This window comes from Micromonospora sp. WMMB235, assembly GCF_001855515.1.
GTDB lineage: Bacteria > Actinomycetota > Actinomycetes > Mycobacteriales > Micromonosporaceae > Micromonospora > Micromonospora aurantiaca.
The window spans coordinates 576,089-691,431 of the sequence record NZ_MDRX01000001.1; the positions used below are offsets into that span (position 1 = coordinate 576,089).

General features: G+C 73.1%; 100 protein-coding genes (2 of these 100 running past the window's edge). 46 read left to right on the forward strand and 54 right to left on the reverse strand.

All coding sequences use genetic code 11. The features are described from left to right. The 6 genes from BFV98_RS02255 to BFV98_RS02280 all read right to left on the reverse strand — a co-directional run. Positions 1-849 carry the 5' portion of a sulfite oxidase gene (locus BFV98_RS02255; protein WP_071094651.1) on the reverse strand. Its footprint begins 435 nt before the window's first position, so 849 of the gene's 1,284 nt are visible here — the first part of the coding sequence; its start codon is at positions 847-849; its stop codon lies beyond the left edge, outside the window. Positions 850-932: 83 nt separating this feature from the next. Then, the gene (locus BFV98_RS02260; protein WP_071094653.1) at positions 933-1,568 is read right to left on the reverse strand and encodes a hypothetical protein; all 636 of its coding nucleotides are present in this window, start codon (positions 1,566-1,568) and stop codon (positions 933-935) included. Then, the gene (locus BFV98_RS02265) at positions 1,565-2,971 is read right to left on the reverse strand and encodes a selenium-binding family protein (protein ID WP_071094654.1); all 1,407 of its coding nucleotides are present in this window, start codon (positions 2,969-2,971) and stop codon (positions 1,565-1,567) included. The genes BFV98_RS02260 and BFV98_RS02265 overlap by 4 nt, the downstream gene beginning before the upstream one ends. Positions 2,972-2,987: 16 nt before the next feature. Beyond that, positions 2,988-3,713 (reverse strand): ABC transporter ATP-binding protein, encoded by a 726-nt coding sequence (locus BFV98_RS02270; protein ID WP_071094656.1) that lies wholly within the window; start codon positions 3,711-3,713, stop codon positions 2,988-2,990. Beyond that, entirely contained in the window at positions 3,686-4,522 is an 837-nt protein-coding gene (locus BFV98_RS02275) for an ABC transporter permease (RefSeq protein WP_071094658.1), read from the reverse strand. Before BFV98_RS02275 ends, BFV98_RS02270 begins: the two co-directional genes overlap by 28 nt. Then, the gene (locus tag BFV98_RS02280) at positions 4,519-5,490 is read right to left on the reverse strand and encodes a sulfonate ABC transporter substrate-binding protein (protein ID WP_071094659.1); all 972 of its coding nucleotides are present in this window, start codon (positions 5,488-5,490) and stop codon (positions 4,519-4,521) included. Before BFV98_RS02280 ends, BFV98_RS02275 begins: the two co-directional genes overlap by 4 nt. 143 nt (positions 5,491-5,633) lie before the next feature. On the opposite strand from BFV98_RS02280, the gene BFV98_RS02285 reads away from it, so the two are divergent. Continuing rightward, positions 5,634-6,800 carry an LLM class flavin-dependent oxidoreductase gene (locus BFV98_RS02285; RefSeq protein ID WP_013286734.1) on the forward strand — a complete coding sequence of 389 codons (1,167 nt, stop codon included), beginning with the start codon at positions 5,634-5,636 and terminating at the stop codon, positions 6,798-6,800. A gap of 150 nt (positions 6,801-6,950) precedes the next feature. Here BFV98_RS02285 and BFV98_RS02290 read toward each other — a convergent pair whose 3' ends face one another. The 7 genes from BFV98_RS02290 to BFV98_RS02320 all read right to left on the reverse strand — a co-directional run bounded on the left by BFV98_RS02290 (position 6,951) and on the right by BFV98_RS02320 (position 12,824). Beyond that, the gene (locus BFV98_RS02290; protein WP_013476504.1) at positions 6,951-7,460 is read right to left on the reverse strand and encodes an NUDIX domain-containing protein; all 510 of its coding nucleotides are present in this window, start codon (positions 7,458-7,460) and stop codon (positions 6,951-6,953) included. 34 nt (positions 7,461-7,494) lie between these two features. Continuing rightward, positions 7,495-8,091, reverse strand: a complete 597-nt coding sequence (locus tag BFV98_RS02295; RefSeq protein ID WP_013286732.1) for an NADAR family protein — start codon at positions 8,089-8,091, stop codon at positions 7,495-7,497. A 408-nt stretch (positions 8,092-8,499) separates the two neighbouring features. Next, on the reverse strand, positions 8,500-9,141 hold the full coding sequence (locus BFV98_RS02300; RefSeq protein WP_071094661.1) for an SRPBCC family protein: 642 nt from the start codon (positions 9,139-9,141) through the stop codon (positions 8,500-8,502). Further along, complete coding sequence (locus BFV98_RS02305; protein ID WP_071094663.1) at positions 9,138-9,503, reverse strand: helix-turn-helix transcriptional regulator; 366 nt, start codon at positions 9,501-9,503, stop codon at positions 9,138-9,140. Before BFV98_RS02305 ends, BFV98_RS02300 begins: the two co-directional genes overlap by 4 nt. 194 nt (positions 9,504-9,697) lie before the next feature. Beyond that, on the reverse strand, positions 9,698-10,372 hold the full coding sequence (locus BFV98_RS02310) for a peptidoglycan recognition family protein (RefSeq protein WP_071094664.1): 675 nt from the start codon (positions 10,370-10,372) through the stop codon (positions 9,698-9,700). Positions 10,373-10,460: 88 nt separating this feature from the next. After that, positions 10,461-11,207, reverse strand: a complete 747-nt coding sequence (locus BFV98_RS02315; RefSeq protein ID WP_071094666.1) for a lysozyme — start codon at positions 11,205-11,207, stop codon at positions 10,461-10,463. Positions 11,208-11,333: 126 nt separating this feature from the next. After that, positions 11,334-12,824 (reverse strand): FAD-dependent oxidoreductase, encoded by a 1,491-nt coding sequence (locus BFV98_RS02320; RefSeq protein WP_350815893.1) that lies wholly within the window; start codon positions 12,822-12,824, stop codon positions 11,334-11,336. On the opposite strand from BFV98_RS02320, the gene BFV98_RS02325 reads away from it, so the two are divergent. From BFV98_RS02325 to BFV98_RS02360, 8 genes are all read left to right on the forward strand, one after another. After that, positions 12,783-13,133, forward strand: a complete 351-nt coding sequence (locus BFV98_RS02325; protein WP_071094667.1) for a YciI family protein — start codon at positions 12,783-12,785, stop codon at positions 13,131-13,133. The genes BFV98_RS02320 and BFV98_RS02325 overlap by 42 nt on opposite strands. Continuing rightward, complete coding sequence (locus BFV98_RS02330) at positions 13,130-14,338, forward strand: RNA polymerase sigma factor (protein WP_071094669.1); 1,209 nt, start codon at positions 13,130-13,132, stop codon at positions 14,336-14,338. Before BFV98_RS02325 ends, BFV98_RS02330 begins: the two co-directional genes overlap by 4 nt. A 138-nt stretch (positions 14,339-14,476) precedes the next feature. Then, positions 14,477-15,283 carry an ABC transporter ATP-binding protein gene (locus BFV98_RS02335; protein WP_071094671.1) on the forward strand — a complete coding sequence of 269 codons (807 nt, stop codon included), beginning with the start codon at positions 14,477-14,479 and terminating at the stop codon, positions 15,281-15,283. Then, entirely contained in the window at positions 15,280-15,996 is a 717-nt protein-coding gene (locus tag BFV98_RS02340; protein WP_071094673.1) for an ABC transporter ATP-binding protein, read from the forward strand. Before BFV98_RS02335 ends, BFV98_RS02340 begins: the two co-directional genes overlap by 4 nt. Before the next feature lie 12 nt (positions 15,997-16,008). Next, complete coding sequence (locus BFV98_RS02345; RefSeq protein ID WP_071094675.1) at positions 16,009-16,887, forward strand: branched-chain amino acid ABC transporter permease; 879 nt, start codon at positions 16,009-16,011, stop codon at positions 16,885-16,887. Continuing rightward, positions 16,884-18,029: a branched-chain amino acid ABC transporter permease gene (locus BFV98_RS02350; protein ID WP_071094676.1), complete on the forward strand. Its 1,146-nt coding sequence runs from the start codon at positions 16,884-16,886 to the stop codon at positions 18,027-18,029. Before BFV98_RS02345 ends, BFV98_RS02350 begins: the two co-directional genes overlap by 4 nt. A 50-nt stretch (positions 18,030-18,079) precedes the next feature. After that, positions 18,080-19,351 carry an ABC transporter substrate-binding protein gene (locus tag BFV98_RS02355; protein ID WP_071094678.1) on the forward strand — a complete coding sequence of 424 codons (1,272 nt, stop codon included), beginning with the start codon at positions 18,080-18,082 and terminating at the stop codon, positions 19,349-19,351. 95 nt (positions 19,352-19,446) lie between these two features. After that, entirely contained in the window at positions 19,447-20,073 is a 627-nt protein-coding gene (locus BFV98_RS02360; RefSeq protein WP_071094679.1) for a TetR/AcrR family transcriptional regulator, read from the forward strand. An 85-nt stretch (positions 20,074-20,158) separates the two neighbouring features. On the opposite strand, the gene BFV98_RS02365 is transcribed toward BFV98_RS02360, so the two are convergent. From BFV98_RS02365 to BFV98_RS02380, 4 genes are all read right to left on the reverse strand, one after another. Then, the gene (locus BFV98_RS02365; RefSeq protein WP_071094681.1) at positions 20,159-20,746 is read right to left on the reverse strand and encodes a cysteine hydrolase; all 588 of its coding nucleotides are present in this window, start codon (positions 20,744-20,746) and stop codon (positions 20,159-20,161) included. Positions 20,747-20,756: 10 nt separating this feature from the next. Further along, positions 20,757-22,844 (reverse strand): glycogen debranching N-terminal domain-containing protein, encoded by a 2,088-nt coding sequence (locus BFV98_RS02370; protein WP_071094683.1) that lies wholly within the window; start codon positions 22,842-22,844, stop codon positions 20,757-20,759. Then, positions 22,837-23,205 (reverse strand): SCP2 sterol-binding domain-containing protein, encoded by a 369-nt coding sequence (locus BFV98_RS02375; protein ID WP_071094685.1) that lies wholly within the window; start codon positions 23,203-23,205, stop codon positions 22,837-22,839. The genes BFV98_RS02370 and BFV98_RS02375 overlap by 8 nt, the downstream gene beginning before the upstream one ends. An 83-nt stretch (positions 23,206-23,288) precedes the next feature. Next, the gene (locus BFV98_RS02380) at positions 23,289-23,705 is read right to left on the reverse strand and encodes a MarR family winged helix-turn-helix transcriptional regulator (RefSeq protein ID WP_071094687.1); all 417 of its coding nucleotides are present in this window, start codon (positions 23,703-23,705) and stop codon (positions 23,289-23,291) included. Positions 23,706-23,811: 106 nt separating this feature from the next. On the opposite strand from BFV98_RS02380, the gene BFV98_RS02385 reads away from it, so the two are divergent. From BFV98_RS02385 to BFV98_RS02395, 3 genes are all read left to right on the forward strand, one after another. Continuing rightward, positions 23,812-25,593 (forward strand): ABC transporter ATP-binding protein, encoded by a 1,782-nt coding sequence (locus BFV98_RS02385; protein ID WP_369830070.1) that lies wholly within the window; start codon positions 23,812-23,814, stop codon positions 25,591-25,593. Between the two features lie 102 nt (positions 25,594-25,695). Next, a complete protein-coding gene (locus BFV98_RS02390) occupies positions 25,696-26,253 on the forward strand; it encodes a M23 family metallopeptidase (RefSeq protein WP_083395219.1) in 558 nt (185 codons plus the stop codon). Positions 26,254-26,332: 79 nt separating this feature from the next. Further along, positions 26,333-26,962, forward strand: coding sequence for a glyoxalase/bleomycin resistance/extradiol dioxygenase family protein (locus BFV98_RS02395; RefSeq protein WP_071094691.1), 630 nt, complete (start codon positions 26,333-26,335; stop codon positions 26,960-26,962). A gap of 11 nt (positions 26,963-26,973) precedes the next feature. On the opposite strand, the gene BFV98_RS02400 is transcribed toward BFV98_RS02395, so the two are convergent. Further along, positions 26,974-27,795 (reverse strand): hypothetical protein, encoded by an 822-nt coding sequence (locus tag BFV98_RS02400; protein ID WP_071094693.1) that lies wholly within the window; start codon positions 27,793-27,795, stop codon positions 26,974-26,976. A gap of 342 nt (positions 27,796-28,137) precedes the next feature. Between BFV98_RS02400 and BFV98_RS02405 the strand changes: the two genes are divergently transcribed. Both BFV98_RS02405 and pglW read left to right on the forward strand, forming a co-directional pair. Beyond that, positions 28,138-28,683 (forward strand): hypothetical protein, encoded by a 546-nt coding sequence (locus BFV98_RS02405; protein ID WP_071094695.1) that lies wholly within the window; start codon positions 28,138-28,140, stop codon positions 28,681-28,683. Between the two features lie 90 nt (positions 28,684-28,773). Further along, positions 28,774-33,177: a BREX system serine/threonine kinase PglW gene (gene pglW, locus BFV98_RS02410; protein ID WP_071094697.1), complete on the forward strand. Its 4,404-nt coding sequence runs from the start codon at positions 28,774-28,776 to the stop codon at positions 33,175-33,177. 23 nt (positions 33,178-33,200) lie between these two features. On the opposite strand, the gene BFV98_RS02415 is transcribed toward pglW, so the two are convergent. Continuing rightward, the gene (locus BFV98_RS02415) at positions 33,201-34,367 is read right to left on the reverse strand and encodes a Shedu anti-phage system protein SduA domain-containing protein (protein ID WP_071094698.1); all 1,167 of its coding nucleotides are present in this window, start codon (positions 34,365-34,367) and stop codon (positions 33,201-33,203) included. A 401-nt stretch (positions 34,368-34,768) separates the two neighbouring features. After that, entirely contained in the window at positions 34,769-35,044 is a 276-nt protein-coding gene (locus BFV98_RS02420; protein ID WP_071094700.1) for a DivIVA domain-containing protein, read from the reverse strand. A gap of 299 nt (positions 35,045-35,343) precedes the next feature. Between BFV98_RS02420 and BFV98_RS02425 the strand changes: the two genes are divergently transcribed. From BFV98_RS02425 to BFV98_RS02460, 8 genes are all read left to right on the forward strand, one after another. Further along, complete coding sequence (locus BFV98_RS02425; RefSeq protein WP_071094702.1) at positions 35,344-35,583, forward strand: winged helix-turn-helix domain-containing protein; 240 nt, start codon at positions 35,344-35,346, stop codon at positions 35,581-35,583. A 56-nt stretch (positions 35,584-35,639) separates the two neighbouring features. Continuing rightward, the gene (locus BFV98_RS02430; RefSeq protein WP_071094704.1) at positions 35,640-36,485 is read left to right on the forward strand and encodes an alpha/beta fold hydrolase; all 846 of its coding nucleotides are present in this window, start codon (positions 35,640-35,642) and stop codon (positions 36,483-36,485) included. 94 nt (positions 36,486-36,579) lie between these two features. Then, positions 36,580-40,164: a BREX-2 system adenine-specific DNA-methyltransferase PglX gene (gene pglX / locus BFV98_RS02435; protein ID WP_071094706.1), complete on the forward strand. Its 3,585-nt coding sequence runs from the start codon at positions 36,580-36,582 to the stop codon at positions 40,162-40,164. Then, positions 40,161-40,655 carry a hypothetical protein gene (locus tag BFV98_RS02440; protein WP_071094707.1) on the forward strand — a complete coding sequence of 165 codons (495 nt, stop codon included), beginning with the start codon at positions 40,161-40,163 and terminating at the stop codon, positions 40,653-40,655. The genes pglX and BFV98_RS02440 overlap by 4 nt, the downstream gene beginning before the upstream one ends. A gap of 89 nt (positions 40,656-40,744) precedes the next feature. Continuing rightward, positions 40,745-43,708, forward strand: coding sequence for a hypothetical protein (locus BFV98_RS02445; RefSeq protein ID WP_071094709.1), 2,964 nt, complete (start codon positions 40,745-40,747; stop codon positions 43,706-43,708). 34 nt (positions 43,709-43,742) lie between these two features. Further along, positions 43,743-44,939 (forward strand): hypothetical protein, encoded by a 1,197-nt coding sequence (locus BFV98_RS02450; protein ID WP_071094711.1) that lies wholly within the window; start codon positions 43,743-43,745, stop codon positions 44,937-44,939. Positions 44,940-45,029: 90 nt separating this feature from the next. Continuing rightward, positions 45,030-46,028 carry a hypothetical protein gene (locus tag BFV98_RS02455; protein WP_071094713.1) on the forward strand — a complete coding sequence of 333 codons (999 nt, stop codon included), beginning with the start codon at positions 45,030-45,032 and terminating at the stop codon, positions 46,026-46,028. Beyond that, on the forward strand, positions 46,021-46,419 hold the full coding sequence (locus BFV98_RS02460) for a hypothetical protein (RefSeq protein ID WP_071094715.1): 399 nt from the start codon (positions 46,021-46,023) through the stop codon (positions 46,417-46,419). Before BFV98_RS02455 ends, BFV98_RS02460 begins: the two co-directional genes overlap by 8 nt. A 307-nt stretch (positions 46,420-46,726) precedes the next feature. On the opposite strand, the gene BFV98_RS02465 is transcribed toward BFV98_RS02460, so the two are convergent. Both BFV98_RS02465 and BFV98_RS02470 read right to left on the reverse strand, forming a co-directional pair. Then, on the reverse strand, positions 46,727-47,608 hold the full coding sequence (locus BFV98_RS02465; protein WP_071094716.1) for a protein NO VEIN domain-containing protein: 882 nt from the start codon (positions 47,606-47,608) through the stop codon (positions 46,727-46,729). A 272-nt stretch (positions 47,609-47,880) separates the two neighbouring features. Then, positions 47,881-48,564, reverse strand: a complete 684-nt coding sequence (locus BFV98_RS02470) for a hypothetical protein (RefSeq protein WP_143025308.1) — start codon at positions 48,562-48,564, stop codon at positions 47,881-47,883. Between the two features lie 255 nt (positions 48,565-48,819). On the opposite strand from BFV98_RS02470, the gene BFV98_RS02475 reads away from it, so the two are divergent. The 8 genes from BFV98_RS02475 to BFV98_RS32540 all read left to right on the forward strand — a co-directional run bounded on the left by BFV98_RS02475 (position 48,820) and on the right by BFV98_RS32540 (position 63,807). After that, on the forward strand, positions 48,820-49,539 hold the full coding sequence (locus tag BFV98_RS02475; RefSeq protein WP_071094720.1) for a hypothetical protein: 720 nt from the start codon (positions 48,820-48,822) through the stop codon (positions 49,537-49,539). A 74-nt stretch (positions 49,540-49,613) separates the two neighbouring features. After that, positions 49,614-53,354: a hypothetical protein gene (locus BFV98_RS02480; protein ID WP_071094722.1), complete on the forward strand. Its 3,741-nt coding sequence runs from the start codon at positions 49,614-49,616 to the stop codon at positions 53,352-53,354. Then, positions 53,351-56,077, forward strand: a complete 2,727-nt coding sequence (pglZ, locus tag BFV98_RS02485) for a BREX-2 system phosphatase PglZ (protein WP_083395220.1) — start codon at positions 53,351-53,353, stop codon at positions 56,075-56,077. The genes BFV98_RS02480 and pglZ overlap by 4 nt, the downstream gene beginning before the upstream one ends. Continuing rightward, positions 56,074-57,387, forward strand: coding sequence for a BREX system ATP-binding protein BrxD (brxD, locus tag BFV98_RS02490; RefSeq protein WP_071094726.1), 1,314 nt, complete (start codon positions 56,074-56,076; stop codon positions 57,385-57,387). The genes pglZ and brxD overlap by 4 nt, the downstream gene beginning before the upstream one ends. Before the next feature lie 9 nt (positions 57,388-57,396). Continuing rightward, on the forward strand, positions 57,397-59,511 hold the full coding sequence (locus tag BFV98_RS02495; protein ID WP_071094728.1) for a DEAD/DEAH box helicase: 2,115 nt from the start codon (positions 57,397-57,399) through the stop codon (positions 59,509-59,511). A 136-nt stretch (positions 59,512-59,647) separates the two neighbouring features. Next, complete coding sequence (locus tag BFV98_RS02500; RefSeq protein WP_255367965.1) at positions 59,648-62,557, forward strand: M36 family metallopeptidase; 2,910 nt, start codon at positions 59,648-59,650, stop codon at positions 62,555-62,557. 186 nt (positions 62,558-62,743) lie between these two features. Beyond that, positions 62,744-63,184 (forward strand): ribonuclease domain-containing protein, encoded by a 441-nt coding sequence (locus BFV98_RS02505; protein ID WP_071094732.1) that lies wholly within the window; start codon positions 62,744-62,746, stop codon positions 63,182-63,184. Between the two features lie 62 nt (positions 63,185-63,246). Beyond that, complete coding sequence (locus tag BFV98_RS32540) at positions 63,247-63,807, forward strand: barstar family protein (protein ID WP_083395221.1); 561 nt, start codon at positions 63,247-63,249, stop codon at positions 63,805-63,807. A 394-nt stretch (positions 63,808-64,201) separates the two neighbouring features. Here the strand turns inward: BFV98_RS32540 and BFV98_RS02515 are convergent, their stop codons facing one another. From BFV98_RS02515 to BFV98_RS02550, 8 genes are all read right to left on the reverse strand, one after another. Continuing rightward, positions 64,202-64,927 carry an HD domain-containing protein gene (locus BFV98_RS02515; RefSeq protein ID WP_071094733.1) on the reverse strand — a complete coding sequence of 242 codons (726 nt, stop codon included), beginning with the start codon at positions 64,925-64,927 and terminating at the stop codon, positions 64,202-64,204. 7 nt (positions 64,928-64,934) lie between these two features. Continuing rightward, positions 64,935-65,393, reverse strand: a complete 459-nt coding sequence (locus BFV98_RS02520; protein ID WP_071094735.1) for an ATP-binding protein — start codon at positions 65,391-65,393, stop codon at positions 64,935-64,937. Positions 65,394-65,629: 236 nt separating this feature from the next. Then, entirely contained in the window at positions 65,630-66,973 is a 1,344-nt protein-coding gene (locus tag BFV98_RS02525; protein ID WP_071094737.1) for a polysaccharide lyase family 1 protein, read from the reverse strand. Positions 66,974-66,999: 26 nt separating this feature from the next. Then, positions 67,000-68,166, reverse strand: coding sequence for a Gfo/Idh/MocA family protein (locus tag BFV98_RS02530; RefSeq protein ID WP_071098726.1), 1,167 nt, complete (start codon positions 68,164-68,166; stop codon positions 67,000-67,002). Positions 68,167-68,201: 35 nt separating this feature from the next. Next, entirely contained in the window at positions 68,202-69,686 is a 1,485-nt protein-coding gene (locus tag BFV98_RS02535; protein ID WP_071094739.1) for a mannitol dehydrogenase family protein, read from the reverse strand. Continuing rightward, the gene (locus BFV98_RS02540) at positions 69,677-70,978 is read right to left on the reverse strand and encodes an enolase C-terminal domain-like protein (RefSeq protein WP_071094740.1); all 1,302 of its coding nucleotides are present in this window, start codon (positions 70,976-70,978) and stop codon (positions 69,677-69,679) included. Before BFV98_RS02540 ends, BFV98_RS02535 begins: the two co-directional genes overlap by 10 nt. Continuing rightward, the gene (gene uxaC, locus BFV98_RS02545; protein WP_071094742.1) at positions 70,975-72,408 is read right to left on the reverse strand and encodes a glucuronate isomerase; all 1,434 of its coding nucleotides are present in this window, start codon (positions 72,406-72,408) and stop codon (positions 70,975-70,977) included. The genes BFV98_RS02540 and uxaC overlap by 4 nt, the downstream gene beginning before the upstream one ends. 16 nt (positions 72,409-72,424) lie before the next feature. Next, positions 72,425-73,753, reverse strand: a complete 1,329-nt coding sequence (locus BFV98_RS02550) for a Gfo/Idh/MocA family protein (RefSeq protein ID WP_071094744.1) — start codon at positions 73,751-73,753, stop codon at positions 72,425-72,427. 241 nt (positions 73,754-73,994) lie between these two features. On the opposite strand from BFV98_RS02550, the gene BFV98_RS02555 reads away from it, so the two are divergent. The 8 genes from BFV98_RS02555 to BFV98_RS02590 all read left to right on the forward strand — a co-directional run bounded on the left by BFV98_RS02555 (position 73,995) and on the right by BFV98_RS02590 (position 81,618). Further along, positions 73,995-75,041: a LacI family DNA-binding transcriptional regulator gene (locus BFV98_RS02555; RefSeq protein ID WP_030268624.1), complete on the forward strand. Its 1,047-nt coding sequence runs from the start codon at positions 73,995-73,997 to the stop codon at positions 75,039-75,041. A 97-nt stretch (positions 75,042-75,138) separates the two neighbouring features. Further along, entirely contained in the window at positions 75,139-76,482 is a 1,344-nt protein-coding gene (locus BFV98_RS02560) for an ABC transporter substrate-binding protein (protein WP_030268626.1), read from the forward strand. Positions 76,483-76,503: 21 nt separating this feature from the next. Then, positions 76,504-77,484 carry a carbohydrate ABC transporter permease gene (locus BFV98_RS02565; protein ID WP_013286695.1) on the forward strand — a complete coding sequence of 327 codons (981 nt, stop codon included), beginning with the start codon at positions 76,504-76,506 and terminating at the stop codon, positions 77,482-77,484. Then, on the forward strand, positions 77,481-78,350 hold the full coding sequence (locus BFV98_RS02570) for a carbohydrate ABC transporter permease (protein WP_013286694.1): 870 nt from the start codon (positions 77,481-77,483) through the stop codon (positions 78,348-78,350). Before BFV98_RS02565 ends, BFV98_RS02570 begins: the two co-directional genes overlap by 4 nt. Next, on the forward strand, positions 78,347-78,997 hold the full coding sequence (locus tag BFV98_RS02575; protein WP_030268629.1) for a hypothetical protein: 651 nt from the start codon (positions 78,347-78,349) through the stop codon (positions 78,995-78,997). The genes BFV98_RS02570 and BFV98_RS02575 overlap by 4 nt, the downstream gene beginning before the upstream one ends. Further along, positions 78,994-79,938 carry a PmoA family protein gene (locus tag BFV98_RS02580; RefSeq protein WP_030268631.1) on the forward strand — a complete coding sequence of 315 codons (945 nt, stop codon included), beginning with the start codon at positions 78,994-78,996 and terminating at the stop codon, positions 79,936-79,938. The genes BFV98_RS02575 and BFV98_RS02580 overlap by 4 nt, the downstream gene beginning before the upstream one ends. 106 nt (positions 79,939-80,044) lie before the next feature. Next, entirely contained in the window at positions 80,045-81,007 is a 963-nt protein-coding gene (locus BFV98_RS02585) for a sugar kinase (protein WP_255367968.1), read from the forward strand. Continuing rightward, positions 81,004-81,618, forward strand: a complete 615-nt coding sequence (locus BFV98_RS02590; RefSeq protein ID WP_071094746.1) for a bifunctional 4-hydroxy-2-oxoglutarate aldolase/2-dehydro-3-deoxy-phosphogluconate aldolase — start codon at positions 81,004-81,006, stop codon at positions 81,616-81,618. Before BFV98_RS02585 ends, BFV98_RS02590 begins: the two co-directional genes overlap by 4 nt. Here the strand turns inward: BFV98_RS02590 and BFV98_RS02595 are convergent. The 17 genes from BFV98_RS02595 to BFV98_RS02675 form a co-directional block, all read right to left on the reverse strand. Further along, positions 81,611-82,375 carry a hypothetical protein gene (locus tag BFV98_RS02595; RefSeq protein WP_071094748.1) on the reverse strand — a complete coding sequence of 255 codons (765 nt, stop codon included), beginning with the start codon at positions 82,373-82,375 and terminating at the stop codon, positions 81,611-81,613. The two genes, BFV98_RS02590 and BFV98_RS02595, sit on opposite strands and share 8 nt — an antisense overlap. Before the next feature lie 18 nt (positions 82,376-82,393). Then, on the reverse strand, positions 82,394-82,870 hold the full coding sequence (locus BFV98_RS02600; protein WP_013286688.1) for a hypothetical protein: 477 nt from the start codon (positions 82,868-82,870) through the stop codon (positions 82,394-82,396). Between the two features lie 55 nt (positions 82,871-82,925). Beyond that, positions 82,926-83,846, reverse strand: coding sequence for a hypothetical protein (locus BFV98_RS02605; RefSeq protein WP_013286687.1), 921 nt, complete (start codon positions 83,844-83,846; stop codon positions 82,926-82,928). Continuing rightward, a complete protein-coding gene (locus tag BFV98_RS02610) occupies positions 83,843-84,520 on the reverse strand; it encodes a phage tail protein (RefSeq protein WP_030268633.1) in 678 nt (225 codons plus the stop codon). The genes BFV98_RS02605 and BFV98_RS02610 overlap by 4 nt, the downstream gene beginning before the upstream one ends. Next, positions 84,501-87,125, reverse strand: a complete 2,625-nt coding sequence (locus BFV98_RS02615; RefSeq protein ID WP_071094749.1) for a putative baseplate assembly protein — start codon at positions 87,123-87,125, stop codon at positions 84,501-84,503. The genes BFV98_RS02610 and BFV98_RS02615 overlap by 20 nt, the downstream gene beginning before the upstream one ends. Next, the gene (locus BFV98_RS02620) at positions 87,122-87,571 is read right to left on the reverse strand and encodes a GPW/gp25 family protein (RefSeq protein ID WP_013286684.1); all 450 of its coding nucleotides are present in this window, start codon (positions 87,569-87,571) and stop codon (positions 87,122-87,124) included. The genes BFV98_RS02615 and BFV98_RS02620 overlap by 4 nt, the downstream gene beginning before the upstream one ends. Further along, positions 87,568-87,906, reverse strand: coding sequence for a hypothetical protein (locus BFV98_RS02625; protein WP_030268638.1), 339 nt, complete (start codon positions 87,904-87,906; stop codon positions 87,568-87,570). The genes BFV98_RS02620 and BFV98_RS02625 overlap by 4 nt, the downstream gene beginning before the upstream one ends. Beyond that, on the reverse strand, positions 87,906-89,477 hold the full coding sequence (locus tag BFV98_RS02630) for a phage baseplate assembly protein V (protein ID WP_071094751.1): 1,572 nt from the start codon (positions 89,475-89,477) through the stop codon (positions 87,906-87,908). The genes BFV98_RS02625 and BFV98_RS02630 overlap by 1 nt, the downstream gene beginning before the upstream one ends. Continuing rightward, entirely contained in the window at positions 89,474-90,232 is a 759-nt protein-coding gene (locus tag BFV98_RS02635) for a hypothetical protein (RefSeq protein WP_071094753.1), read from the reverse strand. Before BFV98_RS02635 ends, BFV98_RS02630 begins: the two co-directional genes overlap by 4 nt. Positions 90,233-91,795: 1,563 nt before the next feature. Beyond that, positions 91,796-92,278 carry a phage tail protein gene (locus BFV98_RS02640; protein ID WP_013286679.1) on the reverse strand — a complete coding sequence of 161 codons (483 nt, stop codon included), beginning with the start codon at positions 92,276-92,278 and terminating at the stop codon, positions 91,796-91,798. 1 nt (position 92,279) lies between these two features. Further along, entirely contained in the window at positions 92,280-93,563 is a 1,284-nt protein-coding gene (locus tag BFV98_RS02645) for a phage tail sheath subtilisin-like domain-containing protein (protein ID WP_071094755.1), read from the reverse strand. A gap of 16 nt (positions 93,564-93,579) precedes the next feature. Beyond that, positions 93,580-94,260 (reverse strand): carboxypeptidase-like regulatory domain-containing protein, encoded by a 681-nt coding sequence (locus BFV98_RS02650; protein WP_071094757.1) that lies wholly within the window; start codon positions 94,258-94,260, stop codon positions 93,580-93,582. Next, a complete protein-coding gene (locus tag BFV98_RS02655) occupies positions 94,257-94,865 on the reverse strand; it encodes a glycine zipper family protein (RefSeq protein WP_047892460.1) in 609 nt (202 codons plus the stop codon). Before BFV98_RS02655 ends, BFV98_RS02650 begins: the two co-directional genes overlap by 4 nt. 14 nt (positions 94,866-94,879) lie before the next feature. Continuing rightward, positions 94,880-95,224, reverse strand: coding sequence for a hypothetical protein (locus BFV98_RS02660; protein ID WP_013286675.1), 345 nt, complete (start codon positions 95,222-95,224; stop codon positions 94,880-94,882). A 137-nt stretch (positions 95,225-95,361) separates the two neighbouring features. Then, entirely contained in the window at positions 95,362-96,225 is an 864-nt protein-coding gene (locus BFV98_RS02665; protein ID WP_255367970.1) for a DUF3153 domain-containing protein, read from the reverse strand. Positions 96,226-96,404: 179 nt separating this feature from the next. Next, a complete protein-coding gene (locus BFV98_RS02670; protein ID WP_071094761.1) occupies positions 96,405-96,878 on the reverse strand; it encodes a nitroreductase/quinone reductase family protein in 474 nt (157 codons plus the stop codon). A gap of 29 nt (positions 96,879-96,907) precedes the next feature. Next, on the reverse strand, positions 96,908-97,897 hold the full coding sequence (locus BFV98_RS02675; RefSeq protein WP_071094763.1) for a LacI family DNA-binding transcriptional regulator: 990 nt from the start codon (positions 97,895-97,897) through the stop codon (positions 96,908-96,910). A gap of 117 nt (positions 97,898-98,014) precedes the next feature. Here BFV98_RS02675 and BFV98_RS02680 point away from each other — a divergent pair, with 117 nt between their 5' ends. Both BFV98_RS02680 and BFV98_RS02685 read left to right on the forward strand, forming a co-directional pair. Further along, positions 98,015-99,274, forward strand: coding sequence for an MFS transporter (locus BFV98_RS02680; RefSeq protein ID WP_071094764.1), 1,260 nt, complete (start codon positions 98,015-98,017; stop codon positions 99,272-99,274). An 87-nt stretch (positions 99,275-99,361) separates the two neighbouring features. Next, positions 99,362-99,694, forward strand: a complete 333-nt coding sequence (locus BFV98_RS02685; RefSeq protein WP_013286670.1) for a hypothetical protein — start codon at positions 99,362-99,364, stop codon at positions 99,692-99,694. 17 nt (positions 99,695-99,711) lie between these two features. Here BFV98_RS02685 and BFV98_RS02690 read toward each other — a convergent pair whose 3' ends face one another. Together BFV98_RS02690 and BFV98_RS02695 are read right to left on the reverse strand one after the other, a co-directional pair. Then, positions 99,712-100,074 carry a CrcB family protein gene (locus tag BFV98_RS02690; protein ID WP_013286669.1) on the reverse strand — a complete coding sequence of 121 codons (363 nt, stop codon included), beginning with the start codon at positions 100,072-100,074 and terminating at the stop codon, positions 99,712-99,714. 22 nt (positions 100,075-100,096) lie between these two features. Then, positions 100,097-100,567: a CrcB family protein gene (locus BFV98_RS02695; RefSeq protein ID WP_071094766.1), complete on the reverse strand. Its 471-nt coding sequence runs from the start codon at positions 100,565-100,567 to the stop codon at positions 100,097-100,099. Between the two features lie 224 nt (positions 100,568-100,791). Here BFV98_RS02695 and paaK point away from each other — a divergent pair, with 224 nt between their 5' ends. Both paaK and paaI read left to right on the forward strand, forming a co-directional pair. Then, positions 100,792-102,099: a phenylacetate--CoA ligase PaaK gene (paaK, locus tag BFV98_RS02700; RefSeq protein WP_013476549.1), complete on the forward strand. Its 1,308-nt coding sequence runs from the start codon at positions 100,792-100,794 to the stop codon at positions 102,097-102,099. A gap of 1 nt (position 102,100) precedes the next feature. Further along, on the forward strand, positions 102,101-102,508 hold the full coding sequence (gene paaI, locus BFV98_RS02705; protein WP_013476550.1) for a hydroxyphenylacetyl-CoA thioesterase PaaI: 408 nt from the start codon (positions 102,101-102,103) through the stop codon (positions 102,506-102,508). Between the two features lie 87 nt (positions 102,509-102,595). Here the strand turns inward: paaI and BFV98_RS02710 are convergent, their stop codons facing one another. After that, on the reverse strand, positions 102,596-104,731 hold the full coding sequence (locus BFV98_RS02710) for an adenylate/guanylate cyclase domain-containing protein (protein WP_071094768.1): 2,136 nt from the start codon (positions 104,729-104,731) through the stop codon (positions 102,596-102,598). A 189-nt stretch (positions 104,732-104,920) separates the two neighbouring features. Here BFV98_RS02710 and BFV98_RS02715 point away from each other — a divergent pair, with 189 nt between their 5' ends. The 4 genes from BFV98_RS02715 to BFV98_RS02730 all read left to right on the forward strand — a co-directional run bounded on the left by BFV98_RS02715 (position 104,921) and on the right by BFV98_RS02730 (position 111,440). Beyond that, positions 104,921-107,860 (forward strand): helix-turn-helix transcriptional regulator, encoded by a 2,940-nt coding sequence (locus BFV98_RS02715; RefSeq protein WP_071094770.1) that lies wholly within the window; start codon positions 104,921-104,923, stop codon positions 107,858-107,860. A 115-nt stretch (positions 107,861-107,975) separates the two neighbouring features. Beyond that, positions 107,976-108,746, forward strand: coding sequence for a DUF5995 family protein (locus BFV98_RS02720; RefSeq protein ID WP_013476553.1), 771 nt, complete (start codon positions 107,976-107,978; stop codon positions 108,744-108,746). Between the two features lie 96 nt (positions 108,747-108,842). After that, positions 108,843-109,280: a hypothetical protein gene (locus tag BFV98_RS02725; protein ID WP_047894282.1), complete on the forward strand. Its 438-nt coding sequence runs from the start codon at positions 108,843-108,845 to the stop codon at positions 109,278-109,280. Positions 109,281-109,343: 63 nt separating this feature from the next. Further along, entirely contained in the window at positions 109,344-111,440 is a 2,097-nt protein-coding gene (locus BFV98_RS02730) for an amino acid transporter (RefSeq protein ID WP_071094772.1), read from the forward strand. Positions 111,441-111,479: 39 nt separating this feature from the next. On the opposite strand, the gene BFV98_RS02735 is transcribed toward BFV98_RS02730, so the two are convergent. The 4 genes from BFV98_RS02735 to BFV98_RS02750 form a co-directional block, all read right to left on the reverse strand. Then, complete coding sequence (locus BFV98_RS02735; protein WP_071094773.1) at positions 111,480-112,439, reverse strand: TIGR03557 family F420-dependent LLM class oxidoreductase; 960 nt, start codon at positions 112,437-112,439, stop codon at positions 111,480-111,482. A gap of 181 nt (positions 112,440-112,620) precedes the next feature. After that, positions 112,621-112,827: a hypothetical protein gene (locus BFV98_RS02740; protein ID WP_013286658.1), complete on the reverse strand. Its 207-nt coding sequence runs from the start codon at positions 112,825-112,827 to the stop codon at positions 112,621-112,623. Between the two features lie 108 nt (positions 112,828-112,935). Then, positions 112,936-114,138: a low temperature requirement protein A gene (locus BFV98_RS02745; RefSeq protein ID WP_030268666.1), complete on the reverse strand. Its 1,203-nt coding sequence runs from the start codon at positions 114,136-114,138 to the stop codon at positions 112,936-112,938. A 321-nt stretch (positions 114,139-114,459) separates the two neighbouring features. Continuing rightward, on the reverse strand, positions 114,460-115,343 hold the 3' portion of the coding sequence (locus BFV98_RS02750) for a helix-hairpin-helix domain-containing protein (protein ID WP_071094775.1). It continues 178 nt past the right edge of the window; only the last 884 of its 1,062 coding nucleotides appear in the window; its start codon lies beyond the right edge, outside the window — the gene reads right to left on this strand; the stop codon is at positions 114,460-114,462.

The window sequence follows — 115,343 nt, forward strand, 5'->3', positions numbered from 1 at the left end:
GATCGCGCCCACCCACTTGATCGAGGAGATGCCGACCCAGCCGGGCACCACGACCCGCACCGGGAAGCCGTGGTCGGGGGGCAGCGGCTCGCCGTTCATCTCGTACGCCAGCAGCACGTCGTCGAGCGCCTTCGCGACCGGCATCGGGCGGCGTACCCGGCCGAGGTTGACCCCGCCGGAGACGTAGTCCGGGTCGAGGCCCTCGGGCATCACGTCGACCGCCTCGTCGCGCAGCCCGGCCAGGCGCAGCACCGTGCCGAGCCGCACGCCCCGCCACCGCGCCACGCCGACGCTGCCCAGCCCCCACGCCACGCCCGGGGTCGGCTCGTCCTGCTGCTCGGCGAAGTAGCGCCGCCCGTTGCCGGCGCACTCCAGCAGCGCCGCGTGTTCCTCGGCGGGCAGCCGGCGCAGCTCATCGAGGTCGAACTCGACCGGGTTGTCCCGGGTCGGTGCGCCGCGCAGGCCGTCGCCGAACAGGCGCAGCCGCCAGGTGGCCGCGTCCAGGTGCGGGGTGACCGTGTGGTTGCGGACGAAGAAGCGGTCGATCGGGACCACGTACCCCTGGCCGGCCATCGACGGCCAGCGCATCTCGGCGTTGGTGTCCAGCGGGCGCAGCAGGTCCGGCGGCAGCGGCTTGACGATCGGCGCGCCGGGGTCGACGCCGACCGGCGCGGACGCCACCGCGACCGGCTCGCGCTCCGCGGCGGCGGCGGTCACCGCGGCCATCGCAGCGCCCACCTCCAGCAGCCGGTCGCGGTCGACGCCCGGCCCGTGCGCCTGCCCGGCGAGCCACTGCCGGCTCCGGTCGGCGTCGTGGACGGCTTCGGCGGGGGACGGGGACTGACTCACGGCTGACCTCCGGGGTAGGCGACGCTGCCTTTCCTATTCAATCAGTAGGACTTTTCATCGATCCGTCGCAGGTGGCGGCGACCTCACGCCGCGCCGATCAGCGTCACGACCCCGGCCGCCACGAGCACACCGGCCCACAGCCGGTCGACGTTGAACCAGGCCCGGCGCAGCACACCGACGCCGAGCACCTCGTACACCAGCAGGGCCACGACCAGCGCGACGGCGAGCATGGCGACTGTGTGCACGGCGGCGGCGAGCAGGCCGGTCAGCGCGCCGGCCGGCGCGGCGAGGTGCCCGGCGTGCGGGCTGGCGCCGGCCGCCGGTTCGGCGAGCAGCACCGGCAGCAGCATCAGGCCCGCGCCGTGCGCCGCGGACATCAGGAACGACCAGGCGGTGAGCTGCGCCGCCGACAGCCGCATCCCGGCCCACCGGAAGTGCCGCTCGGACAGCAGCCGCCACAGCCCGAACCCGACCAGCAGCACCCCGCCGGTCACCGCGACCAGCGTGCTCGCCGTCACCGACCGGGTGGCGCTGACCAGCGCGGCGACCACCGCCACCGACGCCAGGTGACCGGCCGCGATCGGCGGCAGCGCCGCCAGCAGCGCGGCCCGGCGGCGCTCCTGCAGGCCCCGGGCCACCGCGAACAGCCACCCCATCGCCGGGTTCAGGCCGTGGAACGCGCCGAGGCCGGCCAGCACCGCCCAGGTCGCGCCGGTCACGGGAAGCAGTACGAGTCGGACGAGGCGTCGCCGCCCTGCAACCGGGTCTGGTGTACGCGCAGGCCGCGGAACTCCTCGCCGCGCGGGAAGAACCGCGGGTCCGGCACGAGGCCGCCGTGCTCCGGGTCGACGTCGAGCTTCGCCACCCAGGCGCCCACCCCGTCGGGGTAGAACTGGTCGTCCCAGGCGCCGTAGAGCGAGTTGCTGACGTAGACGCGGCGGCCGTCGCGGCTGATCTCGACCATCTGCGGCCCGCCGGCCAGCGGCTCGTCCGGGAACGCCGGGTGCGGGGTGCGGTTGACGATGCCGCCGAGGCGTACCGAGCCGACGCGTACCGGGTGGAACGGGTCGCTGACGTCGTAGCGGATCAGTTCGCCGGTGCCCCAGCAGGAGACGTGCAGGAACCTGTCGTCAACGGACAGGTCGATGTCGGTGACCAGCGGCGGCACCGCCCCGAACGGCTTGAGCAGCTCCGGCAGGTCGGCCGGGTCGGCCGGCTCGGCCGGGATGTCGATCACCTTGGTGACCGCCCAGGCGTCGCCGTCGCGGTGCCACAGCCAGATCGACGCGGACAGGTTCTCGACGCTGATCACCACGCCGACGAAGCCGTACGACTTCGTCGGGTCGTGCGCGGGCCGCAGCTCCAGCGGCATCTGGTACTGGTCGCCGAGGTCGACGCGCTGCACGTGCCGGCGCCTCGCCAGGTCCCAGAAGTGGATCGCGTGCCCGTACCGGCGGCCCAGCAGCAGCTCACCGACGATGCCGTCCTCGATCATCGATGGCGTGCCCCACTCGCTGGTGACCAGCACGTCCTGCGTGTAGTGCCACCAGAAGTCGTACGCCAGGAACTGCGGCCCGCGGTCGGCCTCCCACGCGCCGCGTACCTCGAACGTGGTGTGGTCGAGCACGGCGATGCCGCCCGGCCCCTCCTGCCCGTCGGCGCCGCCGAGCGCGGAGACGTAGATGCCGTCCGGCCCGCAGTGCACCGTGTGCGGGCGGGAGTACCCGGCACGCCTGCCGAGTTCCTCCGCTCCGATCACCTTGACCAGCTCGGGGCGGCGCGGGTCGGTCTTGGTGTCCAGCACGTGGATCCGGGACGAGCGCAGGCCCGGCACGATCAGGTAGCGGCGTTCCACGTGCGGGTGCGGCGCGGTCGGGCAGAGCGCGCTGCTGCACGCGTTCCACCCGAAGTGGTGCAGTTCGTCGCCGGTGTTCGGCAGCTCCGTCCATCCCACCACCCGGCCGTACGAGTCGGAGTCCGGGTCGGTGTCGAGCACCGCGATGGCGTCGGGGCGCTGCCCGGCGCGGTCGAACGCGGCGACGTAGGCGAGTTTCTCGGCCGGCGCGGTCGCGGCGAGTGCGGGGGAGGGGTAGAAGGTCGGGTCGGGCGTCCAGCGGGTCATCGGGTCTCCCTCGCGGTCAGCCGGCGGGTACGCCGAGGCGGTCGAGCAGGTGGCGGCGCAGCGCGCCGAGGGCCGGGTCGTCGGGGCTCGGGGACGGGCCGAGGCGTACCGGCACCTCCTCGGCGATGACGCCGTCGTCGAGGAGCAGGACGCGGTCGGCGAGCAGCAGCGCCTCCTCCACGTCGTGGGTGACCAGCAGCGCGGCGAAGCCGTGCTGGGCGCGCAGCCGCCGCAGCAGCCCCTGCATGCGCAGCCGGGTCAGCGCGTCGAGTGCGCCGAACGGCTCGTCGAGCAGCAGCAGGTCCGGTTCGCGGACCAGCGCGCGGGCCACCGCGACCCGCTGCGCCTGCCCGCCGGACAGCTCCGCCGGCCAGGCCCGGCCCCGGTCGGCGAGCCCGACCTCGGCCAGCGCGCGGCCGACCCGCCCGCCCACGTCCGGCCCGGTCAGGCCGAGCGCCACGTTGTCGGCCACCCGCTTCCACGGCAGCAGCCGGTGTTCCTGGAACACCACGGCGGCGGTGCCGTGCACCGCGTGCTCGCCGCCCGCGTCGCCGTCGAGCCCTGCGAGCACGCGCAGCAGCGTGCTCTTGCCGGAGCCGCTGCCGCCGAGCAGCGCCACCGTCTGGCCGGCGGCGATGGTCAGGTCCACCCCGGCCAGCACCACGGCCGGGCCGAAGGACCGGGTCACCGCCCGTGCGGTGAGCACCGGCCCGGTCAGGTCGCGCGCAGTCCGCGTCGCCACGCCAGCGTCCTCCTCTCCGCGTACCGGATGAGCAGGTCGGAGGCGAGCCCCAGCAGCGCGTAGATGAGCAGGCCGAGCACCACCACGTCGGTCTGGCTGAACTCGCGCGCCTCCATCATCAGGAACCCGACGCCGGTCTGCGCGTTCACCTGCTCACCGACGACCAGGCTGAGCCAGGCCGCGCCGATGGCCAGCCGCAGCCCGAGGAAAAGCGCCGGCAGCGCGCCGGGCAGCACCACGTGCCGCAGCCGGGCCGCCGCGCCGAGGCCGCAGGTGCGCGCCGCCTCCACCAGCCGCTCGTCGATGTCGCGGATGCCGGCGTACGTGTTGAAGTAGATGGGGAAGAACGCGCCGAGCGCGACGAGCGTGACCTTCAGCGACTCGCCGATGCCCACCCAGATGATCAGCAGCGGGACCAGGCCCAGGTGCGGCAGCATCCGGGCCATCTGCACCGGCGGGTCGACCAGGTCGTCGCCGAGGCGCAGCAGCCCGGCCGCGGCGCCGAGCACCAGCGCCAGGCCGCCGCCGATGAGCAGGCCGAGCGCGGCGCGGGTGAGCGAGTCGAGCAGGTGCACGCCGAGCGTCCCGTCGCTCGCCAGCCGCCACCCGGTCGCGAGCACCGCGCTGGGCGCGGGCAGCTTCTCGGGGGCGAGCAGCCCGGTCCGCGCGGCGACCTCCCAGCCGAGCGCCAGCACGACCGGGCTCACCGCACGCCGCCACCGCCGCGAGACGCGGGCCCGCGACCGCCGCGGCGTCGCCCGATCGGGTACGACCGGAGCGGTCGCCTCGGCCAGCGCCGGACCACTCACTGGAACGCCTCGTTGAACCGGCCGTCGATCCGGCCGGCGATGTCGACCGGTCCGGGCACCAGCTTCAGCTCCACGAAGCTGTCGGCGATGGCCTGCAACTCCGCGCCGATCTCCGGGGTGACCGGGGCGAGCGGCTTGGCGCTTCGGGCCAGCGCCCGGGTGGTCACGTCGAGCGGGATCTTCAGCTCCGGGGCGAGGATGGCGGCCCGCTCGCCCGGGTGGGCGATGCCCCAGTCGGTGGTCTGCCGGTACGTGTTCAGGAACGCCTGCACGTCGGCGGTGCGGTTCTTCACCGCGTCCGGCGCGGCCAGCACGTACTCACGATTGCCGGCCAGGCCGGTGGCGTCGGCGAGCACCCGGACGCCCGGCTGTTCGGCAAGCGCGAAGTAGGGATCCCAGATGATCCACGCGTCGACCTGCCCGTTGTCGAACGCGGGCCGTCCCTCGGCGGGCTTGAGGTACTTCACCTTGATGTCGGCGAGCGTCATCTTGTTCGCCTCCAGCAGCTTCACCAGCAGCCAGTGCACGTTGGAGCCCTTGTTCAGCGCGACGGTGCGCCCGCGTAGGTCGGCGAATCCACGATACGGGCTGTCCGCCTTGACCAGCACCGCCTCGCCCTGCGGGATCGGCTGAGAGGTGCCGACCACGGAGAACGGGATCTTCCCGGCGGCGGCGAACACCGGCGGCGCCTCGCCGACCTGGCCGATGTCGATCGAGCCGGCCTTGAGCGCCTCGGTCAGGGCCGGTCCGCTCTCGAACAGCGACCAGGTGACGTTCTTCGCGTCGCCGCGCGCCTTGACCAGGCTGAGCCCGCCGAAGCGCTGATAGCCGATCCGCAGCGGGCCGTCGCCGCCGCCACTGGCGTCGGCCGCCTCGCCGCCGCAGGCCGTCAGCGCCGTCGCGGCGAGCAGCGCGAGGGTGGTGAGCAGCGCGGCCACCGGCCGGCGGCGCGATCTGGGGGTACGCATGGCGACTCCTCGGGGAGGGATGGGCCCGGCCGTCGGCGGGCGACAGCAACCTACCAAACCGATAGGTTTTATGGGTAGTGTGTCGGCGTGGTCGTCCCACCACTCAGGAGGCGACCCGCCCGATCCCGCACCGGAGGTACACCATGTCGCTCACCTTCCACTGGTTCCTGCCGACCTACGGCGACAGCCGGGACATCGTGGGCGGCGGCCACGGCGTACCGGTCGGCACCGCCGGCGGCGCCCGGCCCGCGAGCGTCGCGTACCTGGGGCAGATCGCCCGCACCGCCGAGCAGCTCGGCTTCGCCGGGGCGCTCACCCCCACCGGCGCCTGGTGCGAGGACGCCTGGCTGACCACCGCCATGCTCACCGAGGTCACCGAGCGGCTGAAGTTCCTCGTCGCGTTCCGGCCCGGCCTGCTCTCACCCACCCTCGCCGCGCAGATGGCGTCCACGTTCCAGCGCCTGTCCGGCGGGCGGCTGCTGCTCAACGTGGTCACCGGCGGCGAGTCCGCCGAGCAGCGCGCGTACGGCGACTTCCTGGACAAGGACGCCCGCTACGCGCGTACCGACGAGTTCCTGCACGTGGTGCGGTCGCTGTGGCGCGGCGAGACGGTCGACCACGACGGCGCCCACGTGCGAGTCGAGGGAGCCCGGCTCGGCCGGGTGCCCGACCCGGTGCCGCCGGTCTACTTCGGCGGTTCGTCCGGCGCGGCCGGGCCGGTGGCGGTACGGCACAGCGACGTGTACCTGACCTGGGGCGAGCCGCCCGCGCAGGTGGCCGGCAAGCTGGACTGGATCCGCGGGCTCGCCGCCGAGGCCGGCCGCGAGCTGCGGTACGGCATCCGGCTGCACGTGATCAGCCGGGACACCGCCGAGGAGGCGTGGGCCCAGGCGCGCAAACTGCTCGACGGCATCCCCGAGGCCGACGTGCGCGCCGTGCAGGAAGGGCTGCGGCGCAGCGAGTCCGAGGGGCAGCGGCGGATGCTCGACCTGCACGGCGGCTCCCGCGACGGGCTGGAGGTCTCGCCGAACCTGTGGGCCGGATTCGGCCTGGTACGCGGCGGCGCGGGCACCGCGCTGGTCGGCAGCCACACCGAGGTCGCCGACCGGATCGCCGAGTACCACGCGCTCGGCCTGGACGAGTTCATCCTCTCCGGCCACCCGCACCTGGAGGAGGCGTACTGGTTCGGCGAGGGCGTGCTGCCGATCCTGCGGCGGCGCGGGCTGTGGCGGCACCCGGCCGGCGAGCCGGAGACCGAGGCGCCGGCCGCCGTGCCGTTCTCACCCCAGCCGGTCCCGGCCCGCGTCTGACCCCGCCGCGCCCGTTTCCGGGCTGGAGCGTGCCGGGCCGTCCGGCGCTGCCGGATTCGTCGCGGTCAGGGCCGGGCGCTGCCCGGGGTCGCCTCGGCCAGATCGGGCGGCCCCCGGGTTCCGGTCAGATCGGGCGGCCCCCGGTTCCGGTCAGATCGGGCGTTGCTCGGCGAGGAAGTCGGCCAGCACCCGGGTGTGCGTGGAGAAGGCCAGCTCGACCGGATCGGTGAGCACCAGCCACTCGGTGGCCTCCTCGGTCGGCGCCGACGGCGGCAGGTCACCGACCGGCCGCTCGGGCAGCACGCCGAAGACCATCATGGTGCCGCCCGCCGGAGCGCCGTGCACCGCGAACAGTCGCGCCTCGCCGGCCTCGGCCCGCAGCCCGGTCTCCTCGCGCAGCTCACGCACGAGCGCCTCGGACCACTCCTCGCCGTACTCGATGAAGCCGCCCGGCAGCGCGAGCTGCCCCCGGGCCGGTTCGATGTCGCGGCGTACCACCACCACGCCGAGCCCCTCCGGCGTGCGGACCGGCAGCACCGCCACCGCCACCGGCAGCGGATTGCGCCACACCGTCTCGCCGCAGGAGGAACAGACACGCGGCCACCCGGAGTCCGCCGGGTAGGCAGCGCCGCAGAACGAGCAGTGCGAGTACGCGGTCACGCCGCAGCACGTTACCCGGACCCCCGGCCCGAGGTCAGGCGTCACCCCCTCGGCCGGCGAGCGTGGCGCGCGCCTCCATCAGGGCGAACCCGAGCAGGTTGTCGCCCCGCCAGGTAGCCGGGTCGGCAGCCCGTGGATCGTCGGCGGTCAGGCCGATGCCCCAGATCCGGTCGGTCGGGCTGGCCTCGACGAGCACCCGGTCGCCGGTGCCGAGCAGGAACCGCCGTAACGGCTCGTGCCGGCCGAACTTGGCGACGCTGCCGGCCACCACGATCTCGTAGCGGCGGGCCGTCCAGGTCGCCTCGTCGAAGTCGCGGACCTGCCGGCCGAGCGCCTTGGCCCGGTGCGGATGCCCGGCGGCCAGCACCCGCTCGGCGATCGCGTGGTCCCCGAAGAGCGTGGCCTTGTGCCACATCATCCAGTGCTCGGCGGTGGCGAACTCCCGGCCGTCGACTGTGAACGCCGCCGGCCACCACTGGCTCAGGCAGCTCGCGCCGACGCTGCCGTCAGGCCGTGGCCGGTGCCCCCAGAAGTGCAGGTACTTGACCGTCTGACCCGCGTCGAGCGCAGTGGTCAGGTCGGTGACGGAGCGGATCGGCATGCCCCGCAGTCTGCCCCACCCCACCGACATCCCACCGCCGCATTTCACCCCGGGGACGGCACACCGACGTCACCGTCCACCACGGACATCTCCGTCCGGCCCCGCGCTCCCCGCCCGCTGCCTCGGCTCGTCCGCTCACGTCGACATTCCGACCACGCGCGCCTCGCGACGTCGAGCCACATTCGCCTGCCCGAGCCGACCGCGCATCTTGACTGCAGAGAAGGCCGTCCCGCATCACGAGATCCCGAGAGATCTTGGAGCGAACGGGCCCCCATGAGGGCCATTTCCTACCAAGATCTCCAAGACCTGAGCCGCCCTCCCCGTCGATCTTGCGCTTTGGTGCCCCTCATAACGTGCCTATCGGACATTCTGCGGGCGCAAAGTGCAAGATCGACGGGGAGAGGGGGCGGGGAGAGGGGAGGGGCGGGTGGGAGAAGGTCAGGGAGTGGGGGCGCCTGTGTAGAACGCGGTTACTCGGGTGCCTGCCGTTTGTGCCTGCTCGGTGGGAGTGCCGGCCTCGATGCTTGCCGTCGTCCAGCTTCTGCTGGACTCGGTGACGAAGCGCAGGCCCTCGGGTGAGGCCATCCAGTCGGCTGCGGCGGCCGGGTCGACGCCCGTGTCGTCGATGGCGAAGTGGGAGGCCAGACCGACCAGTGCCAGGTCCCAGCCGATGCCGACCGCGCCCGGACCGTACTCGGCCCACCGCTGGTCGTCGACGTGCGCGACGTGTTCCAGCTCGAAGCGGGTACGCCCCGGTCCCGCCTCGCGCAGCCGTACCTCGATCCAGCTCACCTCGCCGCCGAACTCCCAGGTGGCGGCGAAGCCGTGCGGTGGGTCGCAGCGTTCGACGGTGCCGCCCGCGTTGCCCTCCAGCTGGTACCGGCCGCCGAGGCTCAGGTCGCCGGAGACCGGCAGGAACCAGCGGGGTATCCGTTCCGGGTTCGTGCACGCGTCGAAGACGTCGGCCACCGGCGCGTCGTACGTCTGGGCGATGGTGAGCACCCGCGCGCGCCCTGCGGGGAGCGTACGGTCGCCGATGCGGCGCTCGACGGCGCTGATCTGTCCGGTCACGTCGATCATGGTTCGGTCCTCTCGTCGTCGGTGGTGTCCTCGCGCAGCCGTCGTTCGCGGCGGCCCCGGGCCAGCTCGGTGGCGAGCGCCGCCAGCGGCGGCGTCCAGAAGCGGCGGAACCCGTCCAGCCACGCGTCTATCTCGCGCAGCGGGCCGGGATCCACGGCGTAGAGGCGGCGGGTGCCCTCGGCGCGCACAGTGGCGAAGCCGTGCTCGCGCAGCACCTTGAGGTGCTGGGAGACGGCGGGCTGGCTGATGCCGAACTCGCGCCGCACGGTCTCGCCGAGCGTGCCGGCGGATTGCTCGCCGTCCGCGAGCAGTTCCAGGATCCGGCGGCGGACCGGGTCGCCGAGAACGTCGAAGGCGTGCACGACCCCTTTGTATCAGACCCAGCTTATATAAGCGAGCGCTGACACAGCGAGCGCTGACACAGTGGGCGCTGACGCAGCGAGCGCTGACGCAGCGAGCGCTGACGCAGCGAGCGCTGACGCAGCGAGCGCTGACACAGTGGGCGCGCGCAACGCGGGGCGCCCGTCGCACCCGGGCGCCCCGCGTACCCCCGTGGTCAGCCGCCGAGACGGGCGGCGACGGTACGGCGCAGCTCCGGCAGGCGGTCGTGCAGCAGCCCCGGGCACTGCGTGTTGTTGAAGTCCTTGTGCCCGTAGATCTCGGTGGGCGCGATGCCGTACTGCTGGCAGGTGAACGCGCAGAACGTGACGAGGCTGTTCCAGAGTGCCTGCGGCGGCTGCACGTCCAGGTAGATGCCGTCGTTCTCGATGCCGATGGCCTGGCTGTTCTGCCCGACGCAGTGCGCGCCCTGCACCATCGTCTGGCCGTGCAGCAGCGCGTAGAGGCTGCCGTGCCGGCCCTCGGTCAGGTAGCCGCCCCGGCTGTTGGTGAAGTGCTGCCCGGAGTCGAGCCAGCCGTTGCTGTCCATGTGCAGGTTCTGGATGTCGCGGGAGTTGCGGTACGCCTGGGCGAGGCTGTAGTCGGTGGTGTTCGGGAACGCCGTGTGGTGGACGATGATCTTGTTGGGCCGGCTGGCCACCACGCTCACCGGCGACGAGGGCGGGCGGGCGCCCCAGGTCGCGCAGTTGGCGATGGTCGGCTGGTCGACCCGGGTGGCGGCGGCCCGCGCGTCGGGGCCGGAGCCGATCTGGGTCAGCGCGCCGACGCCGGCGGCGGCGCCGAGCAGGACCGCGCCGCGCAGCACGGTCCGCCGGGGGACGGGAAGGGACATCGCAACCTCCTCGCGGAAGGGGGGCGCCGGATCGGCCGGTACGCCGGGCGTGGCGGGACCGGCACCGCCCGCCACGCCCGGGCCGGGGTCAGCAGGGTCCGTTGCAGGCCAGGACGCGCAGCCGGTCGAGCGAGCCGTTCCAGACGTTCTGGTCACCGGGGAAGACCCCGGAGGAGGACCACTGCCAGAACGAGTACGTGCCCCAGCCGGCCGGCAGCGTGCCGACGCTGCTTGCGTACCGGGCGATCCACAGCGGGTTGTTGGCGGCGAACTGCGAGGTGTTGCCGGTGCAGGTGCTCCACCAGTCGGTGGTGGTGTAGATGGTGGCCCACCGGCCGGTGCGGGCGTAGTACTGGTTGACGAACGAGGCGATCCAGCTGCGCATCGACGCCTGGCTCAGCCCGTAGCAGGTCGCGCCGTACGGGTTGTACTCGATGTCCAGCGCGCCGGGCAGCGTCCGCCCGTCCTTCGACCAGCCGCCGCCGTGGTCGACGAAGTAGTTGGCCTGGGTGGCGCCGCTCGTGGTGTCCGGGCGGGCGAAGTGGTACGAGCCGCGGATCATCCCGACGTTGTACGAGCCGTTGTACTGCTGCGCGAAGTACGGGTTGGTGTAGTACGTGCCCTCGGTCGCCTTGACGTACGCGAACCGGGCGCCGTTGGCCCACGCCCCGGACCAGTTCACGTTGCCCTGGTAGCTGGACACGTCCATCCCGGGCAGCCCGGCCGGAGCGGCGCCGGCGGGGGCCGCCCCGAACAGGGTCGCCGCGGCGACGGTGGCGGTGGCGAGCAGCGCGGCTCCGGCCGCGCGCAGCGCCGATCGGATCGACCTGTGCATCTGTCCTCCCTGGGGGTTGCCGCGCTCCGGCGGCGGGAGTATGACGAAAGGAACTGTCGTCATTAGGTCACAGGGCGGAGAAACTTTTCAATAGATTGCATCGAAGAATCTCACTGGATAGGGCGCTCAGCCGAGCTGGGCGAGCGCCTCGGCGGCGGCGCGCTCGCCGGCGGTCACCGCGCCCTCCAGGTAGCCGTTCCACCGGGTCGCCGTCTCGGTGCCGGCCCAGTGCACCCGGCCCGCCGGCGTCCGCAACTCGGGGCCGTACGCACACCACGCGCCGGGCGGCAGGACGCCGCAGAAACAGCCGCGCGTCCACTCGTCGGCCGACCAGTCGTACTCGACGAGGTCGTCGGGGCGCGCGGCGGCCGGGCCGAAGATCGCCGCGAGCGCGTCGCCCAGCGCGTCCCGGCGCGCGTCGTCCGGCAGCCGGCGCAGCGCCCGGGCCTGCGCCCCGTAGCTGAACGCGGTGAGCACCCCGCCCGGCGCGTCCGGCAGCGAGTTGTCCACCGTCTCGGTGAGCGGCCCGGTGTCGGTGCTGGACACGCCGGAACGGCCGTCGGCGCGCCAGAACGGCTCCGGGTAGAGCGCGTGCACCTTCAGCGCCACACCCATCGGCATCCGCTGGGTCAGGCCGTCGCGCAGCGGCGGCAGCGGCGGGTCGTACCGGATGCGCCCGGCCAGCGCCGGCGCCAGCGCCACCACCACCGCGTCGCCGCGGTACGTCTCGCCGCCGGCGCGCACCCGCACGCCGTCGCCGTCCTGCGCGACGCCGTCCACCGGCGCGCGCAGGCACAGGCTCCCCGGCGGCAGCGCGGCGGCCATCCGCTCGGCCAGCACGGCCGGGCCGCCGACCAGCCGGTCCTGCTGGGCGCCACCGGCCATGCCGAGCAGCGACCGGGTGCCGCCGCCGCTGCGCAGGTAGAACAGCATGTGCAGCAGCGAGACCTCGTCCGGTGAGGCGGCCAGTAGCCCACCGGCGAGCAGCCGGCCCGCGTACCGGGCGGTGACCGGGTCGGCCGCGCTCGCGTCGAGCCAGCCGCCCAGCGTGATCCGGTCCCACCGGACCGCGTCGTCCGCCCGCCACGGCGCGGCCGGGTCGAGCCCGGCCGCCATCTCGTCGAGTGTGCCGAGCAGCCCGGACAGCCCGGGCGGTTCGCCGGTGGCCGGGCGCCCGCCGAGCAGCAGCGTCGGCGCACCGTACGCGGGGGAGGGAAAGGTGGTCAGGCCGTACGCGGCGACGAGCGCGTACATCCGGTCCTGGGTCGGGCCGATCCACTGCGCGCCGAGATCCAGCCAGCCGCCGCCGGGCAGCGGGCGGCTCAGTGTCCGGCCGCCCACGCGATCCCGCGCCTCCAGCACCCGCACCTGCGCGCCGGCCGCGTCCAGCGCGAGCGCGCAGGCCAGGCCGGAGAACCCGGCGCCCACGACGACGACCCGGTGGCGGCGCACGCGTCGGCGTACCCCGCTCCCGGCCGGATTCACCCGGCCCGGCGTGTCGAAACGGGCGCCCACCGTTCGTGTGGAGGGTGAAGGGACGGCGCGGGGCCGTCCGGCGGTGACGAGGAGAAACCGATGAAGCAGTACCTGATCAGCATGTACCAGCCGGCCGGCCAGGGCCGTCCGGACCCGGAGTTCCTGGCCGGGGTGATGCGCGAGGTCGAGGCCATCGGCCGGGACCTGCGGGAGGCCGGGTGCTGGGTGTTCGGCAACGGCCTGCACGACCCGCAGACCGCCACCGTGCTGCGCCCGGCCGGTGACGAGGTGCTGGTCACCGACGGGCCGTTCGCCGAGGGCAAGGAGTACCTGGGTGGCGTCACCGTCATCCGGGCGCCGGACCTGGACGCCGCGCTGGACTGGGGCCGCCGCTACGCCCTGGCCACCACGCTGCCGATCGAGGTCCGCCCGTTCCAGGGCGAGGGATGACCGACGTCGAACGCGTCTTCCGGGCCGAGTACGGCCGCGCGGTAGCCGTCCTGGTCCGTCTCCTCGGCGACATCGACCTCGCCGAGGAGGCGGTCCAGGAGGCGTTCGCGATCGCCGTGACGCGCTGGGCCGCCGACGGACCGCCGCCCAGTCCGGCCGGCTGGATCATCACCACCGCCCGGAACCGGGCGATCGACAGGTTGCGGCGCGAGGCGACCCGGGAGGCGCGGCACGCCGAGGCCGCCCTGCTGCACGCCGCCGACGACCCGCCCGCCGAGGAGGGGCCCGTGCCCGACGACCGCCTGCGCCTGATCTTCACCTGCTGCCACCCGGCGCTCGCCGCTCCCGCCCGGGTGGCGTTGACGCTGCGCCTGCTCGGTGGCCTGAGCACCGCCGAGATCGCGCGGGCCTTCCTGGTGCCGGAGACGACGATGGCCCAGCGCCTGGTCCGGGCCAAGGCGAAGATCCGCGACGCCGGTATCCCGTACCGGGTGCCGCGCGACGCGGACCTGCCGGACCGGCTGCGCGGGGTGCTCGCCGTGGTGTACCTGATCTTCAACGAGGGACACACGGCGAGCGCGGGGGAGCGGCTGGGCCGCGCCGAACTGGGCGCCGAGGCGATCCGGCTGGGCCGGCTGCTGGTGACGTTGATGCCGGACGAGCCGGAGGCGCTCGGCCTGCTCGCGCTGATGCTGCTCACCGAGGCGCGCCGCGCCGCCCGGACCGGCCCGGACGGGGTGCCGGTCTCGCTGTCCGAGCAGGACCGCGGCCGGTGGGACCGGGAGTTGATCGCCGAGGGGCAGGAACTGGTCCGCCGGTGCCTGCGGCGGGGCCGGCCCGGCCCGTACCAGATCCAGGCCGCGATCGGCGCGGTGCACGCGGACGCGCCCACCGCCGCCGCCACCGACTGGGGACAGATCCTGGCGCTCTACGACCAGTTGACGGCCGTCGCGCCCGGGCCGGTGGTGGCGCTGAACCGGGCCGTCGCGCTGGCCGAGGTACGCGGACCGGCGGCCGGGCTGGCCGCTGTGGACGGTCTGGACCTGGGCGGCTACCACGTGTGGCACGCGATCCGGGCCGACCTGCTGCGCCGCCTGGACCGCCCGGCGCAGGCCTGGGCGGCGTACGACGCGGCGATCGCCGGGACGGGTAACGCGGCGGAGCAGACGTTCCTGCGCCGCGCCCGCGACCGCATGCCGAGATGATCACACCGACAGTGCACGTTGGAGGCCGGTAACCCCGGCGAATGAACCGTGATCGTCGGGGCATTGACGCGGCGGCAGAGAAAAGTACACTCCCGGTGTAATTAGTTTTCCCGCTCCGTCGACCGGCACGAGGTGACGATGAGCCCACCGGCCACAGCCGCCGACGGCCTGGCACTGCACCACGTCGGCGTACGTTTCGGCGGCCTGGTCGCCCTCGACGACGTCTCGCTGCGGGTGCCGCCCGGCCGGGTCGTCGGCGTGATCGGGCCCAACGGCGCCGGCAAGACCACCCTGTTCAACGTGGTCTGCGGCTTCGTCCGGCCGACCGAGGGTTCGCTCACCCTGGACGGCCGGCCGTTCCGGCCCAGCCCGCACGCCCTCACCCGGCTCGGCATCGCCCGCACGCTCCAGGGCGTCGGGCTGTTCGCCGGGCTCACAGTGCTGGAGAACGTGGTCGCCGGCGCGAGCCACACCGCCCGCGCCGGCTTCGCCTCCGCGCTGTTCGGCCTGCCCCGCAGCGACAACGACGAGCGGCGGCTGCGCGCGGCGGCGCTGGACCTGCTCGCCGAGCTGGGCATCGGGAAGTACGCCGACGCGGCGCCGGCCACCCTGCCGTACCCGGTCCGCAAGCGGGTCGCGCTGGCCCGCGCGCTGATCGCCCGCCCCCGGCTGCTGCTGCTCGACGAGCCGGCCGGCGGTCTCGGCGCCGACGACGTGGCCGAGCTGGCCGACCTGGTCCGCGCGCTGCCCGAACGCGACGACGGCTGTGCCGTGCTGCTCGTCGAGCACCACATGGACCTGGTCATGTCCGTCTGCCACGAACTGGTGGTGCTCGACTTCGGCAAGGTGATCGCGGCCGGCCCGCCGGAGCGCATCCGCGACGACCCCCGGGTCACCGAGGCGTACCTGGGCGCCGACGTGCCGACCGAGGGGAGCACGCTGTGACCGCCGTGCTGGAGGTCGAGGCGCTCAGCTGCGGCTACGGACCGGTGCCGGTGCTGCGCGACGTCGCGTTCACCGTCCCGGCCGGCACCGTCACCGCCGTGCTCGGCGCCAACGGCGCGGGCAAGACCACGCTGCTGCGTACCCTCTCGGGTCTGCTCCGGCCCACCGGCGGCCGGGTCCGGTACGCGGGCGAGGACCTGCGCGGCGTCCGGGTGGAACACCTGGTCCGGCGCGGCCTCGCGCACGTGCCGGAGGGACGCGGCGTGGTGACCGAGCTGACGGTGGCGGAGAACCTGCGCCTGGGCGGGCTGTGGCGGCGCGACCGGGCCGACGCCCGGCGCGCGCTGGACGAGGTGTACGAGCTGTTCCCCGCGCTGGCCCGCCGACGCGACCACGCCGGACACCAGCTCTCCGGCGGGGAACGCCAGATGCTCGCGATCGGCCGGGCGCTGATCGCCCGTCCCCGGCTGCTGCTGCTCGACGAGCCGTCGCTCGGGCTGGCGCCCAAGGTGGCCGCGCAGATCATGGCGCTGCTGCGGCGGCTACGCGACGAACGAGGGCTCACCGTGCTGCTCGTCGAGCAGAACGTGCGCACCGCGCTGTCCGTCGCCGACCAGGGCATCGTCATGTCGCTCGGGCAGGTCGTGACGGCCGCGCCGGCCGCCCGGCTGCGCGACGACGACCAGCTCCGGCACGCGTACCTCGGATTCTAGGAAGGGGCGCGGATGGAGCGGTTCTGGTTCCTCACCTTCGACGGGCTCGCCGCCGGGGCGGTCTACGCGGCGTTCGCGCTCGCGCTGGTGCTCATCTGGCGGGCCGCCCGGGTGGTCAACTTCGCCCAGGGCGCGATGGCCGTGGCCACCGCCTACGTCGGGTACGCGGTCGTCTCCGCCACCGGCTCGTACTGGCTGGGCCTGGCCGCCGCGATCCTGTCCGGACTGGCCCTGGGCGCGCTGGTGGAGCGGGTGCTGATGCGGTTCGCCGGCCCCGGCGGCCCGCTCAACCAGGTGATCGTCGCGCTCGGCCTGGTGCTCGTCATCCAGGCGGTGCTCGGCATGGTCTTCGGCAACGACTACCGGCCCGCCCCGGCGCCGTTCGACACCGACGCGCTCACCATCGCCGGGGTGGCCGCGCTGTCCCCGTACGACCTGTGGGTGCTCGGCTCGGCGCTCACGGTGGTGGCGCTGCTCGCGCTGCTGTTCACCCGTACCCCGGTCGGCCTGCGGATGCGGGCCGCCGCGTTCGCCCCCGAGGTGTCCCGGCTGCTCGGCGTCAGCGTCGGCCGGATGCTCACGCTGGGCTGGGCGCTCGCCGCCGGGGTCGGTGCGCTGGCCGGGATGCTGGTCGTCCCCACCGGACTCGGCCTGCACTCGCACGCCATGGACCTGGTCTTCGTGGTCGCGTTCACCGCCGCCGTGGTCGGCGGCCTGGACAGCCCGGTCGGCGCCGTCGTCGGCGGCCTGCTGGTCGGGCTGATCCTGTCCTACGTCACCGGCTACCTGGGACCGGACACCACCCCGCTGGCCGTCCTGGTGCTGCTGCTGGCCGTCCTGCTGGTCCGCCCCGGCGGGCTCTTCTCCGCGGCGAGAGCGAGGCACGTGTGACGAGCACCCCCACCGAGGTCGCCCCCGCCGCACCGTCGGCGCTGCGGCGGCTGCTCCCCGGCGCACCGGCCGGACGCGAGGCGCGCGGCTCCACACTGCTGCGTCACCTGGCGGTGGCCGTGTTCTTCGGCACGCTCGTCGTGCTGGTCACCAACCAGCTCGCGCCGTACCAGAACCTCCAGGTGGCGCGCGTCTGCGCGTTCCTCTGCGTCACCGCCGGGCACACCGTGCTGGTCGGGCTCAACGGCCAGCTCTCCCTCGGGCACGGCGCGCTGATGGCCACCGGCGCCTACACGATGGCCCTGACCCAGCAGGCCCTCGACGAGCGGGCCGTACGCGGCTGGTGGACGCTGCCCGCGTCACTGCTCGCCGCCGTCGCGGTGACCGCGCTCGGCGGGCTCGTGGTAGGGCTGGCGGCGGCCCGGCTGCGCGGGCCCTACCTGGCCGGCGTGACACTGGCCGTGGCGACGCTCGTCCCGGCGGTCACCACGATCTTCACCGGCGTGTTCAACGGCGAGCAGGGACTGCCGTTCCCGGCGCAGACGCCGCCGGCGGCGCTCGGCGCCTACTTCCAGCCGGAACGCTGGCTGGCCTGGATCGCGCTGGCCGCCGCGCTGCTCACCATGCTGCTGCTGGCCAACCTGGTGCGCAGCCGCTTCGGCCGGTCCCTGCGGGCGGTCCGCGACGACGAGGTCGCGGCCCGGCTCGCCGGCATCCCGGTGGCCCGCACGCAGGTGCTCGCGTTCGTGGTCAGCGCCGCCTGCGCCGGCCTGGGCGGCGGCGTGTACGCCATGCTCACCGCCACCGTCGCGCCCGGCAAGTTCCCGCTGGACCTGTCGCTGTTCCTGCTCATGGCGATCGTGATCGGCGGCCTGGGCAGCCTGGCCGGCGCGGTCTGGGGAGCGGTGCTGCTGGTGGCGCTCCAGGACCTGCCCGGCCTGCTCACCGAACACCTCGACCTCTCCGCCGGGCTGGCCCAGCGGCTGGAGGGCAACCTCGCGCTCGCCGTGTTCGGCCTGATCCTCATCGTCGTAATGCTCGCCGCCCCGGGCGGCCTCCAGGGCGGCGTGCGCGCCGTCGGCGCCCGGCTGCGCGCGGCCGTCCGCAGCCGGCGCGCGCCCCGCCGGTCGCCGGACCGCTGACCCCACCGGTTCCACCCACCGTTCGCACCGTCGCACCGGATTGGAGAACCATGCGCCCCACCACCCGCCGCGTTCTCGCGGCCGCCGCCGGCCTGGCCCTGCTGGCCGCGTTGCCCGCCTGCGCCGACGACGAGAAGCAAGCCGCCGAGAACGTCCCCGGCGTCAGCGACTCCGAGGTCGTCATCGGCACCCACCAACCGCTCACCGGACCGGCCGCGCCCGGCTACTCGAAGATCTCCGCCGCCACGAAGGCGTACTTCGAGCACGTCAACAGCAAGGGCGGCGTGCACGGCCGGAAGATCGTCTACAAGGTCATGGACGACGGCTACAACCCCGCCAACACCGAGAACGTGGTCCGCAAGCTGGTGCTCGACGACAAGGTCTTCGCGCTGCTCGGCGGCCTGGGCACGCCCACGCACACGAACGTGCTGGAGTTCGTCAAGACGCAGAAGGTGCCGGACCTGTTCGTCGCCTCCGGCAGCCGCAACTGGAACCAGCCGGACAAGTACCCGACCACGTTCGGCTGGCAGCCCGACTACACCGTCGAGGGCAAGATCCTGGCCGGCTACGTCAAGCGGGAGTTCCCCGGCGCGAAGGTCTGCCACTTCGGGCAGAACGACGACTTCGGGCGGGACTCGCTGGCCGGCGTCGAGCAGGTCCTCGGCCCGGTCGCGGCTAAGCAGACGTACACCACCACCAACCAGCAGGTCGGCCCGGCCATCGGCGCGCTGCGCGCGGCCGGCTGCCAGGTGGTCATCTCGGCGACCATCCCCGGCTTCACCGCGCTCGCCATGGGCCAGGCCGCCGGGCAGGGCTTCAAGGCGCAGTGGGTGGTGTCCAACGTGGGCGCCGACTACACCACGCTGTCCGCGCAGCTCGGCGACAAGAAGGTGATCCTCGAGGGCATGGTGGCCGACAACTACCTGCCGAACGTGAGTGACACCGCGAACCCGTGGATCCAGGAGTTCACCAAGATCCACCAGAAGTACAACGCGGGCAACCCGGTCGACGGCAACGCGATCTACGGCTATTCGATGGCGTACACGTTCGTCCAGGCGATGCTCGCCGCCGGGCCCGACCCCACCCGGGAGAAGCTGGTCGAGGCCGTGCGCAAGGGCGGCTTCCGCGGGCCCGGCCTGGTCCCCTTCCGGTACGCCGACGGCGTGCACGCCGGCTACGGCGGCGTCCGGCTGACCAAGGTGAGCAACGGCGCGCAGGAGTACTTCGGTCCCGCGTACACCACCGACGACGGTGACGGCGCGGTCACCGAGTTCACCGAGCCGCCGACGAACCCGCCGGCGGACGCCGTACCGACGTCCTGACCACAGTGCTGTCGCCGGGTGGCCGGGTGCCGGTCGCCCGGCGGCACGCACGTAGAGTGGCCGCCGGCAGACGAGCAACAGGAGAGCCCGTACCCATGATCGAGCTGGAGACCGACCCGCCGGAGCGGGTGGACGGCCGGGCGGCGCGGGCCGAGCGGACCCGGGCCGCGATCGTGGAGGCGCACCTCGCCCTGATCGACTCCGGTGACCTGCGGCCCACCGGGGAACGGATCGCCGAGCGAGCAGGGGTGTCGCTGCGTACGCTCTGGACCAACTTCAAGGACATGGAGACGCTGTTCGCCGCGACCGGGCGGCGGGTCGGCGAGCGACAGGCCGCGCTCTGGCGGCCGGTGCCGCCGGAGCTGCCGCTGACCGCCCGGATCGCCGCGTTCTGCGACCAGCGTGCCCGGCTGCTGGAGGTGCTGGCGCCCTCGGCCCGCGCGTCGGCGCTGCGGGAGCCGTTCTCCCCGCAGCTGCGCCGCAACCGGGAGGCGGCGGTCGCCCGGGTCCGGCAGGAGATCGAGGCGGTGTTCGCCCCGGAGCTGGCGCAGGCCGGGCCGGGCAGGGAACAGTTGCTCGACGCGCTCACGGTGGCCGGCACCTGGTCGGCCTGGTCGATGATGCGCGACTCGATGGGGCTCGACGTCGACGCCGCCCGCGCCGTGATGGCCCGCACGCTCGGCGCGCTGCTGGTCGACGCGATCGCCGCCGGCCTGCGCTGAGCGTCCCGGCGGCCTGCGCTGAGCGCTCCCGCCGGCCTGCGCTGAGCGCTCCCGCCGGCCTGCGCTGAGCGGTCCCGGCGGCCGGTCAGGCGATCTCGCCGGTGGCGACGACCTCGCCGAGTTGGCCCAGCGTGCTGAGGTAGGTGTCGTGCAGCTCGTCGGTGGCCGCCGTGCACGCGTCGGAGACGGTGACGATGCGGTACCCGTTGTCGACCGCCTGGTAGGCGGTGGCGGTGACGGCCAGGTTCGTCGCGACGCCGGTGAACACGACGGTCCGCACGCCACGGCCGCGCAGGATCAGGTCCAGGTCGGTGCCGGAGAACCCGCCGAGCCGGGTGGAGGTGACGACGACGTCGCCCGGCTGTCGCGCGACGTCCTCGACGATCCGGGTCTTCGGGTCGCCCTCCAGGAACGCCCCGCGCTCCCTGATCATGACGAAGCTAGGGGTGTTGGCGATCAGGTCCGGATAGCCGGGCCGGTAGGCGACCCGGGTGAAGATCACGAGGCCGCCCGCGGCCCGCGCGGCGGCGGCGACCCGGGCCGCGTTCGCCGCCACGCCGTGCCGGGCCACCTGGTCGGCGAAGAACGGGCCGAAGACGCCGTCCGGGCTGACCACCTCGTGTTGCCAGTGGACGCCCACGACCGCGGTGTGCGCCCAGTCGATGCGCTGCATGTCGATCCCGTCACGGTGCGGAGAGCTGCTGCGGAGCCAGCTCGTACCGGCTCAGGCCGCCGGCGGCGGTGCTCCTGCCGAAGGCGTCCAGGCGCCCCCAGCGGCCGGGGACGTCGAGCAACGCCACGTAGTCGAGGCTAGCAGGCAGGGCGGGCCGGGCCACGAGATCGTCGCCGACCGGCCGCAGGCCGAGCATCGTCCGCAGGAGCAGCAGCGGCGCGCCGGCCGACCAGGCCTGCGGGCTGCACGCGGTCGGATACCGGATCGGGTAGCGGGTCTCGGACCGGGCATGCCCGGCGAACGCCTCCGGCAGCCGGCCGTCGTAGAACGCCGCCGCGTCCAGGATGCCCGCCGCGATACGGGCCGCCTCCTCGGCGTACCCGTAGCGCCGCAGACCCCAGGCGATGAACGAGTTGTCGAACGGCCAGATGGTCCCGACGTGGTAGCCGACCGGGTTGTAGCGGGCCTCGCCCTCGGCCAGCGTGCGGACACCCCAGCCGCTGAACATCGCCGGTGACATCAGGTGCCGCACCAGGGCATCGGCCTTCGGCTCCTCGACGATGCCGCTCCACAGCAGGTGGCCGATGTTCGACGACAGGGCGTCCACCTTGCGGCCGTCGCCGTCCAGCGCCAGCGCCATGTACTCGCCGTCGTCGATCCAGAAGTCGTGGTTGAAGCGGCGCTTGAGGTCGGCGGCGTCCCGCTCCAGCCGGTCCGCGTACGCCGGGTCGTGCCAGATCTCGCGCGCCAGCCGGGCGGTGCGCACCTTCGCGTCGTACGCGTACCCCTGGAGCTCGCAGGTGGCGCGCGGGAAGCCCGGCAGCCGGCCGTCGCGGTAGCAGATGCTGTCCCAGGAGTCCTTCCAGCACTGGTTCTCCAGGCCGTTCACCGGGTTGCGCCGCTCGTAGGAGACGTAGCCGTTGCCGGCCCGGTCGGCGTAGTGGTCGATCCAGTCGACGGCCGCCCGCGCCTCCTGCTCCACCGCGCGGACGAGGGCGGCGTCGCCGGTCCACCGCTCGTACTCGTCGAGCAGCACGAGGAACAGGGGAGTGGCGTCGGCGCTGCCGAAGTAGGGGCTGTGCGGTGTCTCGTCGAAGACGGTCAGCTCGCCGTAGCGCATCTCGTGCAGGATCCGGCCCGGCTCCTCCTCCCGGAAGTCGTCGATCCGGCTGCCCTGGCGGAAGGCGAGCACGGTGAGCGTGGTGGCGGCGAGTTCGGGTGCGAACGGCAGCGCCTGGAGGCTGGTGAGGATGCTGTCGCGGCCGAACAGGCACATGAACCACGGCAGCCCGGCGGCCAGCACGCACCCGGCTCCGGCGAGGAACGGGCTGAACCGCAGCGCGGCCAGGTCGATGAGGCTCTGCCGGTACGTGTTCTGCAGCGGTCCCCAGCTGGTCTCCAGGCGCGGCGCCCGGTCCAGCCACTCCCGTAGCTCGGCGGGCTTGTCCCGGGCGTGGCCCTCGACCCGCCCGGGCAGGCTGAGCCGCTCCAGCCCTCGGGGCAGGGGGAGGTCCGGCTCGGCGGTCAGCCGGGTCTGCCACCGGCCGTGCGGTTCGATGTGTACGCGCAGCGTCAGGCCGTTCTCGTCCACCTCCGCCGGGGCCGTGGCCGACACGATCGTCTCGCGGCGGTAGCGTTCGCGCTGGTACCCCAGGACGAGTCGCGGGCCGTCGACCCGCCGGTAGTGCCGCCCCCGGCGGTTCGTCGTGCCCTCCTTGACCGCGAAGAGGTCCGCGAAGTCGGCGTCCACCTCGATCCGCACGGTCAGGTCGACGGGCCGCCGGTCGTTGTTGACCAGGAGCAGGTCCTCCTGGAGTCCGGCATCCAGCCTGTGGGTCCGGCGCACCGCGAGTGTGCTGTTGACGTAGACGTCCTGACTGCCCGGGACCAGGTAGAACCGGTTCTCGAAGTAGTGGATGTCGTCGATGGACAGCGTGCTGAGCCGCTCGCCGTCGATGGTGAGCTGCCAGCGGGACAGCAGACGGGTGTCGTGGGCGAACAGGCCGTGGGTGGCGTCGGCCGCCGGGACGACGTCGCCCGCCCGGTCACAGACCAGGAAGATCGTCCCGTCGAAGATGCCGACGTGGTCGTCACCCATCGTCGTCTCCCCGATGTCGTTCCGGGCGCGAACCGGGCGGGGAGGGGAACAGCCGGCGTACTGTCGCGAACAGCCGCGGGCTGCCCTCCACCTCGGCCTCGCCGCGCAGGACGGTGGTCAGGAAGTACGCCTCGCCCTGCGCGATCCGGTCGAAGACGGCCCGGTCCGCCCGGACGACCGCGTCCCCGCCGGTGGCCTGCCGCGCCGCGGTGACCTCGCCGCGGGCGATGGAGACCAGCCAGTGGTCGACCGAGCCGTCGCCGGCGATGTCGAACCGGACGGTGCCCTCGTGGAGCGCTGTCAGCCCGCGCTGCCCGCGCTGCCCCAGGCTCCGGAAGAACTCTTCGGTGGCGTCGACCATCGGCCCTCCTCCCGATGGCGCTATTCCCCGCCAGGGGGCTTGTCGCCTCACCCGGAACGGGTGAAACCGGGGAAGCCGGAGACCTAGTCCTCGCGCAGCAGGCGCAGGATTCGGGCCAGCTCGGTCCGGTCCTCCGGTGCGAGCGCGCCGAAGAACCGTTGCGCCTCGGTGGCCCGCGCCTGCCGGATGGCGGTGCCCACCCGCTCGCCCTCGGCGGTGGGGGCGACAAGCGTGGCCCGCCGGTCGCCCGGGTCGGGCCGGCGCTCGACCAGGCCACGTTCCTGCAACCCGTCGACCACCTCGGTGGCCGAGCGCGGCGCGATGCGCAGGTGCTCGGCGAGTGCGCCGGGCCGCAGCGCGCCGTGGCGCATCAGCACGCCGAGCGCCCGCGCCTGCCCGGGGCTGATCTCCCACGGCTCCAGCGCGCGTTTGGTCTGGTGCCGCAGTCGGCGGGTCACCGCCCAGAACGTCTCGGCCAGGCCCTCGTCGCTGCCGCTCACGGGAATACGGTAGCAGTATTTCGTGTTGCTCCCTCATGTTGAGGTAACCTCAGCATTGTCGTCAACCTCAGCATCGTCCCCCACATGAGGAGCACCCTTGGATCGCATCCCCGACGGCCGCCGTGACGGCCGAACCGTTTCCCCCGCCGAGAAGGCCCAGGCCCGCGAGGTGTCCCTGCGCCGGATCGGCGGCCTGTTCACCGCCCATCGCCGCCCGCTCGCCACCGTGGTGGCGATCATCGTGGCGTCCTCGATCATCGCGATGGCTACACCGTTCCTGCTGCGTGCCGTGATCGACCGGGCCCTGCCCGAGCGCGACCTGACGCTGCTGGCCTGGCTGGTCGCGGGCATGATCGCGGTGGCAGCTGTCACCGCCGTGCTCGGCGTCGCGCAGACCTGGATCTCCACCCGCGTCGGCCAAAGGGTCATGCACCGGCTGCGCGCCGACGTCTTCGCCCACCTCCAGCGGCAGTCGATCGGCTTCTTCGTGCGCACCCGCACCGGCGAGGTGCAGTCGCGCATCACCAACGACATCGGCGGCATGCAGGCGGTCGTCACCTCCACCGCCACCTCGATCGCCGCCAACCTCACCACAGTGGTCGCCACCACCATCGCCATGCTGGCGCTGAGCTGGCGCCTCACCCTCGTCTCGGCGGTCGTGCTGCCGCCCGCGCTCTGGCTCACCCGCCGGGTCGCCCGGCTGCGCCGGGAGATCACCGCCCAGCGGCAGCGCGAACTGGCCGACCTCACCGTGACCATCGAGGAGGGGCTGTCGGTCAGCGGCGTACGGCTGGCCAAGACGCTCGGCACCGGCCCGGCCCTGGTCGACCGGTTCACCGCCTCCTCGGCCCGCCTGGTCGACCTGGAACTGCGCTCGGAGCTGGCCGGACGCTGGCGAATGGCGGCCATGAGCATCGTCTTCGCCGCCATCCCCGCGGTGATCTACCTGGGCGCCGGCCTGCCCGGCACCGCCGGCACGCTCACCATCGGCACGCTCGTCGCGTTCACCGCCCTGCAGGGCAACCTGTTCCGGCCGCTGATGGGCCTGCTCAACGTCGGCGTCACGCTCACCGCGTCGCTGGCGTTGTTCGCCCGCATCTTCGAATACCTCGACCTGCCCGTCGAGGTCGCCGAGCCGGCCCGCCCGGTCCCGCTGGACCCGGCCACCGCCCGCGGCCACCTGCGCGTCGAGGACGTCACCTTCAGCTACCCGGGCAGTGACACCGCCGCCCTCGCGGGCGTCAGCCTGGACGTCCCGGCCGGCACCAGCCTCGCCCTGGTGGGGGAGACCGGCTCCGGCAAGAGCACGCTCGCCGCGCTGATCAGCCGGCTGCACGACCCGGACGCCGGCCGCATCACCATCGACGGGATCGACCTGCGCGACCTGCGCCCGGCCGACCTGGCCGCCGTCGTGGGCGTGGTCAGCCAGGAGACGTACCTGCTGCACGGCACCGTGCGGGACAACCTCCGGTACGCGCGCCCGGACGCCACCGACGCCGACATCGAGGCCGCCGCCCGCGCCGCCCGCATCCACGACCTCGTCGCCGCGCTGCCCGACGGGTACGACACCATGGTCGGCTCGCGCGGCCACCGGTTCTCCGGCGGCGAGCAGCAGCGCCTGGCGATCGCCCGGACCCTGCTGCGCGACCCGCGGATCCTGGTGCTGGACGAGGCGACGAGCGCGCTGGACACCGAGACCGAGCGCGCGGTCCAGCGGGCGCTGGAGGAGCTGGCCCGGGGCCGCACCGTGGTGACCATCGCGCACCGGCTCTCCACCGTCCGCGACGCCGACCGCATCGCGGTGCTCGACCACGGCCGGATCGTCGAGTCCGGCACCCACGACGCGTTGCTGGACCGGCGCGGCCGCTACGCCGCCCTGGTCGGCTGACCGTAGGAAAGTTTTGGCCGGGCATTCATCCGTGTAGCTATTCACCCGACGTCCACGCGGCCCATAGCATCGACCCGGATCACTCGATGCGAGGAGGGAACGATGTCGCTGACGACCACTGCCGCCCGGTGGCGCGTGCCGGCGCTGCTCACGACCGCTGTCGTCGCCGGGGCGATGCTCGGCGTGCAGCCCGCGCAGGCCGCCCGGCCGGGCTTCCGGATGCCGTTCCTGTGCGGCCAGACCTGGCAGGGCAACAACTGGAACGGGCACAGCCCCGCCCACGCCATCGACTGGAACCACTACGACGCCAGCGGCAGTCCCGACGACCTCAACCGGCGGACGGTCGCCAGTGCCGCGGGCACCGTGCTGGAGTCGTACTACTCCACCACCTCCGGCTACGGGAACACCATCGTCATCGGGCACGGCGACGGCTGGCGCACCCGGTACGCCCACCTCAACTCGCGCGCGGTGGCCAAGGGCGACACCGTGAAGCGCGGCGACGTCATCGGCCGGGTCGGCGCGACGTCGGCGAAGTACGACCTCAGCCCGCACCTGCACTACGAGCAGATCCACGACGGCAGCGTGGTGGTGGCGGTCGTCCAGGGCGTGACCTGGTCCGACGGGCTGAAGCGCAACCAGACCAGCACCAACGGCTGCTGACCCGGGACACCCGCCGACCGGGATGAAAACCCGATCCGCAAGACGTGATTTACAGAGCGCCAATGGGTAGAGTGGCGCGGTGCGCAGCGGAGTTCAGGGTCAGGTCCCGGTGCTGAACGTCGGTGACGCCGACGCGGCCGGCCGGTTCTACGCGCTGTTCGGTTACACCGGGCAGCCCGGCGAGGACGGCCGGTCGCGTCTGCGCTGCGGCGACCTGACCCTGCTGATCGTCGAGGGCGCCCCGGCCCCGGCCACGCTGTACCTCCACGTCGACGACGTCGCCGCGACCACCGAACGCCTCGTCGCGGCGGGCCACCGGGTCGAGAACGCTCCCGGCGGCGAGTGCCGCACCGCCGACCCCGACGGCAACACGATCCTGTTCGCTCACCCACCGGGCGTACCCGCCCCGCAGGCCGAGCCGGACGGGCGACCCGCCCCGGTGCGCCGGGCCGCCCAGGTCGCCGCCCGCCGCGACGGCGCCCCCGGCCACTGCCGGATCGGCGGACCACGAGGCGAGCCCTGCACCGAGCCGGCCGAGGTCAAGCTCGCCGACTCGTGGGGCGACACGGTGTGGGGCTGCCTGACCCACGCCGACGAGGCGCTCGTCAACGCGCGCGGCGCGTTCCTGGCCACCGAGGACAGCACCGGGATCGCCGCGTACCTGGCCGCCCGGCAGGCCCGCCCCGAGACGGCCGCCGTTCCGGGCTGACGCCGCCGGGCTCAGACCTGGGGCGGCTCCGGCTCGCCGGGGCGGGGCCGCTGCCCCGGGGCCGGGCGCGGTGCGGGCGGGGGGAGCAGCGGCTCCAGCGGGGTGAACGACTCCACCGGTCCGTCCGGCCGCGATCCACGCCGCGCCCGTCCCGCCTCGCCCGCCGTCCTCGCCTGCTCCGGCGGGCGGTCGCGCCGGTCGCGTTCCTCCGCGTACTCGGCGCGGCGCCGGGCCAGGTCGCGTTCGCACTCCAGCGCGATGCGCTGCTCCCAGTACGGCTGGAGCAGCTTGCGCACCCGCTCGTCCAGGTGCACTGTGACGTCCGGCTCGCAGGCGAAGGTCACCTCGCCGCGCGCGTACGTCCAGGGCGACGGGTCGTCCTCGGCCAGCGCGGCGGTCAACGCGGCGTGCAGGTCGCGCGGGCGGTGCGGCGGCACCTCCACCGCGCACCGGACGGCCAGCCGGTGCAGGCGCTGCGCGGCCTGCTGCTGGAAGTAGTCCACGTACCAGCCGAACAGCTCCGGCCGGGCGGTCTCCGACGACCAGGTGTAGGTGGCGCGGATCAGGAACACGTACACCTGGCCCTGCGCCGGCACCGCGAGCGGCTCCGGTACGCGCCGGTCGACTGTGGTCACCGGCGTCACCGGTTCCTCGGTCCACCAGAGCTGCCGCAGCGTCGGCTGCGCACCGTCCCAGAAGCGCCGGGTCCGCACGCGCGCCGCCTCGCCCAGCGCCCGCGTCCGTACGCTCCAGCGCCGCCGCCAGCCGTCGACCGGCGCGCCGGGCGCGGGCCGGCGGTCACCCGGCCCCGGATCCTCCGGCACCGCGGTCATCGCACCCCCTCCATGCCGGATCGCAGCACCGCGTCCCGCGGCGTCACCGGGACGCGCGGGCCGTCGGGCGAGGGGTGGCCGGACCGCCGTGCGGTCCGCGATCCACGCTAACAACCCCGGCCGGTGTACGCGCGCAGCCGCGCGCACGGCGGTTCCGCCCGGCCGAGGGGTGGGCGCTGACCGATCGGACGAGCCGTCCCGTAGTCCTATCCGTGGGACTCGAAGCGGGTTCGGTCCCGTTCACGGGACCGACCATCCAGAGTCGATCGGCACACCTTGATCCGTGATCGAAGCGCTTCGTAGCGTGAGGCTCCGTGATCCTTCGGGGGAGGACCAGAACGCATGGGTGTTGACGCTCGCCACGCCGCCGGCCGTACCGTGCAGTTCCTGCGGTCCCTCGCCGAGCGGCAGTACGACCGGGTCTGGACCCCGGACTTCCTGCACCTCAGCCCGGACGTGCAGGGCTTCGCCGTGTTCCACCGCGGCGGCCTGGTGCTGGTCTACGGCGCGGTGTCACCGGAGGACCCGGCCCGCTGGGTCTTCCGGATGGCCTGCGTGGCCGGCGCCGACGTGCCCGACATCTCCGGGGCGATGGCCTGGGCGAACATCCGTAACCGGCTGGCCGAGGCCGGGCGCTACTACTGCGTGGTCAAGTCCGACCAGAGCGCCTGCCACGTGGTGTTCGCGCTCGACGTGCGCAGCCCGCTGCTGGACGACGTCACGGCGCCCGACGCGCAGGCGGTGCGGGAACTGCTGCACTTCTCGCTCGCGGTGTGCGTGCACAACGCGGTGGCGGACTTCCGCGACCTGGCGTCCTACCTGCCGGCGCGGCCGCTGGCGCCGACCGAGATCGACGCCTGGACGCTGTTCGCCGGCACCCAGGACTGACAGGTGTCATCGAGACCGGCAGGGCCGGGTTCCACGTGGCCGTCGAGCGGCAGGCCAAGGTCGGTCGGCTGGGGGCCTAGGATCTCCTGCATGCAGGAAGGCCGGTGGACGACGATCACCCCGTCGCAGTTCGCGCACGAGCGAGAGGCACTGGCGCACGTCCAGGCGCTGCTACCCGACACCGAGCCCTACCGCGCCTGGTCGAACTTCACCTTCACCGCACAGACCGGCCATCCCTACGAGGTCGATCTCCTGGTGGCCGGCCCCGGTGGGCTCTACCTGATCGAAATCAAGAGCCTCACCGGGCGGCTGACGTCCAGCGGCTCGAACTGGATCCAGACCAGCCCGAGCCGTACCCGCACCTTCGACAATCCTCTGCACCTGGCCGACATGAAGGCCAAGAAGCTCAAGTCGCTGCTCCAGACCGCCGCCAGCCGGCGCCCGGGCGCCCCGGTCCGCGTGCCGTTCGTCCAGGCGGCGGTGTTCCTCTCCAAGCCCGGTCTGCACATCGCGTTGTCCGAGCACCACCTGCACCACGTCTACGGTCCCGGTCCCGCCCAGGGCCACCAGCCGGGGTCGCTACCCACCATCGGCTCGCTTCTGCAACGCCCCCCGCAGGACGAGCGGCAGCGGCTCAGCAAGGAGGTCTCCGCAGCCCTGCCCGGTCTGCTCGAAGCCGTGGGCATAGCGCGTAGCCGCAAGCACTACCAGGTCGGCGCATGGGAGCTGGAGTCGCGGCCGTACGACCTCGGCCCGACCTGGCAGGACCACCACGCCCGGCACCGCGAGCTGGAGCGCGAGCATCGTCGGATCCGCATCTACCTGGTGGAACGCAACGCAGTCCAGGCCGACCGGGCCAGCATCGAGCGCGCGGCCCGGCGTGAGATGACAGTGCTGCACGGCATCAATCACCCGGGGATCGTGCGGGTCGACTCGCTCGAGTCGCACGAGGCGGGACCGGCGCTGATCTTCCGCCACGATCCCCGCGCCGTCCGGCTCGACCACTATGTCGCGCAGTACGGTGACCGGCTCGACCCGCTGACCCGGGTCGCCATGGTGCGCCAGCTCGCCGACGCGATCGCGTACGCGCACCGGCGTCACCTTCACCACCGCGCGCTCTCCGCCCGCAGCGTCCTGGTCGTGCCGGGCCGGCGGCGACAGGGAGGCAGTGAGGAGGAGGCGTGGCTCACGCCTCAGCTTCAGGTCAGTGACTGGCAGGCAGCCACCCGGGCCGTGGACACCAACGCGGGCAGCAGCGGCGAGCCGGTCACCCTCTCCTCGCACGCGGCCGCACACATCGAGCTGTCGGCGGAGGCGTATCTCGCGCCCGAGCTGAGCGCGCCACGACCCGACCCGATCGCGATGGACGTGTTCGGGCTGGGCGCGCTGGCCTATCTGATCCTCACCGGCCAGCCGCCCGCGGCGAAGCGCCAGGAGCTGTTGTCCCGGCTCGCCCGCGACAACGGCCTGCGCCCCTCGTCGGAGACCGACGCGATAAGCGAGTTCGCCGACGAACTGGTCCAGGCGGCCACCGCTCCGGTGCCGGCGCAGCGCCTCACCACCGTCGCCGACTTCGTGGAGATGCTGGAGGAGGTCGAGAACGAGCTGACCGCCCCGCCCGCGCCCAGGGACGAGCCGGAGCCGGAGCAGACCGATCCGCTCGAGGTGCGCGGTGGCGACCGGGTCGGTGAGTGGACGATCCGCAAGCAGCTCGGCACCGGGTCGACCTGCCGCGCGTTCTTGGCCCGCAACGAGCGCACGGGCCGTGACGAGGTGCTCAAGGTCGGCCTGTCCGACGAGAAGGCCGCCCGGCTCGCCCACGAGGCGAAGGTGCTCGGCCCGCTGACTGATTCCCGGGTGATCCGGCTGGCCCGGCCCGAGCCCTTGCGCATCGCCGACCGTACCGTGGTGGTGCTGGAGCACGCCGGCGAGCTGACGCTGGCCCGCAAGCTCCGGGACGAGGGCCGGCTCACGGTCGACGAGCTGGAGACCTACAGCGACTACCTGTTCGGCGCGCTCGACTACCTGGAGGGCGAGGGCGTCTACCACCGGGACATCAAGCCGGACAACATCGCGGTGCGGATCCGGCCGAACCGTACCCGTCAGCTCGTGCTCTTCGACTTCTCCCTGGCCGGAGTCTCGGTCAAGGAGCTGTCCGCCGGCACACCCCGCTATCTGGACCCGTTCCTGGGTGCGGCGAACCGGCAGGTCTACGACAAGCACGCCGAGTGGTACGCGCTCGCGGTCACCCTGCACGAGATGGCCTCCGGCGAGCTGCCGGTGTGGGGCGACGGGGGCACCGAACCGCAGCTCACCGAGGGCCCTCCGGTGCTCGCGGTCGAGGCGTTCGACCCGGCGGTGCGCGACGGTCTGATGGAGTTCTTCCAGCAGGCACTGCACCGCGACCACCGTCGCCGCTTCGGCTCACTCAAGGACATGCGCGACGCCTGGCAGCAGGTGTTCCGCCGCTCCGACGCCAGCGCCCCGGTGGGCTCCGAGCATCCGGAGATCGAAACCGAGGAGCCGGACGAGCAGCTCGCCGAGCAGGCGCGTGAGGAAGCCGCGGCGAAGGCGACCCGGGCGACCGTCCTGGAGGCCGCCGGACTCACGCCACGGGCGGTGTCGGCCGCGCACCGGGTGGAGGCGACCACGGTCGGGGAACTGCTCGCGGTGGGTAACAACACCTTCGCCACGCTTCCCGGCCTCGGCGCGAAGACGCGCAAGGAGCTGCAGCGGCGGGTCAAGGAGTGGCGTAGCCGGCTGGGGGAGCGGGAGACCATCCCGACGTCGCCGGCCGCGCGGCGGGCCGCCGGTGCGGAGGCCGCCACCGAGACCACCGGCGGTGGCGCGGACCTGGTGCGGGTGGGTCTCGACGCGATCGCGACGCTGCTCGTACCGGCGTCCAACGGGCGCAACACCGCCGAGATCGAGGCGACGCGGCTGCTGCTGAACCTGCCCGACGCCACCGGCACGCTGTCGGCGCTGCCACTCTGGCCGCAGCAGCCGCTGGTGGCCGCCGCCGTCGGGGTGACCCCCGGCCGCATCGCGCAGATCCTCGGCAAGCAGCGCAAGCGCTGGCACGAGCTGCCGGTGGTGCGCAGCGTGCGTACCCAGGTGGTGGAGCTGCTGCGCGACGGCGGCCGGGTGATGGGCGTCGCCGAGCTGGCGGCGGCGCTGCTCACCAGCCGTGGTTCGGTCCGCACCGGCCATAAGCTGCGCCTGGCGATAGCGGTGGCCGCGGTGCGGGCCGCGGTCGAGATCGATGCGCTGGAGGAGGAGCCCCGCCTCCTGCTGCGCCGGCACGGTCGAGCCGATATCGACGGCCGGCCGCACCCGCACGGTGACCGCCTGCTTGTCGCCTTGGAAGCCGGTGACGACGACGCCCCGGACACCCCGGCGGCGCCGGCCCTGCTGGACTACGCCGACGCGCTGGGCAAGGCCGCCGACCGGCTCGCGGCCAGTGAGGTGCTGCCGAGCGCGGCCACCGTGATGCGTACCCTCGCCACGGTGACCGCCCCCGGCGGCGCCGCCGACGTGATCGACGAGCGGCGACGGGTGCAGCTCGCCGCGGTGGCGTCGGACCGCGCCGCCGCCACCGCGCGGCTGGAGCTGTACCCGCGCGACCTCGATCCGGTACGCGCGCTGAGGCTCGCCCAGGCCGGCGTGGTGTCTCCCGGTGCCGGCAACCAGCGGGCCCTGAGTCCCGAGCAGGTGCAGCAGCGCGTCTCGGCGCGCTTCCCGGAGCTGGACCCCATGCCGATGGACCACAGGCTGGACAGCCTCCTCACCGAGGCGGGTTTTGACCTGCGCCGAGTCGGAGACCGGTTCGTGCCGCGACCCCGCACCGGCTCGTCGTCAATGTCAATCATCCAGCGGCACTCGTCGGCGAGCGCGCTGCCGAGCCGGTGGGCGGCCGAGTCGCCGGAGCTGGCCCAGGCGATGCGCGCCGAGGAGCGCCTGACCGGCGCGCGGTCCGCGGGCGGGTTCCGGGCCCTGACGGTACGCCTCAACCGCACCGCGCCGGCCCGCGACGAGCTGGTCCGCCGCTTCGGCGCCCGGCCCGTCAGCGTGGCCGCCGAGTTCATCCGGGCACTGCGCGGCCTGGTCGACGCCCGGCCGAAGCCCACCTGGGAGACGGTGGTGGGCGCGGACAACGCGCCGGAGAACTCGCGGGCCGCCATCAAGCTCGGTGAGTACGTGGAGCAGGCGTGGCGGCTCGTCCTGCCGCGCCTGCGCGCGCAGCTGCGCGCCGACGCCGGGCCGGTGCTGCTGCACGACGCGGCGGTGCTGGCCCGCTACCGGGCGATGGAAGGGCTGCACGAGCTGGCCGACGCGGGGCGCAGAATGGGCGCCCTGTGGGTGCTGTGCCCGATGGACGACCCGGCGATGCTGCCGAAGCTCGACGGCACTGTGGTGCGGGTGGGTGACAACGAGTGGATCGGGCTGCCGGACGCCTGGGTCGTCAACGCCCACCGCAGCGCGGTCAGCGCGTGACCAAACAGCATCCGTAGCAGTGCTCAAGCGAGACTCAACGACCTCTCGGCACCGTCCAGCAGCTGCTTGTACGTGACGACCTCGATCCGCGCGAGATGGCTGCTGTAGGTCCGCAGGACCTCGTTCGTGTCCGCCTCCTCGACACTCGGCTGAAAGCGAGGGTGACCGACGACCACGGTTGCGCTCGCCCTCCGAACGTCTACTCCGTGCTCGTCGAGGATGCGGGAGCGCTCCTCGTCGAGGGCGAGCAGGTAGTTCATCACCTGCCCGACCGCCCGGTGCACCTCGGCGTTGGGAATCAGGCCCCGACGCTGACGCGTCATGATCGCCACGTTGGCCTTCTTCAGTTCCACCACGTGGAGTGATCCGTCCGCGCGTAGCAACGGGATGTCCAGTTCGTCGCCGGAGACGAGCCGGCGCCGGCCGAGAGTCGGCAAGAAGGCGCCTCCGAAGATCCAGAGATTCCGGCGCAGGGCGCTCTGAAGGTCGTGCTCGGAGCTGTGAGGGTTGCACACGACAGTTTTCAGCTCTTGAAGGCCGGCGGCCCGGACCCTGAGTTGAGCGAGCTGAACGAGGTCTTCGAGGCTCAGATGCTCGACCTCAGCGAGCATTCGGACGTTGGCGTGCCCAGCTGGCCCGTTTTGCGTCTCGACGTCTAGGCGATCGCTCAGCATCTCGCTGAGCCAGGCCGAGGTTTCTCGCTGACCGAGCAGTAGCCGGTAGCGTCCCGGTTGCTCCTCGTCCTCCGACATCGTCGTTGCGGCTTCGAAGAACTCGGCAAGGCGAGCCTGGACCTCTGCAGCGGAGGCGGATGGGTTCTGAGCCACGAACCGGCGAACGTGTTCGACAACTTCCTTGCCCAATCCGCCCATGATCCCCCGAACGAAATTGAGTAGACGCTGCCTCGATCTTGGGAAGTACTTGATCTCGATGTCCGGGCGCAGCATCGTGTTCATGGCGTATGCCAGAGCATCCTCGATGCGTTCGCTGGTGAGGACGTCCTGATTCTGCCGAGCGGCTGCCTCGGCGTAGCGGAGCAGGGAAACGAGTTCCCGGCCACCGCGATATGGGCTTCGTTCCCCCATATGACGCAAAACGTCGTGCAGGATGCTCCCGACATGGTCGGAGACGCCGAGTTCGATGATCTTCAGTATCAGCTTGTGAAGGGTCTGGTCGGACCTGGTTGGCATCGGAACGCGCACCTCAGGCTTTACTCGCTACGGGAGCAACGATCATCCGCTATGCCTCCGACATTCATTGCCGCAGCGACTGGCAAGCGGCCATCCGGCCCCTGTATGTGGTGATCGCGACTCGACCCGGCGGTCAGGGCGCCTTCCCGCCTGCCGGTGGCGACGCTCTTCACGCAAGCTGGGCGCGGCGGGATGCAGGCCGGTCGTCTGGACGAAGATCTCCCGCTTCGCGGTGGCGACGCCACGGTGGTTCAGGACATAGCCGGTCAGCCAGATCCAGTGGGTGTGCGGCAGCTCCGGGCCGACCGACACGACCCGGAACGTCAGCGCCCGGTCGCCGCCGAACTGCACCGACGCGCGGCCGTCGACCCGTAGCAGGTCGCCGGGTTGCGGGCGCACCGCTACCAGGCGCCGTCGTTCGGCGGGCGGCACTCCCGCGCGTGCATGGTCTGCCAGTCCCGCAGGGCGCGCTTCAGCCTGTCGTTCTCCTGCGCGAGCAGGCGTACCTGCCGGTGCAGGTCGGTCAGCTCGTCGGCGACCATGGTCTGGAACTCGCGTACCCGATCGGGATCGACGCCGCGCCGGTGGGTGTCGAAGGTGTGGGTGCGCACCTCGTGCGGGGTCAGCCGGGACGGTAGGCCGGTCAGGTAGACCCGGCCGGAGCGATACTGCGTCACGTCGGTCCTTCCGGAAGTGGGGGGACGGGTGCGGTGGGTCTGGAAGGGCGGGCCGTCCGCACGCCGGCCGCGGACGACCCGCCCGCTCCGCCCCCGCAGCCCAGATCGGCGGTACGGAGGCGGAGCAGTCCGGAGGGTCGGGGCGGGTACGCACACCCGCCCCGACCGGGGGATGAGCCGAACTCGTTGCCACGCGAGGATCGGCCCCGACCAACATAACTAGGGAACACAGGGAAGTCAAAGCACGTTGTTTAGCTATCTGGGCTGTGATCGAATCGGGTTGCCACGCGAGGAGTGACATGCCCGAATCAGCCGAATACCTCCGTATCGCCGCCGACGTGATGTCCGACGTCAAGTCAGGGCGGCTCAAGCCGGGTGACCGGCTGCCCTCAGTCGCGCAGACCCGCGCGGACTATGGCGTGAGTTATGGGACCGTCCAGTTGGCCTACGTGCGTCTGGAAGCGTTGCGGGTGATCCGGCGGCAGCAGGGCAAGGGCGTCTTCGTGACCGATCCGAAGACCTGGATGAGAGAGCCGTAACCGGCGCCAGCCCAGCAGACCCCACCTGTCTCGCGCGCCTCGCCATACTGTCGGCGATGGGTGCTGAGGTGCGTACCGAAGACGGTTGTCGCCTGTGGGCCGACCAGGTCGGCGCCGGCCCGCCGCTGGTGCTCTGTCACGGCGGTCCGGGCCTGTGGGACTACCTCGGCCCGGTCGCCCGGCTGCTCGACCGGCACGCCCGTGTCATCCGGTGGGACCAGCGTGGTTGCGGGCGCTCCGAGCGACGGGGTCCGTACACGATCGGGCGTTTCGTCGCCGACCTCGACGCGGTCCGCGAACACCTGGCCGGACCGCGAACGGCGGTGCTGGGCCACTCGTGGGGCGCGCACCTGGCGCTGCGGTACGCAATCGAGCACCCGGAACGGGTCAGTCACCTGATCTACGTCTCCGGCACCGGCATCGACGCCGAACGCGGCTGGCACCCGCACTACGAACGCAATCTCCGGCGGCGGCTCGGGCCGCACCTGGACCGGTGGGAGACGCTCGGCGCGCGGGACCGCACCCCGGCGGCGGAACGGGAACGGGCGGTCCTGCAGTGGTCGGCCGACTTCGCCGACCCCGACGCCGCCATGACGCACGCCGAGGACATGGCGACGCCGTGGCTGGGCGTCAACCGCGACTGCAACCGGGCCGTCAACGCCGAGGTGAAACGGGAGCTGAGGGGAGCCGGCATCGCCGCGCGGTGCCGGACGCTCGACCTGCCCGTGCTGATCATCGACGGCCCCGAGGACATTCGTCCCCGCTGGGGCGTCGACTCGCTGGCGAAGGCGCTGCCGAACTGCGAGCGGGTCAGCCTTGCCGGGGCCGGCCACCTGCCGTGGGTCGAGAATCCGTACGACTTCCGCCGAGCCGTGACCACCTTCCTCGGCGCGAGGGCGTGAGCGGTCGTCCGAACCTGATTCGGTAGCGGCCTGTCGAGCAGATCGGTACTTACGGGTACCCCCGTCCCGTCCACGGGACGGCTAGAGTCTTCGCGTGATCGACCGGAAGCTGCTCTTGTCCGACCTGCAGAAGCAGGTAAAGAACCTAGAGAAGGACCTGCGGGAGCAGGCCGAGTCGGTCGAGGAGGTGCGCCTGAAGCTGCGTGGCGAGTACGACCACGCCTTCAAGGTCGGGCGCACCGCCGCCACCTGGGCGACCTGGCGCGACGAGCGGGTGACGCAGGCCGCCGTCGCCTGGGTGCTCGGCACCGTCTTCGTGCGCTTCTGCGAGGACAACGGGCTGCTGCCCGACCCCTACCTGTCCGGCCCGGGGGACCGCCTGGTCCTGGCCGAGGAGGCCGAGGCGCAGTTCTTCCGCGACCAGCCGAACGAGACGCTTCGTGGCTGGCTGATGGAAGGCTTCGCGGCGATCGCCGACACGCAGGCCGGCAAGTCGCTGTTCGACGAGCGGCACAACCCGCTCTACCAGATCCCGCTGTCGCACGACGAGGCGAAGAACCTGATCGCGTTCTGGCGTCGGCGCGGCGAGACCGGCGACCTGATCCACGACTTCACCGACCCGGAGTGGGACACCCGCTTCCTCGGTGACCTCTACCAGGATCTGTCCGAGGCGGCCCGCAAGACGTACGCGCTGCTTCAGACGCCGGAGTTCGTCGAGGAGTTCATCCTCGACCTGACGCTGACCCCGGCCATCGACGAGTTCGGCCACGACGTGGTCAAGATGATCGACCCGACCTGCGGCTCGGGCCACTTCGTCCTCGGCGCGTTCCACCGTCTGTTGAAGGAGTGGGAGCGGCACGCCCCCAACCGCGACCTCCACGAGCGGGTACGCCTCGCGCTCGACGCGGTGCACGGCGTCGACATCAACCCCTTCGCGGTGGCAATCGCCCGCTTCCGCCTGCTGGTAGCCGCCCTCCGCGCCAGCGACGTGAAGACCCTCGCCGAATCCGCCGGCTACGCCCTCCCGATGCATCTGGCCGTCGGTGACGCGCTGATCAAGCGCCGACAGGCGATGCTGTTCGGCGAGGACCCGATGACGGAGTTCGCCTACGCGACCGAGGACGTGCAGGAGCATCCGGGCATCCTCAGCCCCAGCAGCTATCACGTCGTGGTCGGCAACCCGCCCTACATCACGGTGAAGGACAAGGGCCTCAACGAGGCATACCGCGAGATGTACGACGCCTGCTCCGGCAAGTACGCCCTGTCGGTGCCCTTCGCCCAGCGCTTTTTCCAACTCGCGAAGAGCGGCGACGGCGAGGGTAAGGGCGCCGGGCACGTCGGCCAGATCACCGCCAACTCGTTCATGAAACGCGAGTTCGGCAAGAAGATGATCGAAAAGTTGTTCGCGGTCGAGGTCAACCTGACCCACGTCATCGACACCTCCGGCGCCTACATTCCGGGCCATGGCACGCCGACTGTCATCCTGGTCGGCCGCGACACCAACCGAGGTCGAGCGAGCACCATCCGCACCGTAATGGGCATCCGTGGCGAGCCATCCGCTCCCACCGATCCCAGCCAGGGCTACGTCTGGCAGGCCATCGTCAGTCAGATCGACCACCCCGGCTCCGAGAGCCAATGGGTCACCGCCGCCGATACCCTCCGCGACGACTTGTCCTCGCACCCATGGAGCCTCAGCGGCGGCGGTGCTGGGGAAGCGCAGACTCGGATCGAAAGGTCGGCTCCGTTGCGTCTGGAGCAAGCCGCTGATTCGGTCGGAATCACGAGTTTCACCCTGGAGGACGATCTCTATCTGCTGCCTGAGCGTTCAGCCCGACGTCATCGGCTTGCCCACGAGCGCTTGCGTGAAATGGTTGTCGGAGACGGACTAAGGGATTGGAACGAGTCAGAATTTGACGCGGCGGTATTTCCCTATGACGAAGAGTTTCGGTCGATCGTAGTCGAGAGTGATATTCCCCTGCTCCGATTCATGTGGTCAGCACGGAATGTCCTGGCAAACAACATCATGTTCGGCGGGAAGACCAAAGTGCAGGGCGGGTTGCGATGGAGCGAGTATGGCCGACTGACAGCAAGCAAGCTGCGGACACCGTTAACGATTGCGTTTGCTTTTGTGGCTACGCACAACCACTTCGTGCTGGATCGGGGAGGGAAGGTCTTCAACCGTTCAGCGCCGGTGATCAAGTTGCCGGAGGGGGCGTCGGAGGACGGTCATCTTCGCCTGCTCGGGGTGCTCAACAGCTCGACTGCCTGCTTCTGGCTCAAGCAGGTCAGCCACGACAAGGGCAGCCAGGGCGTCAATGAGGGCTTCAAGAGCCAGGAGTGGGAACGGTTCTACGAGTTCACCGGTACCAAGCTTCAGGAGTTTCCGCTTCCGTCCGCGTACCCCCTCGACCTGAGCCGGGAGATCGACGGCATGGCGCAGCGGCTTGCCACGGTGACCCCGGCGGCGATCGCCGCCTCTGGCGTGCCGACCCGCGAGCGGCTGGACGCCGCCGCCTACGAGTGGCACTACGTGCGCGGCGCGATGATCGCGTTGCAGGAGGAGTTGGACTGGCAGGTCTACTCGCTCTACGGGCTGCTCGACGAGGACCTGACCGCACCGGAGAGTGTCCGGCCGCCGATGCTGGCGCTGGGGGAGCGGGCGTTCGAGATCGTGCTCGCCCGCAAGATGCGCGACGAGGGCCTGGAGACGCAGTGGTTCGAGCGCCACAAGTCGAAGCCGATCACCGAACTGCCGGCGCACTGGTCACCTGAGTACCGAGCCATCGTGGAGCGGCGGATCGCGGTCATCGAGGGCAACCGCAACATCGGGCTGATCGAGCGGCCGGAGTGCAAGCGGCGCTGGGCCACCGAGGGCTGGGACGTGACGCAGCGTAAGGCGCTGCGCGACTGGCTGCTGGACCGGTGCGAGGCGCGGGAGCTGTGGTATCACCACGTCGACGGCATTGAGCAGCCGCGCCCGTTGACCACCGCGCAGCTCGCCGACGAGCTGCGCCGCGACGACGACGTGCTCACCGTCGCCGGCCTCTACGCGCCCGGCCAGGACCTCGGCAAGGTGATCGCCGACCTGGTCGCCGACGAGCACGTGCCGCACCTGGCCGCGCTGCGCTACAAGGAATCCGGGCTGGCCAAGCGGGCCGACTGGGAGCAGGTGTGGGACCTGCAACGGCAGGAGGACGCGCTGCCCGACGAGGCCGCGAAGCGGGAGTTCCGCAAGCAGATCCCGGTGCCCCCGAAATACACGTCGGCGGACTTCCTCAAGGGCAGCTACTGGAAGCACCGGGGCAAGCTCGACGTACCCAAGGAACGCTTCATCTCGTACCCCGGTGCCGGCCGCGACGGTGACCCGTCGCTGCTGGTCGGCTGGGCCGGCTGGGACCACCGCGAGCAGGCCCAGGCCCTCGCGACCCTGGTCGTCGCCCGCGAGCAGGAAGACGGCTGGGCCGCCGACCGGCTGTTGCCGCTGGTCGCGGGGTTGCGCGAGATCCTGCCCTGGGTACGCCAGTGGCACGGCGAGTTCGACCCGGAGTGGGGTGCCTCGCCCGCCGACATCTACGCCGGGTTCCTCGCCGAGACCACCAACCGGCTGCACCTCACCGACGAGGCGCTGACCTCGTGGCGCCCGCCCAAGGCCACCCGTGGCCGGAAGGCCAAGCAGTGAGCTCGACCGCCCAGGCGGACACCGCGTGGTGGCTCCCCGAGGACGTTGCCCACGTCGAGTGGTGGCTGACGGGCCGTATGCAGTCCAGGCTGTGGCACCTGACCGAACCGGCCACGGTCGCCGACTGGGTCTTCGCCGATCCCGTCCCGGCTCCCCGCGAACCGGCTCCGGCGGACATCGCCCCGGCCTGGCAGAAGCAGACAGCCGGCTCCGGCCTGCACGGCGTACCGGTGGATCTGGCCTGGCTGGACGGTCAGGATCGACAGTTCATCGCCGAGGTGAAGAGCACGACGGTCGGCAACGAAAGCGAACAGCTTCGGTTCGGCCTCGGTCAGGTTCTGGAATACCGCCATCGCTTGGCCATGCTCGACGTGCCGGGCACTGCCGTCCTGCTGGTGTCGCAATACGGCGACCACGCATGGTGGGGTACCTGCGATGACAGCGATGTCGTTCTGCTCGCCGAAGATGACCTGCCGAACTGGTTGACCTGAGAATCACGCCGGAAGGGCCGACTCGTGTCACTCGCTGAGTTTGGATCGTGCGAACTCGACGTGTCTGATCACTCTTTCGGGGAGGAGCGATGAACGCGGGTCTGCCGTTCGGCTGGAGGGTCAGCACGGCCCTTCCGGCGCGCGGACGGCTGCAACAGTTCCGGCTTCAGGACCGTGTCGCGTTCCGCTGTACGCGCTGCGACCGGAAGAAGACGTCCCGGCTGGTCTGCGTCGTTGCCGGAAATTGGTCGTCGCTGCTCTGCAACGGCTGCTACGGCCTCCTGTTGAAGGAGCAGGCGCCGTCTGCCCCGCTTACGGCGCGTGTTCCGGCTTCCGCCGCGCCGCCGCAAGTGCCCGCCTCGGTGGGTGGTGCCCGTGGAAGCCGTGCCGATCAACTGCGCAAGAACATCGCCGAACTGGCGACGCTGCTGCGGACCCGGGTCGAGGAGGGTGAGCGCCGGCTCGCGAAGGCCGATCTCAAGGCACTGACCGCGCTGGCTGATGAGAACGAGACAGTCGTCGCCCTGCGCTATGCGGAGCTGTCGGCCGAGGGCGACGCCTTGGTGGCGCAGGTCGAATTCGACCACCGATCCCACCATCGGTTTGCCCGCGTCGCGGGCATTCTCGCCGCGGAGCGCGGCGACGCGCTCCAGCGGCTGCACAAGCGTTACGAGAAGCGGCTCGCCGCCGTCCGCGCCGCATCGAAGGCACCGGACCATCTCGACGCGATGGTGATGCAGCACGTCGGCGGCGAGGCGTTCCGGCAGGCCCTGGCCGCCGTTCTTCGACGGCGCGGATTGCAGCTCGGTGCGCTCGACGTGCCGACCAGCGGATACTGGGCCTGGCTCGCGGACAGCCGGCTCGACCCGGCGTACGCGGAAGGGGTCCTGCCGCCCCCGGTGCGGGAACTGCGGCGAATGGACGCTCACGCGTTCCTGCGGGTGTTGCACGCTGACGCCTACGGCACCCGGCCGAACGATTTCCTCGGCCATCCCGCCGTTGTCGAACGGTGGCACACCCACTCCGGTCAGGTGTACTCCCACATCAGGGCGGCCCGCGACCAGAGCGCGGCCGAGTTCGAGACGTCCGGAGGCGTCAGGGCAGGCGTGCGACCCGACCGTCTGCGGGCAGACGTCCAGGCGGTCGCCCGGGCCGGCGCGCGTCGGGCCATGTCCGGGCTCAGGCTGAAGGAACTGCGGCTGCGCGCCGTGCGATTCCATCGGACCCTTCCCATGCAACGCCTGCGCGCCGCATGTCTCACCGAGGCCGCAGCCCGGCTCACCCGCGCCGACCCGAAACTCGGCGCACTGGTCGCGTCGGCCTGCGCCGACCACCGCGCCCGGTGCGCGAAGGTCAACGACCCGCACCCGTGCGCCACCTGCGTCCAGGAGGTCGCCGAGCGGGTACGGCAGCATCGAACTCCGCAGCGGGCGGAAACGTTGCCCACCCCGAAAGCGACACTCGAGGCGGAGGTCGACCAGGCCATCGCCGAGCTGAGACAGCAGGTGGCTGGCCCGGTGCCCACTGCCCCGGAAAGCCCCAACGCGTTCGTCTGCTCAGCAGCACGGGAGCGGCTTGCACCGGAGACGCCGGCCGAGCTCGCGGTGGTGGAGACGCACACGGTGCCGGGCAGCCCACGGTTCGGATACGCCTGGGTGACGGAAGCCGGCGAGATGCACACCGGCGTCGGTGCCGCGGCGAACCCGCAGGACGCGTCGGCCCAGGCCGTCTGCCGAGCCGCTCTCGAGATCGGCGAGAACCAGCCGCGCGTACACCTGGTCGCCCGGGACCCCGAGGCGGCCGCCTACGTGCAGCTCGTCCTACGGACCGGCACCGTTCCGCCGGATCCGGGATTCTCGCTGTCGGACGACACAGTCGAACTTCTCGTCGACGTGGCGTCGTTCCGTCAGCACATCTCTGTCCACGCCGACCTGTGCGCGCGTCCACACCGTGGTGCCGAGACCGCCGGCCACCTTGCCGCGCTCGCGCTCTCCGCAGACGGGGGCCGGGGCGCAAAGGGCCGTCTCCGCGTCGACCTCGACATGATCGCTCGCAACTTCGGCAGGGGCGTCGGCTACAAGCCCACCAGCCCGGACGAGGAGAGCGACCACGCCTGGTGGCTGCCGGCGCAGGAGAACGAGCCGTCCCGTCCGCGCGAGCTGGCGTGGCGTACCGCTCTGTACCGGATGCACATCGCCGGCGGATGGTGTGCGCTGCCCGAACCACGTGCGGGGGAGTCGTGGCAGGAGGGGCGACTGCGCCTGCGGATAGACCATGAGGAGACGCGGCGCCCGTCGGTCGGCGAGGTGCAGGAGGTGACCGTGCGCCGCCGTGGCGGACAGTGGGAACTCGCCGACATTCGCTGGCCCCGCAGCCTCGCACCGGGTGTCATCGTTACCTTCCGCCGGCGGCCGGGCGGTTCGATGATCAAGGCGCGCACGGCCCTGCTGCCGCAGCCGGAGCAGGTTGACGGCGTCGAGTTCCTGCACCGATACGACGCCCAGGTGGTGACCCGGGAAAGTGCCCCTGGCTTCGACCAGGATCGGGAGGCTCCGGACCTGTCCGACGCGAGCTGGGTCCTCCGTGCCCTGCGTAAGCTCGGCTACCTGAGCGTCGACGGCACCGCCACGCTGGTCGAGGAGGCACTCGTGCGGAACTGTCTCGCTCTCGGGCTTCCGCGCCACCGTGCGAGCCGCATCGGCAGCGCCGTCGACCAACTGCTGCGCTCCGGTCGTATTCAGCGCGTGCAGGGCAGCCTGGACGGCAGTGGGCGGCCCTGGTACCCGCCTCAGCCGGACCGACACCGCGTTTCGCTGCTGCGGTACGTCCCACGAGTGGAAGCCGTGGAGACGTACCGGGCCACGCCCACGGAGTGGCATCCGCACCGGCGAGGCTTCAAAGTGCCAGGTCACCTGCGACGGCTCCCGCCTGGGGCGAAGGCTTCCGAAGAGCGGATCGAGGCATTCAAGGAAGCGGCGCGCTCCTTCCAGATCGTGGAGCGCGAGCTGCCCGACACGCACACCTACGTGGGGCCTCACGAGAAGAAGCGTTGAGACGTCTTTCTACGACGAGAACTGGAGGCCGCGCGTGGGCGACCTGACCGAGGCCGAGGCCGATGCCGGCGGAGGATGGTGGAACGCGGACGACGTGGCGGACGTGACCGAGATGCTTGCCGCGCGCCGCTCCCGTCTGTGGCAGTTCACCACTCCCGCCGACCTGGCCGCCTGGGTCTTCCAGGCTCCCGAGCCGTCGCCGCTCGCCCCCGTGCCCGGCGCCGTCGACGGCGACTGGGCGGCCGGCCTCGACGAGACGGGCCGTCATGCCTGGGCGTTCGCCGGCTGGGTGGCCCGCACTGTCGTACCGGAAGCCGCCGGCACCGCCGGCAGGTACTGGATCCTGTCCCACCTGGACGATGCCGCACCCGCCATGTTGCGGCTGACGGTCGGGATGCTGGAGATCCTCGGCCTGTACGAGACAGGGGAGGAGGTCTGGCTCCGCTCCCACGCCGCGCCGATCCTCTCGGCGATCGAGGCCGGTGCGATCGATCCGCAGGAGTGGGAGCGCCGCGGCATCGCCGTGGCGGACGACCGCACCAGGACCCTCGCGGAAGACAAGGTCCTCCTCACCTGCCCCGACCTCGCCACGGCACGCTGGCTGCTGCGGCAGCCGCCGGTCATCGCCGGTGTGCGGCTGCTGTCGTGCTGGGTGGCAGCCGGACCGTACTCGTTCGAGGGCCGGTACCGCCCGGAGGTCGTCGCGCGAGCGTGGCAGGCGTCGCAGTTGCTGGACGGTGACGACCCGGACGCGCTGCCCGGTGTCGGTAACGGCTTCGACCGGCCGTACACCGGTGTGACGACCGGCGACCTGCCGGCGCAGCGGTCGTTCGACGCCGACGCCTACCGGGCCGGGGTGGACGAGCATGACCGCCTGTGCCGGTCGCTGATCGCCCACCTGTCCCGCTCGGGTTTGACCGCGGGAGCCGGGCTGGCCGGGGTGAACGCCGACGTGGCGTGGCGGGACGCGGACGGAGGCCGGTTCATCGCCGAGGTGAAGAGCGTGGTCGCCGGCAACGAGGTCGAGCAGCTCCGGCTCGGTCTCGGACAGTTGCTGGAGTACCGGCACCGGTTGGCCGCCCGGGGCGTTGCCGCCACCGCTGTCCTGCTGGTCTCGCGGTGCAGTGATCCGGTCTGGCCGGCCATCTGCGCCGGAAGCGGAGTGCTGTTGCTGACCGGCGAGGAGGAGCCGACGTGGCGCGCGAAGCTCATGACGGCGGCGGTCGGATGAATATGCCGGGACTGTTGGCCGGTGCGCTCAGGGGAAAGTGCTTGCTAGGGTGTCGCTCGCGGAAGCAACTATCAATTTTCGAGGTGGGCCGTGCCGTTCCCTATAGTCCTGGTCGCCGTCGCCGCGGGAACGACGGCGGTCAGCTTTATCGGAAACAAGATCATAGAAAATCAGGCGAAGGGCAAGCTGGAAGAAATAACCAGCGAGCACGACGAGGAGTACGCGAAGCACCGGGCGGCCGCTGATTCCACCTCGGAAAAGCTGAGAGGGTTGGGCGAGTACCAGCAGGCGGCTCTTGACTCCGTGATCCCCCGCATGAAGGCGTTCGCCGAGCGCAACGAGCGCCAGTTGCGGATGCGCGGACGCCAGATCGTCGAGGACGGTGAGGCGCCCGAGAGTCGCGAGATCGAGGCGTCCCCCGAGGTCTCCGGCCCCGGTGAGGTCGCGGCCGCGATGGCCGGCATCGTGTCCGCCGCCGCGGGCAACGGCCTCGGTGCCGCCGCCTACGCCACGGTGGCGAAGGTGGCCACGGCTTCTACCGGAACGGCGATCAACGCGTTGAGCGGTGCGGCGGCGAAGAACGCCACCCTCGCGGCGATCGGCGGCGGCGCCAAGGTCGCCGGGGGCGGGGGGATCGCGGCGGGTGCGCTCCGGCTCAACATCATCACCGCGGTGCCGGCGGTCGCGCTCACTATCGGGCTGATGATCAAATCGAAGTCCGACGCCGACACGGCGATTGCCAAGTACGACGCGGACGTCAAGACGGCGATCGCCAAATACCACCACCAGGACGAACTCCTTCGCGGCATCGACGAGCGGGTTGACGAGATGCAGGACGTGCTGGCCGATCTCGTGCGGCGCGCAGGCGAGACGATCGACAGCCTGGAGCAGGCCGAGCGCGAGCCCGGCGGCTTCGATCTCGCCCGTGACGACCACGCGCACCGCCTCCAGACGGCGCTGCTCGTCGTCAAGGGCGTCGCCGAGGTCAGCGCGGCGCCCGTCGTGAACGAGGATCTGACGCTCGACCCCAGTGGTGAATTCCTCGTGATCAAATACCGCGACTACGACCCGGAGCGCGCACATGCCTGACGCACGCGGAAGCGCCGACGGAAAGCTCGGCTGGATGGCCACTGCCCCGGACGCCGCGCAGTTCCTCATGGCGATCGTCGACGTGGCGAAGCGCGTCGACGCGAACATGACCGAACGCACCCGCATCGAAGCGGAACGCGACAAGGAGATCGCCAGGATCAGCGCGGCGAGTCAGGGCCTGCGGGATTATCTGGATCGCGTTTTCGCCGAGCGCCGGGAACTGCATCAGGGCTTCTTCGCCCGGCTCGACAAGGCCATCGAAGACCGCGATCCGGACACCATCCGCGCCTGCGTAACCGGGATCGTCGAGGTCGCCAAGCACTCGCCGCTGAACGACCTCGTGGAACTGCGCTCGGTGTGGGCGGACCCGAATGCGGTGATCGAGATCTAGCGGCCAATGCGCGGTGCCGGCACGAAGCGGACCCGCCGGAGCGCCAAATCGGGGTGCGCTGTGTAACCGGCATCTTGCCATGAGCGGCTGTGCGAGTGCGTACGGTCGCCGTTCGACCACCAGGCCGCGTAGCGGTAGGCGGAGGGTGGCAAGCCGCCGGGTACCAGGTCCGACACCTCGTCCAGGCTGTACGTGACCGCGTCACCTCGCGTCCGAAGGTGATCGCGTAGGCCGTTGTACTTCGACAAGTTCCTGCCCTTCTATGCGTGCACCAGCCGGCGGCTCACCGGCTTGCGGCAGCATCTGATCACGGAGCGGCAGGCCGGGGCCCGGAGAGATCGACCTCGAACAAGAAGGGCTCGGCTGCCCTGGCGGTGGTGTCCGCGTCGAAGAAGTGAAGGGTCGGTTCGACCAGTGCCTTGGTTACCACTGCCAGCCGCCAACCCGACTCCTTTCGTGCGGAGCGCTCCTCGTTGCGCGTCAGCAGGACCTTGGGCGTCAAGCCGCTCACTCCTTTGACCTCGACCCGGTGCACCTCACCACCCGGAGCGGTGCAGGTCAGATCCCAGCCGCGATTTTGCTTGCTCACGTCCTGCACACGCCACCCGTCGCGTTTGTAATATCTCGTCACCGCTTCCATCCCCGCTGCTTCCACTTTTGCATTGGTTACCGGGTTGCCGAAGCCCGCGCCGGCGGTGGTCACCGTGATCTTCCGTGCCGGGGGAGGCAGGAGCTTTTTCAGCACGGCCAGTTCCGGTTTCGTGACCGCCAGCGGATTACCCATCTGAGGTTGCCGGAAGACTTCCAGATCACGCAGACGATGGTTGCTCTTCAGGCTCGCCCGGGGGATCGGCTGGCCGAAGAGTTCGATGTCGACCGGGACGAAATGCTTGGACTGCCGTCGTAACCGCTCGTCTCGCCAGTAGCCCGGATCCTCGTGCGCTGTGTCGACGTCATCGGCCGGCCCGAGGATCATCCCTTGTCCCCACAGTCCCGGTTCCGGATAGGCCCGGCTCGGCCCGGTCACCCAGAACAGGACCTGCTGGCCTTCCGCCATCAGCGCACTTCGGTAGTTAACACCGACTGACCACCTGTCGATGGTCTCTCCACCGTCCGCCAAGAAGGCGGCCAGGTCCCACACCTCGGGGTTGCATTTCAGCATCCAGGCACCCAGGCTCTCCACCGTCACCAGGCGATTCCCATCCTTGCCCCGGTGCCGCCCCAGATTGGGGTTCTGGCCGACTGTCGCGCTCCGTGTTGTCACTGGCCCGTACTCCCGTGGCCGTCGCCGAACCGGGCTGAGGGCAGGGACGATCCCGCGCGCCTCAGCGTTGCCTGAAGAGATTTTCTCCTTGTGGCAACGGATGCCGACATCATCACTTCAGACAGGCTCGATGTCATCTCACCGACGGCATCGGCGTCCTTCAGCGGAGGGTTGGACGCTGTGACGACCGGCCGCCGTCATCCGGCGGCTGCGGTGGAGTATCCGTCCACCTGCTTGCCGAGCAGGTCTGCGACCTCGTCAGCGTCGGCGTTCAGCACCCCCGCTGTGCCGACGGCGACCAAGGTCGGTCCGACGAGGGCGAAGCCCTGCAGGGCGGTGGCTCCTTGCAGTTCGATTCGTACGCCGAGGCTCTTCTCACCGATTCCCGGAAGGTTCATGAGCGCGTATGTGACCTTCTGGCCGTCGGAGGTGTCCTTTCGGCAGGTCTCCAGTGTCTTCGCCATCTTGTCGAAGGACGCCTTCGCCTGCTCCGGACCGTCGTACTGCCGCAGACTCACCATGATCAGCTGGGCACTCAAGCCGCCGCCCTTCTGGTACGACTTGGAAACCTTGACCTTGGCGACGTGTGGCTGCCGGTAGTTGCAGAATGTCTTGTCCGAGCCGTCCGAGCTGTCGGACTCGTCTTCGCTGTAACCGGTTGGCATGGCGCTGAGCGGCAGCAACGCCTTCGTGAGGGCCGGCTTGTCGAGGATCCTGTATATCGGTGCGGGCGGCGTGGGCACGGGAGCCGGTGCGGTGGACGGCGCGGTTGCATCCGACGCGGCAGGCTGCGGACGCGGAGACTCGGAACCACACCCGGTGAGAGCGAGAGACGTCGCGACAACAGCGGCCATGGAGATGCCGATCAGGTAACGGGGCATGGGGGTCCTTGCTGGTAGTGCCGGCGGGATCAGTACCGATCCGAGCCTGCGGATGCGGCGCGGTTGTCTGCACACGATAGGGCCACTCGGCGACCTTCTCGGTTGCCGGGTTACGTCGGGCCATGTGGCTTGCATGAGCAGCCCTGACACGGCCGGCAGGCCTGCTGTCGTAGCCATGTTCTTTACTTGAGCGCGAGCGACGCTCGATGCGTTCCGGGCGCTTGAACAACGATCGGCAGCGAGTAGGAGGCGGGCATGCGCAAAGTGGGGTGCTCACCGACCGACGTCGAACACTTGGCATGTGCTGTCCGAAGTATCCTCGGCTCGTCCTCCACCTGGCGGCCGATGCCGCTGGGCTATCCGGACGCCCTTGCCCTCTGCGTCATAGACGCCATCTGGTCCATGGGTGTCAATTACCGGGCAGTGGAGAACGTGGTCGATCGCTACCGGTCGTCGCGGCGAGCCGAGGGTGGGGATCCGGATAGGGATCGTGTGTCCGATCTACTGCAGCATTACGACCGGATCGGCGGACCCGAAGAGTTCGCGACCCAGGTGAAGAACCGGCAAAGGGCATCGACCCGGCCGGGCGCTGCGCTCAAGGCAACAGCGATCCACCGGGCGGCACTGGGTCTCCTGGAGATGGGGATAGAGACGTGCGAGGAGTTGTGCGCTGCAGCAGGGGGACCTGATGAAGCGCGGATGAAAAGCTCCTGGCGGGCGGTGCCAGGGCAGGGTTCGGGCATCTCGTGGCGCTACCTCCTGATGCTTGCGGGCACGCCCGGCGTGAAACCCGACCGAATGATCCGCCGGTTCGTCGCTCGAACGCTGGGGGGCAGGACGGACGTGGCTCCGGACACCGCCGCCTGCCTGGTGGTGATGGCGGCCGAACTCCTCGACGTGTCGCCGACATCACTGGATCACGAAATTTGGCGTTACGAACGCAGGGGGCGGCGGCGTCGTCCTGAAGGCGGCTGACGACGCCGAAAGACATCGCCTCCGGGACCAGTGGCTCACGCAGGGGAGACCGGGTGATCGGTACGGTATGGGGCATGTCTTCGCCCACCCCTCCGCCGCTGCTCCGGGAGTTCATCGACATCCCGGAGCGCACGAGCGTGAGCGACTTCGTGCTCAAGCTCTCCGACAGTGTCGACGACGCCGATGCCACCCTCCGCGACTACGTGGTCACCGGGAGGTTGCTGGCCAATTTCGACGAGGCGCTCGGGCTGATCCGCTCGGCTGTCGAAGGACACGCCTCCAAGGCGGCGTACCTGCACGGCTCATTCGGTTCCGGCAAGTCGCACTTCATGGCGGTGCTGCACGCGCTGCTGCGGGGTGAGCCCGCCGCCCGTGGCCGCGACGAGCTGGCCCCGCTGGTGGCCAAGCACAGCGTCTGGCTGGACGGCCGCAAGTTCCTGCTCATCCCGTACCACCTGCTCGACGCCCGGTCGCTGGAGCAGCGGGTGCTCGGCGGTTACGTCGACCGGGTGCGGGCGCTGCACCCGGAGGCACCGATCCCGGCCGTCCACCGCACCGACGCGCTGCTCGAGCAGGCCGCCTCGCTGCGGGAGAAGATCGGTGACACCCAGTTCGTCGCCGGGCTTCCCGGCGACGACGCCGAGGACGAGTGGGGCGACACCGAGGCGTTCTGGACGCCGCAGCGGCTGGACCAGGCGTTCGCCGGCGGATACCGCGACGAGCTGCGCCGCAAGCTCGTCAACGACCTGCTGACCAGCTGGAACAAGGGCTTCTTCAGCAACGCCCGCGAGGACGCCGAAGCCTTCATCTCACTTGACCGGGGCCTCACCGAGATCAGCCGGCACGCCAAGGAACTCGGCTACCACGGCCTGATCCTCTTCCTCGACGAGCTGATCCTCTGGCTGGCCAATTCCATCGGAGATCAGCAGTTCGTCTCCCGGGAGATCCAGAAGATCACCAACTTCGTCGAGGGCGGCGACACCCGCCGTCCCATCCCCGTGATCAGCTTCATCGCACGCCAGCGGGACCTGCGGGAGCTGGTCGGCGAAGAGGTCGTTGGCGCGAACGAGCTGAGCTACCAGGACACCCTCAACCTGGCCAGCGGCCGGTTCGACGTGATCAGTCTGGAGGACCGGAACCTCCCCGAGATCGCTCGCCGGCGCCTGCTCAGGCCCGTCACAGCCGAGGCCGGCGTGGCGATCTCACGCGCCTTCGAGAGCACCACCAAGGTACGCCGCGAGGTCTTCGACACGCTGCTCGGCAGCGACTCCGGCAGCGGCGCTGACATCGACGCGTTCCGGTCGACGTACCCGTTCAGCCCGGCCTTCATCTCCACCCTCGTACACGTATCCAGCGCGCTCCAGCGGTCCCGCACCGCGCTCAAGCTCATGCGGCAGCTCCTGGTCGACCGGCGGGACACGCTCCGCCTGGGCCAGCTCGTCCCGCTCGGCGACCTCTACGACGTGATCAGCAGCGGCGGTGACCAGCCCTTCACCGAGAAGCTCAAGGCCGAGTTCGAGATGGCCCAGAAGCTGTACGACCTGAAGCTGCGCCCGCACCTGCTGGGCCAGCACGGGCTGACCGAGGAGGACCTCGACGCTGCCCGCCGGGGAGACCGGCTCAGCCCGGAGGTGACCGGTCGCGTTCGCGCCTTCACCGGTGACGACCGGCTGGTCAAGACGCTGCTTCTGGCCGCCCTGGCCCCCAGCGTCCCGGCTTTGCGGAACCTCACCGGCCGACGTCTGTCCGCGCTCAACCACGGCAGCATCACCAGCCCGATCCCCGGTGGCGAGGTCGCACAGGTCAACCGCAAGCTCGCCGACTGGGCGGGCCAGTTCCCCGAGATCCGGATCGGCGAAGGCGACGACCCGGTGGTGTCGCTGGAACTGGTCGGCGTCGACGTCGACAGCGTGCTCGCGACCGCCAAGCACTACGACAACGAGGGCGCGCGTAAGCACATCGTCCAGCGGCTGCTCTGGAAGCAGCTCGGCGTGCCGTGGAGCGACTCGTTCTTCGCCGAGGCCGGGCTGACCTGGCGGGGCAGCAGGCGCGTCATCGAGTTGGTCTACGGCAACGTCCGCGACAGCAACGACATCCGCGACGAGGCGTTCCAGCCGAACGACCCGGCCGGCTGGCGGATGATCGTCGACTACCCGTTCGACGACGGCAGCCACGGGCCGGCCGACGACCGGCAGCGGGTGCAGGAACTCCTCAGCCGGCGCAACGCACGCACCGTCTGCTGGATCCCGGCCGCGCTGACCGTCGAGCGCCGCAACGAACTGGGCAAGCTCGTCATCATCGACAAGCTGCTCGAGGGGCAGCGGTTCGACAGCCACGCCGAGCACCTCAACCCCGACGACCGGCGGCGCGCGCACGCGGCGCTCACCAACCAGCGCAGCGCGCTGCTGGCCAAGATGCAGGGCGTTCTGCGCCAGGCGTACGGGCTGGCCGCGAAGCAGCCGACCGACGTGCAGCTCGGCTTCGACGACCACCTGCACTCGCTGACCCGGGCGCTGGAACCGAAGCTGCCGATGGGCGCCACGTTCGACGACGCCCTGCGCAGCATCGGCGACCAGATGCTCACGCAGCAGTACCCGGCCCACCCGGACTTCGACCCGGATCGCAAGGGCGAGCCGGTGCGGCTCCCCGAGGTCAAAACCGTTTTCGGGTACGTCCAGCGGGCGGTCGAGTCGCCGGAGGGGCGGGTGGAGGTGGAGCGGGCGCACCGGCAGACCATGCGCCGGATCGCCAACCCGCTGCGGCTCGGCACCATGCACGAGGCGGCGTTCGTCATCGAGGGGGAGTGGGTCCAGCACTTCCAGCACAAGGCCGCCGCCGAAGGCATCACCGGCGAGCTGCGCGTGGCTGACCTGCTTCGCTGGATCGACGAGCCGAAACCGCGTGGCCTCGACCCCGTCGTCGCGCAGCTCGTGGTGGCGGCCTTCGCGGAGCAGACCGACCGGGCGTTCCATCTGCACGGCAGTCAGGTGATCCCGGCACCGGAGCCGGGCAAGGTGAGCGCCGATCACACCCTGCGGGAGGAGAGCCTGCCCGGCCAGGACGACTGGGACCGGGCCCGGACACGCGCCGCCGCCATCTTCGGATTCCAGCCGCTCGCCCTGCGCCGGGGCCGGCTGGTGGCGATTTTCGGCCGGGATTTGGCCACTGCGGCGTCCCGGCACCGGGAGGCCGCGCAAACGCTGGCGAACCGGCTCGAACAGCACGCGAACTGGCTGCGGCTCGATCGGGAGACCGGCCGCTTCGCCACGGCTCGTGCGGCAACGGATCTGCTCGAGGCGCTGGCGACCGGGCGGTCGGCGAAGGAAGCCGTCGAACGGCTCGCGCGCGGTGAACTTGCCGGTCCCGCGGACCGGACCGGCAAGAGCATCAGCAGCGCCGGCCAGGTGGCGGCCGCGCTTGCCGCCGCGCCCTGGGACACGTTCGAGATCGTCGCTGGCCTGCCGGAACCCCACTCGGCCGAAGCAGAGGCGATTCTCGCCGAACTCCGTCGGGTCGCTCAGGCAGATGAACTGACCGCACCTCTGGCCCCGGCGCTGCGCCGCGCTCAGACCGAGGCCACGGCGCTGCTCAAGCGCGCCACCAGCAACACCCCGCCCAGGGTCATCGACGAACCTCGCAAGATCCGTTCCAGGACAGACGAGGACGCCCTCGACGTGTCGAAGGGCGGCGCCCTGCCGAACGGCCGGGTCCTGGTTCCGGCCGGCGAGATGGACCGGGCGGTGGAGCAGTTGCAAGCGTTCGCCAGGGACCACGCCGGCGCCGTCATCGAGGTGACCTGGAGAGTGCCGTCGTGACGCAGGCGCTCGACCAGGCGCTGCGAATCAGCCCCGTAGCGCTGGCCCAGAAGGTTGCGCAGCAACTCGACCGGCACCGTAACGGGGACCCGTACCCGGTCATGCTGGTCCGCGCGGAGCCGGCCTGGCCGCACGAGCCGGTGTTGCCGCTGCCCGGCGGCCGCCAGGCCCGCGTCGTGCCGTGCGTCTCGCCACTGGCCGTCTGGGAGCGTCTCGTCGCCGAACGTGGTGACGAGGTGCTCGTGGTGCTCACCGACATTTCCGGGACCGTTCTCGGCCCCGGGGTGCGCAGCCGCATCTTCCGGCAACAGGTGATCACCGTCGAGCCATGGGACCTGGTCGTCGACGCGTTCGGGGCTCAGGTGCCGGACATGGCTCTGGAGGCGGAGCGATGGGCCGGCCCGGCGCTGCTCGACGCGATGCCGCCGGGCGGGTGGCCCCGGCTCACCACCAAGGTGCTGACGCGGGACGTCGCACTCCGTCACCTGGCCGCCGTGCGGCTCGGCCTGGAGCGGCGGGGAGACGCCTCCAACGATCTCGATGTGGCGACCCTGCTGCGGTGGAGCGTCGAGCCCGGGGCGGTCGAGGCGTTCGGCCTGATCCGCCAGGAGGAGCGCGACGGTCTGGCGCGCTGGCTGGTCGAGCAGTTCGGCAGTCCCGCCCGGGCGCTCTTCGCGCTCGTCGCTGCCGGCCGTGGCGCGGACGCGTTACCGCTGGGCCTGGTTTGCGATGCGCTCTGGACCACCGACACGCCCGACGCCGTGCGGGCCCAGGGCCGCGTCGAACAGTACGTCGGCAACCTCGACGACGATCGGGCGGTGCGCGGACTCGCCGAGTCGGCCGTGCAGGTGGTCGGTGCCATGCTGGCCGACCGCGACGCGGACGTCCGGCGGCAGGGGCACGCCGTCCTGGACCGCGCCGAGCAGCTGCTCATCCTGTTCAACGCCACCGGCAGTGCCGCTCACAGCCCGGTCCTGCGTACGGGCTTCACCCGGCGGGTCGGCGACGCGGCGCAGGCACTCCTCGCCGGCCTGACGGATCCGGCCGACCCGACGCTGGACCTCGCCGTCGACCGACTGGCCGGGCACCGGCTGGCGGAGGTGGAGGCCGAGCGGATACGGCGGGTGCGCATGGCCCAGCGGCTCGTCCGGTGGCTGGGGACCACTGTGGAACCACCGGCCAGCGTCGCAGACGGGGCGCAGCGGCAGATCGCGGAGTGGGGCTGGGTCGACCTGGCGCTGAATCACGTCTGGGCCGGTGAAGATGTGCACCCCGAGCTGCAGCGCGCTTTCCGTGCGGTCCACGACCGGGCGCAGCAGCGACGCCGTGACCTGGACGCTGCCTTCGCCAACCGGCTCGCGGCCTGGGCCACTGCCGGTCCGGGCAACGACGGTGAGCTCCTGACGGTGGAGAATCTGCTCAACCGGGTCATCGATCCGTTGGTTCGCGCGGACCGGCCGGTGTTGCTGGTCGTGCTCGACGGAATGAGTGCGGCAGTCGGCGTCGAACTCGCGGACGAACTGTCCCAGCACTGGGTCGAATACGACCCGCTGGCTCGCGGCGGCACGGGCCGGCGCCGCGGCGTCGTGGCTGCCCTGCCGACGCTGACGGCTGTGTCGCGGACCTCGCTGTTCGCGGGTGCGCTGCGGCTCGGTACCCAGGCCACCGAGCAGCAGATCTTCGACAAAGGGCGGTGGGGCGACGACGCCCGGATCTTCCACAAGGGCCCGGCCCGGGGCGGCGCCGGCGAGGTGCTGGCCGGTGAGCTCAGCGAAGCACTAGCCGGCGCGGCGCGTCTCGTGGCCGTAGTGATCAACACGGTGGACGACGCGCTGGCCCACGGCCGGGAGGGCGACGAGGCCGGCTGGCAGCTCGGAGATCTCGGATTCCTGCGGAGCATGCTGGACCTCGCCCGATCCTCCGGCCGGGCCGTTGTCATCACCAGCGACCACGGCCACGTGCTCGAACGCGGCGGCGAGTACGTCAAGGCCGCCGACGCCGCGTCGGCCCGGCACCGCACCGGCCCCGGGCCTGCCGGATCGGGTGAGGTGGAACTGAGCGGCCCGCGAGTGCTGTCCGAAGGGAACCGGATCATCGCACTCTGGGATCCACTCCGGCGCTACCGCCCCACCAAGGCCGGCTATCACGGCGGGGCCTCGCTGGCCGAGGTGACCATCCCACTGCTAGCCTATCTGTTGCCCAACGTCGCCGACGTCCCGCAGGGCTGGGCCCCGGTGGAGGAGCGCCGACCCGAGTGGTGGCAGGCAAGCGCGCCTGTCGCCAAATCGGTGCCCGCCGCGGTTGCGCCCGTGAAAGCCCGCCGCAAGGCGCCGGTGGTCGCGGGAGAGGCCGCCTTGTTCGACATGCCCGAACCGCCGTCACCTTCCGCGGCACCCGCGGCCGGCGACGATCTCGTGACCGCGCTGCTCGCGACCGAACTCTTCACGGCACAGCACGGCTTGACCCCCCGCAAGGTCGACCGCGCGAAGATCGCGGCAGCGATGCGGGCACTCATCGAGGCGAAGGGCGTTCTGTCCGCCGCCGTGCTCGCTCAGCGGTCTGGCGAGTTGCCGGCCCGCGCCGGCGGCTTCGTCAACACCCTCCAACGTATCTTCAACGTCGACAACTATCCGGTGCTGTCGGTGATCGACGACGGGCGCACCGTCCGGCTCGACGTCGCGTTGCTGCGTACCCAGTTCGGGCTACCGAAAGAGGCGGCGTGAGCGGCGTCAGTCCCGCCCGGCGGCGCGAGGTCATCGACGCGTTGCGGCGTGGGGCGGTGCCCTCGGCCGGCCTGGACCTCTTCGCCGTTGGGCTGGACCGGTTCGTGGGCACGGTGGGTGAAGACCTGGAGACGGTCACCGCCGGCGGCTCGGTGTTCAAGGCGATCCGCGGCGAGTACGGCTCCGGCAAGACGTTCTTCACACGCTGGATCGCGGAGCAGGCCAAGCGGGCCAACCTCGCCACCGCCGAGGTGCAGATCTCCGAGAACGAGACACCGCTGCACAAGCTCGAAACCGTCTACCGGCGGTTGACCGAGCGCCTGACCACCGCCACGTTTCCGCCGAGCGCGCTGCGGCCCGTCATCGACGGCTGGTTCTACGCCCTCGAAGAGGACGTGCTCGCGGCCGGGGAGGTGCCGCCCGAGGACGCGGATGCGCTGGACCGGGCGGTGGGCGTGCTGCTCGATCAGCGGCTGGCCGAGGTCAGCCGCAGCGCGCCCGCCTTCGCCGCCGCGCTGCGTGGTTACCGCACCGCGAACCTCGGGGGTGACCCGGCGACGGCCGACGCCGTGCTCGCCTGGCTCGGTGGTCAACCGCATGTCGCCGCGTCGGCTCGCCGGGTGGCGGGTGTACGGGGGGACCTCGACCACTTCGCGGCGCTCAGCTTCCTGCAAGGCCTGCTCGCCGTGCTGCGGGACAGCGGCCACCCCGGTCTACTGCTGGTCCTCGACGAGGTGGAGACGCTGCAGCGGGTCCGCTCCGACGCCCGGGACAAGGCGCTGAACGCGCTGCGTCAGCTCATCGACGAGGTGCACTCGGGCCGCTTTCCCGGCCTCTACCTGTTGATCACTGGCACACCGGCCTTCTACGAGGGACCGCAGGGCGTCCAGCGACTGGCGCCGCTCGCGCAGCGGCTCGCGGTCGACTTCACCACCGACCCACGCTTCGACAACCCGCGCGCGGTTCAGGTGCGGCTGCCCGGGTTCACCGTCGACGCGCTGGTCGAGCTGGGCGCGCGGGTGCGTGACCTGTACGCGGACGGCTCCGCCGCCCCGGAGCGGGTACTGACACTCGTCGACGACGCGTACCTCGCTGACCTGGCCCGGGCCGTCGCCGGTGGCCTGAGCGGCAGAGTCGGGGTAGCGCCCCGGCTGTTCCTCAAGAAACTGGTGGGCGACGTGCTCGACCGGGTCGACCAGTTCGCCGAGTTCGACCCGCGTCTGCACTACGCGCCGACCCTGTCCACGGCCGAGATGACCGAGGTGGAACGGAACGCCACCAGCGCCGCCGACATCGAGCTGGACGTGTAGGCGAGCGGTATGGCGAACGATGCCGAACTGCTTCACCCCGTGCTCCTGCACCACGTGGTGAACTCGCTGCAATGGCCGGGCCTGCGACCGATGCAGGAGGCGGCGGTGCGGCCGCTGCTCGGTGGGTCGGATGCGCTCGTCCTCGCGCCCACCGCCGGCGGAAAGACTGAGGCGGCGCTGTTCCCGCTGCTCACACGGATGGAGAACGAGCGGTGGTCCGGCACCTCGGTCCTCTATGTGTGCCCGCTCAAGGCGTTGTTGAACAACCTGCTGCCCCGTATCGAGGCGTACACCGGGTGGCTGGGGCGGCGGGCCGCGCTGTGGCACGCTGACGTCAGCACGGCACGGCGGCGGACGATCGTGCGGGAGCGGCCCGATGTCCTGCTGACCACACCTGAATCCCTCGAGTCGATACTGGTCAGCGCCACAGTCGACCATGACGAGTTCTTCCGTGGCGCCCGGGCGGTCGTGGTGGACGAGGTGCACGCGTTCGCGGGGGACGACCGGGGCTGGCACCTGCTGGCCGTACTGGAACGCCTCAGCCGGGTCGCCGGGCGTCCTGTCCAGCGCGTCGGTCTGTCCGCGACCGTCGGCAACCCCGACACCCTTCTGGCCTGGCTGCAGGGCTCCGGCCGCAACCGCGCTCCCGGCCAGGTCGTCGCGCCTGCGCCGCCTGCCTCCCGGGGCGGCGGGCGTCCACCCGGCGAGGTCGAGGTCGACTACGTGGGCTCGGTGCACAACGCGGCGAAGGTCCTGGCCGCGCTGCACCGGGGCGAGAAGCGGCTGGTGTTCTGCGAGTCGCGGGCGCTCGTCGAGGAACTCGGACAGCGGCTGCGCGGCTTCGGCGTGACCACCTTCCTGTCGCACGCCTCCCTGTCGGTGGACGAACGGCGTCGCGCCGAGGAGGCGTTCGCGCAGGAACGCGACTGCGTCATCGTCTCCACGAGCACCCTTGAACTCGGCATCGATGTCGGTGACCTGGATCGGGTCGTGCAGATCGGCGCCCCGAGAACCGTCGCCGCCTTCCTGCAGCGAATCGGCCGGACCGGACGCCGCCCCGGCACTGTGAGGAACTGCCTGTTCCTGGCACTCGACGGCGACGGGCTGCTTCAGGCGACCGCGCTGCTGCACCTCTGGAGCCAGGGCTGGGTGGAGGAGGTCGTGCCGCCCTCCGAACCACGGCACATCGTGGCCCAGCAGATGCTCGCGCTGGCGTTGCAGCAGCACCGCGTCGGCGACCGGCTGTGGCGGCACGAATGGAACGACCTGCCGCCGTTCGACAGCGGCGCCGAACCGATCATGCGGCACCTGGTCGACAACGGCTATCTCGACTCGGACTCCGGACTGCTGTTCATCGGCCCGGAGGCGGAACGGCGGTACGGCCGGCGGCACTTCATGGACATGCTGGCGGTCTTCACGGCACCACCCCAGTTCACGGTGATCTCGGGTCGCGCCGAGATCGGCCGTACCGACCCGGCCCTCCTCACGTCCCGGGTCGAAGGGCCACGTCTACTGCTGCTAGGCGGGCGCAGCTGGCGGGTGACCCACATCGACTGGAAGCGCCACCGTTGCTTCGTCGAGCCCGCTGACGGTGGTGGAAAGGCCCTCTGGATGGCCGGCGGGCTGCCGACTGGGCGTTCGTATCGGATGGTCCGGGCGATGCGGGAGGTCCTCCTCGGCGCGGACCCGCCCGTGGCGTTGACCGGGCGCGCCACCGACCGGCTTGCCGGTCTGCGCGAGGAACACACGGCGCTGGTCCATCCGGCCGGCACGCTTGTGGTTCAGGACCGTCACGGCGAGGCGCGGTGGTGGACATGGGCGGGCTTCCGGGCGAACGCCACCCTCGTGTCGACGCTCAGTGAACTGGCCGACCCGACCCAGCGCCCCGACGACGCGTCGATCCGGTTGCGGGCCGGCCTGACCCGCGAAGAGTTGCGCGCCGGGATCGCGGCCGCCGGTCGACTGTGCCTGCCCTTCGTGGACGACCGTGCGATGACCGGCCTGAAGTTCAGCGCCGCTCTGCCGCGCCGGCTCGCCGTCGCCACCCTGGCATCCCGGCTCGCCGATCTGAAGGGAGCGGAGGCGATCCTCGCGGAGCCCGTCCGCATGACGCATCTCCTCTGATCCGCAGAGAGATCGACGCAGCAACATTTATGGATGTTCGGATGGTGTCGGACGGTTGATCGTCCTGGTCGGATGGCGGAACGGACATCGCCGTTCGACGATGACAGGAGGGACCGTGCGCACACCATCCCGTGCGTTGACGGGGACCACCGCGCTGCTGCTGGCAGCCGGTCTGGTCCTGACCGCCGCCGGCGGCGGCCAGGCGGCACCCCGGGAACAGACCCGTACCCAGGCGCCACCCGACCACCTGCCGGGCGACCGGCACGACACCAAGGCCAAGGACAACCGCAAGGGCCGCGTCGCCGCCAGCGAGCGGCAGCGCGACCGGGCTGCCGCGCTCGGCGCGCGCGTGCGCTGGACCGACCTCGGTACGCCGGCCACGCTCACCTCGACCGGCAAGCCCCTTGCCACCGGCCTGCCCGCCGACCCGTCCGCCGCCGCGCGAGCGTACGTGGCAGCCAACCGGGACGTGCTGGGCCTGACCGCCGAGGGCGCCGCTGCGCTGGAACTGCTCACCGTGGCGCCGATGGGGCAGGGTGCCACGGTGCTGTTCCGGCAGCGCTTCGGCGACCTGCCGGCCGCCGTCGACGGCATGCTGTCGATCGGCGTACGCGACGGAGCGGTGTGGCACGTCAGCTCCTCGCTGGCCCGTGACGCCGGTACGCCGGCCCCCGCGACGATCAGCGCCGAGCAGGCCCGCCAGGCCGCCATCGCCGACGCCGGGCGTGCCGACGCGCAGGTCGTGCGTACCTCGTTGGTCGCGGTCCCCACCGCGGACCGTGGAGCGCGCGCGGCGTGGGAGGTCGTCCTCGGCGCGGACACCACCGGCGCGGACCCGGCCGCCTACTCCACCTACGTGGACGCCCGCGACGGCGCCGTGCTGGTTCGCGAGGACCTGATCGACCACGACGCCGACCACCCCTCGTGGGAGGTCTTCCCGAACTCGCCGCGTGTCGACGGGTCCTCGGCCGACACCCGCAAGCGGTGGTGCGCCGTGCCGGCGCGCGGCTGCGCCGAGGTGGTGGGCGTGCCCGGGCACCCCGCGTGGGACGTGGACCCGGCCACCGGCCGGTCCACCACCACGACCAAGGGCAACAACGCGATCGCGGTGCAGAACTGGAACAGCAACGACCCGTTCAGCGTCGGTACCGAGACCGCGACGCCCCGCCCGGACCGCAGGTACGACTACCCGTGGACGAACCAGTGGCAGGAGCAGCGCTGCAACCCGGAGGTGTTCACCTCGCCGCAGGCGAACGACATCGACGCGGCGCGGGCGAACCTGTTCGCCATGCACAACCGGATGCACGACTGGACCTACCACCTCGGGTTCACCGAGGAGACCTGGAACATGCAGCAGGACAACCTCGGCCGTGGTGGTCTCGGTAACGACCCCGAGCAGGGCAACGCGCAGGCCGGCGGCATCAGCGGCGGTCCGCCCGCGTTCGCGGCGCGTAACAACGCCAACCAGATCACCCCGCCGGACGGCGTCGCGCCGACCACCAACATGTACCTGTGGCAGCCGATGGCGGGCTCGTTCTACGCGCCCTGCGTGGACGGCGACTTCGACATGTCGGTGATCGCCCACGAGTACGGCCACGCGGTCACGAACCGCATGATCGCCGGCCCGAGCGCCGGGGTCAGCTCGCCGCAGGGCATGAGCGAGAGCTGGTCGGACCAGCTCGCCATGGAGTACCTGTTCGAGCACGGGTACGCCGCACCCGGCCGGCGCGGCTTCACCATCGGCGAGTACACCACCGGGGACCCGAACGCGGGCATCCGCAACTACAACATGAGCGACAGCCCGCTGAACTACAGCTCGGTCGACTACGACTTCGTCGGCCTCCAGGTGCACGCCTCCGGTGAGCTGTGGAGCGCCACCAACGCCGACATCCGCGCGGCCATGATGCGCCGCTGGGGCAGCGGCACCCCGGCCGTGCAGAAGGCGTGCGCCACCGGCGCCCGCGACGTGACCGCCTGCCCGGGTAACCGGCGCTGGATCCAGCTGGTCTTCGACTCGTTCCTGCTCATGTCGGTCAGCCAGGTCAGCATGGTCGACGCCCGGGACGCGATGCTCGCCGCCGACCGGATCCGCTTCGGCGGGGCCAACCAGGACCTGCTCTGGAACGCCTTCGCCGGGCGCGGCCTCGGCGAGACCGCGGCCAGCGTCGGCCACACCGACGCCGACCCCACGCCGGGCTTCACCTCGCCGTACGCGCGGGAGGGCTCGCTGCGTCTTCTGCCGGTCGGCGAGCGCGGGCCGGTCGTCGGCGCGCAGCTGTTCGTCGGGCGCTACCAGGCGCGGGCCGTGCCGGTGGCGGACACCGACGCCGCCACCCCCTTGACCGACCGGGTGGACCTGGTGCCCGGCACGTACGAGTTCGTGGTGCGGGCGCCCGGCTACGGCCACACCCGCATCGGCCCGGTGAAGGTCAAGGCGGGCCAGAACCGGACGCTGCCGGTGACGTTGCGGCCCAACCTGGCCTCGGCCACCGCCGGCGCGGCGGTCAGCGGCGACGGGATCAACCTGCCGCAGATCGCCGACGACGACGAGGCCACCAACTGGGCCTCGCTCGGTGCGCCGGTCGCCGGCCGGCAGGTCACAGTCGACCTGGCCGGTGACGTCCAGCAGGTACGCCGGGTGCAGGTGAGCGCCATGCTGCGCCCGCCGGTCACCGGTGACGCCGACGCCGGCACCCAGAGCCGGTACTCCGCGGTGCGGCAGTTCCGGGTTCTGGCGTGCACCGCGACGGGGCCGGTGACCTGCGCCGACGCGGCGGACTTCCGGCCGGTCTACACCAGCCGGCCGGACGCGTTCCCGGCTGTGGCGCCGCGTCCCCGGGCGCCCGAGCTGATCATGCGGTCGTTCGACATCCCGCGCACCAAGGCCACGCACCTGCGTGTCGAGGTGCTGACCAACCAGTGCACCGGCGCGCCGGACTACGCCGGTGAGCAGGACGACGACCCGCGGGCGGCGACCGACTGCGCCACCGCCAGCCCGCAGGCGCAGAACGTGCGGATCGCCGAGTTCCAGGCGTTCACGCACTGATCCACACGGCGGGTGCGGACGGGCGGCTCGGGTCGCCCGTCCGCACCCGCCATCGTGTGTTCACGCGGGGTTCGGGGCGCCGTCGCCGGATCGGGGCTGTACGGCGGGCAGGATCCTCGACAGACTGAGCGGCGACCAGGAAACGATGCTGGTCGATGTCATGCCGGCTCGCTCAAGGAGGATCCCTTGACCCCGTTCCGCGCCGCCGTCACCCGCGTACGCCGCGCCCTCGCCGCGTCCGCCCTGGTCACCGCCGTGGCCGCCGCCGCGCTCGTCGCCCCGTCCACTGTCTCCACCCGGCTCGCCGAGCCCGCCGCGGCCGCCGTCTACGGCTCCTGCACGCAGTCCCGCTGCGCCGACGCGCGCACCGCCCGCTCCGGCTGGTCGGCCAAGAGCTTCCCGACGAGCCGCGGCTGGTACTCGTGGAGCGGCGGCCAGTGCAACTTCGCCGGCGGCCGGTTCTACAACTACGAGGGCCAGTTGCCCTCCGGCGCCACCTACTACGAGTACGACGTCTACCCGCGCGCCTGCAACGCCTCCCGCGACGCGTACCGGATCGTGGTCAACAAGAGCACCGGCGCGACCTGGTTCTCGCCCGACCACTACGCCAACTTCTACCGGCTCTGAGCAGCCTCGGCGCCGGCCGGGCACTCCCCGCCCGGCCGGCGCCGTCGGGAAAGGACGGATCCATGGGCGCGGCGTCCCCGCAGGCACCGGCCTGGCTCGTGTACGACGGCGCACCGCCCGAGCCGGACGGCGGCGCGACCGTACCGGGCTCGGACGGCGGCGCGACCGTACCGGGCTCGGACGGTGGCGCGACCGTACCGGGCTCGGACGGTGGCCCGCAGTCGGGCGGCCGGGTGCTGCCGGGTGGCGGGGTGCTGCCGGGCGGCGTGCTGATGTCCGGCACGCGGGCGCGTACCCGGGCCGGGCTGCACGAGGCGCTCGCCGGGGCGTTGGCGCTGCCCGGCTGGTACGGCCGCAACTGGGACGCCCTCGCCGACGCGCTCGCCGACCGCCTCGACGCCGGTCCGCTGACAGTGGTCGTGGCCGACGCGGCGGACCTGCTCGCCGACGAGCCGCCCGCCCAACTCGGCACGCTGCTCGACGTGCTCGGCGCGGTCGCCGCCAGTGGGCACGAGACGCTGCGGGTGGTGCTGCGCGACCACCCGGACCGGCTGTCCGCCCTGCGCGACCGGGTAGCCGCGGTGCTCGGCCGACGGGTCGGCACCCCACCCTCCGCCGGCTGACCCCGCCACCCGCCCTCTCAGCCACCCGCCCCGGACCACCCGCGCTCGCCGCGCGCCCACCCGCCCCGCCCTCGCCTGGCCGCCGCGCCGGGGCCCGTCGCCGGCGTGCCGCCCGGCCCCAGACCAGGCGGTGATCAAGGAGTTTGCGTCCGGATCAGGCTCCCGCAGAGCCACAAACTCCTTGATCAACGCCGCGGCGGCGGTTCGGGGCGGGCCGGGCAGGGCAGGGTCGGGGAGGGTCGGGGAGGGGGGTGATCATGAAGTTGGCGGGGGTGGGGAGCGCTCTCCGGGCGGTCAACTTCATGATCGACGGGGCGGGGGGCGCGGCGGGGCGGGGCGGGGCGGGGTGGGGCGGGGCGGGGCGCGGCGAGGGTGGGGTGGGGTGGGGTGGAGGTCAGGCGGGGTGGTCGAGGATGGCGCTGAAGCGCTCCTCGGCCAGGTCCAGCTGGGCGAGGATGTGCTGCTTGACCGGTGGGGACAGTGGTGTGTCCGGGCGGGCCACCAGGTCGCGGAAGACCGGCACCAGCGGGCGGTACTTGGTGGCGGCGCGGGTCACCTTCGGCCCGACCGTGTGGATCACGCCCACGCCGTTGTCGGTGAAGTCGGACACCTTGATCACCCGCGCCCACGGCTCCCGTTCGAGGCTCGCCGCCAAGTGCTCCCGGTACTGCTCGTCGCGGTCCCGCCCCGGGTCGTACGCCGGGTTGGTGACCGCCGCGACCAGCCGGGCGACCCGCGCGCCGAACCGGTCGGACAGCGCGGCGAGCGCCGCCGGGGTCGCCTCCGCTCCGGTGCCGGGGTCGAGCCCGGCCAGCTCGGCGGGGTGGTCCTCGACCGCGTCGTGCAGCAGACCCGCGACGATCACGTCCACGTCCCGCACCTGGTAGTGGTGCATCAGCCGGATCGCGACCCGCAGCAGGTGGTTGAGGTAGGGCTCGCGTACCCGCCGGTCGTCGCGGTGCAGGTCGGCGGCCAGGTCGAGCGCCTCGGTCAGCCGGTCGCGGGCGGCCTCGTCGAACGCCTCGATCTCCAGCCGGAACCGGGCCAGCAGGCCGGGCTCACCGTGGATCTCGGTGATCGCGTGCATCGGCATGGTGGCGAGGTAGGCGGGGAACTCCATGCGTCCCTTATAGCTGATCTTCGCTGGATCCGGCGCCCGCCGGGCCGCTCGCGTCGCCGGTGAGGCGCTTGACCAGGCGTACGCAGGTGCCCTCCGGCGTGCCGACGATGGTGGCCTCGTCCATCACCCGCGCCATGATCAGCCGCCCCCGGCCGCGGTCGCCGGTGTCGTCGCCGTCGGCCGCGCGCCAGCCGCCCCGGTCGCGTACCTCGATCTCCAGCCGGTCGCCGCGCAGCTCGGCCCGCAGCGTGGTGATGCCCTCCCGGGCGAAGCGGTAGCCGTGCTCGATGGCGTTGGCGCACGCCTCGCCGGTGGCGATGAGGACGGTGTCGACGTCCCACTCGCTCACGCCGTGGGCGTGCAGCCAGCCGCGCAGCCGTTCCCGGGTGGCGGCGAGCCGGGCCGGGTCGGCCGGCAGGTCGATGGTGAGGACCGGGCCGACGTCGCCGGATGTCCCACCCGTCACGTCCGGCCCTCCGTCCCGTGCCCGTCCCCGGACCTGGGCGCCCACTCGCGCTGTCACCGCCTGATTCTCACCCTGTTGTCCCCGGTGGCCGCCGGTTCATTCCCCCGGCGGCGATGTCCGTCAAACGTGATCATTGCGCATCGGGGGCGGCGTGTCAGCCGGCGGGCCGGTGACGACGCCGGGCCGGCGTCCCCGGGGGGACGCCGGCCCGGTCGCCGGCTGGGCTCCGGCGGAGGTCAGAGCGGCAGCCGGCCGGCGCCGGCCCAGGCGTCCACGACGAACGGGACCAGCGGGGCCGGCAGCGGCCGGGCGGCGCGGAGCGTGGGCGTCCACCCGGCGTCGCCGCCGAGGTCGGGGTCGTGGGCGGCGTTGTACGCGGCGCGCAGGTCCACCGGCCGGGGCAGGCGGTCACCCTGCCGGACCCAGCTGCCCCGCTCGGTGAGCGCGGTGCCGCCCCAGTCGTACAGCAGGTCGGCCGGGCCGGCCCCGCCGGTGAGCGTGAAGAAGTTGTTCTCCGCGTACAGCGCGGACTGCACACCGACGCCGAGGGCGTACGCGAAGCCGGGCCCGCCGAGCCGGTAGTGGTTCTCGTGCACGTCGACCTGGCCGAACCGCACCCGGGGCAGCCGTTGCAGCGTGCCGTCGAACAGGTTGTGCCGCACCGTGACGTTGAGCCGGCCCACGTCCGGGCCGACCGTGTTCGACGAGCCGATGAGCATCACCTTGTCCCGGCCGGTGAACCGGTTCCAGGAGGCGGTGACCAGGCTGGCGGTGTGCGTGACGTCCAGCGAGCCGTCGTGCACCTGCCAGGGCCGCCCGAAGTAGACGGGCTGCGCGCTGTCCGGGTTGTCGCCGTCGGTGAACGTGTTGTGGTCGATCCAGACGTGCTCGCTGCGCCGGACCGAGATCTGGTCGTACTGGGAGTTCCAGTTGCCGGTGTCGCCGTCGGTCGGGGACCAGGCCGGGAAGCAGTCCCGGGCGTCGGCGAACTCGATGTTGCGCACGATCACGTTGTCCACCCGGTCGATCATCAGCGTCAGGCCGGTGAGCCGGGCGCCGCGCAGCCCGATGATCGTGGTGTTCGAGCCGACGTTGATCTGGGTCTGCCGGGTCTGGGCGGCCACCGACCGCACGCGTGCGGCCTCCAGCGGCCCGCTCGGGTTCACCCGGCCCCAGGTCGCCGGGTCGTACGCGGCCAGGTAGGCGGGCAGCGAGTACTCCGGGTCGGCCAGGTCCGCGCAGTCCAGCGGGGTGCCGTCCGGGCCCTCGAAACCGTCGACGGTTCCGGCCACGTACACGATCTTTCCGGTGGCGTCGGCGGCGTTCGTGGCGTTGTCGCCGCCGAGCGCGGCGACCAGCTCGGCCCGGGTACGCACGACGCGTACCCGGTCCGGCGCGGCGGCCGACCCGCCGGTGGTGCCGGTGCCCGCGGCGGCCCAGCCGTCGTTCGCCGGGAGGGTCTGGCGGCCGAGCAGTTCGGCGGCCCGGGACGGCCCGCCGGGTGCGGCCGGTGCGGGCGCGGCGGTGGTGAGGACGAGCGCGGCGGTCAGCGCCGCGACGACTGCGGTTCGGGTACGCATGACTCGTTCCGTTCTCTCAGGGACATTCACTGCACGGGCAGGTCCACCACGTGCGGCGGGAGCGCCCACGGCACGCCCGCCTCCGACGGCAGCGCGCCGGTCTCCGCGGCGGTCCGCAGCACCGCGCCGACGCCCCGCACCATCCGCACCCGCTGCGGGCCGTCGCCCGCCGCGCGCACCAGGTCCCCGTCGAGCAGCGCCGGGACGGGTGCGTCCCGCAGCGCGTCCAGCACCGCGGTGAACGGCTCGGTACGCGCCAGCGGCGCGATCAGTGGCGTGCCGTCCGCGCGGTGGTCGAGCAGGTTCGCCAGCAGCCCCCGGCGGCCGGGCACCGGGCGGAGCGCGTCCTCGCCGGGTAGGCGTAGCCGGTCGGTCGGGTACTCCAGCACCGCCCGCCCTCGCTCGCCGGTGACCAGCACCTCCCCGGCGACGTGCTCCTCGGCGGCGAGGGTGAGCGCGGCCAGCACCGGCGGCCCCGCGTGCGGGGTCAGCCGCAGCACGGTCGTGTCGTCCACCTCGATCGGGCGCACCCGGTAGCGCTCGACCTCGATCCGGGCCGGGCGTACCGGCGCGCCGGTGACGGATTCGGCGACGGCGAGGCACTGCATCAGCGCGTGCGCGAGCGGGTTCGCCAGCGCGCCGTCCAGCGCCGGGCGGCCGTCGACCGACCGCCGCCCGGCCCAGGGGGAGCGGGCGTAGTAGGCGTCCGGGCGTTGCCAGGCGGCCAGCGTGGCGATGCGGGTGACCGGGCCGACCCGCCCGAGCGCGCCGGTCAGTTCGGTGAGCGCGGCCGAGCCGAGCGCCTGGAAGTTGACCTGCACGGCCCGGCCGGCGACGTCCGCGGCGGCGGCGAGCGTCAGGTGCTCGGCGAGGTCGAGCACCGGCGGCTTCTCCAGCAGCAGGTCCGCGCCCGCGGCGAGGGAGTCGAGCGCGATCGGCAGGTGGGTGTGCGGCGGCGTGCAGATCACCACCACGTCCGGCCGGGACTCGGCGAGCATGGCCCGGTGGTCGGTGAAGACGCCGGTCTCCGGCGGGACGGGCGCGTCCGGTTCGGCCTCCAACGGCCGCACGTCGACCAGCGCGACCAGGCGCGCACGCCCGGCGGCGTGCAGTTCCGCGATGGCCCGGCGGTGCCAGCGGCCGTGCCCGTTCGCCCCGATCAGCGCCACCCGCGGCGGGTCGTTGCCGCTCACCGGCGACCCCCGGCGGGTCGCTGCCCACCCGCTGGTCACCGGGCGTCCGCCAGTGTCGCCCGGACGCCGTGCCGTTCCAGCGCGGTGAGCCAGCCGGTCACGTCGGCGCGGACCTCGTCGTCGGCGGCCAGATCGGCCGGGAACACCTCGCGCAGCGCGAAGACCGCGTCGACCACCCCGGCCGGGGTGTGCGCTCCGGCGGCGAGCGCGGCGCGCAGCCGGTCGGCGAGCGGGTCGTCCAGCGGCAGCGGCCGGCCGTCGTCGGCGTACCCGAGCAGGAACCGCAGCCACGCGGCCACCACGAGCGCGCTCCACCGCGCCGACCGGCCGGCGGCCCGCAGGTCGGCGACGGTGTGCAGCACCCGTTGCGGCAGCTTCTGCGAGCCGTCCATCGCGACCTGCGTCGTCCGGTACCGGATCGCCGGGTTGACGAAACGGGCGAGTACCTGCTCGCCGTAGTCGGCCACGTCCGCGCCGGGCGGCGGGGTGAAGCTCGGCGCGATCTCCTCGGCCAGCAGCCGCCGCAGCACCGCGTCCAGGTGCGGCAGCGTCAGCGCCTCGGCCACCGTCTCCGCGCCGGCCAGCGCCCCCAGGTACGCGGTGGCGGAGTGCACGCCGTTGAGTGCCCGCAGTTTCAGCCGCTCCCACGGGCCGGCGTCGTCGGTGAGTACCGCGCCGGATCGTTCCCAGGCCGGTCGCCCGCCGGGGAAGTCGTCCTCGATCACCCACTGCGACCACGGTTCGGCGGCGACCGCCGCCAGGTCGGTCACGCCGAGCGCCCGGCGGGCGGTGTCGCGGGTCTCGTCGGTGCTGGCCGGCACGATCCGGTCCACCATGGTGCCGGGGCAGGTGACGGCCGTGAGCACCCGCTCGGCTGTGGCGTCCGGCACCCGGGCCAGCGCGAGGCACTGCTCCACCAGCCCGCGCAGTCGCCGCCCGTTGGCGGGCAGGTTGTCGCAGCTCACCAGCGCCAGCGGCCCGGCGTCGGCGGCGGCGCGGGCGAGCAGCCCGCGCACCAGCAGGCCCGGCACGGTACGCGGGGGACGGCCGGTGGTCAGGTCGGCGGTCAGGTCCGCGTCCACAGTCAGCGCGGCGGTCACCGGGTCCAGCCGGTACGCCTTCTCGGTCACCGTCAGCGTGACCACCCGGATCGCCGGGTCGGCGAGCAGGCCGACCACCGCCTCCGGGTCGCTCGCGGCATGCCGTACCCCGGTCAGCGCGCCGATCGCCCGGGTGGACGCGCCCTCGGCGGCGAGCGTGGTGACGCTGAACAGGCAGTCCTGCGCGGCGAGGGCGTCGACCACGCCGGTGCTGCGCGGCGCGACGCCGATGATGCCCCAGTCGCCGCCGGCCGCGCCGACCGCCGCCTCGGTGTGCACGGCCTGGTGGGCGCGGTGGAACGCGCCGAGGCCGAGGTGGACGATGCCGGCCGGTACGGTGCCGGGGCGCAGCAGTGGCCGGGACTCCTGCGGCAGGCGGCGCAGCGTGGCCAGGCCGAGCCGGTCGGTGGTCAGCGCCATGCCGGGCCGTCCGGGAACCGGAACCGCGCGATCGACTCCTGGCGCATGGTGGCGCTGTAGCCGGGCGCGGTGGGCAACAGGTAGCGCCCGCCCCGGGTGCGTACCGGGTCGGTGAAGTGCTCGTGCAGGTGGTCGACGTACTCGACCATCCGGCCGTCGAGGCTGGTGCCGACGCGCAGGTGGTCGAAGATCGCGAGGTGCTGCACGTACTCGCACAGGCCCACGCCACCGGCGTGCGGGCACACCGGCACGCCGAACTTGGCCGCCAGCAGCAGTTCGGCGAGCACCTCGTCCACGCCGCCGACGCGGCAGGCGTCGATCTGCATCACGCCGATCGCCTCGGCCTGGAGCAACTGCTTGAAGATGACCTTGTTGGCGGCGACCTCGCCGGTGGCGACCCGGCAGCGGCCGCCGGTCAGCTCGTCCACCGCGCGGGCGATCCGGGCGTGCCCGAGCACGTCGTCGGCGTGCGTGGGCTCCTCGATCCAGTACGGGTCCACCTCGGCGAGCACGCCCATCGCGGCGATCGCCTCGTCCACGTCCCACACCTGGTTGGCGTCCATCATCAGCAGCGCGTCCGGCCCGATCTCGGCCCGGATGATCCGGGCCCGCCGCAGGTCGTCCTCGATCCGCCCGCCGACCTTCATCTTCATCGCGCGCCACCCCTGCGCGTACGCCTCGCGGGTCAGCGCGCGCACCTGCTCGTCCGGGTAGCCGAGCCAGCCGACCGACGTGGTGTACGAGGGGAACCCGTCGCGTTCCACCCCGGCCAGCCGGTCGGCCAGGCCGTCGCGTCCCTTGTCGAGGATGGCGGCTGCCTCGTCCGGGGTGAGCGCGTCGGTGATGTGGTGGAAGTCGATCGTCGCGACCAGTTCGTCGGTGGGGGCCTCGGCGAGGAACCGCCACATCGGCTTGCCGGCGAGCTTGGCGCGCAGGTCCCAGACCGCGTTGACGAGCGCGCCGGTGGCCATGTGGATGACGCCCTTCTCCGGGCCGAGCCAGCGCAGTTGCACGTCTGCGGTGAGCGAGCGCCAGAACGCCACCGGTTCGGCGGCGATCTCGGCGATCGTGCGTCCCCGGACGTGGTGGGCGAGCGCGCGTACCGCCGCGCAGGTGATCTCGTTGCCCCGGCCGTTGGTGAACGTGAACCCGGCGCCGGTGGGCCCGCCGTCGGTGGTCAGCTCCACGTACGTGGCCGAGTAGTCGCCCCTGTTGATCGCGTCCGAGCCGTCGCCGCTGGCGGCGGTGGGGAAGCGCACGTCGTGCACCTCGACGTCGACGATTGTGGTCATGCGGGTCCGCCTCCGAACTTGAAGACCTGCTTCGGCAGCCGGTACGCCAGGTCGACGATCGTCTCGGCGGCCTCGTCCTCGCCGAGGCGGTGCTCGGCGACGAGGCGGGCCAGGAAGCCGGCGTCGACCCGGCGGGCCACGTCGTGGCGTACCGGGATGGAACAGAACGCGCGGGTGTCGTCGACGAACCCGGCGGTGTTGTAGAAGCCGGCCGTCTCGGTGACCGCCTCCCGGAACCGGCGCAGCACCTCGGGGGAGTCCAGGAACCACCAGGGCGCGCCGAGGCGCAGCGCCGCGTACCCGCCGGCGAGCGGGGCGAGTTCCCGGGTGAACGTGTCCTCGTCGAGCGTGTAGAGCACCACAGTGAGGCGGGGGTCGTTGCCGTGCGCGTCGAGCAGCGGGGCGAGGCCGTGCACGTACTCGGTGGCCTGCGGCACGTCGCCGCCCACGTCGCGGCCGTGCCGGGCGTGCAGCCACCGGTTGTGGTTGCGGACCGCGCCGGGGTGCAGCTGCATGACCAGGCCGTCGTCGAGCGACATCCGGGCGAACTCCAGCAGCATGTGCGCCCGGAACGCCTCCGCGTCGGCGGCGTCGGCCAGGCCGCGCCGGCCCCTGTCGAACAGGGCCGCGGCCTGCGCCGGGCCGAGATCGAGGGTACGGGCGGTGGGGTGCCCGTGGTCGGTGGAGGTGGCCCCGGCGGCGGCGAACGCCTCCCGCCGTGCCCGCAGCGCGGCCAGGTATCCGGCGTACGTGCCGGTGTCCTCGCCGGAGACCTCGGCGAGCCGGTCCACGTTGGCCGACCAGTTGCCGAACTCCATGTCCACCACGTCGTCGGGGCGGAACGTGGTGACCACCCGGCCGCCGGGCCCGCCCCAGCCGTCGGCGGCGAGCTTGGCGTGCCGGCCCAGGTCGTCCAGCGGGGACTCGGTGGTGGCGAGCACCTCGATGCCGAAGCGTTCGAACAGCGCCCGGGGCCGGAACTCCGGTTCGGCCAGGCGTGCGGCGAGCGCGTCGTAGACGGCGTCGGCGGTGGCCGGGCTCAGCGGCGTGTCGACGCCGAACACGTGCCGGAACGTCTGCTCCAGCCACAGTCGCGACGGGGTGCCGCGGAACAGGTGCCAGTGCGCGGCGAAGCGCCGCCAGATGGCCCGCCCGTCGGTCTCCACCGGGCTGCCGTCGACGCTCGGCACGCCCAGGTCGGCCGGGGGTACGCCCTGGCTGAGCAACATCCGGGTCAGGTAGTGGTCGGGCACGATGAGCAGCCGGGCCGGGTCGGGGAACGGCTGGTCCTCGGCCAGCAGCCCGGGGTCGACGTGCCCGTGCGGCGAGATGATCGGCTGCTCGGCGGCGAGCGCGTACAGCTCGCGGGCCAGGGCGCGCAGCCCGGGCTCGGCGGGCAGCAGCAGGTCGCCGCGGGGGATGATCGGCACAGCGAGGGCTCCTCGGTCAGGGCAGGGTGAGCAGGTCGGCGACCCGGACGGGCGCGCCGGTCTCCAGCGAGCGGTTGGCGGCCAGGCCGGTGAGCAGCGCCAGCGCGCCGTCGCGGGCGGTGGCGGCCCGGCCGAGCGGGTCGGCTTCGCCGCCGAGCAGCACCCGGGTCATCCGGGCGTCCGCGCCGCCGTGCCCGCGCCGGGTCCAGCCCTCGACCGGGATCTCCTGCGGCGGCGCCCAGAACGGCCGCAGCGTGAGCCGGGCCGCGCCCTGCTCGACGGCGGCCTCGTCGCCGTGCAGCGCCGCGCCCTTGAGCGCGCCGGCGACGGCCGGGCTGACGTGGTCGCTCTCGGTCACCTCCAGTTCGAGGCGGCCCCGGCTGCCGTTGACCATGACCCGGTAGCCCTCCCAGGGCGCGTACGCGGTGAGGTGGTAGGTCATCGTGGCGCCGGTGTCGTAGCGGGCCAGCACCGCGAGGTCGTCCTCGATGGTCACGCCGGGGGCGAAGACGTTGCGGTCGCGGTGGTAGCCGTCCTCGGCCTCGGCGTCGAGGTACAGCTCGCGCAGCCTCGGGTGGTCGGCCAGGCGCAGCGCGAACGGGTCGCCGTCGGCGGCGGGGGAGCCGTGCGCCCGGTCGTAGTCGCGGGCGTAGCCGTGCCGGCGGCCGTCCGCGCCGTAGAAGAACAACCGGCCGTACGCGTGCACCTCGACCGGGCGGGCGTCGAGCCACCAGTTGACCAGGTCGAAGTGATGGCCGGACTTGTGCACCAGCAGCCCGCCGGAGACGGACTTGTCGCGGTGCCAGCGGCGGAAGTAGTCGGCGCCGTGGCGCACGTCGAGCAGCCACTCGAAGTGCACCGACCCGATCTCGCCCACCGCGCCGTCGGCGAGCAGCCGCCGGACCTGCTCGTGCAGCGGGTTGTAGCGGTAGTTGAACGCGACGGTCACGCGCCGGCCGGTCTCGGCGACCGCGTCCAGGATGCGGCGGCACCGCTGCGCGTCGACTGTCATGGGCTTCTCCACGACCACGTCGCAGCCGACGCGCAGCGCCGCCGTCACGTACTCGTCGTGGGTGGCGTCCACGCTGGTCACCAGCGCCACGTCGACGCGTTCCTCGGCGAGCATGGCGGCGAAGTCGCCGGCGGCGTACGTGGGCACCGGCGGCCGGCCCAGCTCGGCCAGCCAGCGGTTGTGCGCGTCCATCCTCCTCTGGTTGACGTCGGCGAGCGCGACCAGCTCGGTGGTGTCGGCGTGGTCGAGGGCCAGCGCGCGGACGAACATCTCGGCGCGTGCTCCGGCACCCACCAGGGCGTGGCGGACCCGTTCCCGGGCCGGTGGTGACATGACGTCGGCCTCCCCGGCAGTCGGCTGCAAAGGTTTGCAGCCGAAGAAACCATGACGGTGGATGCGTCGTCAACGGTTGCCGCCCAAGCCGCCCTATCCATCCGTATTGATGGGCATTCATGCACGTGGCGGGAACGCCGGCGCAATCGAGCCGCAACAATGGACCGTTGACACGGGCGCAACCGTTTGCATTAATGGGCGGCACCCGTGACCCCCACCACATCGGACGAGGGAGCCCGCCGTGCCAGCCACCATCCGGGACGTCGCCCGCGCCTCCGGTGTGCACATCTCCACCGTGTCCCGGACGTTCTCGGCCCCGCACCTGGTCAACCCGGAGACCCGGGTCCGGGTGCTGGCCTGCGCGGAGGACCTCGGCTACCGGCCCAACCGGGCCGCCCGGGCCCTCATCACCGGCCGTACGCACAACATCGGCCTGATCGTGGCCGACATCGCCAACCCGTTCTTCCCGCCACTGATCAAGGCGGCGGAGGGGCAGGCCCGGCACCGCGACTACCACGTGTTCGTGGCCGACACCAACGAGGACCCGGTCGCCGAGGAGGACCTGGTCCACGCCCTGGCCAAGCAGGTCGACGGCGTGCTGCTGTGCAGCCCCCGGATGAGCAACAGCCTGATCGAGCAGGTCAGCCGCGAGGTCCCGGTGGTGGTGATAAACCGCCAGATCGCCGGCCTGCCCTGCGTGATGATGGACGTCGGGCAGGGCGCCCGGGCCGCGATCGAGCACCTGCTCGGGCTCGGTCACCGCCGGATCGCGCTGCTCGGCGGCCCGCGCGGCTCCTGGACCGCCCGGGAGATGCGCCGCGCCGCGACCGCCGCCGCCCGGGGCGGGGGAGCGGAACTGACAGTCCTCGGACCCAACCAGCCCACCGAGACCGGCGGCGGCGCGCTCGCCGAGCAGGTACGCCGCAGCGGCGTCACCGCCGTGCTCGCCTACAACGACCTGATGGCGATCGGCCTGATCGAAGGGCTGGACGCGATCGGGGCGCGGGTGCCGCACGACGTGAGCGTCGTCGGCGTCGACGACATCGCGCTGAGCCGGCTCACCCGCCCCAAGTTGACGACGGTGGCCACGCCGACCGCGGCCGCCGGCCGGACGGCCGTCGACATGCTGCTGCAACTCGACTCCGACGCGCCACGCGGCGCCCGGGGCCGGGGCGCGGCGGCCGGCGACCGTCGCACCACCGCACAGGTAATGCTCCAGACCGAACTGGTCGTCCGCGACTCGACCGGGCCCGTCCCCGCGCCCGGCCGGGACTGCACCGGAGCCTGAGCAGGTGGCCCGGGCCCGCACAGCCTTGCGGACCCGGGCGGCCCGCGGACGGCCGCCGGTGACGTCGTCGCCTCCCACAGCCGAGGAGTGAGCGCAGATGCACCCCGCAACGTCCCCCACCGCCGGCGCACCCGCCGGGCGGGATCACCGTACCCCCCTGACCCGACGCCGACTCGTCCGCGGCCTGGCCGTCGTCGCGCTCGCCGTGCCCCTCGCCCTGGGCGCGGCCGGCTGCGGCGACGACGAAGCCGGCGGCGACGGCGGCCCGGTCAAGCTCTCCGTCTTCTGGTGGGGCGGAGAGGCCCGGGCCAAGCTCACCGAGGACGCCCTGGCCCTCTACACCAAGAAGCACCCGGACGTGACGTTCGAGAAGACGTGGCAGGCCAACCAGGGCTACTTCGACAAGCTCGCCACACTGACCGCCGGCGGCAACCCGCCGGACCTGTTCCAGATCGACGACAACTACCTGGCCGAGTACGCCGGCCGCAGCACCACGCTCGACCTGAGCAGCTACCGCGACTCCGGCAAGCTCGACGTGTCGAAGTTCCCCAAGAGCCTGCTGGAGTACGGCGTGGTCGACGGCAAGCTCGCCGGGGTCGCCGCCGGGGAGAACACGCAGGGCCTGGTCTACAACAAGACGCTGCTCACCAAGAACGGGCTGCCCGAGCCGACCACCGGGATGAGCTGGGAGGAGCACATCGCCTGGGCCGAGCAGGTGGCGAAGAAGACGAAGGTGCCCGGCACCCAGGACCCGAGCGCCGACTACAAGGCGCTCTGGGTGTGGCTGCGCCAGCAGGGCAAGGACCTGTACAAGGGCAAGGAGCTCGGCTTCACCGCCGAGGACGTGACGAAGTGGTTCGAGCTGTGGAAGGGCGCGCGGGACCGGGGCGCCACCCCGACGCCTGACGTCATCCACGAGGGCAACTCCAGCGACATCACCAAGCAGCTAGTGGTCACCGGCAAGTCGGCCACCTCCTGGGTCTGGGTCAACCAGATGCCGGACCTGAAGAAGAACACCAAGGACGAACTGGGCGTGGTCGCGTACCCGGGTGACCCGAGCGCGCAGTGGGCGCGCGCCTCGATGTACTGGTCGGTGTTCAAGGGCAGCAAGCACAAGGACGTCGCCGTCGATGTGATCAACTTCCTGAACAACGACCCGGAGGCGGTGGCGCTGCTCGGCACCGACCGCGGTCTGCCGTCGAACATGGATCTGCGCGCCAAGGTCAGCGAGACCGCCACCGACCCGGCCATGAAGCAGTCCATCCAGGTCGAGTCCGACCTGGCGCAGAAGTTCGGCGCCTCGCCCCAGGTCCCGATCAAGGGGCACAGCAAGGTCAAGTCCGAGCTGGTCAAGGCCGCCGAGAACGCCCAGTACGGCCGCGCCACCCCGGCCCAGGCAGCGGAGCAGTTCGTCGCCGCCTGCAAGTCCGCGATCGCCTGACCCCACGAAAGGACCGGTCCCGTGGCTCTCACCACGGCGCCCGGCCGGACCCCGCGCACCGGACCGGCCGGCCCTCGCCCCACGCGGCGTCGGGCCGGCCGGGCCCGGCTCGGCGAGGGCCTGGCGGGGTACGTCTTCCTCTCGCCCTGGCTCATCGGACTGATGGGCGTCACGGCGATCCCGATGGTGCTCTCGCTCTGGCTGAGCTTCACCGACTACGACATCCTCACCCCGCTGTCCGAGGTGCGGTGGGTGGGGCTGGCCAACTACGAGCGGATGTTCACCGCCGACCCGTCGTACTGGCACGCGGTGCGGGTCACGCTGACGTTCGCGCTGATCGCGGTGCCGCTGAAGCTGGCCGCCGCGCTCGGTGTGGCGCTGCTGCTCAACCGTGCCTGGCGCGGCGTCGGGCTGTTCCGCAGCCTGTTCTACCTGCCGTCGCTGCTCGGCGGCAGCGTCGCGCTGGCCATCGTCTGGGTCAACATGTTCAACCGGGACGGCGCGTTCAACTCGTTCCTCGCCCTGTTCGGCGTCGAAGGGCTGCCCTGGGTCAGCGACCCGGACTGGGCGCTGGAGACGCTGATGGTCCTGGCGATCTGGCAGTTCGGCGCACCCATGGTGATCTTCCTGGCCGGGCTCAAGCAGGTGCCCACCGAACTGTACGAGGCGGCGGCCGTGGACGGCGCCGGGGCGTGGCGGCGCTTCCGCGCGGTCACGCTGCCCATGCTCTCCCCGGTGATCTTCTTCAACCTGGTGCTGGAGACCATCAACGGCTTCCAGGGCTTCACCGCCGCGTTCGTGCTCAGCAACGGCACCGGCGGCCCGGTCGACTCCACGTTGATGTACACGCTGAAGCTCTACATCTCCGGCTTCACCGACCTGGAGATGGGCTACGCGTCGGCGATGGCGTGGGTGTTCCTGGTGGCGATCGGCGTGGTCACCGCCGTCTTCTTCAGCACCGGCCGGTTCTGGGTGCACTACTCGGACGGAGACGACTCATGACGGCGCTTCCTGTCGCCCGCCGCCGGCCGGGCGGCGGCCGGAACGTCCTGCGGCTGATCGTGCTCGTGGCGATCGTCGCGGTGGTGCTCTACCCGCTGTTCTGGATGCTCGGCACCTCGGTCAAGTCGCAGGCCGAGATCGTCAACAACGTCGGCCTGCTGCCGGAACGTTTCACCCCCGGCAACTACCTCGACGGCTGGACCAACTTCGACATCAGCTTCGGCCGGTTCTTCCTCAACAGCGCGCTGGTCAGCGGGCTCACCGTCGTCGGCAACGCGCTGTCCTGCCTGCTCGCCGCGTACGCCCTGGGCCGGCTGCGGTTCCGGCTGCGCAAGATGTGGTTCACCGTCATGATCGGGACGCTGCTGCTGCCCGGGCACGTGCTGATCGTGCCGCAGTACATCCTGTTCCGCAGCCTCGGCCTGGTCGGCGGCGACTGGCCGTACCTGCCGCTGCTGGTGCCGCAGTTCCTGGCCACCGAGGCGTTCTTCGTCTTCCTCATGGTGCAGTTCATGCGCGGCATCCCGCGCGAGCTGGACGAGGCGGCCACCATCGACGGCGCGTCCCCGTACGGCGTGTTCCGGCACGTCATCCTGCCGCTGAGCCGCCCGGCGCTGGTCACCACCGCGATCTTCTCGTTCATCTGGACCTGGAACGACTTCTTCCGCCAGCTGGTGTTCCTGTCCAGCCTGGAGGACTACACGGTCCCGGTGGCGCTGACCCTGTTCATCGACTCGACAAGCCAGAGCGCTGTCGGCCCGATGTTCGCCATGTCGGTGCTGTCCCTGCTGCCGGTGTTCCTGTTCTTCCTGGCCTTCCAGCGGATGCTCGTCGAGGGCATCAACACCAGCGGGCTGAAGGGATGACCGCCGTGCCTGCCCACACCGACGCCGTACCCGCCCACCCCGACACCGTGCCGGCCCGTGCCGACTGGCGGGACACGCTGCGCGAGGCGACCGACCTGGCGCTGCTCGGCTTCGCCGTGGCGCTCGCCGCGCTGCCGGTGCTCACGCTCGCCCCGGCGGTCGCCACCGCGAGTGCCGCGCTGCACGACAGGTCGGTCACCGGCGCCTGGCCGGACGCGCGGACCAGCCTGACCCGGTTCGGCCGTGCGCTGCCCGCCGGGCTGGCGGTGAGCGCCGTCGCCCTGGCCGCCGCCGCGCTGCTCGCCGCCGATCTGCTCGCGCTCACCACCGGCCGGGTACCAGGCGGCGGGCCCGCGCTCGCGCTCACCGCCGTCGTGGTGGCTGTCCTGCTCGGGTACGCGGGCCTTGTCGCCGTAGCGGTCGGACGCACCGGCGGCCGGGGCTGGCGAACGGCCGCGCTCGAGGTGGCCCGCACCTGCCCGCAGCGCCCCGGCACCTGGGCCGCCGCCTCCGGCGTCTGCGCGCTCGCCGTGGTGCTGGGCGTGCTGGTCACGCCGGTGGCGGTGCCGATCCTCGGCGGGTACGCGCTCGCGGCGCTGCACGCGCTGGACGCCCGCCACCCGGTCCCCGCGCCGGAGCCGTCGTGACCGCCGAACCCCGTTCCGCCGCTGCCGAGCCGCGCCGTGCTGACGCCGAGTCGCGCCTTGCCGGGGGCGACGCGGAGTCGCGGCTTGCCGGCACCGACGCCGAGTCGCGGCTGGTCGTCGGTGGCGCCGAGGTGGCCCGGTACGTGGTCCGGCCCGACCTCGACCCGCGTCACGGACCCCGGCCGTACCTGCACCCGGTGCGGACCCGGGCCGGCACCCCGGTCACGGACGCGCTGCCGGCCGACCACGTCTGGCACCTCGGCGCGTCATTGGCGGTGCAGGACGTCGACGGCGTCAACCTGTGGGGCGGCCGGACGTACGTGCGCGGCACCGGCTACACCTGGCGCGACGACCACGGCGTGATCGCGCACACCGGCTGGCGGGAGCGGGCCGCCGACCGGTTCGACCACGATCTGGAGTGGCGGGACCGGCACGGCCGGGTGCTGCTGCGCGAACACCGGCGGATCACCGCCACGCTGGCCGGCGAGGACGCCTGGTGGCTGGACCTGTCCGCCACGCTCGCCTCCGCCACCGGCACTGACGTGCACCTGGGCAGCCCGGCCACGAACGGCCGCCCGGGCGGCGCGGGGTACGGCGGCTTCTTCTGGCGGGCGGTGGCCGACGGCGAACCCCTCGTGCGTACCGCCGACGCGGAAGGCGAGGAGGCGGTGAACGGCTCGGCCGCGCCCTGGATGGCGTTGTCCGCCACCGCGCCCGGAGGTGGCGCGTACACGCTGGTGTTCACCGGCCTGGGGCCGGGTGACAGGTGGTTCGTGCGCACCGCGATGTACCCGGGCGTCTGCGTCGCGTACGCGTTCGACAGCCCGGCCGTGGTCGCGGCCGGGCAGCCCCGGCACAACCGGCACCGGGTCCTCGTCGCCGACGGCCACCTCGACCCGGCCGACATCGCGGCCCGGCTGGACGCGGCGGTCATCCGGTGAGCGCGCGGTGTGAGCCGGTGTTGCGGGCCCCACGGTGAGCGCGGGGAGCGAGCCGCGTGCCTCCGGTACCGCGGTCGCGGCCGGGAGCGGGCCGGAGGTGGTCTGCGTGGGCGAGACGATGGTGGTGCTCGCCCCTGACGGCGGCGGGTCGCTGGAGGACGCCGCGCGGCTGACTGTCGGCGTGGGCGGCGCGGAGTCCAACGTGGCGGCCGGGCTGGCCCGGCTCGGGCACCGCGCGGCGTGGGTCAGCCGGGTCGGCGACGACCCGTTCGGGCGGCGGGTGGTGGCCGAGGTCGCCGCCGCGGGCGTGGACGTCTCCCCGGTCACCGTCGATCCGGACGCGCCGACCGGCCTCTACCTGAAGGATCCCGGCCCGGACGGCACCCGCGTCCACTACCACCGCGCCGGGTCGGCAGCGAGCCGCCTCGGCGCGCCGGACCTCGGGCGTCCCGCGCTGGCCGGGGCGCGGCTGCTGCACCTGTCCGGGATCACCGCCGCGCTCTCCGGCACCTGCCGTGACCTGCTCGTATCAGCGCTGGACGGGCGGGCGCTGCCCGGTGCCCGGGTCAGCTTCGACGTGAACCACCGCCCGGCGCTCTGGCCCGGCGGCCGGGCCGGACCGGTCCTGCGTGACCTGGCCGACCGCGCCGACGTGGTGCTTGTCGGACTGGACGAGGCGACCGTGCTCTGGTCGGCGGGCGATCCGGCCGCTGTCCGTGCGCTGCTGCCCGGCCCGGAGCTGGTGGTGGTCAAGGACGGGCCGGTCGGCGCGACGGCGCTGCCGCGTACCGGACCGGCGGTGTTCGTGCCGGCGTTGCCGGTGGACGTGGTGGAGCCGGTCGGCGCGGGTGACGCGTTCGCCGCCGGGTTCCTCTCCGGGCTGCTGCGCGGCCTCGACCTGCGAGCCTGCCTGCGGCTGGGCCACCTGACCGCCGCGCCGGTGCTGACCGTGCCGGGCGACACCGCGCCGCCACCGGACGCGGAGACGATCGCGCAGGCGCTGGCGCTGCCGGACGCGGCGTGGACTGAGCAGGCGTCGATGCAGGTCAGGGGAGGGAGCGGGAGATGAGCGGGCACGACTTCGAGGCCCTGTTCGGCGGCGCGCGGGTGATGGTGATCCTGCGCGACCTGCCGCCCGGGGAGACGGTCCGGCTGGCGGAACTGGCCTGGGATCTCGGCATCGACGTGGTGGAGGTGCCCATCCGTACCCCGGAAGCGGTGCCGGCGCTGCACGCCGCCGTGACGGCCGGGCGTCGGCGGGGCCGGATCGTCGGCGCGGGCACTGTGCGTACCCCGGCGCAGGTCCACGACGCGGTGGCCGCCGGGGCGGCGTTCACAGTGGCGCCCGGCCTGGACCTGGCCGTCGCCGACGCGGCGGCCGGTCTCGGCGTGCCGCACCTGCCCGGCGTGGCCACCCCGACCGAGGCGCAACGGGCGCTCGACCACGGCCTGGTGTGGCTCAAGGCGTTCCCGGCGGTCAGCCTCGGCCCGGCCTGGTTCCGGGCGGTGGCCGGGCCGCTGCCGGAGGCCCGGTTCGTGGCCACCGGCGGCGTCGACGCCGGCAACGCGGGCGATTTCCTCGCCGCCGGGGCGCGGGTGGTGGCCGTCGGGTCGGCGCTGACCGACCCCGAGCAGCTGCCGCGCCTGGCCACGCTCGCTGCCGGCGGCGCTATCACGTGACGGTACGGCCGGACGTGGTGGCGGTGGTCCGGATCGCCTTGACGATCGCCGGGATCGACCCGATCAGCAGCACCAGCGCCCAGATCAGCGCCACCACGGCGAACACCACGGCGCCCAGGTCGTCGAGGATGCTGACCAGGATCACCGGCACCAGGCCGTGCAGGAACTGCAACACCACAGTGCACAGCAGCGTGGTCAGCGCCAGCGCGACGAGCCCTTTGTTGCGCAGGAACCGGGGCTGGGCGGCGAGCAGCAGCGCGACCCAGACCAGTTTGAGCAGCAGCGCCAGCCCGAGCAGCACCGCCGCGTCGTCGACCGGGAAGAACCCCCACACCGCGAGGTACGCCAGCGTGCCGAACGGCGGGGCCAGGAACAGCGAGACCATCACCGTCAGTTCGACGAACGCGACGATCAGCAGGACCAGCGACACCAGCAGCAGCACGATCGAGAAGACGAGCGTGGCCACGCCCTGCACCCGGCCCTGCATCCGGTCCGGCAGCACCAGGCTCAGGCAGAACAGCCCGGTCGTCCAGAGCGCCACCACGTCGATCAGCGCCAGGTAGCCGATGCCGCGCCCGGACGGCTCGGACACCGCGCCGACGTCACCCAGTTCGACGCCGAGCCGGCCGGCGCTGTCCTGCAACGCGCCACTGGCGTCCCCACCGCCGGTCAGCGCCGCCGCGCCCAGCTCCACGCCGACCACGAGCGCCACCGCGAGCAGGGCCAGCAGCAGGAACGGCTTGCGCAACTCACCCATGCCGCGTCTCCGTTCCGGTCAGGACCGGGCCAGCGTGACCGAACATCCGCCACCTCCCGGACAGCGCAGGAGCACCTCGGTCTCCCGGTCCACAGCCACCTTCGCCACCGCCGGGCCGTCCGCGTCCGGGGCGACCTCGTCGGTGACTGTGACGTCCGCGTCGCCGGGTGCTCGGGCGGTCACCTCGAACGGCGTCGTACCGCGCAGCACCAGCGTGCGCAGCGCGCCCGGGTCAGCCACCCGCAGCCGGCACGCGGTGCCGAAGGCGAGCGTCACCCCGTCGGCGGTGGTGGCCGGTTCGGCGGCCGGCGGCAGGCAGGTCACGGCCACCGTCGCCGGGTCCACAGTTCCGGACCCGCGCCCGAGCCGGGCCAGCGCGCCCGGCCCGGCCCCCGGGTCGCCCGGGTCGTCGCGGCGCCCGGCGACCGCCACCACGTACAGCGCCACCAGCAGCACGGCCACGGCCACCAGCAGCACCTTCTGCCGCCCGCTCACAGTGCCGTCCCGGTTCGCGACTGCGGGGCTCGCAACACCGGCTCACTCCTCGCGCTCACGGCCGGACGACGGGCGTGAAGCGGATCTCGTCCACCCCGGCGAAGTACCTGTCGGTGCCCTGCGTCTTGCTCACCGCCACGAGCGTCAGCTTGTGCGGACCGCGGGTCAGCTCCACGGTGCCCACGTCCACCTCGTCGGTGCGGACCACAGTCGGGCTGAACCCGAAGAACGTGTCGCCGACCTGCCGGCCGTCGACCAGCCAGATCGTGTTCGCGTAGTCGAACGAGGTGGTGCGCACGGTGGAGAACCGCCAGGTGCCGTCGGACGGCACGTCCACCTGCACTGTCACCCGGTCGCCCACGCCCCGGCCCAGGAAGAACAGTTGCGCGTCGCCGGACCACACCACGTCGCAGCAGTTCTCCTGCGCCACCACCTCCGCCTTCGCGCCGGTGGTGGACTGCACCGCCGCGCCGGAGACGAGCGTCTCCGCCTCCACCGTCACCGCGTCGGCGCGCGGCGGAGCCGGGGTGTCCGGACCGCGGGTCACCAGCCAGGCCACCACCCCGGCCACGACCAGCACCAGCGCCGCGGCCGCGGCGATCCACGGCCACGGCGCGCGCTTCGGGGGTACGACGGCACGCACGTCGTACGTGACCCGGCCGCTGGATCGGGAACTCTCCTCCGGTGCGGTGTTGGCCGAGTACGCGAACCCGGTCATGTCGTAGCGCCGGGGCGGCGTGCCGGGCGGCACGGCGAGCCGGACCAGGAACGACACCGAGCCCTGCCCCGGCACCACCCGCTGCGGCTCGGCCACCGTGAACCAGGCCCGCTGGCTGCCCTCGCCGGGCGCCACGTCGAAGACGACGGTGTCCGGCGCGGTACCCGGGTTGGACACGGTGAACGTCAGCTCGCCGGCGTTGCGGGCGTCCAGCGTGAACTGTTCGGCGGCGGCGACGACTGTCCATTCGGTGGTCATGACGGCTCCTCGGGCGGATCGTGGGGCAGGGGTGCTGGTACGTGCGCCCGGCCGACCGCGCGCACCGCAGCGACCCCGGCGGCGGGCTCGGCGGTGTCCGGCTCGGGCGGTCCGGAGTCGGGGGGCGGGCTCGGGGTGGCCGGGACCGGATCGGCCGGTTCCGCGTCGACCGGGGAGGCGAGCACCTCGACGGTGACCGCGGCCGGTTTCTCCGCCTCGACGATGCGGGTGACCAGCGCGAGCCGGTCGGCGGCGGCCGGCGGCACCCGCACCACGAGGTGGAACGGCCGTTCGGGCGGCTCGTCCAGCACGAACCCGGTCACGCCGGTGGCCAGTTCCAGCGCGGTCCGCATGCCGTACGGGGTGCCGCGCCACCGGGCCAGCAGCGCGCCGTGCGCCACCAGGTCCCGCAACCGGCCTGCCGGCAACGGCAGCGGCGCGTCGGCGCGGGGTGCGGCGACCACGTGATCCATCGCCACCCAGCGGGTCAGGTACGCGACGAACCCGTCCGGCGTCCGGTACGGGTCGAACAGCGCGTCGACGTCGGCGAGCACCGCCTCGTCCGGGGCGTGCAGCGCCTCCATCACGTCCAGCAGCGCACCCAGCACGCTGCCCGGGCCGGCGGCCCGCTGGTACGCGGCCGGCAGCAGCCGCTCAATCGCCGCTCGGCGCATCCTGCCGCACCACCTCGATGTCGTGCTCGCCGGAGCAGAGCAGCCAGGTGCCGGGGACGGTGACCACGTCGGCGGTGGCCTGGTTGGCGCTCGCCGTCCAGTCCTCGCCGTCGCCGCTGCGGAACACGCCGCGCTCGCCGCCCGCGAGCACCAGCCGTCCGGCGCCTGACGTGCCGGTGGGCGCGGTGGCGGCGATGGCGTCGACCGGGACGAACCGGGTCCGGTCCCGCAGCGGCAGGCCGCAGTTGACCATCACCGGCGACCACTGCGGCTGCCCGGCGAGCGTGTCGAGCCGGACCACGCCGCCGCTCTGCGTCGCGGCGAGCGCGAGCGGGCCGCTGAACGCCAGATCCCGGCAGGTGCCGCCGATCCAGCCGGACGCCATCGACTGCCACTTCACGTCCGACTCGAACAGCCGGGTCCGGTGGCAGCCCTGGCCGGGCTTCTTCGGGTCCGGCTCGCCCGCGCCGCACCACAGCAGCGTGGCCGGGCCGTCGTACTGCACGGCGAGCACCCGGTTGTCCACGTTGGCGAGGCCGACGTGGGCGAACGTGCCGGGGCGTCCGGCCGCCGTGGACAGGTAGACCCCGAATCCGGCCTGCGCGGCCACCGCCACCCCGGGTGCGCCGCGCTCGGAGACGAACGCGCGTACCGCGTAGAAGCCCCGGTCCGCGTCGGCCGGGTCGACCAGGATCTGCAGCGGCACCGCGCCGGGTAGCAGCGGCACCTCGTACAGTCCGGTGTCGGTGGCCAGCAGCAGCGCGCCGGTGCCGTCCCGGTCGATCCAGGCCAGGTCGCGGACGCCGGAGTCGAGGTCGGTCAGCAGCGTCCACGTCTCACCCAGGTCGGTGCTCAGCCGGACCCGGGAGCCACCGGCGTCGCGGGTGGTCACCACCGCCACCGAACCGGCCCGGGGGACCACGCCGGGGCGTACCGGGGCGGGCGCGGGCACCACCCGGACCACCGTCTCGTCGTCGAACCGGCCGGCCGGTTCCCAGCCGGCGCCGGCGTTGGTGGAGCGGAACAGCACCGGGCCGCCGCCGGCGTACCAGGTGTCGGCCTGGTACTGGTCCACCGCCACGGTGCGGACCCGCGCGTCGGGCGCCTCGTCGACCACGAACCGCACCGACTCGACGTAGCGCACGCCCGGCTCGGCGTGCTCCAGCATCCGGTAGACGTTGGAGGCGCGCAGCGGCTCGCCGAACGCCCAGCCGGCCGGGTTCAGCGGCGTGGGCAGCGGGCTGAGCGTCTGGTGCAGCCGGTCGTGGATGCGGCGGCGCACCGCGTCCACGTCCTCCTCGCGGCGCACCACCACCCGCGCCTGGATGGACACCGCCTTGTACCGGGCCCAGCCCGCCCGCACCGCCGTACCGAGGGCGCGGCGGCGTTCCAGGTCGGCCTCGACGCGGCGGCGGGCCTCCTCCACCTCGTGCTCGCGCAGCACCGCCACCGGCAGCCGTCCGCCGGGCCGGGCCGCCTCCGGCACGTACGGCACCAGCACCACCTCGACCTCGCCGGGCCGGGCGAAGCTGTAGACGGCGGCCCGTGTGAACGCCCGCGCCCGCGCCACCGCCCCGGAGCCGGTGGCGAGGATCTCGAAGTCCCGGGCGGTCACCGCGCGCTGCTGGGCGAAGAACTCGTACGGCCCGCGCGCCAGCACCGACTCCAGCGACTCCAGGTCCCGGCCGCCGGTGGCCGGCTCCGGGTTGTCCACCTTCACCCCGGGCAGCGGGTCGCGCAGGCTGGTGAGCACGCCCGCCGCCACGTTCCCGGCGGGCCCGCCGCCGCAGCGGTACCAGAGCCGCACCTGCCGCCCGGCCGGCGGCACCGCCGCCACAGTGGTCGCCCCGGCCGCCTCCTCGACGGCCGGAGCGGCTCCGGTGTCCGGGCGCAGGTCCAGCGCCGGGGCGAACGTGACCACCCCGAAGGCCCGGTCCACCAGGTACACCTTCGCCTGCGGCCCGACACCGGCGAAGCTGTCCACCGGCCGCCAGATCTCGTACGTGCGTCCCTCGTGCTCCCGGGCCGCGGCGCCCAGCTCCACCGAGCCCGCCGGCACCTCCACGCCGAGCAGCAGATCGAGCGCCTCGGTGGTGCGGGTCAGCGGTGCGCGGGCGGCCCGGAACACCTGACCGGGCTGCCCGGTGCCGGTGCCGAGCAGCTCCGCCTCGACCGGCTCGCAGTGGTGCACGCGTACCGTCGTGGTGGTCTCCCCGGCGGGCAGCATCGCCGGTTCGGTGGTCACGAAGACGACCGGCCGGGGGTCGGCGCCGCGCGCCGCGGCGACGCGGGTGCCGGCCGGCACCCGCACCGGGCCGCGGTCCGGGCCGGTGCGGGTCAGGCGCACGTCGGCCCAGGCCGCCGCCGGTGGGTGCCGGGTGACGCCGAGCAGGTTCAGGAACGCGACGTACGCCTTCTCCGGCAACTGGTTCAGCCGGTAGATCATCACCTCGGTCAGGTAGGCGAACGCCTCCAGCAACGCCATCCCGGGGTCGTGCGCGGACAGGTCCGTCCAGTCCGGGCAGGACCGGGCGATGCGTTCCCGCGCCTCGGTGACCAGGTCGAGGAAGGCGCGGTCGTCCAGGTGCGGCACCGGCAGCGTCATGACGTGCCCTCCTCGTCGGGGGTGTCGCCGGGTTCCTCGTCGGCGGGGAGCAGGTCGACGGAGAACACCAGGTGGCCGGGGGAGAGGCTGGCCCGGACCCGGTAGTCCAGCCGGATCACCAGGCGCCACGGGTCGTCCGGGTCGGGACCGGCGTCCACGTCCAGCACCTCGACCCGGGGCTCCCAGCGCCGGATCGCCTGCCGCACGTAGTGGATCGCCAGCCCGGCGGTGGTGTCGTCGTTCGGCGCGAAGACCAGCCGGTGCAGCCGCGACCCGTACCCGGGACGCATCAGCCGCTCCCCAGGCGTGGTGGACAGCAGCAGGTACAGCGCCTGGCGTACCGTCTCGTCGCCGTCGGTCATGGCGAGCCCGCCGGCGGCGGTGAGCGCGAGCCCACCGGCGCGGCCCGCGTCGAAGCCGGCGCCGACGAAGCGGAAGGCCCTCACGCGTCCGCCCCCAGGAAGCCCTGCCGCACGTCGCGGACCTGATGGTGCACGGTGCCCGGCGGGGTGCCGTCGGTGAGGCCGTCGAGGTGTGAGAGCACCACCGGCTGCCGGTCCACCCGCACCCACGTGCTGTAACCCACGGTCACGGTCAGCGTGTGCAGGCACGGTTTGATCGTCGGGCCGTAGTTCGGGCAGGCGGTGATGTCGCGCCCCTCCGGGTCGGGCCGCACCAGCACCGGCACGCCCCGGACCGTGACCCAGTCCTGCGACGGGCGGTTCTTCACCCGCCCGTCGTGTCCACAGGTGATCAGCGAGTCGCGGTGGGTCCAGCGCATCAGCCACCTCCGGCGGAACGGGCGAGCGTACGGGCCTGCGCGGCGGCGGTCTCGGCGTCCTCGGCCGCCGGGGCGTGCAGGAAGTCGACTGTGCGGCCGCGCACCACGACGGCCCGGCCGGGCGCGGACAGCACAAGGTCACCGGCCGCGTGCACGGTGGTCAGCTCGGGACGCAGCTCGACGAAGCTGCCCGCGTCGGTGGCCAGCCGAAGCGTCCGCCCGTCGTCGTCGATCACGATGGACTGCCCGGTGCCGGTCCGCATCGACCAGCGGCGCGAGCGCCCGGAGACGATCCCCGCGTCGTACGGCTCGACCGCGCCGAACAGCGAACCGAGTACCACGCCCGAGGCGGGTTCGCCGCCGGGCAGCGCCACCAGCACGGTGTCGTCCGGGTCGGGCAGCGCGACGATGCCCTTGCCCCGGCCCGCGCCCGGGCACAGCACCGCGAGCCAGCCGGCGTCCAGATCGCCGTACGCCGGGAGCGTCACCCGGGCCCGGCCCAGCCCGTCCGGGTCGTCGATGTCGGTGACGGTGCCGAGCGTGACTGTCGCCGCCGGGGGCGCGGCCGTCTGCGGCGGGCCGGGTGGCACCGTGGAGAACCGGGTCAGGTGCCCGTCGGCGTCCACCGTGTGCACCACCTCGGTGAGCACGTACACCCCGGCCAGCGGGTCCGGGACGCCGGCGAGGGCGATCCGCCGGCCGGGCCGCAGCGCCGGGTCGCCCTCCGCGGTGCCCTCGGCGGTGACCAGCGCTGCCACCCGGCTGTCCAGTCCGGCTTGGGCCAGCGCGGCCAGCTCGTCGTCGCTGCGGCCGGGCTGGTCCACAGCCGTGCGTACGCCGTCGGCGCCGACGTCGCCCGGGTCCGGGCGCAGCGGGATGCGCCGCCCGCTGCGCGCCTCGTCCGCCCGCTGGCTCAGCGGCTCGGCGCGCTGCGGATGCCAGCCGAGGACGGCGCACTCCGCGCCCGCCCGGTCCAGGTTCTCGGTGACCCGCAGCGCGTGCACCGTCTCGCCGAGCGTCAACGGCAGCGGCTCCCCGTACCCGTCCAGCGTGAACAGCCGCAACCGGTCACCGTCGGCGCCCAGGTGCAGCCCGGCCCGGCCGGCCACCTCGCACAGCAGGTCCAGGTCGGTGTGCCGGTGCTGGAGCAGCCGGTCCAGGCGCGGCCCGTCCTCATCGGCCGCCACGCTCAACCCGAGCCCGGCGCACAGCTCACCGGCCAGCTCGGCGGCGGTCACCGACTCGAACACCCGCAGTTCCTGCCGCTTGCGCAGCCGGTGCAGCGGGTCGTACGCCCGGATCCGGGCCAGCGCGACGCCGTCACCCGCGTACTCCCGCTCGACTGCCGTCACCTCGCCGGTGAACAGCGCCTCCGACTGCCCGTCGAGGCGGATGTCGACCGTGGCGCCGGGGCGTACCGGCGGGTCGAGCGGGCCCGCTCCGGGGGCGGCGGTGAGCGTCAGCTCGCACTGCGCGGGCCGGTCCAGCCGGGCGGCGACGCGGATGCCGCGCAGCCGGGCCGGGTCGGCCAGCGGCCGGCCGTCGAGTGTGACCAGGGCGGCCCGGCTCACGAGGTGCCTCCCGTGGTGACGGCATCCGGCGGGGCGGTGGCGGCGCCGACCGGGGGGACGGCGAGCGCGGTGCCTGCGGGCACTGTGAGCGGGTCGGTGATCCGGTTGTGCTCGGCGAGCAGCCGCCAGCGCAGCGGCGAGCCCAGCGCGTCGTGGGCGAGCAGGTCGAAGCGCACCCCGGACCAGCCCGGCTCGGCCGCGCCGTCGGCGGCGGCCACCACCGCCGACCCGGGCGCGACAGCGGGTGTGCTCGCCGCGGCCAGCTCCTCCTCGAACCCGGCGCGCGCCGCCTCCGCGCCCTCCGCGACCCGGACCAGCTTCAACCGCAGCCAGGACCGCCGGGGCGTACCGGTGAGGGTGAACGCGTCGAAGCGTTCCGCGATCGCCGTGATCACGCCCGGGACGTTCCAGGTCTTGCCCCAGACCAGGCGGACCAGCGGCGGGCGCAGCCAGCCGTGCTCGACCGCCGAGTTCTCGGCGAGCATCCACAGCGGCCGGGTCAGCGCACGGACGTCCTCGGGCCGGGCCGGCGACTCCACGAAGTCGACGTCGAAGAGCAGATCCAGCACCAGCTCGGTACGCCCGCCGCCGGTGAAGACGAGCGGGTCGTCGGCCAGCCCGGCGCCGGTGAGCGGCCCGTCCGGTCCGCCGCGCGGGCGTACCCCGGCCAGCCGTGTCACCTGCACGGTCTCCGGATTGAGCAGGCAGTCGACCCGGGTACCTGACTCGTCCACGAGGAAGGCGACGCGCTCCATCAGTCACCCGCCTGTTCCCGGTCCAGCCGGGCCGTGTCACCCCACGGGGTCGGTGTCGGAAGCCATGCCGGTTCGGCCGGGAGCACCGGCCACGGATCCGCGTGTGCTCCGCCGTCGGCCGCCCGGGCCGCGTCGGCCGGGTTCGTCGTCCGGGCCGGGCCCGCATCTTCCGGCAGGGCCGGCCACGGGCTGCCGGACGGGGGCCGCGCGGGTCGCTGCCACTGTCGCGCCCGGAACTCGCCGCCGGGAGCCGGGTCGTGCCCATCCGGGTACGGCGAGCCGGCGGCCCGTCCCGGGTGGTCGGCGACGGATCCGTCCCCGGTCCCGCCGCGACAGTTCGCCGACCCGGTTCGACCGCCCCTGGTGTGTGCGGCCGGTCCATGCGGCAACGACGGTGGCGCAGCCGCGAAGACGAGCGGGAGCACGTCGCCTCGATCGGGCGACAGGTCCGCCCCGGCGGCGTCATCCCGGTGCCGTGCCCGGCCCCGGCGGATCTGTGCGAGGTTCCGGAGCGCATCCACCCGGCCCGCGCCGAGGCTGGGCCACCGCTCAGGGGTCGACGGCGAGGCCGAGTCGCCGGACGTGACGCGGCCCGGCGACCCGATGGCGTCACGGCTGCCGTCCGGGTCTGCGCTGGTGCGCGCGCCGGTCCTTGCCTCCGTCCGTCCGGTGCCGGCGGTCCCTGTGGTCTCGGTGGCTGTGGCTGTGTCTGTGGCTGTGGCACCGGTGCCTGTGGCCGGTGTGCCGCGGATGCCTGATGTGCCGAGGGCGTCCCGCGACCCGGAGCCGTCGGCGATGCACGCCGATCTCGCCGGACCCGGCGATCCGGCCGGACCGCTTGACGTCACGCACCCGCACGGCGGAGGGCCCTCACGTGGCCCGGCGTCGTCCGGCCGCGCTGCGTCACCCGAGCGGCATCGAGTGTCCACCGTCGGCGGGGAGATCTCCGACCCCGCAATGCCATCCCCACCACCTGCCCGCGTGACCGCCGCTCCCGGCCGCGGCAGCGCCGCACCACGTGGCTCAGGCTTCTCAACTCCCGAGATGCCCGTCCCACCTTCCAGGAGCTGCGGAAGATCTTGGTAGGAAGCGGCCCCTATGGGGGCCCTTTCGTACCAAGATCTCGACGGCGAACCGGGATCGGCCTCGTGGCGGGAGCGCGTCCGGGAACGGGATGTGCCGAAGCGGTCGGCCAACAACGCCGTCCAGCCTCGCCACAACCGCACCACTGCGTGCCGGGCCGTCCGGCTCCGCCGCACCTGCGTCTGGTCCGGGCCGGCGTTCGCGGACGGATCGGTGAGAGGTCCGTGCTCGACGGAGGGCGGGGGGAGGTCGCGCAGGAGGCCCGGAGCGTGCGCCTCCACCAGCCGTCGCCAGTGCTCGGGCGGCTGTCCGGGCGGGCGCGGCACGTCGGCCGGCGAGCCCGGCGAGCCCGGGGAGCTCAGGGAACCCGGAGAGCCCAGGGAGCCCAGGGAGTCCGGGAAATCCGGCGAGCCCGGCGAGCCCGGCGAACCCGGTGCGGACAACCGATCGGCGGTGACCCGCAACGCGCGGGCCAGCCGGTCACGCGGTCGCCGGGGCGGCGGCACCGCCGGCCTCCAGCTCCAGGCCCTCGTACGCCAGGGTCAGCGCCTCGATGGCGATCTCCTGCGACAGCGTGTTCAGGTGCGCGCCCCGCCACCGGGTCGGCCAAGCGTTGATCATGTTCCAGCGCAGCACCTCGGCGGTGCCGGCCGGGTCCAGCAGCACCACCGACACGTTGCGCCGGTTGACGGTGCCCTTCGCCGCCGCGTTCACCCAGTCCCACAGCTCCCGCGAGCTGGTCAGGCCGAAGTGGAGGGTCACCGGGGCGTACTCGACCTGTCCCGGCACGGCCCGGATGCGCTCGTTGCCCGCCTCCCGGTACGACAGCGCCGGAATCGCCACCTCGAAGCCGCTGACCTCGGTGAAGTGCCCGTTGGTGATGCCGTTGATCAGCAGCTTGAAGTGGTACGCCCGGTACGGGTCGACGGGTGCTCCCGGCTGCGGCGTCGCAGTGGTGGGCATGTCAGCCTCCGATCGTCTCGGTCTCGGTGCCGCCGGCCCACTGGCTCAGCTTGAACACCACGAACTCCGCGGGCTTGACCACAGCGATGCCGATGTGGGCCACCACCATTCCGGCGTCGCGGACGTCGGCGGGGTTGGTCTCCTCGTCGCACTTGACGAAGAACGCCTCCTCGGGCGTACGGCCGAGCAGCGCGCCGTCGCGCCACACCCGGGTGAGGAACGCCCCGATGTCGCGGCGGATCGAGCGCCACAGCGTGAAGTCGTTCGGCTCGAACACCATCCACCGGGTGCCGTTGGCGATGGCCTGTTCGATGGAGATGGACAGCCGCCGCACGTTCAGGTAGCGCCACTCGCTGGCTTCGGCGGCGAGCGTACGGGCGCCCCACAGGCGGATGCCCTCCCCGGCGAAGAAGCGGATCACGTTGACGCCCTTGGGGTTGAGCACGTCGTGCTCGGGCCGGGTCACCCGGTACGCGAGGTCGACGGCGCCGCGTACCGGCTCGTTCGCGGGCGCCTTGTGCACGCCGCGCAGCGCGTCGGTGCGGGCCCAGATGCCGGCGACGTGCCCGCTCGGCGGGGTGAGCACGAGGTCGCCGCTGAGCGGGTCGCGGACCCGGATCCACGGGAAGTAGAAGGTGGCGTAGTCCGACTGCCGGGGCCGGTCGCCGCCGGTGCCGGGCGGTTCGCCGTCGCCGTCGCCCGGCGTACCCTCGGCGGGCTTGTCGGCCGACCCGGCCGATGCGGCGGACCCGGCCGAACCGGCGGACCCGGCCGACCCGGGCCTGGGCGGCTTGCCGGGCGTGGCGACGCGGGTGAGCCGCGAGACGTCGGTGACCTCCGGCGGCGGGTCGCAGATCGCCACCATGGTGCGCAGCCGCTCGGCCATGCTGATCAGGGCCTCGTGCGAGACCGGGTCGTGGTAGCCCGGCGCGGCCAGGATGGAGATCTCGTCGATCGCCTCCAGCAGTTGCAGGCCGCCGCGCCGTCCGCCGGTGCCGGTGAGCTGGCCGCCCTCGCCGACGTTGACGATCCAGCAGCGGGTGCCGCCGTTGTCCAGGAAGCCGAACACGGCGCGGGCCAGCGGGGTGCTCTCCAGCTGCTCGCTGTCGGCGTAGAGCCGCAGGAACTCGGTCCAGCTGTTCACCGCCAGCGCCTCGCCGACGTGGGCGCCGCGGTCGGGCGCGATCCCGACGAACGCGGCGGTGCTCATGCCGACCGGCCCGATCGGGCGGGCCCCGTTGGGCACCTCCTCGACGTAGATGCCGGGGGAGAAGTAGGTGGGCATCGGTCCTCCTCGGACGTCAGTCGGGGGCGCGGACGACGATCAGGCCGTCGCCTTCCGGGTCGAGTTCAACGGTGTGGACGCGCCCCGCGCCGGTGAGCCGGATCCGCACCGGGGCGTCCGGCGCGTCGGGGTCGTGCGGGACGCCGGCCAGCCGGAACCGGCCGGCGGCGTCGGTCTCGGTGGCCTGGGCGGCGCCCACCAGCTCCACCCGGACGGCTGCGAGCGGCTGGTCCTGCGGACCGACCACCCGCCCGTGCAGCGTGCGCATGCCGAGCTGCCGCAGCCGCAGCGGCTGCCGTACCGGCGGCGCGACCGGGACCGGCCGTTCCACCCGGGCCGGCGCGTCCAGCAGCAGCGCGGGCCGGGGCGCCACGCCCAGCGCCCGCCACAGCGCCGGGTCGCCGGCGGCCAGGACCAGCTCCGGCCGGCCCGCCGTGGTGGCGGCGGCGAGCACCCGGTCCAGCGCGGGCAGCGCCGCCGGCCCGCCGCCGGAGACCAGCAGGCGGACCACGAACCGGTACGGCTCGCGCGTCGCGCCGCCGGTCGCGGTCTGCCGGGCCGGCCGCAGCTCCAGCGGCCAGACCGTGAGACCGCCGTCGGGGTCGTCGCGCGGCGGACCGACCGGTACGGGTTCACCCGCGGCCCCGGCCAGCCAGCTCGCGACGTCCGCGACGGCCGTCTCGATCGCGCCGGTCATCGCGGTGGCGTCCCCTGGATGCGGTACGCGATGGCCTCGTTCCACACGTGCGGGTAGACGCCGATCTCGAAGTAGCGGGTGAACCGGTTGATCGGCGCGTTGGTGTGGTCGTGCCAGAGCAGCCACACCGGTGCGATGGTGAACAGCACGTAGTTGAGCGCCACCAGCGGCAGGTAGAACGGGCCGAGCAGCCGGGCCTGGAGCACGTGCACGTCCTCGTGCCGCTGGATGCCCGGGCTGGACCCGGCGCAGACGGTGCCGATCGTGGTGGCGTACCGGGGGGAGACGCCCTCGACGACGTTGACCCGGCCGCTGCCGGCCGAGACGACCCGGTCGAGCTGGTGACCGAAGACCAGGTGCAGCGCCAGGTAGAGCGCCCCGGCGAACGTGTTGAGCAGGCTCCACGTGTGGTCGATCACGAAGAGGAAGATCCCCTTCGGGTCGGCGCCGTACGTGCCGGCCGAGGCGGACGCCCAGCCGAACGGCGCGCCGACGAGCAGGCCGACGACCGCGCCGACGAGCAGGCCGACGGTGCCGGCGGCGAGCTGCCCGAGCAGGGCGCCGAAGACGACCTGGACGGCCGCGCTGAGAATGCCGAAGATCATGGGGGTCACCTCTCTCAGACCCAGGAGCGGACGAAGCGGGGCTCCTGCCCCTGGGCGAGCTGGGTGGGCGACGCCTGCGTCGCCTGCCGGTTGCCAGGGGGGAGCTGGTTGACGCCGAGCGCGGCCGAGAAGATCACCAGGCCGTTGAAGAACGCGATGATCCACTTCTCCGGGCCGGCGTCGTCGGCGAACGCGGCGGTCAGGTAGGACAGCAGGAGCGCGACGCCCAGCGCGATCCACTTGCGCGCCTTGTCGCCGCTCGGTCCGATCAGCCCGCCGATGACGTTCGTGGCGAGCAGGGTGGCGGCGCTGGCGCCGGTGAGGCTGCCCAGGGCGGCCCAGGTGAAGAGATCGTTCACGGCGATCCCCCTTTTCCGATGGTGCGGTGGTGCGGTCGGGGTGGAGTGGTGCGGCGGTTCCCGGGTTCGCTGAACCCGGGTTCCGCCCGGTGTGCTGATGGGCCGCCGGCGCGGGCGCCGTCGGTGGTCGGTGGGTCTCAGGCCGGCGGACCGGCGGGTGGCGCCGGTGCGGCCGGGGTGCCGGGCGCGGCCGGTCCCGTGGTGGCCGCGGGTGCCGGTCCGGCGGGCGCTCCCGGGCCGGTGGGGGCGCCCGGACCGGTGGTGGCCGTCGTGGCCGGGCCGCTGCGGGAGCCCCGGCGCCGCAGCAGGAGCACGACCACCACGGCGACGACCAGCAGCAGGACGACCGCGCCGGCGACGACCGGCAGCCAGGGGAAGGAGCCGTCACCGGTCACCACCGCTGCCGGGCTGGTGGCGGGCGGCGGGGGCGCCTGGGCGATGGCGCGCAACTCGGCCGGCTTGGGCTGGTTGGCGACCACCTTCCAGCTGACCGAGCGTCCGGTGATCGTGCCGTTGGTGTCGAGCACCCGGCCGGGGAACGTCACCGAGATCTCGAACTCCATCAAGGTCATGAACGCCTGTTGCTGGCGCGGATCCTGCTGCCCGAACTTGCCGCCGTATTTCTTGGGGTCCAGCGGAAGCGAGAAGCGAATGAGATCATCGTCCCGGACAAGATTCACGCTTTCGCTCGTGAATTGCGCCAGCGGCGTTTTCCGGTACGTGATCTGAATGCCGTACGAGGTGGCGTCCTCGTACCGGGTCTCCGCTCCGGGTGGAAGTGAGGGAATGTTCGGCCGCAGTTCGGCGAACGCCACCGCCGGGTCCGGGTTCCGCTGCTTGAGCACGGACTTCGGCGCGGTGAGCAGGAGCTGACCGGAGACGGTGTCGTCACCGTTCACGGTCAGCCCGAGGTTGAGCTGCATGCAGCCGCTCAATATCGCCACGAGGGCGAGACACACCGCGAGGCCGAATGCCCGGCTGCGGCGGAGTCTCGTATTCATGCGCTCAGTGTGAGCCGGTCGCGGTCGCCGGGCAGTCCGTGATCGGTCGCCGTTCTGTCGCCGATCTTACCGGCTCCCTCTCCCGTTCGGACGACCTCGAAAACGCGAGCGATCGATATTCTGAAGGCTTGTCGCGACGCCGTTCCGCCGTGTTCCCCGGTGACGACCCCGGCGGCGGGTCACCGCGCCGAGGGCTCCGCCGCCACGACCCGGAACACCGGGATGCCCGCGGCGGCCCCTGCGAACTCGGCGAGCGGGGCGTGCCGGTCCACCGGAACGTGCGCCCGTGCGCCCGGGGCGAGCGCCAGGTGACGGCGCAGGATCGGTGGCCGCTGCGCCACCGGCACCTCGACCAGCCGCACCGGCTCGCGGCGGCGGCGACGCAGCACCACCCGCCCACCCGCGGCGCGCACGTTCGCCACCCAGTTGGCCCGCTCGCCCAGCATCGACACGACGTAACGCTCGCCGTCGTGGTCGGCGACGACGATCGGCACCGAGACGGTCCGGCCGGTGCGGCGGCCCGGCACCTCCATGGTCACCCAGTGCCGCGGGGCGAGGCCGGCGCCGTACTGCCAGGCGGACAGCGCGTTCATCATCCGGGCCAGCCGGTTCGGCCGGCCGCGCCGGTACATCCACGTCATGACTCCGCCCATCGGACCCCTCCTTCCTCCGTGACCGGCGCTCAGGCGCTCTCCCGGGTGACCAGCGTCGACGGGAACGCGGTGCTCGGGGCGGCCGGCGCGCGCGTCAGCACGGCCGTGGCCGCAGCGGCCGCGATCCGGTCGACCGGGTGGGTCGCGGTGGTCAGCGGCGGGCTGCTGATCGCCGCGTACGGCAGGTCGTCGAACCCGGCCACCGCCACGTCGTGCGGCACCCGCACACCGCGCCCGCGCAGCGCGGCGATCACGCCGAACGCGGTGGCGTCGCTGGCCGCGTAGACCGCGTCGGCGTCCGGCCACCGGCGCAGCGCCTCCAGCGCCGCCCGGCCGCCCCGTGCCGTGGTGAAGTCGCCGGTGACCAGCCGCTCCGGCGACCCCGACTCCCGCATCAGCTCCCGGTACGTGGTGACCGAACGCTCGGCGCAGCTCAGCCACCGTGGCCCGGTGACCATGACGATGCGGCGCCGGCCGGTGGCGTACAGATGACGCAGCACCTCGCCCGCGCCACCGGCGTTGTCGACGTCGAACGACGGCACCGTCGCCGAGCCCTGGCCGATCGAGGCGACGCGGCCGCGCAGCCTCGGCGGCACCGCGTCCAGCGCCGCCCGGGTCGTGTTGACCAGGATCACCCCGCAGACGCCCCGGTCCGTGCCGAGCCGGGTCAGCCCCGACGGGTCGGCCAGCGGCAGCCACTCCAGGGCCACGCCGACGCCGTGCGGCGCGCACACCCGCGACGCCGCGCTCACCACCCGGTGCACGTACGGGTCGTCCAGCACCGTGTCGTCGCGGCCCACCACCGCCACCACCAGGCGTACGCCTGCTCCGCGCACCAGCGCCCGGGCCGCGAGGTCCGGCACGTAGTCGAGGCGCTCGGCGGCGGCCCGCACCCGGGCGCGGGCGTCCGTTGAGGTGAACCCGTAGCCGCCGAGCACCCGGGAGGCGGTGGCCCGGGACACCCCGGCGTCGCGGGCCACGTCGTCGAGCGTGGCGGGGCGTGTGGTCGGCGTTCCCATGTCCGCATCATGCCTGCTCCGGCGCGGATGGGCGAAGCCATAACGGCGCTTGTGGTGGTAGCGCTCTCAGGTGTGCGATTGTCGTCGGGACCAGCCGGGGGAAGGGACTACCGCACCGTGAGCAGCACCATCGACGCGCCGGCCGGGAAGCGGCCACCGGCGCCCCGGGCGGTGCTGACCGCCCGCAACGGCGTCGCCGTCGTCTTCGCCCTCAACGGGCTCGCGGTGGCGAGCTGGTTCTCCCGGGTTCCGGCGGCCCGCGAGGCGCTCGACCTCAGCCCGAGCCGGCTCGGGCTGCTGCTGCTCTGCGTGTCGGCGGGTTCGCTGCTGGCCATGCCGACCGCCGGTCTGGTCACCCAGCGGCTCGGGCCCGCGCGCACGGTGGCCGTGTCGGTGGTGCTCGTCACGCTCGGCCTGACCGGGGCCGGTCTCGCCGCCAGCCTGGCCGGATCGGTCGTCGGCGTCGGGTTCGGGCTCGCCGCGTTCGGCTTCGGCTCCGGCCTGTGCGACGTGGCGATGAACGTCGAGGGCGCCGCGGTGGAGAAGCGCCTCGGCTACACCATCCTGCCCCGGTTCCACGCCGCCTGGAGTCTCGGCTCGGTGGCCGGGGCCGGGCTGGGCGCCGGCGCCGCCCGGCTGGACGTACCCGTCGGGGTGCACCTGCCGGTCCTGTCCGTGCTGGTCCTGGTCGGCACGCTGCTCGGCGCCCGGGCGTTCCTCGCCGCACCTGCCGAGGCGGCGGGCGACGGGGAGCCGGCGGCCCGGCGGCGGGCGCTGCTGGCCGCCTGGCGCGAGCCCCGCACGCTGCTGGTCGGGCTGTTGGTGCTGGTCATGGCGTTCACTGAGGGCAGCGCCAACGACTGGCTCGCGGTGGCGTTCGTGGACGGGTACGGGGTCGACGAGGCCGTCGGCGCCGCCGTGTTCGGCGTGTTCGTGGTGGGCATGACGCTCGGCCGTACCGTCGGCACCGTCGCCATCGACAGGTGGGGGCGGGTGCCGGTGCTGTACGCGACCATCGCGACGGCGTCCGCCGGCGCGGCGCTCGCCGTGCTGGCCGGGTCCGGCCCGCTCGCCGTGGTCGGCGTCGCGCTGTGGGGACTCGGCGCCTCGCTCGGCTTCCCGGTCGGGATGAGCGCCGCCGCCGACGACGAGGACAAGGCCCCGGCCCGGGTGAGCGTGGTGGCGGTGATCGGTTACACCGCCTTCCTGGCCGGGCCGCCGCTGCTCGGCTTCCTCGGCGACCACTTCGGGGTGCTGTCCGCGCTCGGCGTGGTGCCGCTGCTCCTGCTGCCCACGCTCGCGCTGGTGCCGGTGCTGCGGGAGCGTCCCGCCGCGCCGGACGCGCAGGCCGGTGCCCCGGCGGCGAAGGTCGGCTGAGCCGGTCCAGCCGACTCCCACCGCGCTCCCAGCCGCCTGCCAGGCGGGCGTGCTGCACTGGAGCGAACGCGAGGAGAGGAGGCGGGCATGGGCTGGTTCAGCCGCCGGGCCGCCGACCCGACGACGCCCACGAAGCTCGACCGCGAGGCGACCAAGGAGGACCTGGCGCAGCTGGAGGCGTTCGTCACCAGCCGGCGCGGGGTCGAGTTCTACCTGGAACCGGAGACCACGGCCACCGACACCACAGTCGTCGCCATCGCGGACGACGGCGAGTGGATCCGCCGCCGTACCGGCTCGCCCCGCGTCGCCGGCCGGATCGCCCAGAAGCACGCGGTGCCGCTGTACGAGGCGGCCCGCACCGGCTACCCGGAGCGGATGCGGGCGTGGAACCGGGCCCACCCGGAGCGCCGGGCCCGCTGACCGGCTGACCGGCGCGGTCAGCCGCTCAGCGCGGTGACGAGGACGTAGCCGAGGAACGCCGCGCCGAGGCCCGCGACCACGCTGAGCGCCACATTCGCGTACGCGAGGTGGCGCTTCCCGGTGCGGGCCAGGCGCAGCGTCTCGTAGCTGAGCGTGGACCAGGTGGTCAGCGCGCCGCAGAAGCCGGTGCCGGCCAGCGCTGTCACGCCCGGTCCGACGGGCGCCGCGAGCAGGCCGCCGAGCAGCAGCGACCCGGCCACGTTGACGGTCAGCGTGCCCCACGGGAACGGTGAGCCGTGCCGGGCCTGCACCGCCCGGTCGGTCAGGTAGCGCAGCGGCGCGCCGATAGCGGCGCCGAGCGCGATCAGCAGGACTGTCACTGTGGCCTCCCGTCCCGGGCGGTCACCGTCGGCTCCCGTCGCGGGCGGCCAGCAGCCGGGCGGTCACCGTGTCCCCGGCGGCGACCGCCGCCAGCGCGCCGAGCACAGTCGCGGCCAGGTAGACGCCCGCCGTGCCGGCCGCGCCGTCGCTCAGCAGCCGCTGCGCGTCGACCGCGTACGCGGAGAACGTGGTGAACCCGCCGAGTACGCCGACGCCGAGGAACGGCCGGGTCAGCGGGTGGGCTGGGCGGGCGGCGAGCACCGCCATCAGCGCGCCGATGAGCAGGCACCCGACCACGTTGACGGCGAACGTGGCCCACGGGAACTCGCCGGGCTGGTGCGGCACCGCCGCCTGGGCGCCCGCCCGTGCGAGCGCGCCGGACACGCCACCGGCGGCGATCACGCCGAGCACGGCCGCCGGGTGCGCGGACAGTTCCGTCCGGTCCGCCGGTACGCGCAGATCGACGTCCGGGTCGACGCGGGGATCGGACACAACACCTCCCACCAGCACCCGCGAGCATAACCCCGCCCCCGCGCCCGGCCCTCCGCTCTCCGCGATCTTGCAGGTTCCGCCCCGGCGGACCGGACATTCGCGGCATCCGAGGGGCGGCAAGTGCAAGATCGCGGGGGAGAGAGCGGGGGAGGGGGAGGCGGGCGTACGGTGGGCGGCAGCGCCCGGCGCGCGGCGTCCGGGGCCCGTCGTGCCAGGAGGTCACCGTGGAGGAGCGCACGCCCCGTCCGGACGAGCTGGATCCCGTCGAGCGGATCGGTGTCGACGAGCTGCGCGCGCTGCAACTGGACCGGCTGCGGCACTCGCTGCGGCACGCGTACGACAACGTGCCCCACTACCGGCGCGCGTTCGACGCCCTCGGCGCCCACCCCGGCGACCTGCGTGAGCTGGCCGACCTGGCCCGCTTCCCGTTCACCGCGAAGGCGGAGCTGCGCGAGAACTACCCGTTCGGCATGTTCGCGGTGCCCCGCGAGCGTGTCGCCCGGCTGCACGCCTCCTCCGGCACCACCGGCCGTCCCACAGTGGTCGGCTACACCCGCGCCGACCTGGACACCTGGGCGAAGCTCATGGCCCGCTCGATCCGGGCTGCCGGGGGCCGCCGCGGCGACCGGGTGCACGTCGCGTACGGCTACGGGCTGTTCACCGGCGGTCTCGGCGCGCACTACGGCGCCGAGGAACTGGGCTGCACGGTCGTCCCGGTGTCCGGCGGCATGACCGAGCGCCAGGTCATGCTGATCCGCGACCTGGAGCCGGAGGTCATCATGGTGACCCCCAGCTACATGCTCGCCATCGTGGACGAGATGGAACGCCAGGGCGTCGACCCGCGCGCCACCTCGCTGCGTGTCGGTGTCTTCGGCGCCGAGCCGTGGACCGAGGACATGCGCCGCGAGCTGGAGCAGCGCCTGGACATGCACGCGCTCGACATCTACGGCCTGTCCGAGGTGATGGGCCCGGGTGTGGCGGTCGAGTGCGTGGAGACCAAGGACGGCCTGCACCTGTGGGAGGACCACTTCTATCCGGAGATCATCGACCCGGTCACCGGGGAGGTGCTGCCCGACGGGGAGCGGGGTGAGCTGGTGCTGACCTCGCTGACCAAGGAGGCCATGCCGGTGGTCCGTTACCGCACCCGCGACCTGACCCGGCTGCTGCCCGGTACCGCCCGTCCGATGCGGCGGATCGAGAAGATCACCGGGCGTACCGACGACATGATGATCGTCCGGGGGGTGAACGTCTTCCCGACCCAGATCGAGGAGCTGATCCTGCGTACCCCGGCCCTGTCGCCGCACTTCCAGTGCGTGCTCGACCGGCGGGGCCGGCTCGACACGCTCACCGTGCACGTGGAGCGGCGCGCGGGCGCCGCCGCCGACGAGGCCGAGCGGGCCGGCGCGACGCTGGTCGAGCAGGTCAAGAACACCATCGGGGTGTCAGTGGCGGTACGGGTGATCGAGCCGGACGGGGTGGAACGCTCGATGGGCAAGATGCGCCGCATCGTCGACCAGCGGCGGGAGTCCTGAGATGACCGGTGACGGCGGCCGGACGGCGGCGCACGACATGTTCGACGCCGACGTGGCGTCCAAGGGGCTCGGCATCGAACTCGTCTCGGCCGGTGACGGCGCGGCGGTCGCTCGGATGCGGGTCACCCCGTCGATGCTCAACGGGCACGCGATCGGGCACGGCGGCTTCGTGTTCCTGCTCGCCGACACCGCGTTCGCGCTGGCGTGCAACAGCCACGGCCCGGCCACGGTGGCGGCCGGCGGCGAGATCAGCTTCCTGCGCCCGGTACGCGAGGGCGACCTGCTGGAGGCGTACGCCACCGAGCGGGTCCGGCACGGCCGCAGCGGGATCTACGACGTGAGCGTGCGACGCGGGGACGAGGTGGTGGCCGAGTTCCGGGGCCGCAGCCGCACCATCGCCCGCGACTGATCGCCGGCCCGCCGGCCCGCGCCCGCACACCTGCGTGCCGGGTGACGTCCGGGCCGGAGTGGCCCCGTGCCCGCTCCGACCCGGACGTCATGCGGCCAGCCCGAGCGCCTGCCCGCCGGACCCGGTTCTTCGCCGGTTCCGGCCCACCCGCCCGGGTGGACCGGTCCGCCGCTCCTGCCGTGCCGGGACCGCTGGTGACGGATCGGTCCGCTGACCGGGCCACGCCGTGACCGCGGACGCCGGGCCGTTCCGCCACCGGGACCACTCCGCGGCATCCGCGACGGTCCCCGTCGCGCCGCCCGTCGCCGGTCCGGCGCGCACCGGCTGCCCCGGCCGTGCGGGCACCGCCCGGAGCGCGCCGGACCGGCCCGGCTGCCCGGGCACCGGACACAGCGCGTCGGACCCGTCCGGCCGGTCCGGCGGGACGGGCGCCGGTCGGGCCCCTCCACCCGACCGGCGCGACCGTCCCGCCCCGAGCGGGCAGACCTCCCGCTCGCCGGCGCCCCGGGACGGGACGCCGGTTCCCGCTGCCGGCACACGGCCGGCAGCGGTGTCCTTCGCGGCGCGCAGGCGGCGGGCGAAGTCCGCGCGTACCGCACGGGACAGCCGCATCGCGGCCACCCGCGCCACCAGCGCGTCAACAGCCCAGCCGTCCGTCGTGACCTGGCGGAGCAGCCCAGCGGCGGCCAGGGCCCGCAGCACCGGCTCGGCCCGGCCGGCGGGCCAGCCGAGCATCGCCTCCACCGAGGCGGCCACGACCGGGCCACTCCGGGCGGCGCCGGCCAGCAGCACCGCCCGGTGCGTACCGTCGAGCCGGTCCAGCTGGGCGTCCACCAGGCGGCGCGCGGCGGCCGGTACGCCACCCGGCTCGCCGGCCGGGTCCGCGGACGCGTACGCGGTCGCGACCGCCGGACTGCCGCCGACCAGCGCGACCAGCCGCGCGGCGAGCGCGGCCGGCCGCCCGGCCCGGTCGAGCAGGTGCCGCAGTAGGCGCCCGGTGTCCAGCGGGCCCAGCGGCTCCACCGGGATCCGCCGCGCCGGGGTGGGCAGCGGGTCGGCCGAGCCGGAGCCGCACGTGGTGACCACCGCCAGGGGAAGTCCCCGCTCACCCGCGGCCACGTGGAGCTGGTGCAGGAACCGGCGCAGCGCCGGGGCGGCCCGGTCCAGGTCGTCCACCGCGACCACCACCGGTGCGTCGGCGGCCAGGCCGAGCAGCGCCTCGCGGCAGGCGACCACGGCGCGGGCCGCCACCGTGTCGTCGTCCGGCGCGGCGAGGAACGCCGCGAGCACGCCGCTGCCCGGGCCGTCCGCGACCGAGCCGTCCGCGACCGAGCTGTCCGGCCGGGGACGGACCAGGTCGGCCAGCGGCGCCAGTTCCCCGCACGGGTACGGCGGGCAGGCCGTCACCCGCCGGCGCACCGGCACACCGTCCACGTGCGACACGGCGCGGGTCACCTCGTGCAGCAGCCGGCTGCGGCCGCTGCCCGGCGGCCCGACCAGCGAGATCCACCGGGGACGGCGCTCGCGCAGTGCCCGGGTCACCTCGTCGGCCGCGCCGGCCAGTTCCCGGCGGCGGCCCACCAGCGGGACGCGGTGCCGGGCCGGTCTGCTCCCGGCCGCCCCGGTCACCCGCCACACATCCAGCGGCAGGGCCTTGCCGGCCAGCGTCAGGGTGGCGAGTGGACGCTGTTCGACCAGCCCCGCCACCGCGGTGCGGGTGACCGGGCAGACCACGACCCCGCCGGGCGGCGCGTGCTCCTGGAGGCGGGCCGCCGTGGTGATCACCGCGCCGCTGGCCGCGCCGTGGCCGCCGTCGTGGACCCCGGCCAGGTCCAGCAGCACCTCGCCGGTCGCCACGCCGACCCGCACGCGCAGCCGGATGCCGGCCGGTCGCCGCCGCTCCAGCGCGGCCTGGATGTCCAGCCCGGCCCGCACCGCCCGGTACGCGTCGAGACCGTCCGATCCGGACGTGCCGAACAGCGCCATCACCGCGTCGCCGACGTACTTCTCCACCACGCCCCGCCAGCGGCGCAGCACCGAGGCGACGGTGCCGAAGTAGGCGCGCTGCAACGCGCGTACGTCCTCCGGGTCGAGCCGCTCGACCAGACGGGTCGAGCCGACGATGTCGACGAAGAGGACGGTGACGGTACGTCGTTCCTCGGGCACCGGCCGGCACGCCGCGATGACGGCTTCCCGACTCCCTGCGGGCGTGGTGATCAACATCGCACCCACCCTTTCCCGATCGTGGTGCCCGACGACCTCAGCAGACTTTCACCACCGGGTTGTCGGGGGATCTGTAGGACGACGTATGTCGGGCACCCGCAACCATTAGTCGTGTAGTCGACGCGAGAGGTACGAGTCCGGCCCCGAGGCCGTAGAACGGTGCGGGGACCTGTGACTAGGCTGCGTTCCATGGCCAGCGACGTGGACACGGCACCGCTCGTCGGCCGTACCGGGACCATGGCGACGCTGCGGTCGGCGCTCTACGACGACCTACGGCCCGGGCAGACCGGCGCGGTGTTCCTCACCGGAGAGAGCGGGGTGGGCAAGACCCGCCTGCTGACCGAGGTCGGAGAGCAACTGCGGCAGACCGGCGCCCTGGTGCTCACCGGCACCTGCCTCGACATCGGAGACGCCTCGCCGCTGCACCCGGTACGGCAGGCGCTGCGCCGGCTCGACGCCGAGCAGGCGCAGGCGCGCACCACGTCGGCGATCCGCGGGGTGTTGCAGGTCTTCGACGAGGAGACCCCCGGCCCGGACGGCGCCGGCGCGCTGCTGGAACGCGTCGCCCAGGGCCTGCACGTGGTGGCCGGCGGACGGCCGCTGGTGCTCGTCCTCGACGATCTGCAGTGGGTCGACCGCAGCACCCGGCAGCTCCTGCTCTACCTGCTGGCCGGCCTCGGCGACCTCCAGCTCTCCGTGCTGGCCGCGATCCGGGCCGAGTCGCTGCGCGGCGCGCACCCGCTGCGCCGGGTGCTCACCGAGCTGCGCCGGCTGCGCTCGGTGCGGGTGATCGACCTGCTGCCGCTGGACCGGTCCGCCACCGACGAACTGGCCGCCGCCGTGGTCGGCGCGCCGCTGCCGCCCGAGGCCGCCGACCAGCTCTGGCAGCGCAGCGGCGGCAACCCGTTCGTGGTGGAGGAACTGGCCCGCGACCGGCGCGACGGCCGCGACGGCCTCTCCGACACGCTGCGCGAGGTGTTCCTCGACCGGGTCGACGCGCTGCCCCAGCCGGCGCACGCGGTGGTGCACGCGGTGGCGGTCGGCGTCGAGCCGGTCGAGCACTGGCTGCTGGCCCAGGTGGTGCGGCTGCCCGAGGAAAAACTGCTCGACGCGGTCCGCGAGGCGGTCGCGCACCGCCTGCTGGTCGGCGCCGACGACGGCTACCGGCTGCGGCACCGGCTGGTCGCCGAGGTCCTGGCCCACGAACTGCTGCCCGCCGAGCGGGCCGCGCTGCACCGCCGCTACGCCGAGGCGCTCACCGCCGTACCGGCCGAGCTGCACCAGGCCCGGCTGGCCCACCACTGGCGGCACGCGGGCGAGCCGGCCCGGGCACTGCCCGCGGCGATGGCCGCCGCCCGCGAGGCGGAACGACTGCACGGGTACGCCGAGGCGCACCGCCACTGGTCCGCCGCGCTGACCCTGGCCACCGAGCCGGCCTCCGTCCCGCCCGACGGGGCACGGCCCGAGCCGGTCGAGGTGGACCGGGCCGAGCTGCTCAGCCACGCCGCCGAGGCCGCGCACCACAGCGGGGAGCACGCCCGCGCCCTGACGCTGCTGGAGGAGCTGGCCGACGACCCGTCCGGCCCGCCGGTCTGCGCGCTGCGCATCCGCCGGGCCCGCTATCTGGCCGCGGCCGGCCGGTCGGCACCCGCCGAGCAGGAGTACCGGCGGGTGCTGGACTCGCCCGACTGCACGCCGCAGGAGCGATGCACGGCCGCCGCCCGGCTGGCCGAGCTGCTGCTGCACCTGGGCCGCTACGCCGAGGCCGGCGACCAGGCCCGGGAGGCCCTCGCGCTCGCCGCCGACGTTCCCGGCACCACCTCCGAGGTGGTGATGGCCAGCGCCGCGCTCGGGTTCAGCGAGGCGTTCCTGGAGGATCCGGCTGCCGGGCTGGCGGTGATGCGCCAGGCGCTGGAGACCGCCGAGCGGTCCGGCCGTCCGGAGGACGTGGCGTGCGCGTACCTGCACCTGGCCGAGCTGCTCACCGGGCCGCTGAACATCCTCGAGGAGGGGGTGGTGGTGGCCCGGCGGGGCGCCGACCGGGTCGCCGAGCTGGGGCTCGGCCGCACCTGGGAGACCCGGCTGCTGGCGGTGGCGACGAACGGGCTGTTCCGGGTGGGGCAGTGGGCCGAGGCGGAGAAGGTCGTCGCGGCCGCGCTGCGGCACCGCCCGTCCGGGGCCGACGCGGTCGAGCTGCTGCTGGCGCGGTGCCGGCTCTCCGTCGGGTACGGCGACGTCGAGGCGTCCGACCGCGACCTGGAGGCGGTGGCGACGGTGCTGGCCGGCGGCGGCGCCCGGCACGTGCTGCCGATGCTCATCCTGCGGGCCGGCCTGGCCATGTGGCAGGGCCGGCACGACCTGGCCCGCCAGGCGGTGCAGCGGGGCCTGACCGAGAGCCGCTCCGACGACGTGATCGTGCTGGCCACACTGGCCTGGCACGGGCTGCGCGCAGAGGCCGAGGCGGCGGCCAGCCGCACGATCGAGGTGGACCCGAACGCGGTGCGCCGGCTGCGCGAGGTGGTCGACCGGGTGACCGGCAAGAGCGCGAAGGCAGGCGCACCGGTGCGGTACGTCGCCGAGGGCTTCCTGGCGCTCTGCGACGCCGAGCTGAGCCGGCTCGACGACGGCCGCGGCGACCCGGCGCTGTGGGAGCGTTCCGCGCTCGAGTGGGACCGGCGCAACCACCCCTACCCGGCCGCGTACTCCCGGTTGCGGCAGGCCGAGGCGCTGCTGGCCCGCCGCAGCCGGGTGGCCACCGCCGGCAAGCTGCTGCACCGGGCGTACGCGATGGCCCAGTCGCTCGGCGCGGTGCCGCTGACCGCGGAGATCCGTACCATCGCCTCGCGGGCCCGGGTGGCCCTGGACGCCGCGCCGGACCCCGCTCCGGTGCCCCGGCAGCGGGCGGCGGCGCCCGCCGGGCCGGCGGTGGACGAGCTGGCGACGCTCACCGCGCGGGAGCGTGAGGTGCTCGCCGCCGTCGCCGAGGGACTGACCAACCGGGAGATCGGGCAGCGGCTGTTCATCAGCGAGCGGACCATCGGCGTCCACGTCTCGCACATCTTCGACAAGCTCCAGGTACGCACGCGGGTGCAGGCCAGCGCCATCTTCCTGCGCAACGGCGCGGAGTAGGCGTACGTCGGCAATACGTCGTTCGACGGATCCGCGGTGTGGACGGCGGCTGGCAGGCTGTGCCGCGGAACGCCGGTGGTGGCGTCGTGGGGGCGCCGGCCGTTGTGGAGGAGAGATGACCGAACCGGTCTGGGGTCCTGTGCACCAGGACATCGTCGGCTTGCTCGCCGACCACCCCGCCGACGTGCCGGCGGTCGTGGACCATCTGACCAAGTTGCAGGATCTGCTGGTCCGGCTGCCGCCGCTGGAGGAGAGCTGCCCGCTCGCCGACTTCAACAAGCTCTACCTGGTCATCACCAGCACCGTGCTCGACGGCCTGTACGACGACCGGTTCTGCGACCCGGCGTTCCTGGCTCGGCTCGATGTGGAGTTCGCGGCCCGCTACTTCGAGGCGCTGCGGTTCTGGAGCGACTCCAGCCCGAGCACCCCGAAGGCGTGGTCGTGTCTGTTCAAGCGGATGCGCGGCCCGGACGCCCGGCCGTTGCCGTCGGCCGCCGCCGGCGTCAACGCGCACATCAACTACGACCTGCCGTTCGCGCTGGTGACCACGTTCGACAGCCTGGAGTCCGAGCCGATCGACGGCAGCGACCAGCACCGCGACTACCTGGAGATCAACAAGATCTTCGCCGAGCGGATCCCGGAGCTGCGCCGCGGCTACCTGGACAACTGGCAACTCATGATCGACATGGTCAACGGCGACATCGACGACTGGTACCAGGGCGAACTGGTGGAGTACACCCGGAACGTGGCCTGGCGCAACGCGCAGAAGATCTGGCGCTGCCGGCACGACCCGGACGCCCGCGAGTGTGAGCGGATGCGGCTGGACGACAACGCCGCGCTGCTCGGCCGGCTGCTGCTGTCGCCCCTCGGGGCGTTCCTGCAGTAGCCGGGACGGGGGGTTCCCGCGTCCCGCCGTCCGGGCGCGGGACGCGGGAACGCCGCCCGCGGGTGTCGAGGCCGCCGCACCGGGTACGTCGCCGCCGTGCCGCCAGACGAACCGGCCGGTCCCGGGGCGCTCCCGCCGGGCCCGGTCCGCCGCTTCCCGTTCCGTTTCGACCCGGCGTTCCGGCTGCCGCTGGCGCTGCTCGGGGTACGGCCCGCCACGGCCTGGCTCGACTGGGGCCCGGACGCGCTCGTCGTCCGGTTCGGGCCGTGGCTGCTGCGCACCACGCCGGGCAACGTGACCGGGGCCGAGCTGAGCGGGCCGTACCGCTGGTGGCGGGCGATCGGCCCGCACCTGTCGGCGGCCGACGGCGGGGTGACCTTCGGCGCCAGCGTGGCCGGCGGGCTCTGCCTGCGCTTCGCCGCGCCGGTGCCGGCGCTGGCCCCCGGCCCCTGGCTGAGGCACCCGGCGGTCACCGTCACAGTGGCCGACCCGGCGGCGGTGCGCGACGCGCTGGCCCGCGGACCGGATCTTTGACCGGTTCGGCCGGGCCGCACCCGGGACAACCCCTACCGTCTTCATAGGCACGAAGGGGAGCAGATGGGGCAGGCGGGGGAGCCGGAACAGCCCAGGCGTACGCGGGAGCGGCGCCGGGAGGCGCACGCGGCCGCGGCGGCCCGGGCCGGTCGGCACGGCGACCACGCCGAGCGGGCCGGCCGTGCCGTGCCGGAGCTGCCGGAACGGGTGGCGGCCCCGACGCGGCCGGCGGCACCGGCGGGCCGGCTGCACCGGTGGTTGTTCGCGCACCGGGTCGAGCCGGTCGGACCGGAAATCCGCGAGCACCAGACCCGGTCCCACCCGTGGTGGCAGGTGATGTGCCTGACCGGCGTCGACTACTTCTCCACGCTGTCCTACCTGCCCGGCATCGCCGCCGTGGCGGCCGGCGCGCTCAGCCCGCTGGCCACGTTGCTGATCGTGGCGCTGACGCTGCTCGGGATGCTGCCGATGTACCGCCGGGTGGCCCGGGAGAGCCCGCACGGGCAGGGCTCGGTGGCCATGCTGGAGCGGCTGTTGCCGTTCTGGCGCGGCAAGGTCTTCGTGCTGGTGCTGCTGGGCTTCGTCGCCACCTCGTGGATCATCACGATCACGCTCTCCGCCGCCGACGCCAGCGTGCACCTGCTGGAGAACCCGGTCCTGCCCGCGTCGTTCCGGCACGGCGGCACGGCGGCGGTGCTGGTCACCGTGGCGCTGCTGCTCGTGCTCGGAGGCGTGTTCCTGCTCGGGTTCAGCGAGGCCGTGCAGGTCGCCATCCCGCTGGTGGCGGCGTTCCTGGCGTTGAACGCGGTGGTGGTGGTCGTCGGCGTGGCCGAGGTCGTCGCCGACCCGGGCCTGCTCGGCGACTGGACCGGACGGCTGGCCGGCACCGGCGGGCCCGGCGACGTCCTGGCCACGAGCGTCCTCGCGTTCCCGCTGCTGGTGCTCGGCCTGTCCGGGTTCGAGACCGGGGTGAGCATGATGCCGCTGGTGCGCGGCGAGGGCGAGGACGCGCAGCGGCGGCTGGACGCCCGGATCCGCAACACCCGCCGGCTGCTCACCGCCGCCGCGCTGATCATGTCGGTCTACCTGATCGCCACCACCTTCGTGACCACCGTGCTGATCCCGCCCGAGGCGTTCGAGCCCGGCGGGCCGGCGAACGGCCGGGCGCTGGCGTTCCTCGCCCACGAGCACCTCGGCGAGGCGTTCGGCACCGTCTACGACATCAGCAGCGTGCTCATCCTCTGGTTCGCCGGCGCGTCGGCGATGGCCGGGCTGATCAACATCGTGCCCCGCTACCTGCCGTCGTACGGCATGGCGCCGGAGTGGGGGCGGGCGGTGCGCCCGGTGGTGCTGGTCTACACCGCGATCAGCATCGCCATCACGATCGCCTTCTCCGCCGACGTGAACGCCCAGGCCGGCGCGTATGCCACGGGCATCCTCGCGATGATGGTCTCCGGCGCGATAGCGGTGACCATCGCGGCGCTGCGCGCCCGCAGCCGTGCCGCCGCGGCCGGGTTCGCGGTGCTCACCGCCGTGCTGCTGTACGCGCTGGTGGAGAACGTGGTGGAGAAGCCCGACGGCATCACCATCTCCGGGTTCTTCATCGCCGGGATCGTCGCGGTGTCGCTGATCTCCCGGGTCACCCGGACCACCGAGCTGCGCGCCGAGCGGATCGAGTTCGACGAGGCGGCCCGCCGCTTCGTCGACGAGTCGGTGGCCCGGGACGGGCGGCTGCACCTGATCGCCAACAAGCGGCAGAGCGGGTCGGTGAAGGAGTACCGGGTCAAGGAGCGGGCGCAACGGTCGATGAACCCGGTGCCGGGCGCCGCCGACGTGCTGTTCCTGGAGATCGACGTGAGCGACCCGTCCCAGTTCAGCCAGGTGCTGCGGGTGCACGGGGTGGAGTCCGGCGGCTACCGGATCCTGCGCGCCAGCAGCCCGGCCGCGCCGAACGCGATAGCCGCGATCCTGCTGGCGTTGCGGGACGCGACGGGGGTGCGCCCGCACTGCCACTTCGAGTGGTCCGAGGGGAACCCGATCGCGCACCTGCTGCGCTACCTCATCCTCGGCCGGGGCGACACCCCGCCGGTGGTGCGGGAGATCATCCGCAAGTCCGAGCCGGACCCGACCCGCCGCCCCGGCATCCACGTCGGCGGCTGAGGTGCGCGGGCCGGCCGAGCGCGGGGGGAGCGCGGAGCGCTAGCCGAGCGCGCGGACGCGGGCGAGCAGGTCGTGGGCGCAGAAGTCCAGGAAGCCGTCCGGGTCCGGCCCGGCGTTCTGGAGCACGATGTGGTCGAAGCCGGCCTCGACGTACGTGCGCGCCTTCTCCACGTGCGGAGCGGCGTCCGGGCCGACGGAGAACTGCTGCCGGATGTGGTGGTCCTCGACCCAGGCGGTGGCGGCGTCGAAGTTCACCGGGTTGGGCAGCTCGCTCATCACCTTCCAGCCGGTGATCGCCCAGCGGCTGGTCTCCCGGGCCGCACGGACCGCCGACTCCTCGTCGGTGGCCCAGGCCATCGGCACCTCGGCGTAGCGCGGGCCCTGGCCGCCGGCGTTGCGGTACTGGTCGACGATCGACGACTTCGGCTCGGTGGCGAACAGGCCGGTGCCCAGCTCGGCCGCGAGACCGGCCGACTCCCGGCCACTCGCGGCCACGGCGATCACCGGCGGCTGCTCGGGCAGGTCCCAGATCCGGGCGTCCTCCAGTTGGAGGTGCCGGCCGCCGTACGAGCGGTATCCGCCCTGCCAGAGCAGCCGGATGATCTCCAGCGCCTCGCGCAGCCGCTCGTGCCGCCCCCGGACACTGGGGAAGCCCTGCCCGACGACGTGTTCGTTGAGCCGCTCGCCGGCGCCCACCCCGAGCGTGAACCGCCCGTCGGAGATCAGCGCCATGGTGGCGGCGGCCTGCGCGACGATCGCCGGGTGGTAGCGGACCGACGGGCAGGTGACGCCGGTGGCGAGGCCGATGCGGGTGGTGCGGGCGGCGATCGCGCCGAGCGCGCTCCAGGTGAAGCAGGAGTGCCCCTGCACCTCCAGCCAGGGGTGGTAGTGGTCGCTCATCTCGACGAAGTCGAAACCGGCCTCCTCGGCCCGGACCGCCTGCCGGATGAGTTCCTGGGGCCCGAACGCCTCCGAGGCGAGCTTGTAGCCGATCCGCATGCCCGGTTCTCCGTTCCGTCGTCGGCGAACCGCTGCCGTTCCCACCGGTTCCGGCGGCAAACCAGGCGAAACCCAGTCTCCTAGGACGCCCCAGGGGTGGTGACGGTCCGCGCCGCGGGCACGGAACGGCCCGCGCTCGCCGGGCGGGCGCGGGCCGGAAGGGGAGTACGGGGGTGGCCGCCTACTTCGACGGCTCGGGGAGCTTGCAGTCCACCTTCGGGTTGGCGCCGATGTAGTTCAGCGGGCCGGCCACGATCGTGACCAGGATCGTGCCCGCCTCCGCACAGTTGGTTTCGTCGTTGCCGTAGTAGCCGCGCTGACCGGCGGCGATGGCGCCGATGATGAGCCAGATGACGACCAGGACGCCGACTATCGAGGTGCCGCGCATCAGTTGCCTCCACTGGGGTCGTGGTGGATTCGAGGTGGAGGCCTTGTACCCCGTGCGGGTGATCCGCCAAACGGCGCACAGGTACCGGCACGGCCGATTCCGATTACCTCAGTGCGGTGGCATCGGCTCCTCCGGCGGGCGGCCCCGGCTGCGGCGGTAGTCGGCGCAAGCGACCCCGGCCAGCACCAGCATCGCCCCGGCGGAGGCGTAGACCGGCGCGAGGAACAACCCGGCCGGGGCGATCGTGAGCAGTGCCAGTATCCCGCCGGGCCGGGACGCAGACACCCGGCTGAACACCTCGTACTCGAAGGCGCCCCGGCCGATCAGGAACAGCGCCGGCCCGCCGAGGATCACCGCCAGCCAGGCCGGCGGCGTGTGGCCGGTCGGCTCCAGCAGGACCAGGTCGAAGCCCGCCGCGGTGGTCACCACCCCGGCCACCATCAGCAGATGGGTGTACGGCGCGGTGTTGAGGAACCGGCTCGGCTGAGCCGCCCGGGCGATGGCGTGCGGCAGCAGCTCGCCGGACTTGTGCACGTAGATGCGCCAGAGCAGCAGCGTGGTGGCGAACGCGGTGGCGAACGCGGCCAGGTTCTCCACCTCGGAGTGGTGCAGGCTGAACACGGTGCCGGCGACCAGCACGGCGTCGCCGAGCGCGATGATGAAGAACTGCTGGTACCGCTCGGACAGGTGCTCGGCGGTCACGTTGCGCTGGGACTCCGGCACCGCGCCCAGACCCGGCACCGGGTACGCCAGGCGGAACCCCAGGTAGTCGATGGCGAGGGCGCCGGCCCAGAACCACAACCGGGCGGTGCCGTGCGCGGCCAGCGCGCCGACCAGCCAGGGCACCGCCGACACGGCGAACCAGGCGAAGATGCGCAGGGCCCGGCGGTTGCTCTGCGGGTGCCGCCGTACGGCGGGCATGAGGAACAGGCCGCGTCCGAGATGGATCGCCACGTACGTGCCGGCGAACACCAGCCCTCGGGTGCCGAACGCCTCCGGGATGGCGGTGGTCATCAGCAGCGCGCCGAACATCACCGCCACGATCAGCAGCTTGATCTCGGTGCGCTGCGGGTCGTAGATGTCCGTGACCAGCGTGGTGATCGCCCAGGTCCACCAGATCGCCATCAGCATGACCAGGGACTCGGCGGCCCGTTCCCAGGACACGGAGCTGATCAGGTTGCGCGAGATCAACGCGAGCGCGACCACGTAGACCAGGTCGAAGAAGAGTTCGAGCAGCGTGACCCGGCGCGGCGCCTCCGGATCGCGGACCGGCGGTCGCCGGCCGGCGGGCTCCGGCGCTGCGGTGGGCACGAGATGCTCCTGCGGGTGGCGGTACGCGCGGCGGGCCGTCCCGGCCCTTCACCGACCGTAGTCATGCCCGCCCGCACGCGGTCACTTTTCCGGCATACCGGCCCGGGTGGGGGTGACGGGGTGGCGATGTCACCACGTCGGGTGCTGGTGCTGGTGGAGCGGCCGCCAGTTCGGGGTTGTGGCGGGGTCGGCGGGGTGCTGATGCGACCACCTCGGCGTACTGGCGGGGCGGGCCGCGAGGTCGGGGAGGTGACGGGGTGGGGAAAGGCACCGGGCCGGTGGCGACCATCGTCACCACCGGCCCGGAATGTGGAGGACTGTCTACTCGGCGCTCGCCGGCAGCACCCGCTCGGCGTCGGCGGGAGCACCCGCCAGCACCTTGGCCTGCTGCGGCCAGGTGGCCAGCCCGGGCGCTGCGCGCAGCCCGGCGGCCTTCACGGTCTGCCGCAGCGCGGCCTCGTCCAGCTCGGCGAGCTGCCGGTAGGTGCGGATGCCGGCGTCCTGGAGGGCGGCGGCCAGCTTCGGCCCGATGCCCTGGATCCGCCGGAAGTCGTCCGCCGCGTCCCCGGCCACGTCCGCCGGCACGTCGTTCTCGACCGAGGCCCGCGGCGCGGGCACCACGGCCGGTGCGGCGGCGACGGGCTCGGCGGTCTCGACCGGCTCGGCGGTCTCGGCCGTCGTGGCGGCGTCGACCGGCGAGGGCACCGCCTCGGCAGCAGCCGAATCGGCCGACGACGTCGTCGCCGGCACCTCCGGCTCGTCGGCGGGCGTCGACTGCGCCGGAACGGCGACGGGGGCGCGCTCCGGCTCCGCCGCGAAGGGCTCCGACTCGGCGACGAGCGCCGGAGAAGCGGCCGGCTCGTCCACATCGGTGGAGGCCGGGGCGGCGGGCTCGTCCGCAGCGACCGACGCGGAGGACGGCACCGGCTCGTCCGCCGGACGGTCCACGGCGACCGGCTCGGCCTCGGCCACTGGCGCCGCAACCGGCTCGGCGGGGGACGACACCGGCTCGGCGGCGGCCGGCTCGGACGCGGCGGGCTCGGACACGACCGACGAGGACACGACCGGCGAGGACACCGGGTCGGCGACGACCGACGACGCCTCCGGCTCGTCTGCGGTACGGGCGGCGGTGGCGACGGCCGGCTCGGCGGTCGCCGTCTCGGTGGGCGCGGGCTGCTCGGCCACCGTGGCGGTCGCCGGGGGCT

What these genes read in the sequence shown, in the direction of transcription:
- BFV98_RS02265 (WP_071094654.1), bottom strand. Translation starts at nt 2,971, where the DNA reads ATGACCCGCTGGACGCCCGACCCGACCTTCTACCCCTCCCCCGCACTC.
- BFV98_RS02280 (WP_071094659.1), bottom strand. Translation starts at nt 5,490, where the DNA reads ATGCGTACCCCCAGATCGCGCCGCCGGCCGGTGGCCGCGCTGCTCACC.
- BFV98_RS02285 (WP_013286734.1), top strand. Translation starts at nt 5,634, where the DNA reads ATGTCGCTCACCTTCCACTGGTTCCTGCCGACCTACGGCGACAGCCGG.
- BFV98_RS02295 (WP_013286732.1), bottom strand. Translation starts at nt 8,091, where the DNA reads ATGTCGGTGGGGTGGGGCAGACTGCGGGGCATGCCGATCCGCTCCGTC.
- BFV98_RS02300 (WP_071094661.1), bottom strand. Translation starts at nt 9,141, where the DNA reads ATGATCGACGTGACCGGACAGATCAGCGCCGTCGAGCGCCGCATCGGC.
- BFV98_RS02310 (WP_071094664.1), bottom strand. Translation starts at nt 10,372, where the DNA reads ATGTCCCTTCCCGTCCCCCGGCGGACCGTGCTGCGCGGCGCGGTCCTG.
- BFV98_RS02315 (WP_071094666.1), bottom strand. Translation starts at nt 11,207, where the DNA reads ATGCACAGGTCGATCCGATCGGCGCTGCGCGCGGCCGGAGCCGCGCTG.
- BFV98_RS02325 (WP_071094667.1), top strand. Translation starts at nt 12,783, where the DNA reads ATGAAGCAGTACCTGATCAGCATGTACCAGCCGGCCGGCCAGGGCCGT.
- BFV98_RS02330 (WP_071094669.1), top strand. Translation starts at nt 13,130, where the DNA reads ATGACCGACGTCGAACGCGTCTTCCGGGCCGAGTACGGCCGCGCGGTA.
- BFV98_RS02335 (WP_071094671.1), top strand. Translation starts at nt 14,477, where the DNA reads ATGAGCCCACCGGCCACAGCCGCCGACGGCCTGGCACTGCACCACGTC.
- BFV98_RS02345 (WP_071094675.1), top strand. Translation starts at nt 16,009, where the DNA reads ATGGAGCGGTTCTGGTTCCTCACCTTCGACGGGCTCGCCGCCGGGGCG.
- BFV98_RS02355 (WP_071094678.1), top strand. Translation starts at nt 18,080, where the DNA reads ATGCGCCCCACCACCCGCCGCGTTCTCGCGGCCGCCGCCGGCCTGGCC.
- BFV98_RS02360 (WP_071094679.1), top strand. Translation starts at nt 19,447, where the DNA reads ATGATCGAGCTGGAGACCGACCCGCCGGAGCGGGTGGACGGCCGGGCG.
- BFV98_RS02365 (WP_071094681.1), bottom strand. Translation starts at nt 20,746, where the DNA reads ATGCAGCGCATCGACTGGGCGCACACCGCGGTCGTGGGCGTCCACTGG.
- BFV98_RS02370 (WP_071094683.1), bottom strand. Translation starts at nt 22,844, where the DNA reads ATGGGTGACGACCACGTCGGCATCTTCGACGGGACGATCTTCCTGGTC.
- BFV98_RS02375 (WP_071094685.1), bottom strand. Translation starts at nt 23,205, where the DNA reads ATGGTCGACGCCACCGAAGAGTTCTTCCGGAGCCTGGGGCAGCGCGGG.
- BFV98_RS02390 (WP_083395219.1), top strand. Translation starts at nt 25,696, where the DNA reads ATGTCGCTGACGACCACTGCCGCCCGGTGGCGCGTGCCGGCGCTGCTC.
- BFV98_RS02400 (WP_071094693.1), bottom strand. Translation starts at nt 27,795, where the DNA reads ATGACCGCGGTGCCGGAGGATCCGGGGCCGGGTGACCGCCGGCCCGCG.
- BFV98_RS02405 (WP_071094695.1), top strand. Translation starts at nt 28,138, where the DNA reads ATGGGTGTTGACGCTCGCCACGCCGCCGGCCGTACCGTGCAGTTCCTG.
- pglW (WP_071094697.1), top strand. Translation starts at nt 28,774, where the DNA reads ATGCAGGAAGGCCGGTGGACGACGATCACCCCGTCGCAGTTCGCGCAC.
- BFV98_RS02415 (WP_071094698.1), bottom strand. Translation starts at nt 34,367, where the DNA reads ATGCCAACCAGGTCCGACCAGACCCTTCACAAGCTGATACTGAAGATC.
- BFV98_RS02425 (WP_071094702.1), top strand. Translation starts at nt 35,344, where the DNA reads ATGCCCGAATCAGCCGAATACCTCCGTATCGCCGCCGACGTGATGTCC.
- BFV98_RS02430 (WP_071094704.1), top strand. Translation starts at nt 35,640, where the DNA reads ATGGGTGCTGAGGTGCGTACCGAAGACGGTTGTCGCCTGTGGGCCGAC.
- BFV98_RS02445 (WP_071094709.1), top strand. Translation starts at nt 40,745, where the DNA reads ATGAACGCGGGTCTGCCGTTCGGCTGGAGGGTCAGCACGGCCCTTCCG.
- BFV98_RS02460 (WP_071094715.1), top strand. Translation starts at nt 46,021, where the DNA reads ATGCCTGACGCACGCGGAAGCGCCGACGGAAAGCTCGGCTGGATGGCC.
- BFV98_RS02470 (WP_143025308.1), bottom strand. Translation starts at nt 48,564, where the DNA reads ATGCCCCGTTACCTGATCGGCATCTCCATGGCCGCTGTTGTCGCGACG.
- BFV98_RS02475 (WP_071094720.1), top strand. Translation starts at nt 48,820, where the DNA reads ATGCGCAAAGTGGGGTGCTCACCGACCGACGTCGAACACTTGGCATGT.
- BFV98_RS02480 (WP_071094722.1), top strand. Translation starts at nt 49,614, where the DNA reads ATGTCTTCGCCCACCCCTCCGCCGCTGCTCCGGGAGTTCATCGACATC.
- BFV98_RS02495 (WP_071094728.1), top strand. Translation starts at nt 57,397, where the DNA reads ATGGCGAACGATGCCGAACTGCTTCACCCCGTGCTCCTGCACCACGTG.
- BFV98_RS32540 (WP_083395221.1), top strand. Translation starts at nt 63,247, where the DNA reads ATGGGCGCGGCGTCCCCGCAGGCACCGGCCTGGCTCGTGTACGACGGC.
- BFV98_RS02515 (WP_071094733.1), bottom strand. Translation starts at nt 64,927, where the DNA reads ATGGAGTTCCCCGCCTACCTCGCCACCATGCCGATGCACGCGATCACC.
- BFV98_RS02525 (WP_071094737.1), bottom strand. Translation starts at nt 66,973, where the DNA reads ATGCGTACCCGAACCGCAGTCGTCGCGGCGCTGACCGCCGCGCTCGTC.
- BFV98_RS02535 (WP_071094739.1), bottom strand. Translation starts at nt 69,686, where the DNA reads ATGGCGCTGACCACCGACCGGCTCGGCCTGGCCACGCTGCGCCGCCTG.
- BFV98_RS02540 (WP_071094740.1), bottom strand. Translation starts at nt 70,978, where the DNA reads ATGACCACAATCGTCGACGTCGAGGTGCACGACGTGCGCTTCCCCACC.
- BFV98_RS02550 (WP_071094744.1), bottom strand. Translation starts at nt 73,753, where the DNA reads ATGTCACCACCGGCCCGGGAACGGGTCCGCCACGCCCTGGTGGGTGCC.
- BFV98_RS02560 (WP_030268626.1), top strand. Translation starts at nt 75,139, where the DNA reads ATGCACCCCGCAACGTCCCCCACCGCCGGCGCACCCGCCGGGCGGGAT.
- BFV98_RS02570 (WP_013286694.1), top strand. Translation starts at nt 77,481, where the DNA reads ATGACGGCGCTTCCTGTCGCCCGCCGCCGGCCGGGCGGCGGCCGGAAC.
- BFV98_RS02575 (WP_030268629.1), top strand. Translation starts at nt 78,347, where the DNA reads ATGACCGCCGTGCCTGCCCACACCGACGCCGTACCCGCCCACCCCGAC.
- BFV98_RS02590 (WP_071094746.1), top strand. Translation starts at nt 81,004, where the DNA reads ATGAGCGGGCACGACTTCGAGGCCCTGTTCGGCGGCGCGCGGGTGATG.
- BFV98_RS02595 (WP_071094748.1), bottom strand. Translation starts at nt 82,375, where the DNA reads ATGGGTGAGTTGCGCAAGCCGTTCCTGCTGCTGGCCCTGCTCGCGGTG.
- BFV98_RS02605 (WP_013286687.1), bottom strand. Translation starts at nt 83,846, where the DNA reads ATGACCACCGAATGGACAGTCGTCGCCGCCGCCGAACAGTTCACGCTG.
- BFV98_RS02610 (WP_030268633.1), bottom strand. Translation starts at nt 84,520, where the DNA reads ATGCGCCGAGCGGCGATTGAGCGGCTGCTGCCGGCCGCGTACCAGCGG.
- BFV98_RS02615 (WP_071094749.1), bottom strand. Translation starts at nt 87,125, where the DNA reads ATGACGCTGCCGGTGCCGCACCTGGACGACCGCGCCTTCCTCGACCTG.
- BFV98_RS02625 (WP_030268638.1), bottom strand. Translation starts at nt 87,906, where the DNA reads ATGCGCTGGACCCACCGCGACTCGCTGATCACCTGTGGACACGACGGG.
- BFV98_RS02635 (WP_071094753.1), bottom strand. Translation starts at nt 90,232, where the DNA reads ATGGAGCGCGTCGCCTTCCTCGTGGACGAGTCAGGTACCCGGGTCGAC.
- BFV98_RS02640 (WP_013286679.1), bottom strand. Translation starts at nt 92,278, where the DNA reads ATGCCCACCACTGCGACGCCGCAGCCGGGAGCACCCGTCGACCCGTAC.
- BFV98_RS02645 (WP_071094755.1), bottom strand. Translation starts at nt 93,563, where the DNA reads ATGCCCACCTACTTCTCCCCCGGCATCTACGTCGAGGAGGTGCCCAAC.
- BFV98_RS02650 (WP_071094757.1), bottom strand. Translation starts at nt 94,260, where the DNA reads ATGACCGGCGCGATCGAGACGGCCGTCGCGGACGTCGCGAGCTGGCTG.
- BFV98_RS02655 (WP_047892460.1), bottom strand. Translation starts at nt 94,865, where the DNA reads ATGATCTTCGGCATTCTCAGCGCGGCCGTCCAGGTCGTCTTCGGCGCC.
- BFV98_RS02665 (WP_255367970.1), bottom strand. Translation starts at nt 96,225, where the DNA reads ATGAATACGAGACTCCGCCGCAGCCGGGCATTCGGCCTCGCGGTGTGT.
- BFV98_RS02670 (WP_071094761.1), bottom strand. Translation starts at nt 96,878, where the DNA reads ATGGGCGGAGTCATGACGTGGATGTACCGGCGCGGCCGGCCGAACCGG.
- BFV98_RS02675 (WP_071094763.1), bottom strand. Translation starts at nt 97,897, where the DNA reads ATGGGAACGCCGACCACACGCCCCGCCACGCTCGACGACGTGGCCCGC.
- BFV98_RS02685 (WP_013286670.1), top strand. Translation starts at nt 99,362, where the DNA reads ATGGGCTGGTTCAGCCGCCGGGCCGCCGACCCGACGACGCCCACGAAG.
- paaI (WP_013476550.1), top strand. Translation starts at nt 102,101, where the DNA reads ATGACCGGTGACGGCGGCCGGACGGCGGCGCACGACATGTTCGACGCC.
- BFV98_RS02710 (WP_071094768.1), bottom strand. Translation starts at nt 104,731, where the DNA reads ATGTTGATCACCACGCCCGCAGGGAGTCGGGAAGCCGTCATCGCGGCG.
- BFV98_RS02715 (WP_071094770.1), top strand. Translation starts at nt 104,921, where the DNA reads ATGGCCAGCGACGTGGACACGGCACCGCTCGTCGGCCGTACCGGGACC.
- BFV98_RS02720 (WP_013476553.1), top strand. Translation starts at nt 107,976, where the DNA reads ATGACCGAACCGGTCTGGGGTCCTGTGCACCAGGACATCGTCGGCTTG.
- BFV98_RS02730 (WP_071094772.1), top strand. Translation starts at nt 109,344, where the DNA reads ATGGGGCAGGCGGGGGAGCCGGAACAGCCCAGGCGTACGCGGGAGCGG.
- BFV98_RS02735 (WP_071094773.1), bottom strand. Translation starts at nt 112,439, where the DNA reads ATGCGGATCGGCTACAAGCTCGCCTCGGAGGCGTTCGGGCCCCAGGAA.
- BFV98_RS02740 (WP_013286658.1), bottom strand. Translation starts at nt 112,827, where the DNA reads ATGCGCGGCACCTCGATAGTCGGCGTCCTGGTCGTCATCTGGCTCATC.